This is a genomic window from Caulobacter sp. GW821-FHT10E02, assembly GCF_059415225.1.
Window position 1 is genome coordinate 281,994 of record NZ_JBWKMV010000003.1, and the last position, 113,671, is coordinate 395,664.

Consider the following 113,671-nt stretch of genomic DNA (forward strand, 5'->3'; position numbering starts at 1 on the left):
GCCGGCGTCTGGCAGAACGAACTTCGATCGACCGTCGATTTTACCGTTCAAGGCGCCGAGGTTAGCGGCACCTACACGAGCGCCGTCAGCAGCGGTGGCGTCCCGATCGCCGGATCCGTCCGGGGCTACGTCAATGGCGATCTGATCGCCTTCACGGTGAACTGGCCCTCGGCGGCCATTACCGCCTGGGTCGGCCAGCTGACCATGATCGACGGCGCGGGCGTCATCAAAACGCTCTGGCAGATGACGACCAACGTGGCCGATGCCGAAGAGGAAGGGGGGCTTTGGGCTTCCATCTACGCGGGGGCCGACGAGTTCACCCGGCCGTAGGCCGTCATCGGCCAGCTGCAGGCGCAGCCAATTTGTGCGGCTGCCCTCGATCTTGACCATACGCGGGGTCATGCTGCCGTCCGTTCAGGAGGGGTAGATGACGAAACGAGTGGTGCCAGGATGGATGGGGGCGCTTGTCGGCGCGGTTGGTGCCGGCGTGGCCACGTGCATCGGCTACGCACCTGAGCTCACCTACCTGATGGACGTGCATCCAGGCGTTGCTGGCTGGGTCCAGGCAGTTGGCTCTATCGTGGCCATCGCGGGCACCGGTTTCGTCGCCATTTATCAGGTGCAGCAAGCGCGCCTGGCTCAAGAACGCGAGTGGGAACAAGCACGGGAGGCGCGGCGGGTTGAATTGCTGGGGCGCTGGGCCGTTGCGGTCGCGATTATCCAACGCGCGTCGAGCACAATCGCACCGATCTTCGACAACGCATTGGACAGTCAAGAGAGAGCGCGCTGGGTACGGGACATCGACCTTGTCCATTCGTTCGAGGCCGTCCGCGTCGATGACGGTGTCCGTGCCGACGATCACGGGGAAAAGGCCGCCGCCGTCGTGGACGCGCAGATGTTCGGTCTCATCGCAGAACGGGCAGGGGCGCTTGATGCGGGGATCGGTCATAGCGCGCCTTCGACTGTCACAAGCCTCACTGCACGGATGGCGGGAATCGTGGGAGCGTTGACGGTATGTCCGAACACACACGACTTCAGCCCTGGGTGTGGCAATTGCTCGGTTGGATAGTCCTCGCTGTGCCGACCATAGCTTTCTGGCCCGCCATCAACAGTTGGCTCGATACCAACCAGCATCTTTCGGGATGGGCCCAAGCAGTTGGTTCGCTGATCGCAATCTTTGGGGCGGTGTGGGTCGCCAGACTGTCCGCGAATCTCCAGGAGCGCGCGGAATTCAGTCGCCGACTCCAGGCAGCTTATGAGCGTCGAGAACTTGCCGGAACTCTTGCCGATGTAGCGTTTTCGCGCATCGATCACATCTGGGACGTTCTGAGTGCGTCCCCGATGGCAATCCAGCCGGTGGGGTGGACGGTGCTGCAGCGTACGGCCGAAGCCGATCTGGCGGTCATGCGGACATTCAATCTTCACGACCTGGGCGGCCGGGAGCCGATGAAGGATTTCGCCCTCCTGACCGGTCTGTTGAGCACGGTCTGCGACTACCTCCAACCACTCGCAGATCGCTCTCTTCAGGCGGACGATCCTCGCAGGTCGTATCTTACTGAACTGGAAGAGCCGGTTAGAGAGATCAGAAAAAGGGCGGCCGAACTCAACATCAGCCTTCGGCGCTATCTTCGACTGCATGACTCCGAGGTTTTGGCCGCCACCGAGCAGTCCAGCGACAATCATAGCGTTGCACCATAGACTTGCGCCTTGAGCGCATGATGCCCGCTGAGCCAGAGCATTGTCAGCTCTGCGTGGCCAGTTAGGCCACGAGCAGCATTGGCGTACTCCGTTGTCATCGGCGACAGCGGTGGCTTCCACCTCAGCATCAGACGATATCTGGGGATGGGCCTAGACGTCCTGGCCGTGGAATACAGCGGCAGCAAAGGCGGCGGGGCAGGGCTCGCCACCCGACTCGCGGACTCGGACGGTCGAGCGCTCGAAGGCGGCGCCGAGACCGACCTGGCCGTCCGCCCCAGCGATCTGAGGCCGGCCCCTAATATCGAGAGCCTGGTCGTCGGCAAGGCGAGCCACGACACCATTCTCATCCAGCCCGAGACGTGGTCGCGGATTCAGGCCGAGATCGCCAAGGCGCCTTAGCCCCCGTCCCCATAACGCGCTCTCCCTGGCCGGCCAGGGTTTGCGCCGCTTGGCCCTGCATGGTTAGTGCGGGTGTCCGGGGGGACCATGACCGCGCATTTGAACGACCTGAAGGGCGGCGCGGATCAACGCGCGGCCAAGCACTATCGTCGTGACATCGATGGACTGCGGGCCTTGGCCGTGCTGCCGATCGTCCTGTTCCACCTGGGGGTCAATCTGATCCCGGGCGGCTTCGTCGGCGTCGACATCTTCTTCGTGATCTCCGGCTATCTGATCGGCGGGATCGTGCTGGAGCAGATCGACGACGGCTCGTACTCGGTCGTCGACTTCTATACGCGGCGGTTCCGGCGGATCATGCCGGCCCTGGTGGTCATGCTGGTGGTCACCACCATCGCCATGGGCTTCGTCGCCCTGCCCAGCGCCATGGAGGCGTACGGCGGCAGCCTGATCGCCGCGATGCTGTCGGTGTCGAACCTCTATTTCTGGAAGACGACCAGCTATTTCGCTCCGGTCGCCGAAAGCCAGGCGCTGCTGCACACCTGGTCGCTGGCGGTGGAAGAGCAGTTCTACATCCTGCTGCCGATCCTGATGGGGTTGGCGCGCCGCCGGGGCCGCAAGGTGATGATCATCGTGGCCGCCGTGCTGGCGCTGGCCTCGCTGGCCGTGAGCATCGTCGGTCTCGAGCCCTATCCGACGGCGACCTTCTATCTGCTGCACACGCGCGTGTGGGAGCTGCTGCTGGGCGTGCTGGCGGTCGTCACGCCCAAGGTCTGGTTCGAGCGGCGCGCCTGGCGCGAGGCCGCGGCGCTGGTCGGCCTGGCGCTGATCGGCGGGTCGATCCTGTTCTACGCGCCGGTCATGTCCTTCCCCGGGCTGGCCGCGCTGCCGCCCTGCCTGGGTACGGCGCTGCTGCTGTGCGCGGGAAGCGGCGGCTCCACGCTGGTGGGGCGCCTGCTGTCGTTCCGGCCGCTGGTGTTCGTGGGGCTGATTTCCTATTCGCTCTATCTCTGGCACTGGCCGGTCATCGTCCTGCTCAAGCAGGCCTTGCTGCTGACCTATCTGTCCAAGCCTTTGAAGCTGGCGGCGCTGGTGCTGTCCCTGCTGCTGGCCTGGGTGTCGTGGCGGATGATCGAGCGGTCCTGGCGCAATCCACAGATCCCAGCGCGGACCATCTTCCGGTGGACGGCGGCCTCGGCGATCGCCGTGACGCTGCTGGGCGGCGCGATCATCACGCTGAAGGGCGGGGCGGCTCGCTTTTCGCCCGAGGTCGTGCGGCTGGCGTCGCTGCAGGACAAGGCCGACAGCAACGACTTCCGCGAAGGGCGCTGCTTCATCAGCTCGACCTACGACTTCGCGGCCTTCGATCGCGCCGGCTGCCTGGGAATGGCCGCGGACAGGCCCAACGTGCTGATCATGGGCGACAGCCATGCCGCCCACCTGTGGTCGGGGCTCACCGACCGCTATCCGCAAGTCAACTTCCTGCAGGCGACGTCCTCGGGCTGCAGGCCGGTGCTGACCCCGGACCCGGGCGGCGCGCCGCGCTGCCTTGAGATGATGCGCTATCTGTTCGGCGACTACCTGCCGAAGGCCAGGCTTGACGCCGTCGTGCTCTCGGGCTCGTGGCAGCCGACGGACCTGGGCGCGGTGGCGACCGACCTCGACTGGTTCCGCGCCCATGGCGTCCCGGTGATCCTGGCGGGACCGGTCGTACGCTACGACTTCGCCTTGCCGCAGATCCTGGCCACGGCGGTCCGCCGCAACGATCCGGGCCTGCCGGCGCGCAAGCGCGAGCCTGGCGGCGCCGATCTGGATCGCCGCTTCGCCGAGCTGGCCCGCGCCAAGGGCGTCGCTTATTTCTCGCCCTACAAGGCCCTGTGCCACGACGGCCAGTGCCGGACGCGCGACGCCGCCGATCTGCCCGTGCAGTTCGACTACGGGCACCTGACACGGTCGGGCTCGGGCATCGTGGCCGAGGCGTTTCCGATCGCCGCCGTGCCGGGCCGGCGGCGCTGATCCAAGATTTCGGCCTCGTCGAGCAATCGATTGGCAAGTCCCTCCGCGCAAGGATCGTGTCGGCGGAACGCGGTTCTTGCGCGTTCTGGGGCAAGCGGCGCCGTTTTGAGCGTCGAGCACGCAGGACGTAGCGGTATTGGCGCGGGCGTTGCCTGAACTCCGCCAAGTCGAGTTCGCGGTTGCGAGATAGAGGTGTGCGCGTCGGGGTTTAGCCCCGCGAATCGATGCGTGATAACAGCGTTGTCAGCGCTATAGTTGGCGAAAATTAGCGTTGTTGAGCGTGCTCAACGACAGTGAATTGTTACGGGTCTTCACGAATCTGGCCAGAATTTGCCGATGAACTACTTGTTTTTCTCAGGCGACCGTGTAATTGCGGATCAAAGGGGAATGGAGTTGTGATCGTGGAAGATAAAGCTACCCTAATCGAGCTCACCGCCGAAATCGTGGCCAACTATGTGGCCAATAACGTTACGCCGGTTTCGGAACTTCCTGCGTTGATCCGTGCTACGCACGACGCTCTGGCCGGTATTGGCGCGCCGCCGGCGCCCACGGTCGAGGCCGTGACCAAGGCGACTCCGGCTCAGATCCGCAAGAGCATTACGCCAGAGGCCCTGATCAGCTTCGAAGACGGCAAGCCGTACAAGACGCTGAAGCGCCACCTGACGACGCACGGCATGACCGTGGCCGAGTACAAGGCCAAGTGGGGCCTGCCGAACGACTATCCGACCACGGCTCCGGCCTATAGCGAAGCCCGTTCGGCGATGGCCAAGGCTCTCGGCCTCGGCCAAGGCGGCCGCAAGGGCAAGGCCCCGCGCGGTCGCAAGGGCTGATCGCTCAACCAGCCTGCCAGAACGACGAAAGGGGACGCCTAGGGGCGTCCCCTTTTTCGTTTCCCCTCTCCCCTTGCGGGAGAAGGAAGGCCTAGGCGGCCGCTTCTGCGCCGTCAGCTTCATCCATCGCCAGCACCCGCGCCAGGGTTTCGACCAGGCGCGGCACCTCGACGGGCTTGGGGACCAGGGCGTCCATGCCGGCGTCGGCATAGAGCGTGCGCTCGTGGGTCAGGACGCTGGCGGTGACGGCGATGATCGGGGTGCGCGGGCGGCCGGTGCGGCGCTCGCCCTCGCGGATGGCCTTGCTGGCCTCGACGCCATCCATGACCGGCATGTGCACGTCCATCAGGATCGCGTCCCAGCGCTCCTTCTCCCAGCGGGCCACGGCGTCGCGGCCATCGACGGCGAAGCAGCCATCGACGCCCAGGTGGCTGAGCAGGGTCAGCAGCACGGCGCGGTTGGTCTGGTTGTCGTCGACGACCAGGATGCGCGGCGCGCCGGTCTCCTCCTGGAGTTCCGGCGTGGCGATATCCAGGACCGGGACGGCGGCGGGCTGCGCCTGGGCCATCGGCAGGACGACGGTGAAGCACGAGCCGCCCTCGGGCAGAGCCGAGAAGGTGATCGAACCGCCCATCAGCTCGGCCAGGGTCTTGCAGATCGCCAGGCCCAGGCCCGAGCCGCCGGCCCGGCGGGTGCTGGAGCTGTCCAGCTGGGCGAACTTGACGAACAGGCGGTCGCGCTGGTCCTCGGGGATGCCGACACCGGTGTCGACCACGCGGGCGGTCAGGGTCGCTTCGTCGCCCTCGACGATCACCCGCACCGCGCCGGCCTCGGTGAATTTCACGGCGTTGGAGATCAGGTTCGACAGCAACTGGCGCAGACGCTCGGCGTCGCCCAGGCGCCAGCCGACCGCGCCCGGCGCGACCTCCAGGCTGAAGTCCAGGTCCTTGTCGCGCGCCAGGCCGCCATAGAGCTGGCGCAGGCCGTCCAGGTGGGCGCAGAGGTCGAACGGGGCGGGCAGGATGTCCATCTTGCCGGCCTCGATCTTCGAGATGTCGAGGATGGCGTTGATCACGCCCAGCAGCGACTGGCCCGAGGCGCTGATGGTGTCCAGGCGCTGGCGCTGGTCGGCGGCCAGGTCGCCGGCGGCCATGATCTGGGCCATGCCCAGCACGCCGTTCAACGGCGTGCGGATCTCGTGGCTCATGGTGGCCAGGAATTCGGTCTTGGCGCGGTTGGCGGTCTCGGCGGCCAAAGCGAGGTCCTGGGCCTCGGTCTTCAGGCGGCGGTTCTCGGTCAGCTCGCGCTGCAGCTCGGCGTTGAGATCCTCGCTGGCCAGGCGCGCGCGCACCTCGCGGCCGACGACGCCGCGCATCAGAGCCGACATGCCGGCCGCCGCGAAGGCCCCGGCCAGGCCGACATAGAGGAACTGGTTGACGCTCTCGGGCGGGACGTAGCGGGTCATCCACAGCAGCCCGGCGATCGCCGCGGTCGCGCTGATCAGCGCCACGCGCCGGCTGGGGGCCGAGGTCGCGAACACCAGGGCCATCAGCACGAAATAGACCAGCTTCTCCGCCTCGAAGTGCAGGGTCTGGTAGGCCACGGTGTTGATCAGGAAGAGGGCGTTCATGCCCAGGGCCAGCGCTTCCAGCGGCAGGCCCATGATCCGGCCCCGGCGCAGCAGGGCCCAGGCGCAGACGGCGTAGAGACAGGCGGTGACCGACAGGCCTTCCAGCACGACCAGCGCCAGGCCCTTCTCGTAGAAGGGATGCGAAAGACAGATCAGCGCATAGTAGATCGAGGTCGCGAACAGGTAGCCGCTCACGATCGGCACATAGGCCTGCATCAGCGCGACCTTCTGCGGCCGCGTGCGCTCAGTTTTCGAAGCGGCCAACACCTGCCCTCGACCTTTCCCTCAAGCCGGGACCTTAGCCGAAGACAGGTTAAGCCTTGTTTCGAACCTTGGTATTTAGACGCCGCTGAGCGACAGGCCGGGGGCGTCGGGTTGAGTTTCGCCGCCACCGTTCAGCGAGCGCTGCATCCAGACCAGGTCCACCCAGCGGCCGAACTTGTGGCCCATGTCCGGGAAAACGCCCTTCTTTTCAAAGCCCAAGGCCGCGTGAAGGCCGATCGAGGCGGTGTTGCCGCTGTCGCCGATCACTGCGCACATTTGTCGCAGGCCCAAAGCTTCACAATGGGCGATCAGGGCCTCCAGCAGGGCGCGGCCGACGCCCTTGCCCACGGCTTTCGGCGAGACATAGACGCTGTCCTCGACCGCGTAGCGATAGGCCGCGCGCAGGCGGAATGGGCCGGCGTAGCAGTAGCCGACGACTTCGCCGTCCAGCTCGGCGACGAAGTAGGGCAGGCCGCGCTCGAGGATGGCCCGTCGGCGGACGGCCATCTCGGCCGCGTCCGGCGGGACTTCCTCGAAGGTGCCCAGGCCGTTCAGGACATTCCAGGCATAGACGGCGGTGATGCCGTCGATGTCGGCGTCGATCGAGGGGCGGACAAGTACAGTCATTACGTCTTCTTTCTCCTCCCCCGAGGGGGAGGAGAGCCGTTAAGCCTTGGTCCAGCCCTTGTCGACCGCCCAGACGGCGAAGGCGTAGTCCAGGGCGATCTCCTTGAGGAAGTCGAACCGGCCCGAGGCCCCGCCGTGGCCGGCGTCCATGTTGATCTTCAAGAGCACCGGATTGCCGCTCGTGGTCGCCGGCCGCAGCTTGGCGACCCACTTCTCGGGCTCCCAGTAGGTGACGCGGGGATCGGAGAGGCCGCCGGTGGCCAGCACGGCCGGATAGGGCTTGGCCGTGACGTTGTCGTACGGCGAGTAGCTGGCGATGTAGTCGTAGGCTTCCTTGTCCTCCAGCGGATTGCCCCATTCGGGCCACTCCGGCGGGGTCAGGGGCAGGGACGTGTCGCTCATGGTGTTGACCACATCGACGAACGGCACGGCGGCGATGATGCCGGCGAACAGGTCCGGCCGCATGTTGGTGATCGCGCCCATCAGCAGGCCGCCGGCCGAGCCGCCATAGGCGACCGTGTTGGCGGGCTTGCCGTAGCCGGCCGCGTGCAGGTGCTCGGCGCAGGCGATGAAGTCGGTGAAGGTGTTCTTCTTCTTGAACTTCTTGCCGTCCAGGAACCAGCCCCAGCCCTTTTCCGAGCCGCCGCGCGGGCAGGCCGTGGCCCAGATCCAGCCGCGGTCGACCAGCGACAGGTTCCGGATCGAGAAGCTGGGCTCCATGGCGATGCCGTAGCTGCCATAGCCGTACAGCAGCAGCGGCGCCGAGCCGTCCAGCTTGGTCCCCTTCTTCATCAGGATGAACACCGGCACGTCGGTCCCGTCGCTGGCCTTGGCGTTCAGGCGGCGGGTCTCGTACTGGGCCGGATCGTGCCCGGAGGGGATTTCCTGTGTCTTGCGCAGGGTGCGCTGACGCGAGGCCATGTCGTAGTCGAACCACTGCCGGGGCGTGGTCATCGAGTTGTAGACGAAGCGGACGGTGTTGGTGTCGTACTCGTAGCCGCCCTCGAGGCTCAACGCGTAGGCGGCTTCGTCGAAGGCGATGGTGTGGTGGTCGCCATTGGCGGCGGTGACCACGACTTGGTTCAGGGCGTCGACCTTCTCCAGCCGCACGAACCAGGCCTTGAAGGCCATGGTCCCGGAGATCAGGCGGCCCGGCTGGTGCGCGATCCAGTCCTTCCAGTTGGCCTTGCCGGTCGCGCCCTCGGGGGCCGTGGCCAGCTTCCAGTCGACCGCGCCGTCGGCATTGGTGCGGATCACCCAGTGATCGTTCCAGTGCTCGGGCTCGTAGCGGACGCCCACCTCGCGCGGGTGGAAGACGACCGGCGTCGCGGTCGGCGTCGCGGCCGGGATGATCAGCGCCTCGCTGGTCTCCTGGTTGCCGCACGAGATGACGACATACTTCTCCGACGCGGTGACGCCGACGCCGATGAAGAAGCCCTCGTCGGGCTCGTCATAGATCAGCACGTCGTCCTGGGCCGCGCCCTTGGCCGGGCGGCGATAGATCTTGGCCGGGCGGCCGTTGTCGTCCCGGAACGTCCAGTACAGCCACTGGCTGTCGGGCGAGAAGCAGAAGTCGCCCGTGGTGCTTTCCACGGGGCTCTCCAGCACCTTGCCGGTCGCCAGGTCCTTCACGTGGACGCGGTAGACCTCCGAGCCCTGCTCATCGACGGCGTAGGCGTAGAGCTTGTGGTCCGGCGAGTGGCTGGCCGCCCCGACCTGGTAGAAGGCCTTGCCCTTCGACTCGGTCTCCTCGTCGAGCAGGATCTGCTCAACGCCACCGCCAACCGGCTTGCGGGCGTGGATCGGATGCTGCGCGCCCTTCTCGAAGCGGGTGTAGTACTCGAAAGGCCCATCCTTGGCGGGGACGCTAGCGTCGTCCTCCTTGATGCGACCTTTCATCTCGTCGAACATCGTGGCCTGCAGCGCTTCGGTCGAGGCGAGCATGGCCTTGGTGTAGGCGTTCTCTTCCGTCAGGTGCGCCTTGACGTCGGCCTTGATCAGGGCCGGATCGCGCAGGACCTTCTGCCAGTTGTCGTCCTTCATCCAGGCATAGTCGTCGACGCGGGTGCGACCCAGCTGCTCGATCGTCTTGGGGATCTTGTGCGCGACCGGGGGAACGGGGCGGGCAGCGTCTGAGGACATGGCGGATCCGAAAGCTATTCCAGGGAGGACTATGGGGGATGAGGTAAGCGCGGCGGCCGCGCTCGTCACCATCTGTCGCCGGTTCATGAGCAGAATTCCCCCGATCGGTCTCTAACGCGCGACTGCGGCAGAACGACAACTTGCGGCGCAAGAATCCTGTGGTCAAACTCACTCTAGTGTCGGGATAGTAAGCGTAACCATGGGGGCGATATGGCCTGGGATCTGTCCGTCGACCTGATCAAGGCGACGGTCCAGCTTGAACAGCCGCTGGGTGACGGCACGCGGACGGTCGGCACCGGCTTTCTGATCTCCGACCCGACCCCGGACGGCAAGCCGCGCACGATCCTCGTCACGGCCGCCCACGTGTTCGACAAGATGCCTTCGTTCTCGGCCAAGATCGGCTATCGCATCGAAGGCGGCGACGGCGTCTGGCGCTTCGATCCCGAGACCCTGAAGATCCGCGACGGCGACCATCCGCTGTGGGTCAAGCACCCGACCCGCGACGTCGCGGTCATGGTGGTCGAGGCCCCGCCCGAGTTCGTCAAGGCGGCCATCCCGATCAAGTACCTGGCCCAGGACGACACCTTCAACAAATACGCGCTCGGCCCCGGCGACGAGATGATGGCGCTGGGCTTCCCGCGCGGTCTGTCGGCCAATCCGGCCGGCTTCCCGATCCTGCGGTCGGGCCGCGTGGCCAGCTATCCGCTGGCCCCGGCCGCCAACTTCCCGACCTTCCTGATGGACTTCTCGGTGTTCCCCGGCAATTCGGGCGGCCCGGTGTTCATGGCCGAGGGCGCGCGCCGCCGGCCGGGCGCCAGCGAGAGCCAGGAGGTGCAGTTCGTAGCGGGCCTGCTGACCCAACAGGTCGAGCTGTCGGGCGAGCGCCTGGAGATCGGCATCGTCACCCACGCCAAGTTCATCCGCGAGACCCTGGCCCTGCTGGACAAGGTCCCCGGCGCGCCGGTCACCCAGGCGCGGCTGACCAAGCCCGAGCCCAGCATACCTGGGGCGATCCCGGCGGTGGCGATTTCGGCGACGGCGATGGGGGCCTCGCACTAAATCGGAACTGCTTTCGCGCTCAGCCCGTTTCTTCTGCAACGCACAACAACCAGCAAGCAGGAGCGAGCCATGAGCACCAATCGTGTTGAAGGCGCTATCGACAAGGCCGCGGGCGCCGTCAAGGAAGGCGTCGGCAAGGCCACCGGCAACGAACGTCTCGAAGCCGAGGGCGTGGCCCAGAAGGCCAAGGGCGACGTGCAGAACAAGGTCGGCCAGGTTCAGGACAAGATCGGCGACGCGATCAAGAAGTGAACGCCCGCCTATGACTGACGAAAGCGGCCGCCGGAGCGATCCGGCGGCCGTTTTGTTTTGGGCTCTGCAGAGCGCCCCCTCCGTCACGTCGCCTATCGGCGCCGCGCCACCTCCCCCGCAAGCGGGGCAGGAGGGGAGTTCTTCTCCTCACCCGTGAAACGGGGGAGGTGGCGCGATGCGGATACGCATCGTGACGGAGGGGGCGCTAAGCGGCTCCTACTTCACGATCGTATCGACCGTCTGCCTCGTCACCGCATGATAGAGCGGCCGGGTCTTGGCATAGACCCGCTTGGCGATCGGCTGACCCCAGTCGCCTTGCGCCATCAGGTCCTTGAACAGCGGGGCCACGAACTTGCGGCGGCCCTGGTCGGTCAGGAAGGCCTCCAGCGAGCTCACCGCCGGCTGGTAGCGATTGGCCACGGCCAGCTCCAGCCAGACGAAGCGGATCTCGCTGTTGCCCTGGGCCGATAGACCCAGCGCCTTGTCCAGCGTCGCCAGGCGCTCGTCGGATAGCTTGCGCGGCAGGCTGGCGACGAAGCGGGTGCGCTCGGGCGTGCTCCAGGCGTTCCATTTGGCGAGCGGCGCCGCGCCGTCCTTGGCGTAGGCCTCGGCCAGGGCGTCCACGGCCGGGAAGGCGGCGGACTTCACGTGCACGGCGTTGTCCGGCAGCCCGACCTCATAGACCCACTTGTTGATGCCGATCTGGCTCTCCAGCTTGGCGTCACCCTTGATCAGGTTCTGGCGCAGGTCGGCGACGAAGCCGGCCGTGGTCTGGCTCTGGAAGGCGTGGCGGGCGAAGTAGCTCTTCAGATAGGCGTCCCAGCGCGGCCGGCCGACGGCCTTCTCGATGGTGCGCAGGAAGGTCGCGCCCTTCTGGTAGGCGATGTCGGTCATGCCGTCGTCGGGATCGCGGCCGGTCAGGTCGAGGTGTAGCCGGGTGTCTGCTCCAGTCGGACCGCCGGCGTCGGCGATGGCGGCCTGCAGGTCGCTCCAACCCAGGTCGGCCAGCATGTCGGCGCGCGGCTTGCCGTACAGCCGCTCCATGATCCGGTTCTCGAAATAGTCGGTGAAGCCCTCGTTCAGCCAGAAGTCCGACCAGGTGGCGTTGTTCACCAGGTTGCCCGACCACGAGTGCGCCAGCTCGTGCGCCACCAGGCTGACCAGCGAGCGGTCGCCGGCGATGATGGTCGGGGTGGCGAAGGTCAGGCGCGGGTTCTCCATGCCGCCGAACGGGAACGACGGCGGCAGGACCAGCAGGTCGTAGCGGCCCCAGGCATAGGGCCCGTAGAGGCTCTCGGCGGCGGCGACCATCTTCTCGACATCGACCAGTTCGTTAGCGGTCTTCTTCATCACCGACGGCTCGGTATAGACGCCGGTCCGCTTGCCCAGCGGCGTGAAGGTCAGGTCGCCGATCGCCACGGCGATCAGGTACGAGGCCACCGGCTTGTCCATCTTGAAGCGATAGGCGCGGCTGCCGTCCGCCAACGGCTCGCCGTTGGGGGTGAGCATCTGGGCGCTCATCACCGCCTTCAGCCCCTTGGGCGCGACGATGCGGGCGGTCCAGGTCTGGCGGATGCCGGGGCTGTCCTGGGTGGGGATCCAGCTGCGGTTGAGGATCGCCTCGCCCTGGCTGAACAGGTACGGGCTCTTCTTGCCGGCCGTCTGCGACGGGGTCAGCCACTGCAGCGCCGCGCCGCCCGGGGCGCTGTCATAGCGGACGACGATGCGCTTGGCGCCGTTCAAGGTCACGGTCAGCGGCGCGCCCAGGATCGGATCGGCCTTGCCCACCGTCCAAGGCAGGGCCTTGCCCGAGGCGTCGGTGACGCCGTGGATCGCCAGGCCCTTGGTGTCGAGCACCACTTCCTTGGCGTCCGGCGCGGCGGCGATGTCGAGCGAGGCCTTGCCCTTCATCTGCTCGGCCTTGAAGTCGGCGGTCAGGTCCAGGTCGACGTGCGTCACCCGCGCGACCAGCGGCTGGGCGTAGGAGTGGATGTCCCGCGCCTCGGGCGTCTTCAGGATCGCCGGGATGGGCGGCGAAACCGTCTGCGCCAGCACGGGCGCGGCGACACCGCAGAGCAGGAGCGACAGCAGAACGGCGCGGGCTTTGGAGGTCATGGATCATCCCTGTGCGAGAGGGACGTTTAATGCGCCCTCCTGAACCTAGGCGTCCACCTCTTCATACGTCGCCGCATACGCCACCGGGAAGTTCACCGACCGCGCGATGAAGCAGACCTTGTGGATCTCGTGGTGGATGGCGTCGGCCTTGGCGAGGTCCGCGCCGCGCTCGACCTTGATGTGGGGCTTGAGGGTGGCGCTCAGGAAGCGGCCGGCGCCGTCGGGGGTGCTTTCGCCGACGCCGATCGGCTGGTCCTGGTAGCCGCGCACGACGATCCCGGCGTTCGAGGCCAGGTGCAGGTACCACAGCATGTGGCAGGCGCTGAGCGAGGACATCAGCAGGTCCTCGGGATTGTGCAGGGTCGGGTCGCCGCCCAGCAGCGGGTCGTTGGAGCAGGGGACGGGCGGCTTGCCGGGTGTGGCGATGGTCCAGGTGCGGTCGTAGCCGCGATAGGTGCGCGTGCCGTCGCCCCGGTCGCCGGTCCATTCGATCAGGCTGGTGTAGTCGTGCTGCTTGGCCATCGTTCAGCGCTCCTCTGGAGGGACGTCCTTCAGCCGCGCGGTCATGGCGGCGATCTCGTCTCGACTCCAGCGTGTGTATTTGCGGGAATCGCTCGCGGGGTGGAAGCCCAGGCCCAGTGAAATATGCGGATGGTGGTAGGCCTGTTTGGGGCGGATCGGTCGCGGCGCCAGGCCGCCGCCGCAGGTCGGGCAGACGTTGCGCAGCACCTCGTCGGCGCACGCGGCGCAGTAGGTGCACTCGTAGCTGCAGATGCGGGCGTTCAGGGCGTCCGGCGGCAGATCGACGTCGCAGAGTTCGCAGTTGGGACGGAGCTCGAGCATGCAAATCCCTTGGCGGTGGTCCCGCCCGCTATCGCGAACGGCCGCCAGGGGAAATGACAGCTAAACCTCGTTTTCGGCCAGAGGCCGATCAGGCCCCGTAGATCACCGAGATCGTCTCGGCCACGCAGGCCGGGCGCTCTTCGCCCTCGATCTCGATGGTGCACTCGTTCTTCATCTGCAGGCCGCCCGACTTGGGTTCGGCCGAGAGCAGCTTCTGGCGCATGCGCACGCGCTTGCCGACCCGGACCATGCCGGTGAAGCGGACCTTGTCGCAGCCGTAGTTGATGCCGCGCGTGACGCCGGTGACGCGCAGGATGTCCGCGCCCAGCATCGGGATCAGCGACAGGGTCAGGTAGCCGTGGGCGATCGGGCCGCCGATCTCGCGGGTGGCGCGCTCGACGTCGACGTGGATCCACTGGTGATCGCCGGTGGCCTCGGCGAACAGGTTGACGCGCTCCTGGGTGACCTCGACCCAGTCGGACACGCCGATCTCCTGGCCGACCAGGCTGGCGACGTCGGCGTAGGCGACTTCCTTCATGGTATTTTCTCCCTCGAACAGTTGTTCGGATAGAGACCAGTCAAGGCGTCGCGGGTCAACCGGAGAAGGTCGACACCACCAGCCAGACGTTCGCCGCCGAGATCACCACGAACAGGAACCAGGCCACGATCTTGGTGATCCAGCCATTGGCGAAAGCCCCCATCAGCGCCTTGTCGTCGGTGAAGCGCAGCAGCGGCCAGATGGCGAACGGCAGCTGAGCGCTCAGCACCACCTGAGTCAGCACTAAGAGCTTGCCGACCGAGTGCTCGCCCAGGGTCAGCACGCCGATCAGGGCCGGCACGATGGCCAGGCCCCGGGTGATCAGCCGCCGCTGCCAGCAGGGGATCTTCAGATCGAGAAAGCCTTCCAGGATCACCTGGCCGGCGATGGTGCCGGTGAAGGTCGAGCTCTGGCCCGAGGCGAACAGGGCGATGGCGAACAGCACGCCGGCCAGCACCCCGCCGGTGACCGGGGCCAGCAGCTTGTGCGCCTCCTCGATGCCGGCCACTTCCGTCAGGCCCGTGCCGTGGAACGCCGAGGCCGCCAGCACCAGGATGGCGGCGTTGATGAACAAGGCGAGGACCAGCGAGACGACGGTGTCGATGGTCGACAGGCGGATGGCGGCGCGCTTGCCCGGCTCGTCGGCCGGCGTCACCCGCGTCTGCACGATCGCCGAGTGCAGGTAGAGGTTATGCGGCATGATCGTCGCGCCCAGGATGCCGATCGCCAAGTAGAGGGCGTTGCCCTGCTTCAGGGCATCCAGGGATGGGACCAGCCCGCGCGCCACATCGCCGGCGTTGGGCGGGGCCAGGATCAACTGCACCAGGAAACAGATCCCGACCGTCGAGATCAGGCCCAGGATGATCGCCTCCAGTTGCCGGAAGCCCTTGCCCTTCAGCCCCAGCACGATGACCGTGTCGAGCGCGGTCAGCAGCACGCCGGCCCAGAGCGGGATGCCCAGCAGCAGCTTGAAGGCCAGGGCCGAGCCCAGCACCTCGGCGATGTCGCAGGCGATGATCGCCAGTTCGGCCAGCAGCCACTGGACCTTGACCGTGCGCGGCCCGAACCGTTCGCGCGACATCCGCGCCAGGTCCTTGCCGGTGACCAGGCCCAGCCGCATCGACAGGGTCTGCAGCACGATCGCCGCCAGGCTGGACAGCACGACGACGAACAGCAGTGAGGTCCCGTAGCGCGACCCGGCCTCGATGTCGGTCGCCCAGTTGCCGGGGTCCATGTAGCCGACGCTGACCAGCAGGCCGGGGCCCGCGACCCGCAGCATCCGCTTCCAGGCCGGCAGGCCGTCGGGCACGGCGACCGCGCCCCGGACTTCGGCCGGACAGAACGGCGCGGTGGCGGTCTTGGGCAGGCGGTCGAGCAGGGCGGCGAACATGCGCCGGAGCCTTACGGCATTTGGGCCTTGGGGCAACGGTAGCGCTGCCTTGGGCCGACGGTAGCAGCGCGAATGAACAAAAACCGCCAGCGCGACGGTTCGAAGCTCAACCAGACATTGACACGCGTCGAGCGTCACGCCTTTGGTTTCGATGTTGCTTCGTTCCCAGCGTGAGTTTCCATGCCTTCGATAACGACCGACCAGATCATCGCCGGCATGAGCCAGCCGGGCGTCCGTTGGACCACCCCGACCATCACCTACAGCATCCCGAAGGCGGGCAGCGTGTGGACCACCGGCGGGCAGGAGTCGACGCTGCCGGGCTATGAGGTGCTCTCGGCCGGCCAGGCAGCGTTCTTCCGCCAGCACATGAACTATATCGGCAGCCTGATCGCCACGCCGCTGGAAGAGACGGACGACATTTCGGCCACCGGGCAGATCCGGGTCGCCTTCACCGACATGCCGTCCCAGGGCGTTGCGGCCTATGCCTCGTTCCCGGGCGCGTCGGCGGCCGCCGGCGATGTCTGGCTAGGCCAGGGCATGCGGGACTTCCAGAACGGCATCGGCAACGACATCGGCGGCGATCGGCTGCGGGTGGCCATCCTGCACGAGGTCGGGCACGCCCTTGGCCTCTATCACCCGCACGACCTGGGCGTGATCCCCACCGAGCTGGACAACGGCCGCAACTCGGTCATGTCGTACACGCCGTACCCGAACTTCACCCAGTTCGGCATGGTGCTGCAGAACGGCGCCCCTCAGCTCAGGTCCAACGTCGTCCAGACCGACGGCTACATGGTCTATGACATCCTGGTCCTGCAGGCGATGTACGGGGCCAATTCGGAAACGCGGACCGGCGACGACCGCTACACGTTCGACGGCGACAAGGCGGTCATCAAGACCATTTACGACGCGGGCGGGACCGACACCCTCGATCTGACCGGCCACAAGCGGGCGTCGATCATCGACCTGACTCCCGGCTCCTACAGCAGCATCGACATCTTCTCGGCCGCGGACCAGATCGCCTACTGGAAGTCGGTCTACCCCAACACGACCATCGACATCGCCTTCTTCGTCAACGACCTGGTCAAGCAGGGGAACCTCTATACCGGCGAGGGCAATCTCGGCATCGCCTATGGCGTCACCATCGAGAACGTCATCGCGGGCGACGGCGACGACGTCATCACCGGCAATGCGGCCAACAACGACATCACCGGCGGCGGCGGTTCCGACACGATCGACGGCGGGGCCGGTATCGACACGGTGCGCTATACCGACAAGGCGTCGTCCTACGCAATCACCGTCGGCGCGACCGGCTGGAAGATCGCCGACCTGCGCACGGGCCACACGACCGAGATCGACACGCTGCGCGACGTCGAGTTCGCCGCCTTCACCGACAAGACCCTGACCCTGGGGAGCCTCGCCCTCAGCCAGGCGGTCGCCAACGTCATGCGCGCCCAGCCGAGCGAGGCCTCGGCCCAGACCCTGCTGGCCGACCTCTACCCCAAGGTCTCCAGCGGCCAGTTGAACACGGCGGGCCTGGGCGTCGCCCTGGCCAAGGCCGCGGTCTCGACGACCTCGGTGGCGACCCTCAACTACGAGTTCTTCACCGGCAAGGTCCCGACCCAGGCGGGGTTCGACTATCTGGTTTCGGCGACTGGCCCCAACACGACCAACCTGAACAGCGCCTACTACGCCAAGTTCGACACCGTGAACCGCTACATCAACTTCGCGGTCAATCTGGGCAAGAACGGCGAGGCCAAGGACAGCTTCACGGCCAAGTACGGGGCGATGAGCCTCTTCGACGCCACCAAGGAGGCCTACAAGACCATCTTCGGCGCGACGCCGACCGACGATAAGGTCCACAGCCTGATCGACACGCGGGTCGACTACCTGGCCTATTACGGAGGCGACGGCCCGACCGGCATCGGCACCAAGGCGGCCATGGTCGGCTTCCTGCTGGCGGCGGCCGCGACCGAGGACGTGGGCGTCTACGCCAAGTCCAACGACGCCTTCCTCGCCGACCTCATGGACGGCGCGACCTACGCCGTCGATCTCGTCGGCGTCTACGGCAAGCCCGAATATACGTATTCGGGCTGACGCCTAGACGATCCGGCTTTCGCCCTTGCCCCAGTAGGCGTCCCGGATCAGCCGCTTGTAGAGCTTGCCGGTCGGGTGCCGGGGCAGTTCGGCCATGAAGTCGATCCGCCTGGGCGACTTCACGTGGCTGAGGTTGGCGCGGGCGAAGGCCAGGAGTTCTGCGGCGAGGGCGGTCTGGTCCTCGGCGTGGTCCATGGGCTGGATGACGGCCACGACCTTCTCGCCCATCTCCTCGCACGGGGCGCCGACCACGGCGGCGTCGGCGACCTTGGGGTGGGTGATCAGCAGGTTCTCGATCTCCTGCGGATAGATGTTCACCCCGCCGGAGATGATCATGAAGCTCTTGCGGTCGGTCAGGTAGAGGTAGCCCTCTTCATCGGCCCAGCCCACGTCGCCCAGCGTGGTCCAGCCGTGCTTGTTGTAGCTCTCGGCGGTCTTGTCGGGGGCGTTGTGGTAGTTCACCGCCGGGCCGTTGGCGAAGTAGACCGCGCCCTCGGTGCGGGGCGGGACCGGGTCGCCGGCGTCGTCGCAGATGCGCAGCTCGCCCAGCACCGCCTGGCCGACGCTGCCCTTGTGGGCCAGCCAGTTGTCGGAATTGATCCAGCAGAAGCCGTTGCCCTCGGTGCCGGCGTAGTACTCGTAGATCACCGGGCCCCACCAGGCGATCATCTGCTCCTTGACCGGCACGGGGCAGGGGGCGGCGGCGTGGATCGCCGACTTCATGCTGGAGACGTCGTACTTGGCCCGGACTTCCTCGGGCAGTTTCAGCATCCGCACGAAGTGGGTCGGGACGAACTGGCCGCAATTGACCTTGTGCTGCTCGATCAGCGCCAGGGCCGCTTCCGGATCGAACTTCTCCAGCACGATCACCGTGCCGCCCAGCTTGTGGACGGTCATGCACCAGCGCAGCGGGGCGGCGTGGTAGAGCGGGGCGGGCGAGATGTAGATGCTGTCGCCGCTGAAGCCGAACAGGCCCTGGGCCATCATCTGCAAGGCATTGGGCGCGTCGATCGGGCCGCCGCTGAGGGCCGGCTTGACGCCCTTGGGCCGGCCGGTGGTGCCGGACGAGTAGAGCATGTCCGAGCCGGCGCTCTCGTCGGCGATCGGCGTGGTCGGCTCGCCGGCGCGGGCCTCTTCGAAACCGGCATAGGCGCCGTGCGGGCCGCCGACCGCATAGAGGGTCATGTCGGGGACCAGCGCCGGGATCTCGTCGATCAACGAGCCCATGGCGGTCGAGGTGATGAACACCTTCGCTCCGCAGTCTTTCAGGATGTACTCGACCTCGGCCGGCGTCAGCTTGGTCGAGACGCAGACGAAGTACAGCCCGGCCCGCTGCGCCGCCCAGGCGACCTCGAAGAAGCGGGCGTTGTTCTCCATCAGGATGGCGATGACGTCGCCTTGCTTGAGGCCCAATGAGCGGAACAGATGCGCCCCCTGGTTCGAGCGCTGGTCCAGCTGGGCGTAGGTCACGACCTCGCCGGAGCCGGCCATGATGTAGGCGGCCTTGTCGCCTTGGGACTGGGCGTGGAGGTAGGGGTGCATCTGGGCTTCTCCTCCTAAGCGGCGACGGGCGCGCGGGCGGCTTCGCGGATCATGTCGCTGGCTTTCTCGGCGATCATGATCGTGGGGGCGTTGGTGTTGCCGGAGACCAGGCGCGGCATGACCGAGGCGTCGACGACCCGCAGGCCCTCGACCCCACGCACGCGCAGCTGCGGATCGACGACGGCCATCGGCCCGTGGCCCATCTGGCAGGTGCCGACCGGGTGGTAGATCGTCGAGCCGGACAGGCGGGCATAGTCGAGGAACTGCTCGTCCGTGCGGACCTCCTGGCCCGGATTGATCTCGCTTTCGATGTAGGGCGCGAGCGCGGCGGCCTCGCCGATCTTGCGGCCCCACTTCAGGCCGGCGACCGCGACCTCCTGGTCCAGCGGGTCGGCCAGGTAGTTGGCGAAGATGGTCGGGTAGACGCTGGGATCGGCCGACTTGATCCGCACGTGGCCGCGGCTTTCGGGGCGCAGCTGGCAAGGGGCGATGGTCAGGCCGGGCTGGTTCTCCAGCTCCATCTTCTGCTCGTTGACCAGCTTCTCCAGGTCCATGGTCGCCGGCAGGATGTGGAACTGGATGTCGGGTCCGGAGAGGTCAGGACGCGACTTGCAGAAGGCGGCGATGTGCGCCGCCGACAGGGTCAGCAGGCCCTTGCGTTGGAACAGGTAGCGCAGCGCCTCGCCGGCCAGGCGACCGCCCTTGGACTGCTCGTTGACCGAGACGACGCCGGGTTTGAGCCGATAGCGGACGCTCATGACGTAGTGGTCCTGCAGGTTCTCGCCGACGCCGGGCAGGTCCTGGATCACGGGCACGCCGTTGCGGAGCAGAAGCTCGGCGGGACCCACGCCTGACAGCTGCAGGAGCTGGGGCGAGTTGATCGCCCCGCCGGCCAGGATCACCTCGCCGCGCGCCTTGGCCACGCGCTTGACGCCGTTCTGCATGAACTCGACGCCGACCGCGCGCTTGCCCTCGAACAAGACCTTGCCGGCCAGGGCGTTGGTCTCGACCGTCAGGTTCGGGCGGTTCATGGCCGGGTGCAGATAGGCCACCGCCGCCGAGCAGCGCTGGCCGTTCTTGACCGTCAGCTGGTAATAGGTCGCGCCCTCCTGCTCGCCGCCGTTGACGTCGTCGTTGCGCGGGATGCCGGCCTGCTCGCAGGCCTCGATCACCGCGTCCGAGACCGGGTGCTTGGTGGTGACGTCCGAGACGTTCAGCGGCCCGCCCGTGGCGTGCCAGTCGCAGTCGCCGCGCTCCTGGTGCTCGGCGCGGCGGAAGTAGGGGGCCACGTCGTCCCAGCCCCAGCCCTCGCAGCCCAGTTGCCGCCAGCCGTCATAGTCGGCGTGCTGGCCGCGGATGTAGAGCAGGCCGTTGATCGAGGACGAGCCGCCCAGCACCTTGCCGCGCGGCCAGACGTGTGTGCGCCCGCCGGTGCCGGGGTCCGGCTCGGTCTGGTACAGCCAGTTGACCTTGGGATCCTTCAAGGTCGACGAGTAGCCGACCGGGATGTGGATCATCAGGTTCGAGGCGAACTGGGAAAGGTTCTTGGTCGGCCGGTCGTCGCCGCCGGCCTCCAGCAGCACGACCTTGAACTTGCCGCCCTCGGACAGCCGCGCCGCCAGCACGCAGCCGGCCGAGCCCGCGCCCACGATGACGTAGTCGGCCTCGATGATCCCCGCCATCGCTCTCTCCCTTGGCCGCCCGCGTGTGTCCCGCGTGATCGGCGTTAAGTTTGGAGGATGCGCCCACCTTTCGGGATCGCGCAAGTTGCCGTCGCGGCGCCGTTCCTCCGTCGCGTTTCCGGGTTATCGTCGGCTCAAAGAACGGCGTTCAAAAACGGGAGGCGCGACATGGACCTGATCAGCCAGACAGTGGTGGACGGCATCGCCGGTCCGGGTGCGCCGCCGACCTATCCGACGCTCAGCGGCGTCGACCTCGCCGACATCTTCCGCTTCACCAAGGGCCAGCCCTGGGCCGACTTCGCGCGGATGCGGACCGACGCGCCGGTCATGTGGCACGCCGAGCCGTTCAATGGTCCGGGCTTCTGGGCCCTGACCAAGTACGAGGACGTCCAGCGGGTCAATGGCGACCCGGCGACCTTCTCGTCCCAGCGCGGCGGCATCCTGATGTCGATGGGCCCGCCCGATAAGCGCCACGCCCTGCTGTTCCGGGCGTCGATGGACACCATGATCAATCTCGACGCGCCGCATCACCTGCAGCTGCGTCGCGAGCACATGCCGTACTTCACCCCGGCTTACCTGCGCGGCCTGACCGAGCGGGTGCGGGCCGAGGTCACGCGGCTGCTCGACGAGATGGAGCCGCTGCTGGCCGATGGCGCCGAGATCGACATGGTCGAGCACTTCAGCTCGATCCTGCCGCTGTTCACCCTGTGCGAGATCCTGGGCGTGCCGCCCGAGGACCGGCAGAAGTTCCTCGGCTGGATGCACTATCTGGAACGCGCCCAGGACCTGGCGGTGCAGAACGCCGCCGCCCCGATCGCCCCGACCCTTGAGCTGATGCAGTTCGTCCAGGACTTCAACAACGGCGTCGAGGAGATGTTCGAGTACGGCCGCCGGATGCTGCTGAAGCGGCGCGAGGACCCGAAGGAAGACCTGATGACCGCCATCGCGCGCGCCCAGGTCGATGGCTCGCTGCTCGCCGACGAATATCTCGACGGCTCGTGGCTGCTGATCGTGTTCGCCGGCAACGACACCACCCGCAACACCCTGTCGGGCGCGATGAAGCTGCTGACCGAGTTTCCGGACCAGAAGCAGAAGCTGATCGACGATCCCTCGCTGCTGGGCGGCGCGGTGGACGAGTTCATCCGCATGGTCAGCCCGGTGATCTATATGCGCCGCACGGCCACCGCCGATGTCGAGGTCGACGGCCAACTGATCCGCGAGGGCGAGAAGGTCGTGATGTACTACGGCGCGGCCAACCGCGATCCGGAGATGTTCCCCGAGCCGGACACGCTGGACGTGACGCGGGCCAACGCCAACAAGCACATCGCCTTCGGCTACGGCCCTCACACCTGCATCGGCAAGCGCGTGGCCCAGATCCAGCTGGAGGAGGCCTACCGCCAGATCCTGGCCCGGTTCCCGGACCTGACGTGGACGGGGAACATCGAGATCGCCCCGAACAACTTCGTGCACGCGATCAGCAAGCTGGGGGTCAGGCGGGGGTAGGGGCCGAGCGCCCCCTCCGTCACGTCGCCTATCGGCGCCGCGCCACCTCCCCCGCAAGCGGGGCAGGAGGGAGCGCTCTTCTCCTGCCCCGTGAAACGGGGGAGGTGGATCGATGCGGATACGCATCGAGACGGAGGGGGCGCTTTCGGCGATTGCCCTCAATTCATACGCATGTTTGACTGCTTGAAAAGCGGAGAGAACCCATGTCGCAACCCACCTTTGAGACCCTGTTGTACGCCGTCGAGGACGGGATCGCGACGATCACCCTGAACCGTCCGGAGCGGATGAACGCCTTCACCGCCCGGATGATGAAGGACATGCTGGAGGTGCTGGACGTCACCGACGCCGACGACGCGGTGAAGGCCGTGATCATCACCGGCGCGGGCCGGGCGTTCTGCGCGGGGGCCGATCTGGGCGGCGGCGGATCGACCTTCGATCGCTCCTCGCCCCAGGCGGTCGAGCGCGAGGAGGGCAAGGTCGGCGACGTCTATCGCGACGGCGGCGGCCGCGTGACCCTGCGGATGTACGAGAGCCTGAAACCGATCATCGGCGCGATCAACGGCGCGGCGGTCGGGGTGGGCGTGACCATGCAGCTGCCGATGGACATCCGCCTGGCCTCGACCGAGGCCAAGTTCGGCTTCGTCTTCGCCCGCCGGGGGATCAATCCGGAAGCCGCGTCCAGCTGGTTCCTGCCGCGCCTGGTCGGTCTGCAGACAGCGCTGGAGTGGTGCTACACCGGCCGCGTGTTCCCGGCGTCCGAGGCGCTGGAGAAGGGCCTCGTCCGCTCGCTGCACGCGCCCGACGACCTGCTGCCCGCCGCCCGCGCCCTGGCGCGCGAGATCGCCGACAACACCGCTCCGGTCTCGGTCGCCCTGACCCGCCAGCTGCTGTGGCGGATGGCCGGCGCGGCCCACCCGATGGAGGCGCACAAGGCCGACAGCCGGGCCATCCAGTCGCGCGGCGCGTCCGGCGACGCCAAGGAGGGCGTGACCTCGTTCCTGGAGAAGCGCAGCCCCGTCTATCCGAACAAGGTCTCGACCGACCTGCCCGACATCTGGCCGGAGTGGGAAGAACCCGAATTCCGGTGAGTTTGTCGCGCCTCTCGCTCATCGGTCGTTAAGCACGATCTGATCTTGTTGGTCCGATGAGCGAGCCCGCGTCCCTGTCGTCGTTCCAAGAGCCGGAGGCCCCACGGGCCGCGCCGCGCTCGCGCACGGCCCTGCTCAAGCGGCTGGCGGACGTGGTCTGCCTGCCGACCAGCCGCATCAACGCCTTCGAACGCTCGATGACCGCCGACCTGCTGGTCGAGATGCTGCGCGACGCCAATGTCGGCGAGCGCGAGAAGGTCGCCCGGCGCCTGGCCATGCTGGTCGAGATCCCCGGCGTGCTGGTGCGTCTGCTGCTACGTGACGAACTGCCGGTGGCGCGCGCCCTGCTGCTCGAGTGCGAGAAGCTGTCGGACGCCGACCTGATCGCCTGCCTCTACCAGTCCTCGATCGATCACCGCCGGCTGATCGCCCAGCGGCGCGGGGTCAGCGAGGTGGTGGCCGACGCCCTGATCGACATGGGCGAGTCGCCGGTCATCGAGGCCCTGCTGCGCAACGAGCTGGTCAAGTTCAGCCACCAGGGCGTCGAGAACATCGTCGCCGCCACCCGCGACGCCCAGTACCTGATCCCGATGCTGCTGCGCCGGCCCGAGCTGCGGCCCAGCCACGCCTACGTGATGTTCTGGTGGGCCGACGCCGAGGCGCGCAAGACCATCCTCCAGCGCTTCGCGGTGTCGCGCGAGATCCTGCAGGACGCCGTCGGCGACGTCTTCGCCTTGGCCTCGGCCGAGGGCTGGCAGGACCCGCTGTCGCGCAAGGCCCTGCAGTTCATCGAGCGCCGCCAGCGCAACCGCGCCGCCATCGCCAAGAGCCCCTTCGAGAGCCTGGACGCCGCCGTCGCCGCCGGCGAGAGCGGCATCACCCGCGAGATCGCCGAGGAGATCTCTTATCTCTCGGGCCTGAAGCCGATGACCGGCGCCAAGATCTTCACCGATCCGGGCGGCGAGCCCCTGGCCATTCTCTGCAAGGCCACCGGCCTGCCGCGCAACAACGTGCGCCTGCTGTGGCGCGGCCTGCGCCGCCAGGACGTCGACCGCAGCGGCCAGACCGACCACGCCCTGGAGCGGGTGCTGACGGTCTACGACTCCATCGCCGTCGATCGCGCCCAGACGGTGCTGCGCTACTGGAACTGGTCGCTGACCTCGGCCCTGACGCCGGCCCTGCTGAAGGCTATCCGCGACGGCGACGAGGCCGCCGTCGACGAATACTCGGCGCCGCAGCGGGCGGCGATGCTGGCGCTGTCGCGCGACTTCGGTCGTTAAATTCGGGATATCTTTGGTATCTCAACGTGTTCGCTGGACGTCGTTCAGGAACTCAATATGCGGGACACAACCTCTAGCGGGTCATGTCCAGTCCATGAACACTGCAAGATTACGCACGATCTCTTTGTAGAGGCCGTATTGCCGGGCGCATCCAATCTTTGTATGCAGCCCTCGACTGATCCAGGAATCAGCCGCATCAACAAAAAGATTTGTCGACGGGCGAGGCCATGATGGAAGATCAATCCGACCTGATCGAGATGACCGCAGGGATCGTCTCGGCCTATGTCGGCAACAACGTGGTCTCCACGGCGGACCTGCCGGCGCTGATCCACCAAGTTCACACGGCGCTCGCCAGCGTCGGCGCGCCGGCGGTCGAACCCGCCCCGGCTCCCAAGGAGCCCGCGGTCGCGGTCAAGAAGTCGATCACGCCCGACTTCCTGATCTGCCTGGAGGACGGTCGCAAGTTCAAGTCGCTGAAGCGCCACCTGCGCACCAAGTACGACATGACCCCGGAAGAGTACCGGGCGAAGTGGAACCTGCCCAAGGATTACCCGATGGTGGCCCCGAACTACGCCGAGGCGCGTTCGAACCTGGCCAAGCAGATGGGCCTGGGCCAAGGCGGTCGCAAACCCGCCCGCAAGGCGAAATAGCCGAGTCGGAACAAAAGCTTGGCCTTAAGGCCATGCCGAAGAACATCGCGCCCGTCGTCCGAACCCGGACGGCGGGCGTACTTCTTGGTGATTGACTCTCCCCGGGAATCTTGTCGCGCGACATGTTTTTCACTTGCCGCCGATTCGTTCCTTAAGCGATAGTGAATCGAAGTGATTCCAATAGCTTGTTAAGGACTCTGAAGATGTCCGCGCAACTGAGCGCATCCGCCACGGCGGCCCGCGCTCACCAGGAGATGTTCGCCTACTGGGCGTCCCTCCGCCGGGGGGCGAGCCTCCCTGCGCGCGTCGACCTGCATCCTACGAGCATGAAGCGGCTGCTGCCGACGGTCAGCTTGATCGACGTCGTCAACCAGCCCCGCGACTACCGCCTGCGCCTGGCCGGCACCGGCCTCTACGGCGTCTATGGCCGCGAGATCACTGGCCGCATGATCGGCGACGTCTACAACAAGGACGCCTTCGACTACTGGCGCAAGGAACTGGACAAGGTGGTCGACGAGCGTCGCCCCGGCGTCGGCGTCCACAGCCTGGCCTGGCGCGGCGCCCCGCACATGTCGATCCTGTGGCTGCGCCTGCCGCTGGCCAGCAACGGCAAGGACGTCGACATGATCCTCGGCTACGACGCCGTGGTCGGCGCGGCGACTGAGGGCTTCTCGGGCATCCGGGCGGCCTAACCTTCAGCCGTCATCCCGCGCTTCATGCGCGGGACTCGTCGTTCCGCCGCAGGTGCGGAGCGGAATGATCCTCTCACGTGGAAGCTGACCCATGGGTCCCGCGAACAAGTCGCGGGATGACGGGATGGTTTGTGAGCAGGGAAGAGGGGACGCTACCCCTCCAAAAACGCCTCGACCTCGCGCCGGCTCGGCATCGACGGCGCCGCCCCGGCCTTTTGCACCGACAGCGCTGCAGCCGCATTGGCCAACTCGACGGCCTCGCGAAGGTCCATGCCACCAGCCAACGCCGCGCACAGGCTGCCGCAGAAGCAGTCGCCGGCCCCGACGGTGTCGATGGCCTTGACCTTCTTGCCCTCGACCAGAAAGGCCTCGTCGCGGCGGACGGCGGCGACGCCGGTCGAGCCCAGGGTGACGATGATCGTCTGGTCGGGACGGCTCATCAGCTTGCGGGCCGCGACCGAGACCTCCTCCAGGCGCGACGGCTCGCGGTCGAGCTTGGCGTAGCTGGCCAGTTCGGTCTGGTTGAGGATCAGGATGTCGGTCAGCGGGAACAGGGCCGCGCCCTGGGGCAGGGCCGGGGCGGCGTTCAGCACCCGCAGCGCGCCCTTGGCCGCGCCCAGTCGGAACAGGCTCTCGATCGCCGTGGCTGGGGTCTCCAGCTGGCAGAGCAGCACCCGCTGCCCCTCGATCGCCGTGGCGGCGACATGCGCGGCGGTGACCATGGCGTTGGCCCCGGCGGTGACGACGATCATGTTCTCGGCGTTGTTGGCGACCCAGACGTGCGCCTGGCCGGTGGGGACGCCTTCCAGTTCCATGACGTCGGCGACCTGCACGCCGTAGCCGGCCAGCTTGGCCTTCAGGCTGACGCCGCTGTCGTCGCCGCCGACGGCGCCCATCAGCCGGGTGGCCACGCCCATGCGCGCGGCGGCGACCGCCTGGTTGGCGCCCTTGCCGCCCAGGAACAGTTCGAGAGAGGTGCCGGCCACGGTCTCGCCGGGTCTTGGCAGGTCGTCGACCCGCGCCACGGCGTCCAGATTGATCGAGCCCAGGACAAAAACAGTCATGTCGTACGTCTTCTAGCTAAACAGGCCTAACCGCCGCCGCCGCGCTGGAAGCTCTCCACGAGGCTGCCCGCGACGAGTCGCCAGCCGTCCACTAGCACGAAGAAGATCAACTTGAATGGCAGGCTGATGGTGGCGGGCGGCAACATCATCATGCCCATGCTCATCAGCACGCTGGCGACCACCAGGTCGATGACCAGGAACGGGATGAACAGCAGGAAGCCGATCTCGAACGCGCGCTTCAGTTCCGAGATCATGAAGGCCGGCGTGACCACCTTCATCGGCAGGTCCTCGGCCTTCTGGTTCGCCGGGACCTTGGACAGGCGCACGAACAGGGCCAGGTCCTCGCGGCCGACCTGCTTCAGCATGAACTGCTTCACCGGCCCGCTGGCCTGGTCGAAGGCTTCCGGCAGCTCGATCTGGTGATCCAGCAGCGGCTTGATGCCGGCGTCGTAGGACTTCTCGAAGGTCGGGCCCATGACGATGGCGGTCAGGAACAGCGCCAGGCTGATGATCACCGGGTTGGGCGGGCTTTGCTGGATGCCGATGGCCGTGCGCAGCAGGCCCAGCACCACCACGATCCGCACGAACGAGGTGGTCATGATCACGATCGACGGGGCCAGCGACAGCACCGTCATCAGGCCGACCAGCTGGACGACCCGGTCGGTCAGGCCTGCGCCCGTGCCCAGGTTGATGTTCACCGCCGACTGGGCCAGCGCCGCGGACGGCAGCACCCCGAAGGCGAGGGCGGCGATCGCCGAGATGGCCAGGGCGCGGCGGAGGTCCTCGGCCTTCGCCCCCGTCACGGTCTTGAAGAGGTCGCGGAACATCAGACCACGGGCTCCGGGGAGGGGGCGGGGACTTCGGCGGGCGGACGCGGCTGCGGGACCCAGTCCAGCAGCTTGCCGTCGCCCAGCAGCACCAGGCGCTCCTCGCCGTCCAGGCTGACGACCACGAGGCGGCGGGTGGGATCCAGCGCCAGGCTCTCGACGATCCGCAGGCGGCGGTCCTGGCGGGCGGCGATGGCGCGGCCGATGGCGTCGGGGCCATACTTGCGCAGCGCCCAGGCGGCGAGGCCGATCAGGCCCAGCGTGACCGCCAGGGCCGCGAGCGCGCGGATGAATTCGATAGGATCCATGGCCTGCCAGGCGAGACAACATGGCGCAGGGAAACCCGGCGCCTGACCCTGGTGTGCCTGAGGGTTCTTAATGCCGAATTAACCCTGTTTCTTCACCATGATCGCCATGGGTCCGGACGACATTCCCCTCTTCGGCATGCTCAAGAGCCGCCTCGGTTATCTGACCGAGCGCCAGAAGCTTGTCGCCCAGAATGTCGCCAACGCCGACACGCCCGGTTACCGCCCGCACGACCTGAAGGCCTACAGCTTCCAGGCCTCGCTGATGAACCAGGGCTCGGGCGCGGTCTATCGCGGCGGTCGCGCCGCGCCGACCTCGGGCGTGCAGATGATGGAGACCTCGGCGGCCCACATGGCCCCGACGAATGCGCCCAGCGCCTGGCGGGCGACGGCGGGCGTCGATTCGGAAGTCACGCTGGACGGCAACGCCGTCTCGCTCGAGGACCAGATGCTCAAGATGACCGACGCGCGCACCAACTACGACGCGGCGATCACCTTCTACCAGAAATCCATGGAAATGCTGCGCCAGGCGGCGCGCAAGCCAGGCGGCTGAGGACGTAACCGATGCCTGAGATCAAATCGAATTCGCTCGCGACCATGGCCGTGGCCTCGTCGGCCCTCCGCGCCCAGCAGGGCCGCATGCGGGTCATCGCCGAGAACCTGGCCAACGCCAACTCCACCGCGCGCACCGCCGGCGGCGACCCCTACCGTCGTCAGGTGCCGGTGTTCCGGCCGACCAAGGTCGAGGGCGCCGAGGGCGTGCAGATGATGCGCGTCGATCCGGACCAGAGCGAGTTCAAGACCGAGTACGAACCCGGCAACCCGGCCGCCGACGCCAAGGGCTACGTCAAGCTGCCCAACGTCAACACGCTGGTCGAGGCGCTGGACATGAAGGAGGCGCAGCGCGCCTACGAAGCCAACCTCAACGTGATCGAGACCGCGCGGTCTATGCAATCGCGCACCCTCGACATCCTGAAGAAGTAAGGGGTTAGGCCATGATCACCGCGCTCGCCGCCGCCAAGGCCTACGCTTCGCAAGGCGCGATGGGCGTCGGCTCGATCGGGTCGATCGGCGGCTCCGACAAGAAGGGCATGGACTTCGGCGACATGCTGAAGTCGGCCATGGAAGGCGCGACCAAGGCTTCGAAGGTCGCCGAGCATAAGATCACCGACCAGGTGGCCGGAAAGGCCGAACTGGTCGACGTCGTCACCGCGATCAGCTCCGCGCAATCCAGCCTGGAAACGGTGATGGCCGTGCGGGATCAGGTGATCTCGGCGTATCAAGAGATCATGCGGATGCCGATCTAAGAGGTTTCCTTCTCCCCTTGCGGGAGAAGGTGGCGCGAAGGGCCGGATGAGGGGTTGAAAGCCCTATCCGAACAACGCGGCGCGACCCCTCACCCGACCGCTTTCAGCGGCCACCCTCTCCCGCAAGGGGAGAGGTAAGCAGACAAAAAGAAGGGCCGCGTCCGGGGAGGACGCGGCCCAGTTTGCTTCAGGGGAGAAGATGGAAACGCTACGCTTACTGAACAAAACTCAGAGGCGGAGGAACGTCTTGGCGACGGCGAACAGGCCGCCCCAAACGACGGCGTTCAGCACCGACGCCAGCAGGACCGCGAAGCCCAGCGGCCACTGACGCATAGGTCGGCGGACGGGACGCGGATCGAACGGACGGGCTTGCGACGCAACGGTCATGAGACGCTCCTTAACCATGACCCCATGGTCGTGATTGACTCGGCCTGTGCGAACCGGGCGACCTGTCGCGCGCCGCCTTGTCGCACCTCTTCGTTGAGTCAACGCTTGGAAGGGGCGAAGGTTGATTCTCGCCGTCCGGAGTCCGCATGACCGAAGCCATCGTCCTCGATCAGGTCAGCAAGACATACGGCGGGCAGACGGTGCTGGCGCCGACCTCGCTGACCATCGCCAAGGGCCGCTTCGTCGCCCTGGTCGGCGGCTCGGGCGCGGGCAAGACCACGCTGCTGAAGCTGATGAACGGGCTCTCGACGCCGACGTCCGGCCGGGTGCTGTTCGACGGCGCGGACATCGCCGGGCGACCGGGTCCGGAGCTGCGGCGGGGCATCGGCTACGTCTTCCAGGAGATCGGCCTCTTCCCGCACATGACCGTCGGCCAGAACATCGGCGTCACGCCGGACCTGCTGGGCTGGACGGCCGACGAGATCACGGCGCGGACCGATGAACTGCTCGACCTCGTGGCCCTGCCGCGCGAGGTCGCCGGCCGGGCGCCGTCGCAGCTGTCGGGCGGCCAGCGCCAGCGGGTGGGCGTGGCCCGAGCCCTGGCGGCTAGGCCATCGATCCTGCTGATGGACGAGCCGTTCGGGGCGCTGGATCCGGTGACCCGCGCGGCCCTGGCCGACGATGTCCGGGCGCTGCATGAGCAGCTCGGGTTGACGACCGTAATGGTCACCCACGATGTCGGCGAGGCCCTGCTGCTGGCCGACGAGGTGGTGGTGATGGTCGGCGGCAAACTCCGGGCCCACGCGCCGCCTCGGGAGCTTCTCGCGGGCCATCCCGACCCCGTCGTCGCCGACCTGATCGCCGCGCCCCGCAGGCAGGCCGAACGTCTCGCGGAGCTGGCCCGTGGCTGATCGTCTTTCCGCCGCCCTGGCGGCCCTTCCCGAGCGCCTGGGTTGGCACGTCACGCTGTCGGCCTCGGCCCTGGCCTTGGGCCTGGCCGTCGCCCTGCCGCTGGGCATCGCCGCCGCCCGCAACCCGCGCTTGAAGTGGATCTCGCTAGGCGCCGCCGGTCTCGTGCAGACCATCCCGAGCCTGGCCTTGCTGGCGCTGTTCTATCCGGTGCTGCTGCTGCTCTCCGGCCTGGCCGTGAAGGTCCTGGGGCACGGCTTTCCGGCCCTGGGCTTCTTGCCGTCGCTGTTGGCCCTGACCCTCTATTCGATGCTGCCGATCCTGCGGAATGCGGCGGCGGGCGTGTCGGGCGTCGACCCGGCCGTGGTCGAGGCCGCGCGGGGCGTGGGCATGACCGACCGCCAGCGGCTGTGGCGGGTCGAGCTGCCCCTGGCCGCGCCGGTGATCATGGCCGGCGTGCGTACCGCCGCCGTCTGGACGATCGGGGCGGCGACCTTGTCCACACCGGTCGGCCAGACCTCGCTGGGCGACTACATCTTCTCCGGCCTGCAGACCGAGGACTGGGTGGCGGTGCTGGTCGGCTGCGCGGCCTCGGCGGGGCTGGCGCTGATCGTGGACGGCCTTCTGGGCCTGATCGAGGGCGGCGTGGCGCGGCGGGAGCCCAAGCGCCTGTGGGCTGGCGGCGTGGGCCTTCTGATCGGCCTGCTGGCGGCGCTGGGACCCCTGGCCGGCGCGGCGCTGTCGCACGGCAAGCCGGCCTACGTCATCGGGGCCAAGAACTTCTCCGAGCAGTACATCCTGGCCGAGCTGATGGCCGGCAAGCTGGAGGCCCGGGGCGCGAACGTCCAGCGCCGCGTGAACCTGGGCTCGGTGATCGCCTACCGCGCCCTCGCGAGCGGCGAGATCGACGCCTATGTCGACTATTCCGGCACCCTGTGGGCCAACATCCTGAACCGCACCGACAACCCCGGCCGCCAGGCGGTGCTGGATGGCCTGCGCACCGAGCTGAAGGCCCGCGACGGCGTCGTGCTGTTGGCCCCGCTGGGCTTCGAGAACGCCTACGCCCTGGCCATGCGCCGCGACCGCGCCGAGGCGCTGGGCGTCAAGACCCTGGCCGATCTGGCGACCAAGGCCCCTCAGCTGACCATGGGCGGCGACCTGGAGTTCTTCTCGCGGCCGGAGTGGGCGGCGGTGGTGAAAGCCTACGGCCTGGAGTTCAAATCCAAGCGCCAGTTCCAACCGACCTTCATGTACCGGGCGCTGGAGAGCCGCGAGGCCGACGTCATTTCGGCCTTCTCGAGCGACGGCCGGATCGCGGCGGACGACCTGGTGCTGCTGGGCGATCCGAAGGGCGCGCTGCCGCCGTACGACGCGGTGATCCTGGTCTCGCCGAAGCGGGCAGGGGACCAGCGGCTTCTTGAGGCGCTCAAGCCGCTCGCCGGCAGCATCGACGTCAAGGCGATGCAGGCCGCCAACTACGCCGTCGATCGCGACACGGGCAAGAAGAGCCCCGCCGAGGCTTCCCAACTCTTGTCATCCCGGCCGTAGCGAAGCGGAGAGCCGGGACCCAGGGGCGACCGCAGTGCGTCGGCCCTGGGTCCCGGACAGCCTCTACGAGGCTTCCGGGATGACAAGTTTAGTTTAGAGGATCCCCGGCAGGTCCAGGCCCTTCTTCCGCGCGCAGTCGAGGGCGATGTCGTAGCCGGCGTCGGCGTGGCGCATGACGCCGCTGGCCGGGTCGTTCCACAGCACCCGCGCGATGCGCTTGGCGGCCGCCTCGGTGCCGTCGCACACGATCACCATCCCCGCGTGCTGCGAGAAGCCCATGCCAACCCCGCCGCCATGGTGCAGCGACACCCAGGTCGCGCCCGAAGCGGTGTTGAGCAAGGCGTTCAGCAGCGGCCAGTCCGACACCGCGTCCGAACCGTCCTGCATCGCCTCGGTCTCGCGGTTGGGCGAGGCGACCGAGCCTGAGTCGAGGTGGTCGCGGCCGATGACGATCGGGGCCTTCAGCTCACCCGACGCGACCATCTCGTTGAAGGCCAGGCCCAGGCGGTGGCGATCGCCGAGACCCACCCAGCAGATACGCGCGGGCAGGCCCTGGAACTTGATCTTCTGCCCGGCCATGTCGAGCCAGTTGTGCAGGTGTGGATTGTCCGGGATCAGCTCTTTGACCTTGGCGTCGGTCTTGGCGATGTCCTGGGGATCGCCCGACAGCGCCGCCCAGCGAAACGGCCCGATCCCCCGGCAGAACAGCGGGCGGATATAGGCCGGCACGAAGCCGGGGAAGTCGAAGGCGTCGGCGACGCCTTCCTCCAGCGCCATCTGACGGATGTTGTTGCCGTAGTCGACGGTCGGCACGCCGGCGGCCTGGAAGTCCAGCATGGCCTGCACGTGGACGGCCATCGAGGCGCGGGCGGCCTTGTCGACCGAGGCGGGGTCGCGCTCCTTGGCGTCGGCCCATTGATCCAGGCTCCAGCCGGCCGGCAGGTAGCCGTTGATCGGGTCGTGGGCGCTGGTCTGGTCGGTCAGCAGGTCGGGGCGGACGCCGCGCTTGAACAGTTCCGGCAGCAGCTCGGCGGCGTTGCCCAGCAGGCCGACCGAGATCGGGGTCTTGGCGGCGTTGGCTTCCTCGATCCAGGCCAGGGCCTCGTCGACGCTGTCGGTGGACTTGTCGAGATAGCCGGTGCGCAGGCGCATCTCGATCCGCGAGGGCTGACACTCGATGGCCAGGCACGAGGCCCCGGCCATCACCGCCGCCAGCGGCTGGGCCCCGCCCATGCCGCCCAGGCCCGCGGTCAGCAGCCACTTGCCCGACAGGTCGCCCGCATAGTGCTGGCGGCCCATCTCGACGAAGGTCTCGTAGGTGCCCTGCACGATGCCCTGGGCGCCGATATAGATCCACGAGCCGGCGGTCATCTGGCCGTACATGGCCAGGCCCTTCTTATCGAGCTCGTTAAAGTGCTCCCAGTTGGCCCAGCGGGGGACCAGGTTGGAGTTGGCGATCAGCACGCGCGGCGCGTCGGCGTGGGTGCGGAACACGCCGACGGGCTTGCCGGACTGCACCAGCAGCGTCTCGTCGTCCTCGAGCCGGCGCAGGGTCTCGACGATCTTGTCGAAGCTCTCCCAGTCGCGCGCCGCGCGGCCGATGCCGCCGTAGACGACCAGCTCCTCGGGCCGCTCGGCGACGTCGGGGTGCAGGTTGTTCATTAGCATCCGCAGCGGGGCTTCGGTCAGCCACGACTTGGCGGAAAGCTCGGTCCCGGTGGCGGGGCGGATGACGCGGGTGTTGTCGCGGCGGGTCATGCGGGTCTCGCGAACTGGAGGCAGGCGGAAAGGACGTCTTCGAGCACCAGGCGCAGAGGCTCGGCGCGGTCGGCGTGGAAGGGCGTGGGCCAGGTGTCTTCGGTGGGCGCTTCGGCCGGGTCGTCCATGTAGCCCCGGCAGGCCAGCTCCATCTGGATGGCGTGGACGCCCGCGGTGGGCTGGCCGTAGTGGCGCGTGGTCCAACCGCCCTTGAAGCGGCCGTTGGTCACCCGCGAACGCCCCGAGGCGTCGCAGGCGGCCTCGACGGCAGTGGTCAGGGCGTCGGCGCAGGACGCGCCGCTGTTGGTCCCGAGATTGAACTGCGGCAGCTCGCCGTCGAACAGGCGCGGGACCCGCGAGCGGATCGAGTGGGCCTCGTACAGCACCACGGTCGGATGGATCGCGCGCAGGCGATCGATCTCGGCGCGCAGGGCGGCGTGGTAGGGCTCGAAGTACAGCGACCGCCGCCGGTCGATCTCGGCGGCGTTAGGCTCGTCGTCGCGGTACAGGGCCTCGCCGTCGAAGGTGGTGGTGGGGCAAAGCTCGGTGGTCGCCTGGCCCGGATAGAGCGAAGCGCCCGACGGGTCGCGATTGACGTCGATGACGGTGCGCGAGATCGCCGTCCGGACGAGCGTCGCCCCCATCCCCTCGGCGAAGGCGTAGAGGCGATCCACCCACCAGTCCGCGTCTTTGCGGGCCAGCCACGGGGAGGCGAGCTGAGCCTCGATCTCCGGCGGGATTTCGGTTCCGGTGTGTGGCTGGCTGACGATCAGCGGGGCGTCGCCACGGGTAATCTCTATCGAGGGTTCGAATCCCTCTCTCACCGACAAACCCCCGGCAACACACCCGCCGCTTCGATCACCGCGCCACTCCGCACCAGCACGTTCGCCGCCTCCATGTCCGGGTGGAAGTGGCGGTCGTCGTCCAGGTGCGGGACCTCGGCGCGGGTCAGCTTGCGCACCGCTTCCAAGGCCTTGCTCGACCGCAGCGGCGCGTGGAAGTCACAACCCTGCGCGGCCGCCAGCAGTTCGATGCCCAGCACCGCCGTGGCGTTCTCGACCATGCCCATCAGGCGGCGCGCGCCGTGGGCGGCCATCGAGACGTGGTCTTCCTGGTTGGCCGAGGTGGGGATCGAGTCGACGCTGGCCGGATAGGCCTTCTGCTTGTTCTCCGAGACCAGGGCGGCGGCCGTGACCTGCGGGATCATGAAGCCGGAGTTCAGGCCCGGCTTGGGCGTCAGGAACGCCGGCAAACCGGAGAGGGCCGGGTCGACCAGCATGGCGATGCGGCGCTCGGCGATCGAGCCGATCTCGCAGACGGCCAGGGCGATCATGTCGGCGGCGAAGGCCACCGGCTCGGCGTGGAAGTTGCCGCCTGACAGCGCCTCATCGGCTTCCGGGAAGATAAGGGGGTTGTCCGAGACGCCGTTGGCCTCGGTCGCCAGGGTGGTCGCCGCCTGGCGCAGCACGTCCAGCGCCGCGCCCATCACCTGCGGCTGGCAGCGCAGGCAGTAGGGGTCCTGGACACGCTCGTCCTCCCTCAGGTGCGAGGCGCGGATTTCCGAGGTCGCCATCAGGTCGCGCAGGGCGGCGGCGGTCTCGATCTGGCCGGCATGGCGGCGCAGGGCGTGGATGCGCGGGTCGAACGGTGTGTCCGAGCCCTTGGCGGCTTCGGTGGAGAGCGCGCCGGTGACCAGGGCCGACTGGAACAAGAGCTCGGCCTCGAACAGGCCGGCCAGGGCGTTGGCGGTCGAGAACTGGGTGCCGTTGAGCAGAGCGAGGCCTTCCTTGGGGCCCAGCGTCAGGGGCTCCAGCCCGGCCTTCTTCAGCGCCTTGGCGGCCGGCTTGCGCTCGCCGTCAACGAAGATCTCGCCGACCCCGATCATGGTCGCGGCCATGTGCGACAGCGGGGCCAGGTCGCCCGAGGCCCCGACCGAGCCTTGGCACGGGATGACCGGGATCAGGTCCTGACGCAGCATTTCCTCCAGCATCCGCACGGTCTCGACCCGCACGCCCGAGGCGCCCTGCGCCAGACTGGCCAGCTTCAGGGCCATCATCAGGCGGATGACCGGAACGGGCGAGGGCTCGCCGACGCCGGCGGCGTGGGAGAGGACGATGTTGCGCTGCAGGGTCTCCAGGTCTTCGTCGCCGATGCGGACACTGGCCAGTTTCCCGAAGCCCGTGTTGATACCGTAGACCGGCTCGCCCTTGGCCAGGATGCGTTCGACCGCCGCCGCGCTTTCGGCGATCACCGGCCAGGCGGTCTCGGCCAGGGTCGCCGTCGCGCCGCGATAGATCGCCTTCCAGTCGGCCAGCGGCACGTCGCCGGGGTTCAGAACAAGCTTGGTCACTGGCCTCTCCACACGCGCGCATGGAGCGGGTTGAAGCCCATGCGATAGACAAGTTCGGCGGGACGCTCGACGTCCCAGATCGCGAGGTCGCAGGCCTTGCCGGCCTCCAGCGTCCCGCGGTCGTGCAGCAGCCCCAGCGCCCGCGCGGCCTCGCGCGTGACGCCGGCCAGGCACTCCTCGACGGTCATCCGGAAGAGCGTGGCGGCCATGTTCATGACCAGCAGCGGCGAGGTCAGGGGCGAGGTGCCAGGATTGCAGTCGGAGGCCAGGGCCATCGGCACGCCCGCTTCGCGCAGGGCCGCGATCGGCGGGGCCTTGTGCTCGCGGGTGAAGTAGTAGGCGCCGGGCAGCAGGGTCGCGACCGTGCCCGCCTGCGCCATCGCCGCGATCCCGGCCTCGTCGAGGTGCTCCAGGTGGTCGGCCGACAGCGCGCCATATTCGGCGGCCAGGGCGGCGCCGCTCAGGTTCGACAGCTGCTCGGCATGCAGCTTGACGGGCAGGCCGTGGGCCTTGGCCGCATCGAACACGCGGCGGATCTGGTCGGGCGAGAAGCCGATGCCCTCGCAGAAGCCGTCGACGGCGTCGGCCAGGCCGCGCGCGGCGATGGCGGGGATCATCTTCTCGCAGACGAGCGTGATGTAGCCGTCCTTGTCGTCGCGATATTCCGGCGGCAGGGCGTGGGCGCCCAGGAAGGTCGTGCTGACCCCGACGCGGCGGATGTCGGCCAGGGTGCGGGCGGCGCGCAGGCTCTTGATCTCGTCGTCCAGGGAGAGGCCGTAGCCGGACTTGATCTCGACCGTGGTGATACCCTCGGCGATCAACGCGTCGAGACGGGGCAGGGCGGCGGCGACAAGCTCCTCTTCGGTGGCCGCGCGGGTCGCCCGCATGGTCGAGACGATGCCGCCTCCGGCCCGGGCGATCTCCTCGTAGGAGGCGCCGGCCAGCCGCAGCTCGAACTCGTGGGCGCGGTCGCCGGCGAAGACCAGGTGGGTGTGCGGATCGACCAGGCCCGGGGTGATCCAGCGGCCTTCGCAGTCGATCGTCTCGGCGGCTTCGAAGGCAGGCGCATCATCGGCCGAACCAGCATAGACGATGCGGCCGTCGCGGGCGGCGATCACGCCGTCTTCGACGATCCCAAGACCCTCACGCGCAGGGTCGAGGGTGGCCAGGCGGCAAGTTGTCCACAGGGTGTCGCACTGCATGTGTCTCTCCCTTGCCGTCGGCTTCAATATGTATAGACATATTTGCGAACGATGAGGCTTGTCCAGTGACCGACGCGCACAATTCCGAGTCTTCCACGACCGTCTGGTGCGAGAGCGCGTTGCTCGCCGACGGCTGGGCGCGGGGCGTCAAGTTCACGATCACCGACGGCCGCATCGCCCGCATCGACACGGACACCTCAGCCGGTGACGCCCAGCGCCTTGGCCCCGCCTTGCCGGGCCTGGGCAACGTCCACAGCCATGCCTTCCAGCGCGCCATGGCGGGCCTGGCCGAAACGCGGGGCGAGACCGGCGACAACTTCTGGACCTGGCGCGAGGTCATGTACCGCTTCCTGGAGCGGCTGGACCCCGACATGGCCCAGGCCATCGCCGCCATGGGCCAGGTCGAGATGCTGGAGGGCGGCTTCACGCGGGTGGGCGAGTTCCACTACCTGCACCATGCGCCCGACGGCGGCTTCTACGACAACCCGGCCGAGATGGCCGCGCGGATGGCGGCGGCGGCGGAAGAGACCGGCATCGGCCTGACCCTGCTGCCGGTGTTCTACGCGCACTCGAACTTCGGCGGCCTGCCGCCCACGGATGGCCAGAAGCGCTTCATCCACGACGTCGACGGCTTCGCCCGGCTGGTCGAGGCCTGCCGCGAGATCGTCTCGCCGCTGCCCGAGGCGGTGGTCGGGATCGCGCCCCACAGCCTGCGCGCGGTCACGGCCGAGGAACTGGACGCCATCATCCCGCTGGCCGCCGGTGGGCCGATCCACATGCACGTGGCCGAGCAGACCAAGGAGGTCGACGACTGCCTGGCCGCCACCGGCGCGCGTCCCGTCCGTTGGCTGATGAACCACACCGACGTGAACAAGCAGTGGTGCCTGATCCACGCCACCCACATCAACGCCACCGAGACCGAGCGCCTGGCCAAGAGCGGCGCGATCGCCGGCCTGTGCCCGGTGACGGAAGCCAATCTCGGCGACGGGATCTTCCCGACCCCGGACCATCTGGCGGCCGGCGGAGCTTTTGGGATCGGCACCGACTCCAACATCGTCATCGACGCCGCCCAGGAGCTGCGGACGATGGAGTACGCCCAGCGCCTGACCCGCCGGACGCGCAACGTGCTGGCGGGCGGTCCGCGCCGCTCGACCGGCGGCGACCTGTGGCGCGCGGCGGTGACCGGCGGTAGTCAGGCCCTGGGCGTGGGTCGAGGCGGCTTGCGTCGCGGCGCGGCGGCCGACTTCATCACGCTCGATGCCAGCCATCCGAACATCGTCGGCCGCTCGGGCGACACCCTGATCGACAGCCTGGTCTTCGCCGGCGGCGGCATCGACACCGTCTGGCGGCACGGCAAGCAGCTGGTGTCGGGCGGTCGCCACCATGCGCGCGAGGCGATCACCGCCCGCTACGTCCAGACCCTGAAGGCCCTGCTGGCGTGACCGGTCCGCTGCACCAGCGCATCCGCTCGGAGATCGAGGCCCAGATCCGTTCCGGCGCCTGGGCCCCCGGCCATCGCGCCCCGACCGAGGCCGAGCTGATGGCCCAGTACGGCTGCTCGCGGATGACCGTGAACAAGGCCATGACCGCCCTGGTCGAGGCCGGGCTGATCGTGCGCCGCAAGCGCGCCGGCTCGTTCGTGGCCCGGCCCCGCGTCCATGCGCCGGTGCTGAACATCCCCGACATCCAGTCCGAGATCGTCGCGCGCGGTGAGACCTACGCCTTCCGCCTGCTGTCGCGCGTAGTACGTGACGCCGACGGTGAGGACGAGATCGAACTGGCGGCGGGCGGCAAGCTGCTGGAGCTGGACGGCGTCCACGACGCTGGCGGCCGGCCCTTCGCTCTGGAGCGCCGCCTCGTCGCCCTGAAGGCCGCCCCCGAGATCGCGACCGCCGACTTTGCCCAGGTCCCGCCCGGCGCCTGGCTGCTGGAACACGTCGCCTGGACCGAGGCCGAGAGCCGCATCAGCGCCATCAACGCCGACGCCGAGGACGCCCGCCTGCTGGCCCTCGACGAGGGTACGGCCTGCCTGGTGGTCGATCGCAGGACTTGGCGCGAGGGGCAGCACGTCACTAGGGTACGGCAGGTGTTTCCAGGCGAAGCTTACGACCTGGTGGCGCGGTTCGGCCCGGGAGCTTGAAGATGGATATCCAAGGTCTGGAGCGCTTCAGCTTCGGCGACAGCGCCGAGTTGGCCGACGAACTGCTGGCGCTCGTGCTGTCCGGCCAGAAGACCGCGACGTGCTGGGCCGCCCGCGATGGCGCGCTGACCACGGTCGGCAAGCAGATGGTCGTCTGCGACAGCGCCGGTGAGCCCCGGGCGGTGATCGAGACCGTCGAGCTGACCCTCCGCCGCTTCTGCGATGTCGACGCGGCCTTGGCGCGCGACGAGGGCGAGGGGGACCTGTCCCTGGCCTGGTGGCGCGAGGCGCATCAAGCCTATTTCGAGCGCAACGGCGGGTTCGCCGACGACATGGACCTGTGCTGCGAACGCTTTAGGGTCGTGGCGCGACTCTAGACCGATAAGGAACGCCCATGGACCTGCACGCTCTCGCCATCCCGACCTACGCCCAGATGCTGAAGGGCCTCAGCGGTCAGCTGACCAAGGCCGAGGCCCACGGCGGCGACCTTCTGGGCGCGCGGCTGGCGGCGGACATGTTCCCGCTGGCGACCCAGGTCCGCTTCGTCTGCAACCAGGCCAGCGACCTGCTGCGCCATCTGACCGGCGCCGACTCGTTCGCCCCTGCCGAGGACGCGACCGACTTCGCCGGCCTGAAGGCCCAGCTGGCCGACGCCGTGGCGCGGATCGAGGCGGTTCCGGCCTCGGCGTTCGAAGGCGTGGCTGGCAAGACCATCGAGATGAAGATGCCCAACGGCATCGTCTTCGACCTGACCGGCGAGCAATTCGTCCGCGACTGGAGCCTGCCGCAGCTCTACTTCCACCTGATGGCCGCCTACGCGATCCTGCGTAACCAGGGCGTCCCGCTCGGCAAGCCCGACTGGGTGCCGCACATGTTCGCCTATATCCGCCCCGGCACCCTGCCCGGCGGCTAGGACCCCCTGGCTACCCCCTGTTCGGGGGATGTCGGCCCCGGGCGTCGTCGCCGTAGAACGGCGTTCGGGGACCGAGGGTGGCGCGTGGTGCGGCGAGGGTCCCGAGGGATCCCGTCATGGCCGAACCGACACTCCGCGACTTCCAATTCCTGATCCAGCTGGTCGACAGCGGCATCATCCAGGCCAGCTTCAAGTTCGTCGACCTGCGGCCGCTGCTGAAGAGCTTCGGCGTGCTGACGCCCGATGTCGACGCGGCCCTGGCCCTGGTCGAGGCCAATCCGGCCCTGATCAATATCGGCGTCCAGACCCTGAAGGAGGCCCTGACCAAGTATCCGCTGGATACCCCGCTCAGCGTGGCCTTCGGCACGGGGACGGGCGGGGGCACGGGCGGCGGGACGGTGACCGATCCGATCCACCTGACCGACGCCCAGATCAAGGACGCCTACAAGGCCCTGGCCGGCATCTCGGCCACCTCGTCCAAGGCGCTGTCGGAATATCTGACCGGCCCGAACGGCGAGAAGGTGCTGAACGCCTTCTATGCCGAGATGAACGAGCTGGCCAAGCTGCAGGCCGACGTCATCGCCAACAAGATCACCAAGACCGTCTTCATCGACAAGCTGGTCGGCTACTCGATCGACACCTCGGCCCTGGCGCTGCAGGCGATGAACTTCTTCACCGGCAAGACGCCGACCCAGACGGCGCTGAACGACCTGATCGACAGCGCCACCAACACCAGCGACCTGACCGACTACGCCTACGCCATCTACAACACCGGCAACAAATATATCGAGTTCGCGGTCAATCAGGCCATGAGCGGCACGGGCGCGGCGTCGTTCAAGACGGCCTACGACGGCCTGTCGTTCCGCGACGCGGTGGTGAAGGCCTATGACGCGATCATCGGCAACACCAAGGCCACGGCGGCGGGGATCAACGTCAATGCGGCGGTCGACTACCTGGTCTCGCAGCAGAGCTACTTCACCGCCTATGGCCACGACGCGCTGGGGGCCAAGGCCGCGGTCGCCGGTTTCATCATGTACGCCGGCATGAACGCGGGCGTCGGCGCCTATGCCGAGTCGACCAAGACCTTCCTGACCAACGCCTATGACGGTAAGGCCACCTATGGCGGCGCCCTGGTCGCCGCCAAGGCGCCGGTCGAGGCGGTGGCCCTGGTCGCCCAGCCGACCGACCACCACGACGCGGGCGTGTTCGGCTAGTCCGGCATCGTCTCGAAGACCGTCAGACCGTCCGGCAGGATCACCCAGTCCGGACGGTCGCGGTTGAAGAGGGCGATGGACGGCTTGAACAGGTTCGGGTCGTCCAGGCTTCCGGCGTAGATCGTGTGGCTGTCGCTCAGCCCATGCTCGCCGCCGAAGACGAGGCCCCCGCAGGTGGGGCACGAATTGCGGGTGGCCTCGCCCCCTCGGAAGGCCCGGCTGCGGTACTGACGCGCCGGGCCGCTGATCGTCAGGGCCGCGGCCGCAAAGCCCATGAACGGGATGAACCCGCCGCCCGACGCCTTCCGGCAATCAGCGCAGCAACACACGCCCATATAGTCCGGCGCACGATCAGTCTCCCAGCGCAGAGCGCCGCACAGGCAGCCGCCTTTGAAGGTCTTGTCGGTCATGTCGGGAGTAGAGCGCCGGCCCGGAAGCCGGTCAAATCCTGGTGGTTGGAGGCGGGATCGAACCGCCGACCTGTGGGTTATGAATCCACCGCTCTAACCATCTGAGCTACCCAACCGGGCCAGGAGGCGCGGCTTATAGGCAGAATGGCGTGGGCCGTCTAGTCCGCCACGATCGCCGCCGTCACCGCGCCCAGGGCCTTTACGGCATCGGCCGGGGCCAGCTTCACCTGCAGGCCGCGCTGGCCGCCGTTGAGGAAGACGTAGGGCTCGGCCAAGGCGGCTTCCTCCATCACCGTCGGCAGGCGCTTCTTCTGGCCGAAGGGGCTGACGCCGCCGACCTTGTAGCCGGTGATGCGTTCGGCGTCGGGGACGGGGGCCATTGCGGCCGACTTGCCCTTCAGGGCGGCGGCCAGCTTCTTCATGCTGACCTCCTTGTCCGAGGGCAGGATGGCGCAGGCGGGCTTGCCGTCCAGCATCACCACCAGGGTCTTGAGCACGCGGCCGGGGTCCTCGCCCAGGGCCTCGGCGGCCTGCAGGCCGACGCGTTCCGAGCCGGGGTCGTAGTCGTACGTATGCAGGTCGAACGCGACGCCGGCCTTGGTCAATGCGATCGTGGCGGGGGTGCTCTTGGACATGCGTCGGGTGATACCCAAGTGCGCTGAAGGTTGGAATACGGAACGCGGATGATCGATCGACGGACCCTGCTGCGCGGCGCTCTCGGACTTGGCGCGGCCGGCCTGCTGCCCGAATGGGCGCTGGCCAGCGAAGGGACGCGGTCGCCGGCGGCGCTCTCCGGCGAAGAGATCAAGCTCACCGTCGGCCACACCATGGCGAAGATCGACGGCCGCGCCGGCCACGCCAATGTCGTCAACGGCACGATCCCCGGTCCGCTGATCCGGTTGAAGGAAGGGCAAAACGTCCGCCTGTCGGTGACCAACAACCTCGATGAGGACACTTCCATCCACTGGCATGGCCTGCTGGTGCCGTTCCAGATGGACGGGGTGCCGGGCGTCAGCTTCCCGGGCATCAAGCCGGGCGAGACCTTCACCTACGAGTTCCCGGTCCGGCAGGCGGGCACCTATTGGTGGCACAGCCATTCGGGCCTGCAGGAGCAGATCGGCCACTACGGCCCGATGATCATCGACCCGGCCGGTGAGGACCCGATCGCCTATGACCGCGAGCATGTGGTGGTGCTGTCGGACTGGAGCTTCCGGCATCCGCACGAGCTGTTCCGGAAGCTGAAGGTCAATGCCGGCCACTTCAACATGCAAAAGCAGACCGTGCAGGGCCTGCTGAAGGGCCAGGACCAGTCGCTGAAGGACCGCGTCGACTGGGCCAAGATGCGGATGGACCCAACCGACATCGCCGACGTCACGGGCTCGGTCTACACCTACCTCGTCAACGGCCACGGGCCCGGCGACAACTGGACGGGCCTGTTTTCACCGGGCGAGCGGGTGCGGCTGCGCTTCATCAATTCCGCGGCCATGACCATCTTCAACGTCCGCATCCCGGGCCTTGGCCTGGAGGTCGTGGCGACCGACGGCCAGCCGGTCGCGCCGGTCGGCGTCGAGGAGTTCCAGATCGCCCCGGCCGAGACCTTCGACGTCATCGTCCGGCCCACCGAGGACAAGGCCTTCACCCTGGTCGCCGAGGCCTCGGACCGGTCGGGGATGGCCCGCGCCACCCTGGCGCCGCGCTTGGGGATGTCCGCGCACGTGCCGCCGCTGCGCAAGCGGCCGCTGGCGACGATGAAGGACATGGGCATGGGGAACATGCATCACGGGATGGACATGCCGGGCATGGACATGTCGATGCGGTCCCAGGCCAACGCGCCGAACGTGCCGCTGACGCCGGGCGTCCAGACCATCGCGCCGATGCCGATGGATCGCATGGGCCAGCCGCCCCAGGGGCTGGAGGACGCCGGCCACAAGGTGCTGCGCTACGCCGACCTCGCCAACCCATATCCGCCGACCGATGCGCGGCCGCCGGGCCGAGAGATGGAGATCCATCTGACCGGCAACATGGAGCGTTTCATGTGGGCGTTCGATGGCGAGGCGTTCGGGCCGATCAAGAAGCCGATCGCCTTCCAGCGGGGCGAACGGGTGCGGGTGACCTTGATCAACGACACCATGATGGCCCACCCGATCCACCTGCACGGCCACTTTTTCGAGCTGGTCAACGGCCAGACGAACCAGCCGCTGAAGCACACGGTCAATGTCGCACCGGGCGGCAAGGTCGCCTTCGACCTCACGGCCAGCGAGCCTGGCGACTGGGCCTTCCACTGCCACCTGCTGCTGCACATGCATGCGGGGATGTTCAACGTCGTGACCGTGCGGCCGCTCGCATGATGATCCAGCACGAGCACCACACGCCGCCGCCGGCGATCGAGCAACCCGCGCCGGTCGCCCCGACGGACCACGCCGCCGAGCGCCTCTACACGCCTGAGGCCATGGCCGCCGCCCGCGCCCAGCTGATGAAGGAACACGGCGGCATGACGGTGTGGACCGTCCGCGCCGACACCCTGGAATACCGCTCGCGCGACGGCGCCGACGGCCAGGCGTTCGAGGGCGAGGCCTGGTGGGGCAAGGACGCGTCCAAGTGGGTCGTCAAGGGGCGTGGCGAGCGCACCGACGGCGAGGGCTGGGAGAAGGGCGAGGCCGAGGTTCTGAAGGCCTGGCCGGTCGGACCCTATTTCGATCTTCAGGCCGGCGTTCGCTACGACCTCGCGCCGAAAGGCCGGAGCTACGCGGCGGTCGGCTTCGAAGGTCTCTCGCCCTATTGGTTCGAGCTCCAGGGCACGGCCTATCTCTCCGACCAGGGCAAGGTGTCCGCGCGCACGGAGGCCTCCTACGATCTGCGCCTGACCCAGAAGCTGATCCTTCAACCGCGCGTCGAGGCCGATGTCGCCGAAGCCGGCTGGGCCAGGCTCGAGGGCGGCCTGCGCCTGCGCTACGAGATCACCCGCGAGTTCGCGCCCTATGTCGGCCTCGTGCGCGAGCGAGCGTTCGGACCTGCGGTCGTCGCCGGCGAGCGGGCCGGGAGCACGGCGGTGGTGGTCGGCGTCCGCGCCTGGCGCTGACCCTATCGTTACGGACAGCTTGCCGCGACCGTAACCCTGGCCCAACATCCGTTTGAGACCCGCCAACAGAGCGGAGACAGAGGGAGTCAGGCGCGATGGCCGAGGCGATCGATTTCGACCGCATGCAGACCCTGGGCGATGTCGCCCGCTATCACGCGGAGGCGCGGCCCGAGGCGACGGCCTTCAGCTTCGAGGGGCGCGACAGCAGCTTCGCCGCCTTCGACCGGCATACGAACCAGGTGGCCAACGCCCTGATCGCCGCGGGCCTGTCGACCGGCGACCGCATCGCCTATGTCGGCAAGAACAGCGACCACTATTTCGAGCTGCTGATCGGGGCCGCCAAGGCCGGGGTGGTGACCACGCCGATCGGCTGGCGCCTGGCGGCGGCCGAGATCGCCTACATCGTCGCCGACAGCGAGGCCAAGATGGTCTTCGTCGGCCCCGAGCTGATCGGCCATGTCGAGGCGGTGGCGGCCGAGCTGACCCACCGTCCGGTGGTCGTGGGCATGGAGGCGGAAGGCGCGGGCGAGCACGTCACCTTCACCGCCTGGCGCGACGCTCAGCCCGACACCGACCCCCACAAGCCGATCGAGACCTCCGGCATCGCCATCCAGCTCTACACTTCGGGCACCACGGGGCGGCCCAAGGGCGCGATGCTGACCCACGACAACCTGCTGGCCATGCGCCGCGCGGCCGCCAAGGACCCGCTGGACTGGAACCAGTGGGGGCCGGACGACGTCAGCCTGGTGGCCATGCCGGTGGCCCATATCGGCGGCACCGGCTGGGGGCTGGTGGGCCTGCTGAACGGCGCCAAGGGCGTGGTGGCGCGCGAGTTCGATCCGTTCAAGGTGCTGGACTATATCGAGAAGGACCACGTCTCGAAGATGTTCATGGTGCCGGCGGCCCTGCAGATCGTCGTGCGCCAGCCGCGCGCCCGCGAGGTCGACTATTCGCGGATGACCCACATCCTGTACGGCGCCGCGCCCATCCCGCTCGATCTGCTGCGCGAGTGCATGGAGGTATTCGGCTGCGGCTTCGTCCAGCAGTACGGCATGACCGAGACGACGGGCACGGTGGTCTACCTGCCGCCCGAGGACCACGATCCGGCCGGCAATAAGCGCATGCGCGCGGCGGGCCTGCCGATGCCGGGCGTCGAGATCAAGGTCATCGACGAGGCCGGCCAGCCTATCCCGACCGGCGCGGTCGGCGAGGTGGCGGTGCGCTCCCTGGCCAACATGGCCGGCTACTGGAAGCTGGACGAGGCCACCGCCAAGACCATCGACGCCGACGGCTGGCTGCGCACCGGCGACGCCGGCTACCTGGACGAGGACGGCTATCTGTTCATCCACGACCGGGTGAAGGACATGATCATCTCGGGCGGCGAGAACATCTATCCGGCCGAGGTCGAGAGCGCGGTCTACGGCCACCCGCACGTCGCCGAGGTGGCGGTGATCGGCGTGCCGGACGACAAGTGGGGCGAGGCGGTCAAGGCGGTGGTCGCGGCCAAGCCGGGCGTGACGCCGGACGCCGACGACATCATCGCCTTCGCCCGGACGCGGATCGCGGGGTTCAAGGTTCCCAAGAGCGTGGACTTCGTGGCGGCGCTGCCCCGCAACGCCTCGGGCAAGATCCTGCGCCGCGAATTGCGCGCGCCCTACTGGGAAGGCCGCGAGCGGCAGATCAACTGAGGGCAAAAAAAGGGGCGTCGCGAACGACGCCCCGAGAAGGGAAGAGACTGACGGATGCGGGGCAAGGGGTAGGCTAGTAAGAGCCCCGCACCCCTCACTTGCCTGCCGGCGAAACCGGCAGGCTCCGGGCCGCCAGGGTGACCTGGGCGGTGGAGGTCAGGGCCCGGGACGAAGCGCCCAGGGCGATGTCGTATTGGCCGGCCGCGATCTGCCAGCCGTGGGCCTTGCCGTCCCAGGTGGCCAACAGGCGCGGGTCGACCGTGACGGTCACGCGCTGGCTGGCGCCGGGGGCGAGGGCGACCTTCTTGAAGCCGGCCAGGCGCTTGGGCGCTTCCCAGCCGCCGGCCTTCGGGCCGACATAGACCTGGGGGACGTCCTTGCCGGCGCGGGCCCCGACGTTCTTGACGTGGAAGCTGACCGTCACCTTGTCGCCGGCCGCCGTGGCCGTCAGGTTCGAATAGGCGAACTTGGTGTAGGACAGGCCGTAGCCGAACGGGAACAGCGGCTCGATCTTCTTCAGATCGTACCACTTGTAGCCGACGGCGGCGCCTTCGATGGTGTAGTCGGCGTCGAACAGCTCGCCCTCGGCCTTGCCGACGCCGTCCAGCTTGGGACGCGGCAGGTCGGCCACGCTCTTGGGGAAGCTGACGGGCAGGCGGCCCGTGGCGTCGATCTCGCCGGACAGGACGCGGGCGATGGCCTCGCCGCCGGCCGTGCCCGGGAACCAAGCCTCGACCACGGCGCCGACCTTGTCGAGCCAGGGCATGACCACCGGACCGCCGGTCTGCAGCACCACGACGGTCTTCTTGTTGGCCGAGGCCACAGCGTCGATCGTGGCGTCCTGCTTCTTGGGCAGGTTCAGGTCCTGGACGTCCCAGGACTCGGTGGTCCACTGGTCGGCGAAGACCAGGGCCAGTTCGCTGTCAGCGGCCAGCTTGGCGGCGCGCGCCGGATCCGTGCCGTCGTCATAGGTGATCTTGGCGTTCGGATAGCGGGCCTGCAGCGCCTTCAGCGGCGAGGACGGATAGTAGATCACCGGGCCCGGCCAGGTGGCGGGCTCCAGGCCTTTCACCGCGCGGCCGCCGACCGGATAGACCTGCGAGGAGCCGCCGCCCGACAGCACGCCGACATCGGCATGGCCGCCGATCACGGCGATGGTCTTGGCGGTCTTGGCCAGGGGCAGCAGGTCGCCGTCGTTCTTCAAGAGGACGATGCCTTCCTCGGCGTCGGCCTGGGTGATCTTGGCGTGGGCGGCCAGGGTGGCGGCGGGCAGGTTGATCGGCGCCGGGTTGACGACCGGATGCTCGACCAGGCCGCTGGCGAACATGGCGCGCAGCACGCGGCGGGCCATGTCGTCGATGCGGGCCTGGCTGACCTTGCCCGAGGCCAGATCGGCCTTCAGCGGCGCGCCGAAGAAGGGCTGGTTGTCGAAGGCCTCGCCGGCGGACTCCTGGTCGAGGCCGGCGTTGGCGGCCTTGGCCGACGAGTGGTCGGCGCCCCAGTCCGACATGACGTAGCCCTTGTAACCCCAGTCCTTCTTCAGGACGGTGTTCAGCAGCCAGTCGTTCTCGCAGGCCCAGTCGCCGTTGACGCGGTTGTAGGCGCACATCACCGAGTGCGGGTCCGACTGCTCGATGGCGAACTGGAAGGCCAGCAGGTCCGAGGTGCGGGCGGCGGCGTCGTCGATATTGCTGCTGACCACGAAGCGGCCGGTCTCCTGGCCGTTCAGGGCGTAATGCTTGATCGTCGAGATGATGTGGTTGGACTGGATGCCCTTGATCTGGGCGGCGACCATGGTCCCGGCCAGCAGCGGGTCTTCACCGCCATATTCGAAGTTCCGGCCGTTGCGCGGCTCGCGCATCAGGTTCACGCCACCGGCCAGCTGGACGTTGAAGCCCGAGTCGCGGGCCTCCTTGCCGATCATCGCGCCGCCCTTGAAGGCCAGCTCGGGGTTCCAGGTGGCGGTGGTGGCGATGCCGGAGGGCAGGGCGGTGCGGCCGCGCAGATCCTGGTGGCTGCCTTGGGTGGCGACGCCGACGCCGGCGTCGGTCTGCCACTGGCCGGGGATGCCCAGGCGCGGCACGCCGGCGACATAGCCGGCCGAGGCGTCGTGCGAGTCCTTGTGGCGCGTGTACTTCGGCTTCAGGTCGGCGCCGAAATAGCCGAAGATGACCGTGAACTTCTCGTCGTTGGTCATCGCCTTGACGGCCAGGTCGGCGCGGGCGTCGGCGGAGAGCTTGGCGTTCAGCCACGGATGGGCGGGAGCGGCGGCGGGCTTCTTGGCCGCGTCGGCCAGGGCCGGAGCGGCGGTCAGCGCCGAGGCGGAAGCGCCGATCAGCAGGGCGAGCTGCAAGCTCCGCCAGGTCGTCCGAGTCATGTTTCCTCCGTCGTGGTCTTCGTGCGCCCCGCGCGGCTCTCGGGCCGGGTCGGGGGCGGGGTTCAAGTCTTGCGCTTGGGCGGCGAGCCGCTCCGCGCTGGACCGGTGGACTCGCGCACCACCAGGCTGTGCTGCGCGAGGAATGGGGTGTTGGTCTTGCCGGCGCCCTCGTTGGCGTTCCAGGCGGCGAAGGTCTGCATCGCGCGCAGGGCCATCTGGTCGAACGGCTGGCGGATCGTGGTCAGGGTCGGCCAGATGACGCCGGCGATCGGGGCGTCGTCGAAGCCGACCACCGAGACGTCGTCGGGAATGCGCAGGCCCCGGCGCTGCACTTCCATGCAGGTGGCGGCGGCCATGTCGTCATTGGCGGCGAAGATGGCGGTCGGCGGCTCGGCGATGTCCAGCAGTTGGCGCGCCGCGTCGAGGCCGGTCTTGAAGGTGAACTCGCCGCCGACGATCAGCTCGGGCGGAGGCCTTGGGAGACCACGGGCGGCGTAGGCCTCGAAGAAGCCGTTGCGGCGATGGGTGCTGGCGGCGTGGTCCGGGTGGCCGGCGATGTGGCCGATCCGGGTGTGACCCAGCGAGAACAGGTGCTCGACGACCTCGCGCGCGGCGGCGCGGTCGTCCATGCCGATGGCCGGGAAGTGCGGGTCGGGCGTGGTGGGCGTGATCATCACGCAGCGCACGTCCAGCTCGCGCATCAGCTCCTTCATGGGCCCGAAGTCGCACTCGGGCGGCAGCAGGATCATCTCGCGGATGCCGCTGTCGCGGACAAAGGCGCGGACGCGGTCGGCCCAGCCGGGGATCGGGCCTTCGGAAAGGTCGACCGACAGGTGGCGGCCGGTCTCGACGCAGGCCAGCAGCAGGGCGTGGTGGACGCGAGTGTGGTAGCCGCCGGACGGATCGCCCATCAGCACCCCGACCGACCCCGACCCCTGCGAGCGCAGGCTGCGGGCCACGGCGCTGGGCTGGTAGTCCAGGTCGGCCATGGCCGTGCGGACACGGTCGCGCGTCTTGGCGCTGACGCTGTCGTGATCGTTGAGGACGCGGGAGACGGTCTTGGGCGAAACGCCCGCCCGTTCGGCCACGTCTGTGATCGTCGTCATCGGTCCCCGTATCCCCAACCGCCAAGCTTGTGAGCCGCACCCCAACAGTGAAAGGCGGCGTCCGCAAGGCGACGAACGTCTAGAGCCATAGTCCATGCTGTCCTGGATGTCATGTCATCAGGACAGGAATGGGTCAAAAATTCACGATCGTCAGGACAATTTCGGGACATTTTGGAGCCTTGACGCAGCGTCATCAGGGCCTTCTCGGCCCTGTTCTCGGCCGGATCGAAGCAATGTGACGGCCCTGCAAAGCGGTGATCGACACCGGTGTCTGGTTTTGGAAAAGCTCAGCTAAAACAAGGAAAACACGCTGCGGCGCTTGAATTTCGGCCGAGGGAGCGACGCTTACATGTAGGCTTCAGGTTGTGCCGCTACCCGTCGGAAACCCTTGTCCGGCAAGAATGACAACGTTGACATTCTTGTTGACTTGCTCGGGACATTTGGAGAATGTGACAGCGTTCGATGAAGGCGCGGGGCCGGAATCGAGTGTCCGGGCGCCGAGGCCGCCGAGGATTTTGTCCGATCGCAAGACATGCGGCGGGCGAGGTCCGCAAAGCCTCAAACGCTTTCCGAAAGCCGCCGACACGAGCGGCGGCGCGGGGAGCGGGCGGGCGGCCAATAAGAACGACTTATTTTTGGGGAGCGAGGAATGTCACAGGAAACCAGGAAAGCCGTGCTCAAGCGCGGCCTGACGTTGGCGCTGGTCGCCGGCGCATCGCAATTGGCCCTGGCGAGCGGGGCCTTCGCCCAGCAAGCCGACGGGACCCAGGTCGAGGAAGTCGTCGTCACCGGCGTCCGCGGCTCGCAGATCAAATCGGTGGACGTCAAGCGCCGCGAGGTCGGGATCGTCGACGCCATCTCGGCGGAAGACATCGGCAAGCTGCCGGACGTCACCATCGCCGACTCGCTGCAGCGCATCTCGGGCATCCAGATCCAGCGCAACGCCGGTGAAGGCGCCACGGTCAACATTCGCGGCCTGGCCCAGGTCATCACCCTGCTGAACGGCGAACAGTACCTCAGCGCCGGCAACATGGGCTCGGCCCAGCCGAACCTGCTGGATGTGCCCTCGCAGCTGATGAACCAGGTGCTGGTCTACAAGTCGACCAACTCCAAGAACGCCCTGTCGGGCATCTCGGGCACCATCGATCTGCGCACCCGCCGTCCGTTCCAGTTCGGCGAAGGCCTGAGCATGACGGGCGCGGCCGAAGCCCAGCGCGGCGACCGCACCAAGAAGGACGACTACCTGATCAACGGCGTCGTCAATTGGCGCAACGACAATGTCGGCCTGATGATCTCGGCCGCCAACAGCAAGTCGAACCTGGGCAACAACTCCTCCGGCACGGTCGGCCTGTCGGGCAACAACGACTGGGGCGGTTCGGCTGCCAACAACTGGGTCTCGCCGCACGGCTACGAAAGCTTCAACCGCGTCGTCGAGCGTAAGCGTCTCGGCATCAACGCCGCCTTCGAAGCCCACATCGGCGAAGGCTTCACCCTGATCGCCGAAGGCTTCTACGCCAAGCTGGACGAGTACAACCGCGGCGCCGGCATCAACATCTCCAACCGCTGGGACGGCGGCGCCTTCGGCGTCTGGAACCAGCCGACCATCTTCGACAAGGGCATCACCAGCCCGTCCAACGGCCGCCCGTGGCTGGCCGTCGACGAGTACAATATCGACGCCTGGTGGGTGAACTCGTTCACCGTCAACCGCGTCACCAAGTCGAAGACCAAGAACTACAACCTCGAACTGAACTACGACAACGGCGGTCCGTTCACCTTCGAGGCCCGCGCCATCCGCGCTGACGGCGATCGCCTGAGCATGAACGGTCAGGCCCAGGGCGACCTGAGCAACTGGCAGTACGGGCCGAACCGCTTCAACCTGTTCCGCGACGCCAACGACCGCACCCGCGGCACCTTCTATCCGAAGGCGATCTGCGACCAGTATCCGGCCACCCAGCGCAGCAACGCCATCTCCGGCAGCGCCGGCGGCTGCTATCTGAACCCGAACCCGCAGGGCTACGGTCAGAACCCGCAGCTGGTCTACAACATCGCCGGCGACCACCCGGTGTGGAGCGGCTTCGACCGTCCGATCACGGGCGGCCTTGGCGCCGGTAAGTCCCTCAAGGACTACATGGCCAACAAGGACAGCTACGCGATCGGCGCCTTCTCGTCGGAAGGCAACAACGAAGTCAATTCGGACATGAACGTGTTCCGCGCTGACGGCCACTACAAGTTCGACGACAAGCTGCTGGGCTTCATCACCAAGGTCGACGCCGGCGTCCGCTTCAGCGACCGCTCGGTCGAGGTCGAGCAGTTCCACCTGTTCTCGGGCTTCTACGGCGGCGTCCCCGGCGCGGTGCAGGCCAACGGCCAGCCGGTTCCGGCCGGCGGCTGCGAGGCCCAGTGGAAGGCCATCGACGTCGTCATGAACCAGAACCAGTGCCAGGCGGGCGAGTTCGTGCCCGATCCGGTCACAGGCCTGCCGGTGTTCCAGGGCTACACGGTCAACAAGCCGACCAAGCTCTCGACCTACAACAACGTCATCTGGGTCGACGATCTGGGCGGCATCACGTCGGGCATCCCGGGCTTCTGGACCATCGATCCGCACGACTTCGACAACGTCAAAGCCTTCCATGACAAGGTCTTTGGTGGTTCGATCCGCGTCCAGGTCCCCGGCCAGACCTATGACGTCACGCTGAAGGAGCAGAACGCGTACGGCGCGGCTGACTTCGAGATCGGCAACCTGCACGGCAATGTCGGCGTGCACGTGATCGAGACCCAACTGACCGTGAAGCAGAACCTGACGGGCGACACCCGCAACTACGGCGACACCAACGCCGACGCGGGCGACAACGTCACCAAGCGCAAGTACACCGACTGGCTGCCGTCGGTGAACGCGGTCTACGACGTCAACGACCACATCAAGCTGCGCGCGGCCTACGCCAAGACCATGCAACCGCTGGATCTGGGCAGCTACGGCGGCGGTCTGAAGATCAACACCGCCGACTGCGGCGCGGCCCTGCCGAACGTCCGTTGCGTCACTAGCGCCAACGCCGACGGCAACCCGATGCTGAACCCGTGGCGGGCGTCGAACTTCGATGGCGCGGTGGAGTACTACTTCGGTCGCGCCTCGATGCTGAACATCTCGGCCTTCAAGCTGAAGATCGACAGCTTCGTGACCGGCGGCCAGACGACCGGCCGCTTCCCCGACCAGGACGGCGTCATCCGCCGCACGGTCAATGTCAGCCTGCCGATCCAAGGGTCGGGCGGCTCGGTCAAGGGTCTGGAAGTCGGCGCCAAGCTGGCCTTCAGCGACATCCTGCCGGACATGGGCCTGCTGTCGAACTTCGGCGTGGACAGCAACTACACCTACTCGCCCAGCCACGAGAGCCGTCTGGACCTGGAGAAGAACGAGATCCCGTTCTTCGACAACTCCAAGCACCAGTTCAACCTGGTCGGCTGGTATCAGGACAGCAAGCTGCAGGCTCGCGTCGCCTACAACTACCGGACGGCGCGTCTGTCCGGCACGATGGGTGGCGGTGATGATCCCCTCAATCCGACCAAGCCGCCGGAACAGAAGATCTCTTACGTGATCCCGATCATGCAGAAGGCCACCGGCTACGTTGACGTGAACGTCAGCTACAACGTCAACGACCGCGTCACCGTCTACTTCAACGGGTCGAACGTCACGGGCGAGATCGAGGACTACTACCTCCGCTTCGCCAAGGGGCAGACCCAGTACGACCACCAAAACGAGTTCGAGCCCCGCTACACGCTGGGCGTCCGCGCTCGCTGGTAAGTATCCCTCTCACCTCCTGCAGCCGCCGTGGACCTCCACGGCGGCTATCTTTTTTGGAGGCGAGGCCTGTCCGCTCAGGGCGGCAGCCGATAGCCTCAAGGCAACCGGACGAAGACGCCGGAGTCGGGAGTAAAGGCCATGCAGGACAACCGTATCCGCAAGCTCGTGATCGTCGGCGGCGGCACCGCCGGCTGGATGGCGGCGGCCGCGCTGCGGCGCCATTTCCACGGCGGTCCGCTGGAGATCACCCTCGTCGAAAGCTCCGAGATCGGCACGATCGGGGTGGGCGAGGCGACCATCCCCACCATCCGCGCCTTCTACAACCAGTTGGGCCTGACCGACATCGAGGTGATGCGGGCCACCCAGGCGACCTGCAAGCTGGGCATCCGCTTCAACGGCTGGGTCCGCGAGGGCCAGTCGTTCACCCACCCGTTCGGCCATTTCGGCCAGGACCTGAAGGGCGTCCCGTTCCATCACTATTGGCGCAAGCTGGCCCAGGCCGGCGAGCCGACGAACATCGCCGACTATTCGCTGGGCGCGTCCCTGGCCGAGGCCGGCAAGTTCATGGCCCCGACGCGCAACCCGACCTCGACCCTGTCGATCTTCGACTGGGCGCTGCACTTCGACGCCAGCCTGTTCGCGCAACTGATGCGCCGGGTGGCGGAAGAGAACGGCGTGCGCCGCATCGACGCCAAGGTCACCAAGGTCAATCTGCATCCCGAGACGGGTTTCGTGACCTCGCTCGACCTGCACACCGGCGAGACGGTGGAGGGCGACCTCTTCATCGACTGCTCGGGCTTCCGGGGTCTGCTGATCGAGGAGGCGCTGCAGACCGGCTACGAGCACTGGAACGACGTGCTGTTCTGCGACCGCGCCTATGCGGTGCAGAGCGAAGGCGTCGGCGATCCGATGCCGTACACGGACGTCACCGCCCACACCGCCGGCTGGCGCTGGCGCATCCCGCTGCAGCACCGTTACGGCAACGGCTACGTCTTCTCCTCGCGTCACATCAGCGACGAGGACGCTTTGGCCGAGCTGAAGGCGGCGATCCCCGATCCGCTGCTGCACGAGCCGCGCCTGATCCGCTTCAATCCCGGCCGCCGCAAGCAGGTGTGGAACAAGAACGTCATCGCCCTGGGCTTGGCGTCCGGTTTCCTGGAGCCGCTGGAAAGCACCTCGATCGCCCTGATCGAGACGGGCATCGAGAAGATCAAGGCGCTGTTCCCGGACAAGGACTTCGCGCCCGAGGTGGTCGACGAGTTCAACGACTGGTCCCGGCGCGAGATGGAGCGCGTGCGCGACTTCATCATCCTGCACTACTGGGCCAACAAGCGGGGCGACACGGCGTTCTGGCGCGACTGCAACCAGGTCGTTCTGCCCGAGGCGCTGCAGCACAAGGTCGACCTGTTCCGCTCGCGTGGCCACTTCGTCCGCTATCGCTGGGAGATGTTCGCCCCGCCCAGCTGGATGGCGATCTATGCCGGCTTCGAACTGCTGCCCGAGACGGTCGATCCGTCGCTGGACGGCATCGACCCCAAGACCCTGAGCGCGCCGCTGGCCGAGATGCGCAAGGCCGTCCGCGAGGTGGTGGCCAACGCCCCGCCGCACGAAGCCTTCCTCGACCAGTATTGCCGCCCCGCACCGATGGCCGCCCAATGACCCCGAAGAACCCCAAGGCCATCAAGAAGATCGTCATCGTCGGCGGCGGCTCGGCCGGCTGGATATCGGCGGCGATGCTCAGCCACTACTTCAAGGATGGCTCTTGCGACGTCGAGCTGATCGAGAGCGAGGAGATCGGCACGATCGGGGTCGGCGAGTCGACCATCCCGCCGTTCCTGCAACTGATCGCCAGCCTGGGCATCGACGAGCGCGAGTTCATCCAGGCCACCCAGGCCAGCTTCAAGCTGGGCATCCGCTTCGAGAACTGGAAGCGGAAGGGCGACACCTACTACCACCCGTTCGGCGCCATCGGCGGACCGATCGGCCCACACGAGTTCTACCAGTGCTGGCTGCGGGCCAAGGCCAACGGCCATCCGTCGAACCTGCAGGACTTCGCGCCCGGCACGGTGATGGCCGACCAGTGGAAGTTCATGCTGCCGTTCAAGGCCCAGCGCAGCCTGATCGCCGGGGCCAGCTACGCCCTGCACATCGACGCGCGGCTGATCGCCAAATATCTGCGCGACTTCGCCGAGACACGCGGCGTCAAGCGCACCGAGGGCATCGTCACCGACGTCGTCACCCACCCGGACGGTTCGGTCGCCAAGGTGGTGATGAAGAACGGCCAGGAAGTGGAGGGCGACCTCTTCATCGACTGTTCGGGCTTCCGCGCCCTGCTGATCGGCAAGACCCTGGACGTGCCGTTCAACGACTGGTCGGACATGCTGCTGTGCGATCGGGCGGTGGTGGTGCAGACCGAAAATGTCGGCGACCCGCACCCCTTCACCATCTCGGCGGCCGAGGACGCCGGCTGGCGCTGGCGCATCCCGCTGCAGCACCGCGCCGGCAACGGCTACGTCTTCAGCTCCAAGCACCTCAGCGACGACGAGGCCCGCGCCACCCTGGTGAAGAACGTCCAGGGCCCGATGCTGATGGAGCCGATGTTCATCCCCTTCAAGACCGGCATGCGCCAGCGTCTGTGGGAGAAGAACGTGGTGGCCGTGGGCCTGGCCGGCGGCTTCATCGAGCCGCTGGAATCGACCGCCCTGCACCTGATCTATCGCGGCATGGACTTCCTGCTGCGGTTCTTCCCGGACCGCGATTTCAGCCCGGCCCTGGCGGCCGAGTACAACCGGCGCATGACGGCCGATTACGAGGAAATCCGCGATTTCGTCGTGCTGCACTACTGCACGACCCAGCGCGACGACACCCCGTTCTGGCGGGCCGTGCGGGAGGCCCCGATCTCCGACGCCCTGAAGGCCAAGATCGAGCTCTTCAAGGCCTCGGGCCTGCTGCGCGAGGGCGTCGACGAGATGTTCCGCAACCCGTCCTGGCAATCGATCATGGAGGGCATGGGCGTGCGGCCCCAGCGCTACCAGCAGCTGGTCGACACCGTGCCCTACGAGGTCATCGCCCAGACGCTGGACCAGTCCAAACCGATGCTGGCCGCCCAGGTCGCGGGCCTGCCCAGCCACGGTGAATTCCTGGCCCAGAACTGTCCCGCGCCGCCGCCGGAACCGGTCAGCGCGCCGTTCAAGACGGTGGCTTGATCAGCGGGAAGCGACGGGCCCTAGGGCCGTTTCAAACCGTCGATCGGGCCGTTTCCGCGATGTTCGCGGGTTGCGCGTCGTCGGCAGGCGCGCTCGGGGTGGACGGCTTGGACTTCGGCTTGAGCTTCAGCGCGTGCTTCTCGACCGCATGCCAGGAGAAGGCGGCGAACGCCGGGATCAGCACCAGCGCGCCGGCGAAGGCGAGGAGCGGCTTTCCCGGACCGACCAGCTTCACGATCAGCTGCTGGATCGGATACGCGTAGAGATACATGCCGTAGGAATAGTCGCCCGACGCCAGGATCTTGTTGCGAGGGATGTCCACGCAGCCGAGCGCCGCGGCGACATAGGCGGCGCTGAAGCAGCCGAGCGGCGTCGTCCTCACGGTCGCCATGAGCGCCACGGTGAGCACAAGAGCGCCCACGCCCCATAGAGGCCCGGCCGGCAGCCGGTCACGCCACTTCCAGGCCATCACCCCGGCCAGGAACGAGAGCGGCAGCAGGCGCGTCCAGACGACTACCGCCGCCGCGTTGCTCGGAACGTCGATGAAGATCAGCGCCGCGACCGCGCACACGACCGTGACGCCGGTGAGGACGCCGCGCCGGGCGAAGATCCCGCACAGGAAGAGCGCCGACAGCAGGATGTAGCACTCGAGTTCGGATGGCACGGTCCAAAGCGAGCGGTTGACGATGCCGGCGTCCGGATTGTCGAGGAAGACGCCCGGCAGGAAATAGTGGATCCAGCCCAGCATGTTGGCGAAATAGCTGAAGAACTGACGGCCCGTGAAATACTCGCCGAGCGGAACAGTCGTCAGGATGGGGCCCAGGATCAGCGCGGAAAGAGCGACTTCCACGACCAGGGCGGGGAAGATGCGCAGCACCCGGGCGCTGATGAAGACTTTCAGGTTCGGGGCGCGCTCCAGGCTCGAGGCGACCAGGAAGCCGCTGAGCGCGAAGAAGATCGGCATGATGCTGCGGACGATCGGCGTCCAGATCGTTCCCCGGACCAGCGCGTCTCCGGCGTGGACGCCATAGGAGACGGTGATCGAGTGCCAGGCGATCACCGCGCCGGCCAGGACTATCCGCAGATAGTCGAACCCATTTGTCTTGCGCGCAGCAAACTGCGCCCCAAGCGTTTTCGTCACCGGGCAGCCCCCTAGTCCGAGCGATACGTGAAGCGCGCGCCTGCTTAGCGACCAGGGTTCTTCTGCGGAAGAGGTATTCTGAAGGTCTATACCCGTTTCATGGAGATGATCTTCACGGCCGGGTTCAGGATCTGGCCCTTCATCGACGGGACATTGGTCGGGCCGTCGGTGCGGCCGGCCAGGATCTTCTTCACGACGTCCATGCCCTGCACGACCTTGCCGAACACGGCGTAGCCCTGGGCCGCGTCGGACTTGCCCGGCTTGGCGTCGAGATAGGGCTGGGCGCTGGCGCAGATGAAGAAGTCGGCGGTGGCCGAGCCCGGCGCGTCGCGGCCCATCGAGATGGCCCCGGCGGTGTGCTTGAGGCCCGTCTTCAGCGTGCTCTCGTGAGCGATCGGCGGGGCGCGGCGGGAATAGGGCTTGGGCTGGCCCTGGATCGAGCCGGCGCCCGGCGCGCCCTTGGCCCGGTTGGCGCGGAAGAACTGGCCGCCATCGAAGCGGTGGCGGTCGACATAGGTCAGGAAGTTGGCCGAGGTGATCGGGGCCTTCTTGTCTTCCAGCTCGACGACGATGGTCCCCTTGTCGGTCTCGATGGCCACGCGCGGCTTGCCGGCCGCGAAGGCCGAGGTTGAGGCCAGCAGGGCGAGGGCGGCGCCGATCAGGGCGCGGCGGACGATCTGGGTCATGGGGGATCTCTACCGAAGGTTCGGCGCGACCCTAGCCGAGGGTGCGCGCCGAAGTCGACCTCACGGTCGTCGTCGTTTCTTGGTAGCGCTACCGGAAAAGCTTGATCTAAGAATCCCGTTCTCTGAGCTAGGCTCGGAACCGACCGCGGGGGACACGCGGCGATCGAGGGAAGGAACAAGCGTAATGGGGGCTGACAGCCAAGCCGCGCCCACGAAAGGGCGCGACGCGCTGGTGATCGGAGCGTCGTCGCTCGGCACCGTGTTCGAGTGGTACGACTTCTACCTCTACGGCTCGCTGGCGGTGATCATCACCGGCCACTTCTTCTCGGGCGTCAACGAGACCACCGGCTTCATCCTGGCCCTGCTGGCTTTCGCCGCCGGCTTCGCGATCCGGCCGCTGGGGGCGGTGATCTTCGGACGCTTGGGCGACATCTGGGGCCGCAAGAACACCTTCCTGATCACCATGCTGTTGATGGGCGTCTCGACCTTCGTCGTCGGTCTCTTGCCCTCGTACGAGCAGATCGGCGTCGCCGCGCCGATCCTGCTGATCGTCATGCGCCTGGTCCAGGGCCTGGCCCTGGGCGGCGAATATGGCGGGGCCGCCACCTACGTCGCCGAGCACGCGCCGGAGGGCAAGCGCGGCTTCTACACCAGCTGGATCCAGACCACGGCGACCGTGGGCCTGTTCCTGTCGCTGCTGGTCATCCTGATCGTCCGCACCCAGCTGGGCGAGGAGCAGTTCAAGGTCTGGGGCTGGCGCATCCCGTTCCTGGTCTCGCTGCTGCTGCTGGGCGTGTCGCTGTGGATCCGCCTGAAGCTGCACGAGAGCCCGACCTTCCAGAAGATGATCGCCGAAGGGAAGGGGACCAAGAAGCCGCTGGCCGAGGCCTTCGGCAATTGGAAGAACCTGAAGATCGTGCTGCTGGCCCTGGTCGGCCTGACCATGGGCCAGGCGGTGGTCTGGTACACCGGCCAGTTCTACGCCCAGTTCTTCCTGGAGAAGACGCTGAAGGTCGATGGGGCCCTGGCCAACACCCTGATCGCCACGGGCCTGCTGATCGGCACGCCGTTCTTCGTGTTCTTCGGCTGGCTGTCGGACAAGATCGGCCGCAAGTGGATCATCATCGCCGGCTGCGTGCTGGCCGCGGCGACCTATTTCCCGATCTTCAAGGCCATCACCACCTACGCCAACCCGGTCCTGGCCCATGCTGAGGCCTCGGCCCCGGTGACGGTGTCGGCCGATCCGGCCACCTGCGCCTTCCAGTTCGATCCGGTCGGCAAGGCCAAGTTCAACACCGCCTGCGACGTGGCCAAGGCCTATCTGGCCAAGGCCGGCGTCAGCTACGGCGTCCACGAGGGCTCGGCCGGCTCGCCGACCTCGGTCCAGGTGGGCAGCGTCACCCTGCAGGGCTTCGATGCGAAAGGCGCGACCGGCAAGGCCTTCGCCGCCGCCCGCAAGGCCTGGGAGACCGACCTGGGCGACCAGCTGAAGGCCGCCGGCTATCCGGCCAAGGCCGACAGCAAGCTGGTCGACAAGCCCAAGGTCATCGGCCTGCTGGCCCTGCTGGTCCTCTACGTGACCATGGTCTACGGCCCGATCGCGGCCATGCTGGTCGAGATGTTCCCGACCCGCATCCGCTACACGGCCATGTCGCTGCCCTACCATATCGGCAACGGCTGGTTCGGCGGCTTCCTGCCGACCACGGCCTTCGCGATCGTGGCGGCGACCGGCAATGTCTATTCGGGTCTCTGGTACCCGGTGATCGTCGCTTCGGTGACCGCGGTTATCGGCGGTCTGTTCCTGAAGGACACGCGTCACAACGTGATCGACGATTAGGCACGGACGTCCCGCAACCCGGCGGCCACGTCGCCGCCGGGTTGCCATTCCGTCGTTAATCCGCTTGGCTGCGCGCCGAGGGGGCGTCGATGACGCAAGACGATGAACACCGGCGCGCCTGGTTCAGGCGCGAGATCCTGCCGCTGGAGGCGGACCTGCTGGCCTATGCCCGGCAGTTCTGCCGTGACGGCCAGACCGATCCCGAGGACCTGGTCCACGAGACCTTCGCCCGCGCGATCGCCTGCAAGACCTGGCGCGAGATCGGCAATCCGGGCGCTTTCGCCACCCGCATCCTGCGCAACTGCGCGCTGGACGCCCTGCGCCGCCGCAAGGTGCTGACCATCACCGCCGTCGCCGACTTCGACCGCATCGAACCGATCGACGAGACGCCCAGCGCCCACATGCTGCTCGAATCACGTGAGGAACTTCGGCTGCTGGCGGACGCCATTGCCGAGCTTCCGACACAATGTCGGCGCGTCTTTACGTTGAGAAAAGTTTACAGCCTCTCGCCTGAGGATATAGCGGTTCGGCTCGGGCTGTCCGTCTCTACTGTTGAGAAGCATCTGGTGAAGGGCCTTCGGTACTGTTCCGACAAGCTGGGACGTCGTATCGGACGCAAGAGTAAGGTCGACGAAGGACGCTCATGGAGCGCGAAACGGGATCACGACGCGAAGCGGTGAGGCAGGCGGCCGCCCAATGGGTGGTCCGGCTTGACGATCCTTCGTGCTCGGCCGCCGATCGCGTCGCCTTCGAGGCCTGGCGCGACGACAGCCACGAGCATGAAGCCGCTTACGAGCGCGAGGCCGCCGCCTGGGCGCGGCTGGAGCGTCTGCGCGCCTTGCGTCCGGGTCTCGAGCGTCCGGATCGCGACCTGCTGGCCGATCGCCGCCCGAGCCTGCCCCTGGCGCGCGCGCCGTGGGCCCGAGGCATGGCCGCCGCGGCCGCCGTGGCTCTGGTCGTCGCCGGTACGATGACGTTCGACGGCGGCACCGCCTATGCCACCGCCATCGGCGAGCGCCGGGTCGTCGTGCTCAGCGACAATAGCCGCATCGAGCTGAACACCAACAGCAAGGTCGTCGTCCGCTACCGCAAGGGCGTGCGCGAGGTGAAGCTGATCCGGGGCGAGGCCGTGTTCGAGGCCGCCAAGGACGATGTCCGCCCGTTCGTGGTCAAGGCCGCCGACGCGGTGATGCAGGCCGACGGGACGACCGAGATGGCCGTGCGCCTGCGCTCGGACGGCGCGGCCGTGACAGTCAAGCGCGGGGTGGTCGACCTGGACGCCGCGCCTTCCGAACACAAGGACGAGCAGCGCCTGACCGCCGGCGTGGCCGCCATCTACAGCTCGGCCGGCAGCCGCTCGCGGGCGGTGTCGGACAGCGAGATCGACCGGGCCCTGGCCTGGCGCCAGGGCGCGATCGCCCTGAACGGCCAGTCGCTGGAGCAGGCGGTGGCCGAGTTCAATCGCTACAACAAGCAGCAGATCCGCATCGCCGATCCGTCGATCGCCGGCCTGCGCCTGGCCGGTTATTTCCAGACGACCGAGCCCAACAGCTTCGTCACCGCCGTGACCAGCGCCTTCCCGGTGCGCGCCGCCGCCGGCTCGGACGGGGCCATCCGCCTGTCTCGCCGCTCCGTCGCCGAAAAGGCCGCGCCCGAAAAAATGGGCTGAAAAAGTTTCGGGCCGACTGGCGGAAACGTGACGCCCTCGCGTCGGTCCAGTTGAAGGCGTCTTCCCATGGGGATGGATGACGCCCCGAGGGGTTACCAAGAAAGATGTCGATCGACACTCGCAGCCGCACCATGCGCGGCTTCCTGCTGGCGTCCGCCGCCGTGCTCGTCCTGGCCGGTCCGGCCCTGGCGCAAGAGGCCCGCCACAGCTTCAACATTCCGGCCGGCGACGCGGTCAACGCGCTGCAGACCTTCGCCAAGCAGTCGGGCAAGCAGGTGCTGTTCCCGTTCGAGGCCGCCTCGGGCAAGAGCACGCCGGCGGTGACCGGCGACGTGGCTGACGCCGACGCCCTGGCGCGCCTGACCAAGGCCGCCGGCCTGGTCGTCGCCTCTGACGACGGCAAGACCATCACGCTGCGCCAAGCATCGGCCCAAGGCCCCCAGTCCTTCAGCGCACGGGCCGGCGCGACTGACGAAGAGGCCCAGACGGTCGAGGCCATCGTGGTCGTGGGCTCGCAGATCGAAGGCGCCCGTACGACGGAAGCCCTGCCGGTGACGGTGGTCGGCGAGAACGACATCATCGCCACGGGCGCGGTGTCGGGCGACGAACTGTTCCGCGCCATCCCGCAAGCCGGCGACGTGCAGTTCCAGGAAGCTCGCACCACGGGCAACCTGAACGACGCGCGCGGCGACGTGGCCTCGCTGAACCTGCGCAGCCTGGGCACCGGCAACACCCTGGCCCTGCTGAACGGCCGCCGCGCCGTGCTGGCGCCGGGCAGCCAGACCGAGAACCTGGTGCCGGTCCAGACCGTCAACACCAACTCGTTCCCGGTCGCGGGCGTCAAGCGCGTGGAAGTCCTGCGCGACGGCGCCGCGGCCATCTACGGCACCGACGCGGTGGCGGGCGTGGTCAACACCGTGCTCGACACCAAGTTCCGCGGCCTGAAGATGGAAGCCCAGTACGGCGGCTCGGAAGGCACCAGCTACCGCGAAGGCTCGTTCAACGTGAAGGCCGGCACGCGCCTGGAAGATGGCACGCGCCTGACCTTCTTCGGCAACTACACCGGCCGCAGCCGCCTGAACGCCACCGAGCGCGACTACTCGGCCACCGAAGATCACCGCGCCCAGATCGCCAACACCCCGTGGGTGGACAACACCACCTTCGACAGCCGTTCGACCTCCAGCCCGTGGGGTTCGTTCACGCTGATCCCGTCGACCACGGCGGTTCGCCAGGGCACGACGGCCCTGACCACCTCGGGCGTGTTCCACATCGAGCCCGTCAGCAACACGGCGGCCGGCTGCTCCAGCACCGTGCTCACCGGCGGCCTCTGCATCAAGTCGGGCACCATCACGGGCACGGCCGACCGCGTGCTGCGCTATGACGAGAACCCCGACCGCACCCTGAAGGGCGGCGTCGAGCGCACCAACCTGTTCTCGACCGTCGAGCACGACTTCGGCGACATCACCGCCTATGGCGAGGCGGGCTACTACCACGCCCTGTTCACCGGCAGCCGCGAGCAGTCGGCCCCGTTGACCACGGCCCCGATCACCATCGCGGCCAACGCCTACTGGAACCCCTTCGGTCCCGTCGGCAGCGTCAACCGCCTGGCCAACCTGACCGGCGTGCCGACCGGCGGCGCGGCGATGAACATCACCACCTACCGCGTGGTCGACACCGGCCCGCGCACCTACACGGTGACGGACGACAGCTATCGCCTGCTGGGCGGCCTGAAGGGCAGCTGGAACGGCTGGAAGTGGGATTCGGCGATGCTGTATTCCAAGGCCCGCACCAAGGACATGACGCACAATGCGATCAGCAACACCCTGTTCCAGCAGGCGCTGAACCGCACCGACGCGTCGGCCTACAACCCGTTCAACGGCGGCAACCTCGAGAACTACTCGCTGGGTGACACGTCGGTGAACAGCCGCGACACGATCAACTCGTTCCTGGTCAACGTCTACCGGATCAGCGAGACCTCGCTGGCCCTGGCCGACTTCAAGGTCTCCAAGAAGGACCTGTTCCGCCTGCCCGGCGGTGATGTCGGCTTCGCCGCCGGCGTCGAGTGGCGCCGCGAGACCTATGACGACGACCGCGACGACCGCCTGGACGGCAAGATCAAGTACACCAACAGCGTCACCGGCGTGACCTACGGCACCGACGTGCTGGGCGCCTCGGGCTCGCCGGACGTGCACGGCAGCCGCTCGGTCACCTCGGCCTTCTTCGAACTGGCCGTGCCGGTCATCTCGCCGGAGATGAACATCCCGTTCGTCGAGGAGATCAGCCTGCAGATCGCCGCGCGCGGCGAGGACTATTCGGACTTCGGCAGCGTCTATAAGCCCAAGGGCGCGATCTACTGGAAGGTCGGCCACGGCCTGGCCTTCCGCGGCTCGGTCTCGCAGAGCTTCCGCGCGCCGAACCTGCCGCAGTTCTACAGCGACGGCGCCACGGTCTCGAACAGCCGCACCGACTACGGTTCGTGCCGCATCAACGGCACCACCTGCGCCAGCATCAGCACGATCGAGTCGCGTAGCGGCAACAAGAACCTGAAGCCGGAAGAGGCCGACAACGCCACGGTCGGCTTCGTCTACCAGCCGGACTTCATCCCGGCCCAATACGGCAAGCTGACCCTGACGACCGACTTCTGGTCGATCCGCGAGAAGGGCGTCATCGGCGTCGTCGGCGGCTACAACGCCATCGCCTACGACTACTATCTGCGCCTGCACGGCTCCTCGAACCCGAACGTCGTCCGCGACGCGCCGGTCGGTGGCGTGGCGGTGGGCAACATCGCCTACATCAACGACACCTATCAGAACCTGCAGCCGCGCATGGTCCAGGGCGTCGACTTCAGCGTCGACTACGACCTGGACGACACCCCGTGGGGCGACTTCGGCGTGTCGGTCAACGTCGCCAAGATGCTGAAGTACGACCAGTCGGCCAGCCCGCTGGAATCGCTGCTGCAGACGGCCGTCGCGGCCGGCGAATTGCCGGGCCTGACGATCTTCTCGGCCGGCAACCAGATCAAGATGGATGGCTTCCCCGAGTTCCGCGCCACGGGCAACGTCACCTGGCGCTACAAGAACTGGGGGGCGGGCGCCTTCGTGCAGTATGTCGGCGCGACCTACGACACCGGCCCGGCCCAGGTGAACGGCCAGTACTTCCCGGTGAAGGACTGGACCACGGTCAGCCTGTACGCCCAGTACGCGTTCAAGGACGGCATGTTCGACGGCTCGACGGTCCGCATCGGCGCGCGCAACGTGTTCGACAAGGACCCGCCGATCGCCTCGTCCAACTTCGGCTACCTCGGCAGCCTGCACAACGCGACGGGCCGCTACTGGTACCTGAACCTGTCCAAGAAGTTCTAGGCATCCCACAGCGGGGCGGTTCTCCGGAGCCGCCCCGTTTCTCTTCGCGCGTATCGTTTTGCGAGGCTCGACCTTGAAACCCTTCCGCCTGTTCGCCACGGCCGCCTCGGCCCTGGCGCTCGCCATCACGCCGATCGCTTCCAGCCAGGCCCTGGCCCAGAGCAAGCAGCTCCTGGAGTATCCCAGCATCCACTCGCCGGTCGTGGGCGAGAAGGGGATGGTGGTCAGCCAGAACGCCATCGCCACCAAGGTCGGCGTCGAGATCCTGCGCCAGGGCGGCAACGCCGTGGATGCCGCGGTCGCCACCGCCTTCGCCCTGGCCGTGACCCTGCCGCGCGCCGGCAATATCGGCGGCGACGGCTTCATGATGGTCTACATGGCCAAGACCAACGAGACGGTCTTCATCGACTATCGGGGCATCGCGCCCAAGGCCGCCAAGCTCGAAACCTTCGTCGACGCCAACGGCAAGGAGATGGACGACGTCGCCTCGCGCGGCTATCGCGCGCCGACCGTGCCGGGCACCGTCGCCGGCCTCTTCCTGGCCCACCAGAAATACGGCCGCCTGCCGTGGAAGTCGGTCGTCGAGCCGGCCTTCAAGCTGGCCAGCCAGGGCGTGGCCCTGTCGCCCGACGAGGCCTTCGTGTTCAGCTGGGGCAAGCAGCGCCTGTCCGAAAGCGCGGCCGGCAAGGCGGCGTTCTACAAGCCCGGCGGCGAACTCTATCGCGCCGGCGAGATCCTCAAGCAGCCGGACCTGGCCTGGTCGCTGCGCCAGATCGCCGACCAGGGCGCCGACGCCTTCTACAAGGGCGAGATCGCCCAACGCTTCGCCGCCGACATGAAGGCCCATGGCGGCCTGATCACCGCCGAGGACCTGGCGTCCTACAAGGCCGTGGTCCGTCAGCCGCTGGAAGGGACCTATCGCGGCCTGACCGTGAAGACCTCGCCGCCCGCCAGCGCTGGCGGCGCGACCCTGCTCGAGATGCTGAACATCCTCGAGCAGTTCGACCTCAAGGCCTCGGGCCCCGGCTCGGCCAAGTCGCTGCACCTGATGGCCGAGGCCATGAAGCTGGGCTACGCCGACCGGGCGAAGTTCCTGGGCGACACCGACTTCGTGAAGGTGCCGCTGAAGGGCTTCACGTCGAAAGCCTATGGCGTCGAGCGCGCCAAGCTGATCGACCCCAACAAGGCCAAGTCCGCCAAGGAGCTGGGCGTCGGCGATCCGTGGGCGTTCGAGAGCCACAACACCACCCACTTCTCGGTGGCGGACGCGGACGGCAACGCCGTCTCCAACACCTTCACCCTGGGCGCGGACTTCGGCTCGGGCGTGATGGTGGCCGGCGCGGGCTTCGTGCTGAACAACCAGATGAACAACTACTCGCACGCGGCGGCGTGGCGGGCCCAGAAGAGCGGCCGGCCCTTGCCGCCCAATGCCCTGCAGCCCGGTAAGCGCGTGCTGTCGACCATGATGCCGACCATGATCTTCAAGGACGGCAAGCCGTGGCTGATCACCGGCACGCCGGGCGGCAGCACGATCATCGACACGGTGCTGCAGGTCATCGTCAACGTCGTCGACTTCAAGCTGAACGTGGCCGAGGCCACCCATCAGCCGCGCATCTTCCAGAACGCCAGCGACGAACTGGAGGTCGAGCCGAACTTCAATCCCGACACCGTGGCCCTGCTGAAAGCGATGGGCCACCCAGTATCCTCGGACGAGACCATGGGCTCCGCCCAGTCGATCATGATCGAAAAGGGTCTCTACCTCGGTGGAGCGGACCCCCGCCGCCCCGGGGCCGAGGCGATCGCGCCCTAGGGGTCAACTCCCCCCACCGAGAGACCTCGGGATGCGATCCATCGGCGCCGGGACTGCCCTCCCGGCGCCGATTTTCGTTTGAAGCCAGGCGATTGCGGGGCGCGACCAAGACGCCCTATGGTGGCGCTTTCAAGCATGAGTAGGCGCGAGGGCTTCTACGAAGCCTCGCGTGATTGGGGGAAGAAATGTGGACTGCACTCGCTCTCGCGGCGGCCGCCGCGACGTCGTTCAACCTGAACTGCTCGGGTGACCGAACGACCTTGAGCACGGTGAGCGATAAGAAAATCTCGCCCTATTCGGATGTCTATCGCGTCGATCTCAAGGCCAAGAAGTGGTGCCGAGGCGAGTGCAAGGTTCTGCTCGATGTGGTCGATGCGCAGCAGACGCTCTTGGTCCTTCAACGTGTTCAACCGAAAAGCCCTGGTGAGTCGGAGATCGACAACTACATCGACCGCACCACGGGAGAGCATCACCAGACCATCAAGTCGAACTTCAGCGGCGTTTCGATGATGATCGCTTACGATGGCAAGTGTGAGAAGGCCGACTTCAGTGGCTTTCCGAAGTTCGACACCAAGTTCTAGTTGAGCGCTGTAGTGGTCCCGGATCGGCCATAGGGGCCGTCCGGGACCATAAGGGTGAGCGCTACTTGCCGCTTACCGCCGGCCCGTACAGCAGGCCGTTGAACAGGAACTTGAACGTTCCGTACGACTGCGCCCGTTGGGTGATCTCCGGACCGAAGACGAAGACCTTGCCCTTGCCGACGTCGATGTCGAGCATGGCGGTCGAGCCCTTCAGCTTCTCCTGACCGACGGCCCAGCCGCTGCGCAGGGGCTTGTCGGCGTCGAACCAGGCCACGCGCGACACACCTTTCGCATCAGCCTTCACGGTGAAGGCCGGGCTGCGGTCGAAGAACACGTCGACCTGGTCCGAAGCCCCGTAGGCTAGCGGCTGCTTGGGATCGACCTTGGCGCGCAGCACCGAGCCCGGGATGTAGAGCTCGCGGGTGGTCAGGGCCTTCAGCTGGCCGTTCTCCATCTTGGCGGTGGCGACGTCGACCGGCGCGCCCAGGGCCGTGGCCAGGCGCGTCGAGGCGCCGATGGCCACCACCGTGCCGCCGCCCTTCACGAAGTCGGCGATCTTGGGCAGGGTCTTCTCGTCGGTCACCCGGCCGAGCCAGGCGCGGTATTCGGCCGGGATCTCTTCCGGCTTGGGCTGGGGACCGCCGCGACCGGCCTTGAACGGGCCGTCGGCCGGAGCGGGGACGACGCCGTCCGGGAACACCAGCACGTCGTAGTCCTTGGCGATGTCGCCGGCGTCCAGGCGCTGCGGGTAGACGACCTGGAAGGGCGCCTCGAACTTCTCGAACATCCAGCGGTTCCAGCCCGAGGGCATCGAGCCGCCATAGACGTCCACGAGGCCGATGCGGATCGGCTTGAGGGCGATGGTCGCGCCCGACGGTTTGCCGCCGACGGCGTAGGCGTCGATGCCCAGGTCCTTGACGCCCTTGTCGATCACCGCCTTGGCGGCGGGCGAGGCGGGGACGAAGATCGCGCCGGGACCGAAGGCGGTCTTGCCGGCCTTGGCGCCGTCCTTGACCCAATAGACCTTGGCGCCGGCCTTCAGCAGGCGGTTGGTCAGGGTGAAGCTGCCGTTGGTCTCGTGGCTGACCAGCCAGCCCGCGCCGCCCGAGCCCTTCACCGCGCCAGGCGTCACCGACATCACGTCCGGCACGCGGGTCGTGGGGGCGTCGAAGCCCTCCAGGATGCGGTCGTACTTGATGCCCATCTGGTAGGCGAGGGTGTAGCCGGTGACGTCGTACGGCGCCTTGGGCGGGCCGCCCGGATATTCCAGGTCGTGCGGGTGATCCTGCGGCTCGAACATGTCCATGATGTGCGGGCGATAGGCCTGGGCTGAGCGCACGACGTAGGAGCCGGCCGGATAGGTCTTGCCACCGACGGTGAAGGCCTTGGTGGCCTTGTCCACGTCGACGCCGGTCTTGATCAGGGCGTTGAGGAAGGCCACGACCGTGGGCATGTCGGCCTGGTCGGCCGGGATGATGTAGCCGCGCGGATCACGCTCTTCCGGGGTCTGGAGGACCGTCTTGTAGAGCTTGGGATCGATCGCCTGGCCGTACGGACCCGGCTTGTCCTTGCCGGCGGCCTGCAGCTCCTCGACGCGGGTCGGGGTGATCGTCCAGGTGTCCTTGTTGCCGCGCTTGATGCTGTTGTCGCCCATCTTCCAGATGTTGAAGAGCAGGCGTTCCTTGTTGCGGGCGGCGTAGTCGACCACGGCCATGTTCATGGTCCACTGGTAATCCAGCGAGTCCTGCAAATGCCATTCGCGCGGCGCGATCGGCGCGGGGCGGTCGTTGCCCGGCAATTGCAGCTCCGGCACCAGGTTCACGGTCGTCGGGGTCGGGCCGCCGATGATCTCGGTCAGCAGGCCGATCGAGTTGTGGAAATAGGCGACCGACCGCTCCATGCCGTTGTGCCAGGTGGAGTAGGGCGCGGCGCTGCGGGCGCCCGAGCCCGGCTTGTCCTCGGCCACCAGGCGGCTGTGCATGGCCATGCCGACCTCTTGCAGCTCGGTCATGACCAGCGGGTCGTAGTTGAAGTTGAACGGGTCGCGGAACGGCGGGACGAACACCACCATGCCGTTGGGGCCGGTCTGGTGCTGGTTGTAGACGATCTGCGGATACCACTCGCGGAACAGCTGCTTGTTGACGTTGGTGGTCTCGGCCATCGACGACATGAAGCTGTCGCGGTTGTTATCGTGGCCGATATACTTGTGGTACAGGCGCGGCAGCGAGTTGAACTCGCGCTTCTTCGGATCCTGGTTGCGCATGTACCAGTCCGAGATCATCTCCATCCCGTCCGGATTGTCCTGGCCGAACAGGATGATGGTGTCGTCCAGCATCCGCATGGTCTCGGGATCGGTCTGGGTCAGCATCCGGTAGAGGACCTGGATCTGGCCCTGCGAGGTGATGGTCTCGCTGGCGTGCAGGCCGGCGTCGATCCAGACGATCGCCTTGCCCTCGGCGGCCAGCTTGCGGGCCTCGTCTTCCTTGACGCCCTCGGCCTTGGCCAGCTTGCGGGAGATGTCCTTATAGTGGTCCAGCTTGGCCAGGTTGGCCGGCGAGGAGACGATCGCCACCCACATGGTGCGGCCTTCCTCGGTCTTGCCGATGTCGACCAGCTTCATGCGGTCCGACTGGCCGGCCAGGGTCTTCAGATAGGCCTCGTAGGCGGTGTAGTCGGCCAGGAAGTAGTCGCTGCCGACCGGCTGGGCGAAGGCCTTGTCCGGCGGGGTGATGTCGGCGGCGATCGCGCCGCTAATCCCCGTGAAAGCCAGCACCACGCCAAGGGCCGCCCCGGCCATCGCTCCGCTACGCGTCATAGTCACTCCCCGTAAGCCCATGGCGGTCGCATTGGCGCGTCGCCCCTCTTTAGATTGACGTAAGTGGAGGGCTTTTCCGCACGTGCGGCAACGGGCGGGGCAGCCCATTTTTTCATCCGCACGGAAAGCAAGCGCGCAAAAGGAAAGGGGCCGCCCTCGCGGACGACCCCCTCCATCTCATCGGACCATACTCACGCGGTCCGTACGCGAGATCTTGTGGCGACTAGTACTTCACGCGCACGCCGACGCGGAAGAAGCGGCCCACGATGCCCGACTGCGAGTAGGTCGGGTTCCAGTTCACGCCGGCGTAGTTGGCCGGGTTGAACATCGGGCCGGTGTCGAACAGGTTCATGACGTCGGCATAGACCGTCGCCTTCTCGGTGACGTCGTATGCGCCCGTCAGGTCGACGGTCGTGAACGACTTCACGCGGCAGTTGAAGTTCGAGTCGCCGTAGAGGCAGGCGCTGTCGTAGCTGTCGTCCTCTTCGCGCATGCCCGAGACGTAGCTCATGGTGCCCGTCACGTGGATGGGACCGCGCTCGAAGGTGTTCATCCACGACAGGCGGTTCTTCGGCGTACCAGCGCCCGACGACAGCACGTACGGGGCTTCCTTGCCCACGTAGTTATAGGTCGTGCCGTCCTGGGTGTACTTGTAGTCGAAGATGGTCGTGGCATCGAGGTTGGTCGTCCACTTCACGTCGGCCGGCAGGTAGAACGTGGCCTGGACGTTGAGGTCCAGACCGCTGGTCACCAGCGAGTCGGCGTTGATGTAGGGCGAGGCGACCGAGAGCACGCGCGCCAGGGCGGTCGGGTGTTCCGGATCGATCGCGTCGGCGACGACGGTGTAGCCGGCCGGGATGGCCTGGCCCGAGTAGTAGGCGGCCAGAGCCGTGCCCGCGCTGGCTTGCGCGATCACGTCGTTCTTCTTGATGTGGTAGTAGTCCAGCGAGACGCTGAAGGCGCGGGTGGGAGCCCACACGGCGCCGAAGGTGTAGCTGGTCGACTTCTCCGGCTTCAGGTCCGGATTGGCCGTGGTGATCGACGAGAGCGAGTAGGCCTTGGTGTACTCGTTGTTGCCGTGGGAGTCGCGGAACGCGGCGTACTGGTCGGCCTTGAACGAGAACGTCGTGAAGCCCTGGCTGGCCGAGTTACCGGCTTCCGAGAACGACGGCGCGCGGAAGCCCTTCGAGAACGTGCCGCGCAGGGCGACCGTCTTGATGGGCGTGAACTTGACGCCGATCTTCGGCGAGAAGTTGCCGCCGAAGTCCGAGTAGTGGTCGTAGCGGCCCGACAGGTTGAACTCGAGCTGGGTCGTGACCGGCAGGCCGACTTCGGCGAAGGCCGAGGCGACGGTGCGGTTCCCCTCGGTGCGGGCGTTGCCCAGACCTTGCGCGTCGTTGACCGGGTTCAGGGCCGGGTCGTTGGTGGCTTCGTAGCGGAACTCGCCGCCGACACCCAGCTGGGCGTCGCCGCCCGGCAGGCTGAACAGGGCGTGCGAGGCCTGGAAGTTCACCGAGTCCATGTCGGTGGTCGAGGTCTTGGCCAGGACCGGCGACAGGGCGTTACGGACGGCCTGGCTGTTCTTCGACGGATCGATGAAGTTGTAGGCGCCCGTGTTGATGTCGCTCATCAGCTGCTTGTAGCTGACGAAGCCGGTCTGGGCGCTTTCCAGGGTGTCGTGCGCGATGACGACGTTGGCCTGGTAGTTCCACTCGTTGATGTCGCCCTTCACGCCGCCGACCACACGGAACATGCGGTTGGTGTAGCGCGCCGTGGCGGGCAGGTCGCTGAAGCGGTACTTGATCAGCGCGTAGTCGCCGGTCGAGGCGAATGGGTTGTTCGGGTTCAGCGCGCGGTCGGCGGCGGTGGCGCACGAGACGCCAGCCGAGCAGATGTAGACCGGCAGGACCAGGTTGGTCAGGTTGTTCGGGGTGCTCGACGAGATCGGAACCGGGGTGCCGTTCACCGACGTCTTCGACTGGATGAAGCTGCCCGACAGATAGGCCTCGAAGTTGTCGTTCGGCTTGATCGTGAAGCGACCATAGGTGCCGACGCGCGACTGCTTGGGCTGGATGTCGCCGAAGTTGGCGATGTTCTGGGCGCAGTACGTGCCCATCAGGACGCCGTCCTCATCGAACTGCGAGGTCAACGGGGCGTCGGCGGCGCAGGTGCGCAGCGGCTGCCAGACGTTGGTCGGGCTGTCGATGGCGATGCCCGTGGCCAGGTTGCCTGGCGTGCCCAGGGTGGCGCGCTTGACGTTGCCGTAGAAGGTGCTGCCACCGGTCTGCGGGTTGTTGTTGGCGCCGCCCGGGATCGAGGACAGATCGTTGGTGTTGTACGGGAAGCCGCGCTGGTCGCCGCGGATGCGCTTGTCCAGCTGGTACTCGACGTCGAAATAGACGTTGTACTTGTCGGTATCCAGGTCGCCGTAGCCGACGTCGCCGTTGAAGCGATACTGGTCGCCGCCGCCGTGCTCGCTCGTGCCGTACGAGGCGTCGGCCGACATGCCCTGGTAGTTCGACTTCATGATGATGTTGACGACGCCGCCGATGGCGTCGGCGCCGTACAGCGACGAGGCGCCGTCCTTCAGGGTCTCGATGCGTTCAACGGCGTTGAACGGGATCGAGTTCAGGTCGACGAACGCCTTCTGACCGTCGTCGGCCAGCGGGTAGTTGGCGTTGCGCAGGCCGTCGATCATGACCAGGGTCGAGTTCACCGACAGGCCGCGCAGCGACACGCCGGTCGAGCCGGCGGCGAAGCCGCTGCCGAAGGCGGCCGGGATCGAGCCCGAGTTGTCGGCCGACAGGCTGCGGATGGCGTCCGACACCGTCGTGATGCCCTGGGCCTTCAGCTGCTCGGTCGTCTGGACCGTGACCGGCGAGGGGGTGGCTGTGTCGGTGCGGCGCAGCAGTGAGCCGGTGACGACGACAGCTTCGACTTCATTGTCCTGAGCGGCCGCGGGCGCGGTCGGCGCGGCGGTCTGAGCGTTCGCGGCGAAGCCGGCCAGCGCGGCCACGCCAACGATCATCGAGGTGGTGAGCAACCGACCCCGGGTAACCTGATACTTCATATCGATATCCTTCCGGGCCGCCCTCGTCGGCGCGAGCGCCGGCGTCCTTACAGCCCGATGCAAGATTTGTTTCCCGCCGCGATCCGGCGGTTATCGGCGCCTTAGGAGCTTCCGGGACGCTCGGTCAATCGCGAGTCCCGGCGTGTAATCGTATTGTCGTGAAACTGTATCCCTAAGGCCACGACTCTGGCCAATTGGGGCGGGAATGAGACAACGCCATATCTCTGGCGAAACATTACGGAAATTTATAACGCCACTCTTGGAACAATGTCGAAATCTCATCGTTCGCGGAACGGTGAACTCTATGTAGCGTTTTTAGTGTAGATAATAATCGCTGAATTTGTTGAATAACGATATTCAGAACGGACGCGCGTTCGCGTGAAGCCGGACGTGTATCCGCGCGCGCAAATCGTCAGTCTTCGTACGGAATTCGAAGCGGGAGTGTGGCGGCGCTAGAAGCGGCCGCGCGAGACTTCCGACGCCGCCAACAGGAAGGCTCCCGCGCCGTAAAGCTGCGTGTCGTCGGCCTCGACGTGGTCGGGCGCGTAGCCGACCTGCTGCACCCAGCCGAGTTTTCCGCCCGGTTGCACGGCCTTGGCGAGGGCGGTCCAGCCGCGTCGTGTGGCGGCTTCGTATTTTCGGTCTCGCAGGAGACCCGTGTTCACGCCCCAAGCCAGGCCATAGACGAAGAAGCCCGTGCCGCTGCTCTCGGGCGGGCTGTGTTCGGGCGCCAGAAGCGACACCGACCAGTAGCCGTCGGGCTTCTGCAAGCTCACCAGCTTGGCCGACATCCGCCGAAATAGCGCCACATAGCGCGGGCGCGACGGGTGATCGGCCGGCAGGGTCTTCAGGATGTTGACGATCCCGGCATAGGTCCAGCCGTTGCCGCGGCTCCAGAAAATCTTGCGACCCTGGTCGCGCTTATCGAAATAGCGGCTGTCGCGGAAGTATAGGCCGTCCTGCTTGTCCAGCAGCCATTCGGTGGTGGCCCAGAACTCCCGGTCGCCATAGGCGGCGTAGCGTGGGTCCTTCGTGGCCGCTGACAGGGCCACCCAGGTCGGCGGGGCCATGAACAGCGCGTCGCTCCAGCACCAGCGGGCCTGGCAGGGCTGATCCTCCTGACCGTCGATGAAGGTCAGGTCGGCCTTGGGCGGATCGGCCAGGATGGCGTCGAAGCGGGCCTTCACCGGGGCGATCTGGGCGGGGTCGTGGTCGCGGCCGTACACCCAGATCCAGGACTGGGCGATGACGTGGTCGTCGGCGTGCAGCGGCCGCTGGCCCAGGCCCCAGCCCTGTTCGACGCCGTGTGCGCGTAGGGCCTGGGCGTAGCCCGCATCGCCCGTCCGTTGGGCGAAGGCGGTCAGGCCGGCATAGAAGGCGCCCTGGATCCAGCCGCGCGGGTTCTGGGTCTTGGGGCGCTGGGTCTTCACGTAGTCGAACTGGCCGTCCATGTGGCGCAGCTGCCAGTCGGCGACGGCGCGGCCCAGGGTCAGGGCGGAGGCGGCCGGATCGGCCTGGACAGTGGGTGGCTTCGGAGGCTGCGAAGCTTGCGCATAAGCGCGTAATGGGGCGGGCAGGGCGCTCAGGGCCAGGCAGGCCACGGCCGTCGCGAACCGCACGCGCATCGAAACCTCCCCTCGCCTCTGTCGGGCGCCGCTGAAAGTTGTCTTACCTGATCTCGCCACTTGCAGGCAAATCTGGTCCAGCATGTGGAATTCTGGTCATGCCAGTTGCTTGTCTGGTCGCCCAATTTTGGTGTAGCTGGAATCTGACACCGGTTTCCAAGGCCGGGCGAGGAGGAAAGACCCGATGATCCGATCGATCCGAACCCTGACCCTTTGCGCCGTCGCCCTGGGCGCGCTGTCCACCGCCGCGCCCGCCTTGGCCTCCGGTCCGGTCTGCAAGGCCGAGAACGGCTATGCCGCCGACTTCGACGGCCGCCGCACCTTCCGCTGGAAGCCCGAGGCGCTGAAGGCCGCCAAGGCCAACCTCGTCGATCCGTCCGTCGCTCCGGCCTACAAGGCCCTGATGGCTCGTGCCGACAAGGCGCTGAACGGCCCGTACTACGCCGTCACCGAGAAGACCCGCACGCCGCCCAGTGGCGACAAGCACGACTACATCTCGATGGGCCCGTACTGGTGGCCCGACCCCGCCCAGCCGAAGGGCGAGCCCTATATCCGCAAGGACGGCGAGGTGAATCCCGAGCGCAACACCGAGGCCTTCGACGCCGTGCGCATGGACAATATGGCCAACGCCGTCGAGGCCCTGTCGCTGGCCTACTATTTCACCGACGACGCCAAGTACGCCAAGAAGGCCTCGGAGCTGCTGTACGTCTGGTTCCTGGACCCGGACACCCGGATGCGGCCGCACATGACCTATGCGCAGGGCGTTCCCGGCCGCACGCCCGGCCGCGCCGAGGGCGTGCTGGACACCTTCCGCCTGCTGCGCGTGGTCGAGTCGATCGGCCTGCTGGCCCCGTCGGGCGCGATCAAGCCGGCCGAGCAGACGGCGCTCGAGCACTGGTTCGAGGTCTACACCCAGTGGCTCCAGAAGGGCGCGACGGCCAAGGAAGAGCAGGCGGCCCAGAACAACCACGGCATCTGGTACGACTATCAGCTGGCGACCTTCTCGCTGTTCGCCCGCAAGCCCGATCTGGCCAAGGCGACGATCGCCGGAGCCGGCAAGACCCGCATCGACCCGCAGATCGATCCCGACGGCAAGATGCCCAAGGAGCTCGCCCGCACCCGGGGCCTGCACTACAGCTACTTCGCCATCGAGCCCCTGGTCGGCATGGCCGAGCTCGGCCCCTGCGTCGGCGTCGACCTGTGGAACTACAAGGGTCCGAAGGGGCAGGGCCTGCGCGCCGCCTTCGACTACCTGGCGCCTTACGTCGGCAACGAGGCGGCTTTCCCGTTCAAGGAACTGAAGCCGCAGGACGCCACGGAGGAGGCCCTGCCGCTGTATGACTTGGCGGCGGCGGCATACGGCGACGCGGGCTTGGCGCAGAAGGCCGACTACATCGCCAAGAAAGATCCGGCGGATCAGAGCCGGCTGACGATCGGGGCTTACAAGAAGTAGAAAATCAGAGGCGGCTGTCGGGAACACCGGCCGCCGCCCGTTCCTTGGCCAAGCGCCAAGGAGAACGCCCATGAGAAAGCTGATCGTCGCCGCCTTCGTCAGTCTGGACGGCGTGATGCAGGCCCCCGGCGGGCCGCCGGAGGACCCGTCGCACGGCTTCCCGTTCGGCGGCTGGCTGCCGCCGCTATTCGACGACGTGGCCGGCAAGGCCAACTGGCGGATGTTCGAGCAGCCGTTCGACCTGCTGCTGGGCCGCAAGACCTACGAGATCTTCGCCGGCCACTGGCCGTTCGCGCCGGACGACGACCCGATCCGCCAGGTGTTCGACAGGGCGACCAAGTTCGTCGCCACCCGCGATCCCGGCTTCAAGCTGACCTGGCGAAACAGCCGCTGGCTGGGCGAGGATCCGGTCACGGCGATCAAGCGTCTGAAGACGGAGGAGGGCCCCGACCTGCTGACCCAGGGCTCATCCGACCTCCTGAGGACCCTGTTCGCGGAGGACTTGGTCGACGAGCTGCACACCCTGACCTTCCCGGTGGTGCTGGGGCAGGGCAAGCGGCTGTTCCAGGACGGGGCGGCGCCGCGCACCTTCACGCTGCTGGAGAGCGAGGTCTCGCCCAAGGGCGTGGTGATCAGCCGCTACGCCCGCGCGGGTGCGGTCGAGACCGGCTCGTTCATGCACGCCGAGCCGAGCGCGCTGGAGTTGGAGCGTCGGAAGAAGCTGGCGGGGGAAGGCTAGTGCGGCTGAGCGCCCCCTCCGTCTCGCTGCGTATCCGCAGCGATCCACCTCCCCCGCTTCGCAGGGGAGGAGAAGTTCTTTCCTCCTGCCCCGCTTGCGGGGGAGGTGGCGCGGCGCCGATAGGCGACGTGACGGAGGGGGCGCTCTAGATCGCCGAGCGGCGGGCCAGCTCGGTGCGCCGCGCGGCCACCTCGTTCCGCGCCCGCTCCAGCGCGTCGATCTCGGTCGCGGTCAGCAGGTTGTCGATCACCCGGCCCAGGTGCTCGCGCATGGCGTTGCGGGCGGCGGTGGGGTCGCGTTCCTTGAGGGCCAGGAGGATCTCCTGGTGGTCATCGATCAGCGGGCGCACGCCGACCTGGCGGGCGCGTTCCAGCATGGCGCGGCACAGGGGCGACTTGTAGCGCAGGTCCCAGAGGTTCTCGACCACGGTGACGAAGGCGCTGTTGCGGCTGGCCTGGGCGATGGTGACGTGGAAGCGGCGGTCGGCGCGGTCGCCCTTCACGTTGTTGTCGTTCTCCACGACCATGTCGTCGAGGATGACGGCCAGCTCGGCCAATTCCTCGTCGGTGATGGTGGCGGCGGCCAGGGCGGCGACCTCGCCCTCGATCAGGCGGCGGGCCTCGGTCAGCTCGAAGGCGCCGATGTCGAGTTCGGGCGCCTGGGCCTCGGGACGCGGGGCTTCGGTGACATAGACCCCTGAGCCGTGACGCGCTTCGACCAGGCCGCGGATTTCCAGGGCGATCATCGCCTCGCGCACCGTCGGGCGGCTGACCTTGTAGTCTTCAGCCAGATCACGCTCGGACGGCAGGCGCTGGCCAGGGCGGTGCGTGCCGTCGCGAATCGCGTCGGCGATCGAATTGGCCACTTGTTGGTACAGCTTGCGGGTCTCGGCCGTCGAAGTCGTCATCGTCTCGTCAATCCAGCCGACGCTGCGTCGGGGTCGCAGCACCCTATTGTATGACCGATCCGGGCGCTACAGCGCTCCGTTCGACGAAGTGGCAAGGCCACTAGCTTCTTGTCGGATAAGTCGCTAGAAGTGGTCAGGCCACTTTACGGCCGCGCTTAGCTACTCCAGGTCCATGCTGAAGATCATCGACGCCAAGGTCATCGTCACCTGCCCCGGTCGCAACTTCGTGACGCTCAAGATCACGACCGAGGACGGGGTCACCGGCGTCGGCGACGCCACCCTGAACGGGCGCGAACTGTCGGTGGTCAGCTTCCTGCAGGATCACATGATCCCCAGCCTGATCGGCCGCGACGCCCATCAGATCGAGGACATCTGGCAGTTCTTCTATCGCGGCTCGTACTGGCGCGGCGGCCCGGTGGCCATGACCGCCCTGGCCGCCGTCGACATGGCGCTGTGGGACATCAAGGGCAAGGTCGCGGGCCTGCCCGTGTATCAGCTGCTGGGCGGCGCGTGCCGCACGGGCGTCACCGTCTACGGCCACGCCAATGGCGAGACGATCGACGACACCATCGCCGAGGCGGTGAAGTACAAGGCCATGGGCTACAAGGCCATCCGCCTGCAGACGGGCGTGCCGGGCTTGAACAGCACCTACGGCGTCTCCGGCGACAAGATGTTCTACGAGCCGGCCGACGGCAACTTGCCGACCGAGAACCTGTGGTCGACCGCGGCCTATCTAAAGCACGTGCCGCAGCTATTCGAGAAGGCGCGTGAGGTGCTGGGCTGGGACGTGCACCTGCTGCACGACGTCCATCACCGCCTGACCCCGATCGAGGCCGCGCGCCTGGGCAAGGACCTGGAACCCTATCGCCTGTTCTGGCTGGAGGACTCGGTCCCGGCCGAGAACCAGGCCGGTTTCCGGATCATCCGCCAGCACACCACGACGCCGCTGGCCGTCGGCGAGATCTTCGCCCACGTCTGGGACGCCAAGCAGCTGATCGAAGAGCAGCTGATCGACTATCTGCGCGCCACCGTGCTGCACGCCGGCGGGATCAGCAATCTGAAGAAGATCGCCGCCTTCGCCGACCTGCACCACGTCAAGACCGGCTGCCACGGCGCCACCGACCTGTCGCCGATCACCATGGCCGCGGCCCTGCACTTCGACATGTCGATCCCGAACTTCGGCCTGCAGGAGTATATGCGCCACACGCCGGAAACCGACGCGGTCTTCCCGCACGCCTACACCTTCAGCGACGGCCTGCTGCACCCGGGCGACAAGCCGGGCCTGGGCGTCGACATCGACGAGGAACTGGCCGGCAAGTACGAATACAAGCGCGCCTACCTGCCGGTGAACCGTCTGCAAGACGGGACGATGTTCAACTGGTAAGGCCACTTAAGCGTGCGCAAGCTTCTCCTGCTGACGGCGGCGGCCCTGGCGGTCGCCGCGCCCGCCTTCGCCGCTGACCAGAGCCCGCGCGGCCCGCTCTATGCGGGCGTGGTCGCGCCGATGAACCAGACGGTGGAGAAGCGCCTGCTGCCGCAGACCGCGGTGCTGCTGGAGAAGTTGCTGGCCGAGAAGCGCGACATGACCCTGGACGGGGTCAAGGTGTTCGAGGCCGACGACAAGTTCCTGCCCGGCAAGATCGCCATCGGCCTGGCCTATCTGATCGTCGACACCCCACGCACGGACCCGAAGTTCCAGCGCTACCTGGCTGCCTATCGCCAGGTCGCCGACCTGACCGTCGATGACCCTAACGACACCTGGGGCATCTACTACTATTGCCAGGCGATCCACATGCTGAAGGACGCCGGCCTGCTGGACCAGGCGATCGCGCCGGCGACGCTGGAGAAGCTGAAGGCCAAGCTGGACTGGCGCCGCTTCGTCCGCACCGACGATCTGACGCTGATCAACCTGCCCAACAACTATTACGGCGTGGCCTTCAGCGTGGCGCGGCTGCGCTATCGCCTCGGCTGGGAGGACGCCTCGGCCAGCGAGGCCCTGCTAGGCAAGACGCTGGACCACTATCGCAAATATTCGGGCGAATACGGCTTCGCCGACGAGACCGATGGCGACGGGCGCTTCGACCGCTACTCGGTGCTGCTGATCGGCGAGATCAGCCATCGCCTGATCGAGGCCGGCATGCCCGCCACGCCGGAGGTGCGCCAATGGCTGCGCCGTTCGGTCGATCTGATGCTGCCGCGCCTGAACCCGCGCGGCGAGGGCTTCGAATACGGCCGTAGCATCGGGACCTATGGCGAGACGGCCTTCCTGGAGGTGCTGACCGCCGCGGCCAAGCTGGACGTGCTGACGCCGCAAGAGAAGACCATGGCCTACGCGTTCAGCTCGCGCGTCGCGGCCCGCTACATGGACTTCTGGTTCGATCCCAAGATGGGCTCGGTGAATATGTGGGAGCATGGCCGCCGGACCGACGCCTATCGCGGCAAGCACCGGATCCTGGGCGAGAACCTCAGCCTGGGCCGGCAATACATCTACACCAGCGCGATCTGGAACGAGCTGGGCTTCAAGGACAAGGCGCCGGACCCGGGCTTCAACGCCTGGCTGGACAAGCTGCCCAAGCGGACGGTGACCTGGTTCGCGCGTGGCCAGAACGACCGGCTGGTGGTGACCCTGCGGGATCGCGGCCGCGTGATCTCGCTGCCTATCATCAACGGCGGCGAAAGCCAGCATATGAACACGCCGTACTATCCCGTGCCGTTCTCGCCGGGGATGTTGCAAGGCGTGGCCGACGGGGTGTTCCCGCAGCTCTTGCCGCGCATCACCCTGGCCGACGGCGCGCAGTTGGCCCCGCTGGCCTACGCCGCCCACGTCAAGGTGGGCGGGCAGGGCGCGCGGACGACCGTGACCTACGACCAGGACCGGTTGGACCGCCTGGGCCAGAAGGCCCCGGTCGCCGACGACCGCTTCAGCGTCAAGACGACCTATGTGCTGGAGCCTGGTCGCATCCGCCGCACGGACGTGTTCACGCCCAAGCCGGGTGTGTCGGTGAGAGCCGTGGACCTGGCCTTCGCCAGCTTCTCGGGCAAGGCGGTGACCAAAGGCGGGATGACGACGTTCGGGACCGGCGACGTCACCGGCCTCAAGGTCGAGGGGCTGACCTGCTCGACCCGCGCCCTGGCGGACGAGAAAGCCTATCGCAGCCCCACTGGCGCGATGACGGCTCTCACCAGCTGCACCGGCGCCGCCGGCGTGAGCGGGCCGATCACGGTCAGCTGGACGCTGACCTACAAGTAACTCCCCCCATTTCTTGTCATCCCGGAAGCCTCGTAGAGGCTGTCCGGGACCCAGGGGTAACCGCACTGCGCCGACCCCTGGGTCCCGGCTCTCCGCTGCGCTGCGGCCGGGATGACAAGCTATGTTGATGGCGACTAGCGCATCTCCGCGCCTCGATTGCAGATAAAGGATCAATTATACGATCGCCAATGCATCTCGAATGCTTCGTATTCATGATGTATTTCGATGGTTTATAGCGCTCACGCGCATGTGAATGTCGAGTTTACGACTAACATTTATTGCTTCTGTTGGCTGTATTTGTTCGCGCTCCCCAAATCGGGGTGTTAAGCTCTGGCAATCATCGGCACGGCCTTCTCGAGCGCTGGTGACTGAGAGACGAAGCCTCGGCTTCACTCCCGCTCGAAAGGCAGGAGTTGTGTCATGCCTACCTACCTCTTCTACCCGCGACGCGCCGATGGCGTGTCCCTGACCTTCATCGCCAACACCGCCGAGGACGATGTCGACGCCTTGGAACTGGCGGCCGAGGTCGCTCAGGCGCACGACTGCGTCGGGGTGTTCGTCTGGGAGCCGGCCGCCGCCGCGGATGGCAAGGACCGCTTCGTCGGTGAGGTCGAACGGCGCGGGGCCGAGGTCCTGTATCAGCCGATGCCGCAGCGCGGAGCTTCCGCAGCGGTCTAAGCGTTACCGGAGCGATCTTAAGGAGGTCGCCCCGTGGACAAGCTGTTCGCCAAATTCGCCAATGTCACGGCCAAGGCCACCGGCAGCCCGCCCGCCTTCCTGATCTGCGTCGCCTTCGTGCTGCTGTGGGCGGTGACGGGGCCGATCTTCAAGTTCTCCGAGACCTGGCAGCTGGTGATCAACACCGGCACGACGATCATCACCTTCCTGATGGTGTTCCTGATCCAGAACACCCAGAACCGCGACGGCCTGGCCTTGCAGACCAAGCTGGACGAGCTGATCCGCGCGACCACGGCCGCCGAGGACGAGTTCATCGGCATCGAGAAGCTGACCGACAAGGAGCTCGAGGCCATGCACGCTCACTGCAAGGCGCGGGCGGACAAGCACATGCGGATCTTCCAGCAGATGGCCGCCGAGAAGGACGCCCGCGCCAAGTCTCGCGCCAAGGGCAAGGCGGCTGCCAAGAAAGCCCCCTCCGCCACCGCCCGCGCGACCAGCCGCGCCAAGGCCCTGGCCGCCGGCCACCCGCTGCCCAAGAAGGCCGGATGATATCAGACCACGACAGGGTGGACGTCAGACCTTATCGACGATAGCGGTAACACCGAACGGGCTAGAGTGACGGTCCGACCGGGGAGTATCCTTTGCCAAAGCTAAAAGCCCTGCGCTGGTGGATCATCGGCCTGGTCATGCTGGGCGCGATCGTCAACTACCTGACGCGCTCGACCATGGGCATCGCGGCCCCGACGGTGCTGAAGGACCTCGGCATCTCGGTGAAGGAATATTCCTGGATCACCAGCGCCTTCCAGCTGGGGATCATGATGCAGCCGGTCTGCGGCTACGTGCTCGACACCCTGGGCCTGCGCACCGGTTTCGCGGTGTTCGCCGCCGCCTGGTCGCTGATCGCCATGGCCCACGGCCTGGTCCACAGCTGGCAAGGCTTCGCCTTCCTGCGTGGCTTCCTGGGGTTGGCCGAGGGCTCGGCCCAGCCGGCCGGCATGAAGACCGTGGCGCTGTGGTTCCCGGCCAAGGAACGCGGCTTCGCCGGCGGCATGTTCAATATCGGCGCCTCGATCGGCTCGGTGCTGGCGCCGCCGCTGGTGGTCTGGGCCGTGCTGGCCTGGAACTGGCGGGCGGCCTTCGTGCTGACCGGCGCGTTCGGCCTGATCTGGGTGGTGCTGTGGCTGTTCTTCTACCGCTCGCCCGAGCAGCACCCGTCGATGACCGACGAGGAGCGTACGCTGATCGCCGCCGGCCAGGAGGCGCATCTGACCGCGACGGGCAAGCGGCCGTCGATCATCTCGATCCTCAAGCAGGGCCAGTTCTGGGGCATCGCCCTGCCGCGTTTCCTGGCTGACCCGACCTGGGGGACGCTGTCGTTCTGGGTGCCGCTGTACCTGACCCAGACGCGCGGCTTCGACCTCAAGCAGATCGCGCTGTTCGCCTGGATGCCGTTCGTCGCGGCCGACCTCGGCTGCCTGGCCGGACCCGTCATCGCCCACTTCCTGCAGAAGCGTGGCGTGTCGCTGATCAACGCTCGCCGCATCGCCTTCACCCTGGGCGCGGTGCTGATGACCGGCATGATCTTCGTCGGCAAGGTCGAGAGCGCCTATGCCGCCATCGCCCTGCTGTGCCTGGGCGGTTTCGCCCACCAGACCCTGTCGGTGACCGTCATCACCATGGCCTCGGACCTCTTCCCTCGTAACGAGGTCGCCACCGTGGCGGGTCTGGCCGGCATGATGGGCAACCTCGGTTTGCTGATCTTCTCGCTGATGATCGGCGGGCTGGTGACGACGATCGGCTATGACCCGTTCTTCGTGGCCCTGGGCGTGCTGGACATCGCCGGGGCTGTTCTGCTGTGGACGCTCGTGAAGGACCGCGCAGCGCCCCCCATGTCTCCTGAAGCGGCTAAAGTATGAGCGTGATTTCCAACCCCATCCTGCGCGGCTTCAATCCCGACCCGTCGATCGTGCGGGTGGGCGAGGACTACTACGTCGCCACCTCGACCTTCGAGTGGTTCCCGGGCGTGCAGATCCACCATTCGCGCGACCTGAAGAACTGGCGCCTGCTGGGCCGGCCGTTGAACCGTCCGAGCCAGCTGAACATGCTGGGCGATCCCGACAGCTGCGGCGTCTGGGCCCCGTGCCTGACCCATGCCGACGGCAAGTTCTGGCTGATCTTCACGGACGTGAAGCGCTATGGCCGCACCACGGTGGGCGGGGCCTCGGGCGCGTCCTTGCGCGACTTCCACAACTACCTGGTCACCGCTGACGGCATCGACGGGCCGTGGTCTGACCCGATCTACCTGAACAGCTCCGGCTTCGACCCGTCGCTGTTCCATGACGACGACGGCCGCAAGTGGCTGGTCAACCAGCTGTGGGACCACCGGCCGGGCAAGAACCGCTTCGCCGGCATCGTGCTGCAGGAATATTCGTCGAACCAGCAGCGCCTGGTCGGCCAGCGCAAGGTGATCTTCGACGGCACGCCGATCGGCCTGACCGAGGCCCCGCACCTCTACAAGCGCGACGGCTGGTATTATCTGGTCACCGCCGAGGGCGGCACCGGCTGGGGCCACGCCATGACCATGGCCCGCTCGCGCGACATCGACGGGCCATACGAGCTACACCCCGACACCTACGTCCTGACCTCGCGCGACCGCCCGCACGCAGCGCTGCAACGCGCCGGCCACGCCGACTTGGTCGAGACCGCCGACGGCGAGACCTATGCGGTCTATCTGTGCGGTCGCCCGCTGCCCAATCGCGGCCGCTGCCCGCTGGGCCGCGAGACGGCGATCCAGAAGCTGGTCTGGGGCGAGGACGGCTGGCCGCGCACTATCGACGGCTCGGGCGACCCGACGCTGGAGACCCCCGCGCCGGACCTGCCCGAGCAGACCTGGCCCGTCGCGCCCGTGCGCGCGGACTTCGATGGCTCCGAGCTGCCGATCGACTTCCAGTGGCTGCGTTCGCCCTATCCGGAGGAGCTGTTCAGCCTGACCGCCAAGCCGGGCTCCTTGCGCCTCTATGGCCGCGAGAGCCTGGGCAGCGTCTTCCGCCAGGCCCTGGTCGCCCGCCGCCAGCAGGCCCAGTGCTACTCGGCCGCCACGGTGCTGGACTTCGAGCCCGAGCACTTCCAGCAGGCCGCGGGCCTGGTCTGCTACTACAACGGCTCCAAGCTGCACTATCTGCACGTCAGCCACGACGACGCGATCGGCAAGCACCTGCGGGTGATGAGCTGCAATCCCGATAGCCCGCAGTCCGACAGCTTCACCGCTGAAATCCCGCTGGCCGCCGGTCCCGTCGAGCTGCGCGTCGAGGTCGATTTCGAGCGCCTGCGGTTCGGCTACCGGCAAGGGCAGGGGCAGGGGCAGGGGCAGGGGGTCTGGACCTGGCTGCCGGAGGTGTTCGACGCCTCGATCCTGTCGGACGAAGCCACCGCTCCCGGGGCGCCCAATTTCACCGGCGCCTTCGTCGGCATGGCCTGTCAGGACATTGCCGGCACCGCCGCGCCGGCCGACTTCGATTGGTTCGACTACGAGGAACGAGCGTACCGCTCCCAGAAATTGTGAATTGAGTGATCGGCGTTCAGTCGTAGGGTCGTGAAAAGCCCTCGGGAGGACGCCATGAACGCCCCGGTTTCGATTTCCGAACAAGACGCCGTCGACTATGCCGGCCTGACCGTCACCCCCGCCGGCACGGTGCTGGGGGCCGAGATCTCGGGCCTCGATCTTGGCGAAGCGCTCAAGCCCGAGATCGTCGCGGCGATCCGCGCGGCCCTGCTGCGCCACAAGGTGGTGTGGTTCCGCGACCAGGACATCAGCCACGAGGCCCACGTCCGCTTCGGCCGCTATTTCGGCGACCTGGAGGGGCATCCCGTGACCGCCCATGTGCCGGGCTTCCCGGAGATCCTGCACATCGAGGCCGCCGACGGCATGAAGCTGCGCGAGGAGATCGTCCCGATCGTCCGCGCCGCCAACAAGTGGCACACCGACGTCACCTTCCGCGAGGCGCCGTCGATGGGCGGGGTGCTGCGCATGCGGCACATGCCGCCGCTGGGCGGCGACACCCTGTTCGCCGACACCGCCGCGATCTATGCCGACCTGCCGCAGAAGCTGAAGGACCAGCTCGAAACCCTGACGGCCGAGCACGACATTATCCAAAGCTACGGCTACCGGGTCGATGAGGCCAAGCGCCAGGAACTGCGCGCGGCCTATCCGCCGATGATCCACCCGGTGGTCCGCACCCATCCGGAGACCGGCGACAAGCACCTGTTCGTCAACAAGGTCTTCACCACCCGGATCCTGGGTCTGCCCGAGGACGAGGCCAAGGCGCTGCTGGCTGACCTGCTGGACCGCGTGAAGTCGCCCGAATACCAGGTCCGCTTCCGCTGGACCCCGAACGCGATCGTGTTCTGGGACAACCGTGCGACCCAGCACTACGCGATCCTGGACTACTGGCCCCAGGAGCGGATCGTCGAGCGCGTGACGATCAAGGGCGAGAAGCCGTTTTAGGCGCGGTACGTCCTTCGAGGCTCGCCTTCGGCTCACACCTCAGGATGAGGACTTTTTGTTGAATCCCTCATCCTGAGGCGCCCGCGCAGCGGGCCTCGAAGGACGCACGGCCTAACCGATCAGCGCCCGGTTCAGGCAATCGATCAGCGCCTCGCCGGTGAACGGCTTGGGCAGGAAGCACATCACGCCCGCCTTTTCCGCACGCGCCCTCTGGGTGTCGTCGGCGAAGGCGGTGATCAGGATCACCGGTGTGTTGTCACTGGCCGCGACCATGGCTTCCTTCATCTCGACGCCGGTCATGCCGGGCATCTGGACGTCGCTGATCACGCAGTCGGCCTGACCCCGCGCGTCCGAGGCCATGAAGGCGGTGGCGCTGTCGAAGGCCTGGACGCGATGGCCCAGCGACCGCAGCAACCCCTCCAGTGAAACGCGGACCGAGGAGTCGTCATCGACGACGCAGATCAGGGGGGAGGGGGACAAAAGCGGGTTCCTCGAACGCGCGACAGTGGGTCGCGTCATGAAAGTGCCCGATAACCGCTTCGGCTGGAATTATACGGAGGTTTGTGTCGCTTTGCGTCACGATCCTTCAAGACGGCAATCAGGCCGGGTCTTCGGGCCGTAGCTTGAGCGTCTCGGCCATGCGGACCAGATCGGCCAGGCTCTTGGCCTCCATCTTCCGCATCAGGTTCCCGCGATGGATTTTCACGGTGATCTCGGACAGGCCCAGCTGGTGGGCGGCCTGCTTGTTCATCAGGCCGCTGGCGACCAGGGCCATGACCTGCTTCTCACGCTGGCTCAGCGTCTCGTAGAGGGCGCGCAGGTCGTCGAGGCCGCCTTGCTCGGCGCGGGAGGCCGCATCGCGCTCCAGGGCCGCGGCGACAGCGTCCAGCATGTCCTGGTCGCGGAAGGGCTTCGTTAGAAAGTCCACGGCCCCGGCCTTCATGCCGCGCACGCTCATCGGGATGTCGCCGTGGCCGGTCATCAGCACGATCGGCATGCGGATGTCGGCGGCGGCCAGCTTCTCCTGGAAATCGAGGCCGGAGAGGCCGGGCAGGCGCACGTCCAGCACCAGGCAGCCGGCTTGGTGGGCATGGCCCGAGGCCAGGAACTCCTGGGCGTTGCCGAACGCCTTGGTCTCCAGCCCGACCGAACGGAACAGGCTGCCCAGCGCTTCGCGCAGGGCGCTGTCGTCGTCGACGATATGGACCGTTTGGCTGACCATGGTTCCGTTAGCTGGACCAGACGCGCGGCCTCGTCAATAAAGGCGACTGGAGATTGAGGGCCGCATGATCACCGAAGATGACGAGCGTCGCCGCCAGGACCTGGCCGAGATGCTGGACGCGGCGCACGACGCCATCTTCGTCAGCGATCTTGAGGGGCGGATCACCTTCTGGAATCGCGGCGCGTCGGCGCTGTACGGCCATGCGCGCGAGGACGCGGTTGGCAAGGATCCCGACGCCCTGCTGGCCACCCGCTATCCGGCCGAGATCGCGGACATCAAGGCCCAGCTGATCGAGACCGGCCACTGGGAGGGCGAGCTGACCCGGACCACCGGCGCGGGCGAGACCGTGGTCGTCGACGGTCGCTGGACCCTGCGTCGCGATGAGGCCGGCACGCCGATCGAGGTGCTGGAGACCGGCCGCGACGTCACCGACGCGCGCCAGGCGGCCCTGGCGCTGAAATACAGCGAGTACCGCTACAGCAACGTCTTCCGCGCCATGGCGGTGTCGTTCTGGGAGCTGGACTTCAACGGCCTGGGCGAGGTGCTGGCCGACCTGCAGGCCAAGGGCATGACCGACGTCCGCGCCTATGTCGCCGAGCACCCCGAGGTCGTCCGGCGGATGATCGAGGTCTCGAAGGTGGTCGACGTCAACGACAAGTCCGTGGCCCTGTTCGGGGCCTCGCGCGAGGACCTGCTGGGCTCGGTGTCGCGCTTCTGGCCCCGGGCCAGCGAGTGGGTGTTCGCCGAGAGCGTGTTCGCGGCCCTGGAGCGCCGCCACAGCTACGAGGCCGAGGCGCGGTTTTGCAAGGCCGACGGCAGCGAGTTCGACGCCCTGTTCACCACCTGCTACCCGCGTGATGGGGTCAAGCGCGGCACGGTGCTGGTCGGCATCGTCGACATCAGCGACCGGATGGCGGCGCAGGACGCCCTGCGCAAGGCCGAGGCCGATTTGGCCCACGCCGCCCGGGTCTCGACCCTGGGCGAGCTGACCGCCTCGATCGCCCACGAGGTCAACCAGCCCCTGGCCGCCATCGTCACCAACGGCGAGGCTGGGCTGCGCTGGATCAACCGCGCCGAGCCCGACCTGGAGGAGGCCCGCGCCGCCATGGGCCGGATGATCGTCGAGGGCCAGCGCGCCTCGGACATCATCAGCCGCATCCGGGCCCTGGCCTCGAACAAGGACCCGCAGCGCGCGCCGGTGGCGCTGAACGCGGCAATCGACGACGCGGCGCTGCTGCTGAAGCGCGAACTGGCCGCCCATGACGTGCGGCTGATCCTGGCCCTGTCGCCTGACGTCGGCGAGGTCAGCGGCGACCGGGTGCAGTTGCAGCAGGTGGTCATCAACCTGGCCATGAACGGCATCCAGGCGATGGGCGGGGGCGCGGTGCGCGACCTCACCCTGTCCACGCGGCGCGAGGGCGAGGCGGTGGTGCTTGAGGTGGCGGACACCGGTCCGGGCGTGGAAGCTGAGGACGCGCAGGTCCTGTTCAAGGCCTTCCACTCGACCAAGGCGAGCGGGATGGGCATGGGCCTGTCGATCTGCAAGTCGATCGTCGAGGCCCATGGCGGAAGCATCGCCGTGGAGACCGCGCCGAGCGGCGGGGCCCTGTTCCGAGTGGTCCTGCCGACGGCCTAGAGGGCCGAGACCGCCAGGCGGACGCCTTCGATGATCACCGCCCAGAGCGCCAGCGTCATCGCCACGGGCGCGAGCCGGCGCAGCACGAAGGCGCGGGGCTTGAGCGTGACGGGGACGGCGATGGCGCGCATATCGGATCTTCCTCTGCAAATGCTCTATGCAAACGTTTTCACAAACAAGCAAATGACAACCGACTGGAGATTGCACGCTTGAACATGAATGGGAGCAGACCCGAGACGGGGCCCAACGCTGACCTTTAAATGAAGCCGGCTGGTCTCGCTCTGGGCGGGGCCAGCCGGCTCTTGAAAGGTGTCGGACGCGGTGGGGTGCGCCGAGTTCTGGAAGCTTCGTCGAGTCCCCAACGCAAAGCAATGCTTTAGGTTCCCGTGCTTGTGCGACAAACGCGCACAGTCGCCTTTCAGGCGTCAAATCAAGGCGTAGTGGGCCCGGCGCCAGGCTAGGGGCGTCGCGCCGGCCAGCTTGCGGAAGGTGCGCGAGAAGTGGGCCTGGTCGGCGAAACCGCACAGATAGGCGATCTGGCTGAGCGGTTCGGCGCTCTTCAGCATCATCGCCTTGGCGGTTTCGACTCGGCGACGCATGACGTGGCCGTGCGGGGTGTCGCCGAAGGTCTGCTTGAAGGCGCGGCTGAAGTGGCCGGCGCTGAGGGTGACCAGCTGGGCCAGGTACGACACCGGGATGGTTTCGCCCAGATTGGCGTCGATGTGGGCGCTGACCCGCTTGGCTTGCCAGGGGGCCAGGCCGCCCAGGCTGGCCCCGCGAGCCTGGCCCTGGGTCATGTCTCCGGTTTGGGCCGCCTCGGCGATCATCGCGCTGGCCTTGGCCAGCAGGGCGCGGGCGGTGTCCAGGTCGTCGCCCATCGAGAGCTCGGCGCGGGCCAGGATGTCCTTCAGGTCCGGGGCGAACGAGCGGACCTCGTCCTCCAGGACCTGGCCGGCGACGACGCCGTCGAAGCGGGTGGAGGCGGTGTCGAAGGCGCGGGCGGCGGGTTGGTAGGACATGGCGTCGATCTCCGTTGTGCCCCTGGGGAGAGGGCTCCGTGTTTCGACGATCAGTGTTCTCCATCCCCGGATCGGGGACCATTCAACCAAGGCTTGGCGGGGACCTGCGTTGGTCTGTCGCACCTATACCTGAGTATGGTTAGCGGTACCGGCGGGGGCTCGGGCGGCCCCCGCCGGACGTGGCCCTACTTCTGGGCGGCTTCCTTTTGCTTGTAGAAGCCCTGCAGCACGAAGAACGCGGGCTTGCGCCGCCCGGTCGGCGAGACCAGGCCCTTGCGGTTCCAGCCCTGCTGATAGATCGGGTGCTGGCGGCGCGGGGCGCGGAAGTCCTTGAGGATCCAGGGCGACATGCCGGCCAGGGTCGGGGCCTTGGCGGCCATGGCCAGGGTCTTCTCGTAGTACTTCTTCTGGAAGTCCTCGGAGAACTTGCGCATCAGCACCGGGTCGCTGAAGCCCGACAGGGCGTCGGCGCCGAACTCCGAGAACACCATCGGCTTGTCGGTGGCCTTCCACGTCATGGCCGGCAGGCTGTCGAGCGTGTCGTCGCTGTACCAGCCGTTGTAGGTGTTGGCCGCCAGCACATCCAGCTTGTCGGCCAGCGGATCGTTCAGGCCCATCTCGACCACGCCGTTGTTGGTCTTGCGCGCCGTCAGCAGGGCGGCGGTGACCAGACGGCTATCGTCCAGGGCGCGGACGTCGTCGACCAGCTGGTAGAGGAAGGTGTTGCGCGGATCGGTGATCGGCGTCTCGTTGGCCACGCTCCACATGATGATCGAGGCGCGGTTGCGGTCGCGGCGGATGTTGTCGGCCAGCATGCCGCGCGCCAGCTTCAGGGTGCGCGGGTTGCCGAAGTCGACCAGCCAGTAGACGGGGATCTCGGACCAGACCAGCAGGCCCATCTCGTCGGCGACGCGGGTGGTGATCTCGCTGTGCGGATAGTGGGCCAGGCGCACGAAGTTGCCGTGCAGGCCGTCCTTAACCTCGGCCAGGAGGGCGCGGGCCCCGGCCTCGGTGATGGTGCGGGCGGGGTTCTCGCCGAACTCCTCCTCGTGGATCGAGATGCCGCGCAGGAAGATCGGCTTGCCGTTCAGCAGGATCTGGCTGCCCTTCGTCTCGATGGTGCGGAAGCCGACACGGTCGGTCAGCCTGTCCTCGCCGGTCTGGACGACGACGTCATAGAGCTTGGGCTTCTCGGGCGACCAGCGGACCAGGCCCTTGGGCGCGGCGGCCGAGGCGTTGAGCACGCCCTGCGCATCTGTCTTGCCGGTGACGTCCAGGCCCAGCTCGGCGACGCGGACATGGACATCCTGGTTGGCGGCCTGCGCGCCGTCCAGCTTCACGGTGGCGGCGATCTTGCCGTCCTTGGTCAGGCGCACCCAGGCCTGGTCGACGAAGGTGCCCGGCGTGATCACCAGCCGCATCGGGCGGGTGATGCCGCCATAGTTCTCCCAGTCGGTGACCGGCGGCGGCACGCCGTCGGCCTGGGGCGTGGAATCGACGCCGACCGTGACTTGGTTGTTGCTGGCCCGCAGGACGTCGGTGACCTCCATCGAGAACGGCGTGAAGCCGCCCTCGTGCTCGCCGACCGCCTTGCCGTTGAGGAAGACCTTGGCGGTGTAGTTGACCGCCTCGAAGCGCAGGAAGGCGCGCTGGCCAGGCTTCAGGGCCGGGGCGTCGAAGCGGCGCTCGTACCACATCAGGCCCTGGTAGTAGCGCAGGCTCGGATCGTGCCCGACCCAGCCTTGCGGCAGCGTCGCCGTGGGGCTGCGGTCCATGTCGTATTCGTAGAGGGCGTTGGGCTTGGCCTTGGTCACCGCGTCGACATCGACGTCGTCATAGCGGCGGTGGCCCTCGCCGGGCGCGCCGCGGTGGAAGCCGGCCAGGCCGTCACGGTACGGGTCGACCGAATAGCGCCAAGTCCCCGAGAGGTCCTGGCCGTCGCGGTTGTCGGCTCGGGTCAGGGTGGGAGACGAGGCCTGCGCCGCCATCGGCGCCGCCAGCATCAGGGCGCACATCGCGCCCGCCAAAGCCTTCAATCCCATCGCGTCCTCCACCAGCCATTCGGCCTGTCGCAGAGGTTGAAGCACGGCCGGTGGCCAGGGCGCAAGGAAAAGTGGTCAGGCCACTTTGTGTAAGAAAAGGGCGGCCAGGCCTTTCGGCCGGGCCGCCCTCGTCAGATCGGCTTAGAAGCTCTTGCGAACCGTCAGGCCGTAGGTGCGCGGCGCGTTCGGGTAGCCGCTGTAGCTGCCGTCCTGGGCCACCGTCGGGAAGGCCGAGATCAGGCTTTCGTCGTTGGTCAGGTTGCGGGCCCACAGGCCGACTTCCAGTTGGCCGGCGGTCTGGACCAGACCGATGCTGGCGTTGACGATGTTGGTGTCATAGCTGGCCAGGGCCGGCGACACCGTTTCCGTCAGCTGGACCTTGCTGCTGTGGTCGTATTCCACGCGCGCATAGCCCTGCCAGTTCTCGGTGATGTCGTGGTTGATCGTCGCCGAGGTCGAGAACGACCACTTGGCGATGCCGGCCGGGGTGTCGCCCGTCAGGTTGCGGAAGTTCGGACGACGGCCGGTGGCCGGATCGACCGGGCAGCGGACGGTGTCGAAGGTCACGCAGGCCGCGCCGGCGAAGCTGTCGTACTTCGGATCCAGATAGGTGACCGAAGCGGCCAGGTTCAGCCATTGGACCGGACGCCAGGCGCTGTCGACTTCGAAGCCCTTCACCGACTCCTCACCCGCGTTGACCAGGCTGTAGCCGAGGCCGGTGAAGGCGTTCGACTGGAAGCCTTTGATCGACTGCTTGAAGGCGGCGATGTTGGCGTAACCACCCGGGAAGCTGGCCTTCACGCCGATTTCGTAGACATCGACGTTTTCCGGCTGGGCGCTACGACCCACGCCGTTGGCGTTCGGCGGACGGCTGTCCGACGACAGGTTGAAGGCGCCGGCCTTCCAGCCCGTGGAGTAGCTGGCATAGGCGTTGATCGCGCCGAAGTCATAGGCCGCGCGGACGGCGTAGGTGACCTTGTCGCCCTTCAGTTCGCCGGACTCGGTGGCGTTCGGATAGTTGACCGGGCCGTGGGTCGGGTCGTTGCCGTAGAAGAACTGCAGACCGCCCAGGGCGCTGTAGATGTTGCCCGGCAGGCCGAGCGCGATGAACTGCGGCACGGCGCCCAGGTTCAGGGCCGAGAACGGGTCGTTCATGACCACGTTCGAGCGGGCCTTCTTGGTGTCGTTCATGTAGGCGAGGCCGCCGGTCAGGGTCAGCTTTTCAGTGACCTTGTAGTCGAACTGGCTGAACAGCGAGTACGAGTCCTGCTTCATCTTGTAGTAGTCGTCCAGGCCTTGGCCGGCCTGGAAGTAGGTCGAGCCGGGGCGGATCGCCGGCGTGGCCAGGCTCTGCAGGAACTCCAGGGCGTAGATGTTCGACTTGCCGGTCAGGGCCGGGCGCAGCGCGGCCGGCAGCGCGGCCAGCAGCGTCGCCGGCACCTGGCCGCCCAGGGCGTCGGCGAACGCGCGGACGTCGCTGCCGTAGGTGATGGTGCGGCCGGTATCCAGCTTTTCGTTCTGGTAGAAGCCGCCGATCAGCCAGTTGAACGGGCCTTCGCCGCTCGACGCCAGGCGGATTTCCTGGGTGAAGGTCTTGATGGTGTTGGCCGTGCGGTTGTTGGAGATGTCCGCGCCGGTGAAGTCGATGTCCTGGAACGAGGCGTTCTTCTGGTTCCGATAGGCGGTGATCGCGGTCAGCTTGGCGAAGCCCAGGTCATGATCGAGCTGGCCCGAAATGCCCTTGCCCGACAGCTTGTTGGCCGGGTCGGTGTTGAAGATGACGTCGCGGTCGAAAATCTTGGTGGTGTCGCTGATCGGCTTCTTCAGGATGGCGCCGATGGCCAGGGTGGCCGGACCGTTGAAGATCGAGGTCACGCCGCAGCAGGTCTCGTTGATCTTGTTGTAGTCGGCGATGACGCGGAACGAGGTCTTGTCGGTCGGCTCCCATAGCAGGTCGCCGCGGATCGACCAGCGGTCGCGGTCGTTGACGTCGCTGCCGGTGGTCAGGTTGGTGAAGTAGCCGTCACGCTTGTTCAGGCTGCCCGACAGGCGCACGGCGACGGTGTCGCTGAGCGGGCCGGTGATGGTGCCCTTGATCTGGCGGGTGTTGTAGTTGCCGTAGGTGCCTTCGACCTTACCGCCGAAATCGAACTGCGGCTTCTTGGTCACGATGCTGATCGCGCCGGCCGACACGTTCTTGCCGAACAGGGTCGATTGCGGGCCGCGCAGCACTTCGACGCGCTCGATTTCCGGAAGGTCGTCCAGGGCGGCGGCGGAGCGCGAGCGGTAGACGCCGTCGATGAAGATGCCGACCGAGCTTTCGATGCCGTCGTTGCCGTTGCCGTTGCCGAAACCGCGGATGACGAAGTTCGTCTGGCCGGCGGCGTTGAACTGCTGGACCTTCAGCGACGGGACGACCGACTGCAGGTCGATCAGGTCGCGGACCTGGGCGCGTTCGATGGTCTGCTGACCCGTGACGGCGACCGAGATCGGCACGTCCTGCAGGGTCTGTTCACGCTTGGTGGCGGTGACGACGATTTCCGAGATCGAGTTGCCGTCAGCCTGGGTGGTTTGCGCGTAGGCGGGCGCGGCGATGGCGAGCGCGAGGGCCGAGACCCCCAGAAGATGGACGTTTCTCATTACGAACTCCCTGTTTTTCTTTATTATTTTCCGTACCTCTTCCCGTCCCGCCTCGAGCAATCGCGGGTTTCTTTTGGGGAAGAGCGGATGTGTTGACGTGAGGGAAGGGCGATCCTGGCCGACCGCGCGAACCGCAGAGAGCGGTCGCGAGCCCTTGGCCTTGGATGAAGACGCTTTGCGTCATGTTTCCGCCCCAGCGCGAATGGCTTGCATCCATCCGCAACTGACGCTGATTTTAATATGAACTCGATATTCTAGCGCAAGTTAGAATTTTGGGTTTGCACCAGAACGAGTTCAGGTGATGCTGGAAGGCATCGGTAGTCGCCCGTCACTAGAAATGGGCGCGCCCGTGGAGGAGAGAGAGCTGTTGGCGAAGGGCGTGGACCCTCTTGTCCTGACGGATGACGTCAGGCCGATGGCGCAGAGCCAGAAGTCGGTGAAGAAGCGCGAGGCGATCCTGCGCGAGGCCATCAAGATCATCAACGCCAAGGGCTTCGCCGCGGCCACCATGACCGACATCGCCGCCGCCCTCGATCTGCGGGACGCGGCCCTCTACTACTACTTCCCCAACAAGCAGGCCCTGGCCTATGCCGGCCACCAACAGTCGCTGGAGCGGTTCGAGGTCCTCCTGGTCAAGGTCGATGCCGACGGCGGCACCGGCCTGTGCAAGCTGCGGCGTTTCCTGAAGGCGCTGCTGGACGACGCGGTGGTCAACGGACCGCAGCTCTATTTCGGCGACAGCTCGTATCTGGACCAGGATCAGCGCCAGGCGATCGAGGCCTGGACGGCGCGGCTGTCCAAGCGGCTGGAGCGTTTCCTGGAAGAGGGTATGGCCGACGGCACCGTCGCGCCGTGCGAGCCGGCCCTGGTGGTCCAGCTGATGGTCGGCATGCTGATCTGGCTGACCAAGTGGGCCCCGACCACGCCGGGCCTGACCAACGAGCGCCTGCTGGAGGCCATCGAGTCGATGGCCCTGAAGGGCCTGGCCGGTCCTAAAGCCCCAGCTCCGCCCGAAGCTTGCGGGTGAGCTTGGCGGCGATCAGGCCGTGGGCGGTCTTCAGCCAGTCGGCGACCTCGCCCGAGTCCAGTTCGGCGAGGTCATCGAAGCGCACCCACTTGGCGCGGGCCAGATAGGGCGCGGGGATGGCGCGGCCGGTCTCGGTCAGCACCTCGAACGCCACGTCCGAGGCCTTGAACGAGATCCCGCCCTTGGGGACGGCGTTGCCGCGGACGGCGAACATCTTGCCGCCGACCTTGAACACGTGGTCGTCGCCCCACTGGATGGACAGCGTGGCGCCCGGCAGGGCCAGGCACGCCTTGTCGAACGCCTCCGGGGTCATCAGGCCGACACTCCTACGCCGATCGGGCAGACCACGCCGGTGCCGCCGATGCCGCAATAGCCTTCCGGGTTCTTGGCCAGGTACTGCTGGTGATAGTCCTCGGCGAAGTAGAACGGGCCGGCGGCGGCGATCTCGGTGGTGATCTCGCCCAGGCCCTTGGCCGACAGGGCCTGCTGGTAGGCTTCCTTCGATTCGACGGCCGCGGCGGCTTGAGCGTCGTTGGTGACATAGAGGCCCGAGCGATACTGGGTGCCGATGTCGCCGCCCTGGCGCATGCCCTGGGTCGGGTCGTGATTCTCCCAGAAGGTCTTCAGCAAGGTCTCGTAGGTCACGGCCTTCGGGTCGAAGACCACCAGCACCACCTCGGTGTGGCCCGTGCGGCCGGTGCAGACTTCCTCATAGGTCGGGTTCGGCGTCATCCCGGCCGTGTAGCCGGCGGCGGTCACGTAGACGCCCGGAACCTGCCAGAACACCCGCTCCACGCCCCAGAAGCAGCCCATGGCCAGGATCGCCGTCTCCAGGCCGTCCGGATAGGGGCCCTTCAGCGGATGGCCGTTGATGAAATGCGTTTCCGCCGTCGGGATCGGCTGCGGGCGGCCGGGCAGGGCGGTGTCGGCGGAGGGCATTTCGAGGGTCTTGGTGGTCGACAGCATTTCGGGTCTTTCAACGCGGAAAATCTTCGGCCGTCGTTATAGGCGGTCATGCCGCGTCTTTCATCCGGGAACGCGCTTGCTACCTGACGGTCCCTGAGTATATTGCGCGCCTTCCTGCGCCGGGGGTCTCAACCACCCTCGACTCAAGTGCGTTGGTGAGGTGGCCGAGTGGTTGAAGGCGCACGCCTGGAACGCGTGTATAGGGGAAACTCTATCGAGGGTTCGAATCCCTCTCTCACCGCCACTACTCCCCTGATCTCCTTGCGATAGCTTCAGGCCGCCGCCGTCGAGCGCCGGACGATCAGGCTGGTCTCGATCGTCTGGAAGGGCAGGGTGGAGCGCGGCTGGTTGATCATGGCCAGCAGTTGTTCGGTAGCGGTCTTGGCCATGTCGCGCAGGGGGCGGCGGATCGTCGTCAGGCTGGGTGAGATCATCGAGGCCAGGTCCGCGTCGTCGAAACCGGCGACGGACAGCTCATCTGGCATCGCGATGCCCGCCTCCCGCGCCGCCTTGACCACGGCCGCCGCCATCGTGTCGTTGCAGGCGAAGATCGCCGTCGGCCGCTGGTCCATGGCCAGCAGAGATTCCGCCGCCGCCATGCCGCTGTCGAAACCGTAGTCGCCGGGGCGAAGCTCCAGCTCGATCGGCAGGCCCGAGGCTTCCAGCGCCGACAGGAAGCCCGCCTTGCGCTCCTGGGCCGAGCGGAAACGCGGCGGACCCTCGATCATGGCGATGCGCCGGTGGCCCAGGTCCAGCAGGTGGCGGGCCAGCTCGGCGGTCGCGGCGCGCTCGCTGGTGACCAGCATGCTGGGATAGGCGTCCACGGCGATCGAGGCGATGCCGACCGACGGCACGCCCATGGCCGTCAGCCGCGTGGGGATGGCCGCGATCTCCGAGGTCGGCGGCAGCACGATCAGGCCGTCGACCCGCGAGCGCAGGACGAACTTCTCGATGTCCTGGGCGATGTCCGGATCGCCGAAGCGGACGGGGTGCACGACCAACTCGTAGCCGTGCTGCGAGCAGACCTCGACGATGCCGCGCTGCAGGGCGCCGATGACGTGGGCGTTGGGATCGTCCTGCACGACGGCGATCAGGTACGAGCGGCCCGAGGCCAGGGCCCGGGCGCGGGAGCTGGGGCTATAGCCCATCGCCTTGATGATCGCCTCGACGGCCTGGCGGGTCTCCTCGCCCACCTTCGGGGAGTTGTTGAGCACGCGGGAGACGGTTCGGATCGAGACGCCGGCGGCCTGGGCGACGTCGTCGATGGTCACGGCCATGCTCGCGGCCGGATCGGTCTGGATCATGCTCAGGCGCCTTCCCCACGGCTGTCGCGGCGTCGCGTACTTTGCGCGTCGCCAGCGCTGGCACAGTAGGGCGCCAACGCTGGCAAAGTCGATGCTACCGGTAACAAAATCCGTTGACACCATCGCGGGCGGCTTGTTTGTCTGCCCTCCAAACCCGGCGAAACGGGCAATGGGAGGGCGCGATGACCATGGATCGACGAGGGCTGATGCTGGGCGGCCTGGTGGCTGGCGCCGCGCTGACTCCGCCCCAAATGGCCCACGCCGCGACCGCGGCCGGAGCCGCCAAGGGACCCACGCCCTTCGCCTTCAGCGTTCGTGATTTCGGGGCCGTCGGCGACGGCGCGCGGATCGACTCGCCGGCCATCAACAAGGCCATCGACCATGTGGCGTCGCTGGGCGGCGGCGTGGTCTATTTCCCGCCCGGAACCTATGCCTGCTACACGCTGCGCCTGAAGAGCAACATCACTCTGCACCTGGGCGAGGGGGCCGTGATCCTGGCCGCCGCGCCCAATGGCGTGGCGCCGAACGGCTATGACGACCCGGGTCCCGGCGCGGGCAACGCCTATCAGGACTATGGCCACAGCCACTGGAACAACAGCCTGATCTTCGGCGAGGGGCTGCACGACGTCTCGATCGTCGGCGCCGGCCTGATCTGGGGCAAGAACCTGACGCGGGGCAACCGCTTCCCGGGCGATGCGCCGGACATCTCCGGTCCCGGCGTCGGCGACAAGGCCATCGCGCTGAAGAACTGCCGCAACGTCCTGCTGCGCGACTTCAAGATCCTGCAGGGCGGGTGGTTCGCGCTGCTGGCCACCGGCGTCGACAACATGACGATCGACAACCTGATCGTCGACACCAACCGCGACGGCCTGGACATCGACTGCTGCCGCAATGTCCGCGTCACCAACTGCACGATCAACTCGCCCTGGGACGACGGCATCTGCCCCAAGAGCTCGTTCGCCCTGGGCTATGCCCGGCCGACCGAGAACCTGACCATCTCGGACTGCTTCGTGACCGGCAACTACGAGATGGGCTCGGTGATTGACGGCACCTGGAAGAAGATGCCGCCGGGCTTCCACGGCTATGGCCGCATCAAGCTGGGCACGGAGTCCAACGGCGGCTTCAAGAACGTCACCATCACCAACTGCGTGTTCGACCACTGCTACGGCATCGCGCTGGAGACCATGGACGGGGCGCTGACCGAAGACATCGCCATCAGCAACATCACCATGCGCGGTCTGGGCTTCCCGCCGCTGTTCCTGCGCCTGGGCAGCCGGATGCGGGGACCCGAGGGCGTGCCGGTCGGCAAGCTGCGGCGCATCACCATCCAGAACATCGTCAGCCATGGCGCGACGCCGCAGCCGTCGATCATCGCCGGCGTGGCGGGCCATCCGGTCGAGGACGTCAAGATCAGCGACGTCTACTTCCACTCCATGGGCGGCGGTTCGGCCGAGCTGGCCAAGCGCCGGCCGCCCGAGGCCGACAAGGCCTATCCCGACCCGGACATGTTCGGCGACCTGCCGGCCAGCGGCTTCTTCATCCGCCACGCCCGCAACATCGAGATGAGCAATGTCGAGATCGTCACCGAGGCGGCGGACGCGCGTCCGGCCTTCTGGCTGAACGATGTCGAGGAGATCGATCTCTTCCGGCTGCGCGTGCCGAAGGGGCCGAGTTTCCTGCTCGACAACGTCACGGGTTTCCGCTCGTTCGGCAGCCGCTGGCTGCCCGATCGCCGGATCGACGAGACGACCACCCAATCGTTCTGAGGACTCTAACTATGCGCGTGAAACGGCTGGGACTGCTCGCCGCGACGGCTCTGGTCCTGGCCGCTCCGGCGCTGGCTGCGCCGAAGTCGCCGGCGGCCTTCTATCGCAATCCGGTGTTGCCGGCCGACTATTCCGACCCGGACGTGATCCGCGTCGGCGACACCTACTATCTGGTGGCGTCCAGCTTCCACTTCTCGCCGGGCGTGCCGATCCTGACGTCCAAGGATCTGGTCCATTGGACGATCGCCGGCCACGTGCTGCCCAAGCTGCCGTTCGCGCCGGAATACGATCTGCCCGGGCCGGTGCCGACGAATGACGCCGGCGCCCGGATGCCGCGTGACCAGCGCACGTCCGGCCAGCGCTATGCCGGCGGGGTCTGGGCGCCGTCGATCCGGCATCACGACGGCAAGTTCTACGTCTATTTCGCCACCCCCTATGAGGGGATCTTCATGTCGACCGCGACCAAGGTCGACGGGCCGTGGACCGCGCCGGTGGCGGTGATCGCCGGTCCGAACTTCGAGGACCCGTGCCCCTTCTGGGACGACGACGGCCAGGCCTATCTGGTGCACGGCAAGGTCGGCGCCGGGCCGCTGGTGCTGCACCGCCTGGCCCCGGACGGCAAGTCCGTGCTCGACGAGGGCAAGATCATCATCGAGGACGCCAAGGCCCTGCCGGTGCTGGAAGGGCCCAAGCTCTACAAGCGCAACGGCTGGTACTACATCTTCGCGCCGATCGGCGGGGTCGACACCGGGCCGCAGGCGGTGATGCGCTCCCGGTCGATCTGGGGACCCTATGAACATCGCGAGGTGCTGGTCCCGGGCAATGGCCTCAAGGGCCCTCACCAGGGCGGCTGGGTCGAGACGCCTTCGGGCCAGGGCTGGTTCGTCCACTTCAACGGCGAAGGCGCCTATGGCCGCATCGTCCACCTGCAGCCGGTGACCTGGAAGGGCGACTGGCCGTTCATGGGTGAGCCGATCCTGGGCGCGGGCCCGGACGCCCAAGGCGGCCAGCCGGTGCTCACCCACGCCATGCCCGACGTCGGCGGTCGCTTCCCGGCCGTCTCGCCCCAGACCTCCGATGGCTTCTCGGGCGCCAAGCTCGGGCCGCAGTGGGAGTGGAACCACAATCCGGACGACAGCCGCTGGAGCCTTTCCGCGCGCCCCGGCTTCCTGCGCCTGACGGGAGGCCCGGCGGTCAACCTGGTCAGCGCCCGCAACACCCTGACCCAGTCGCTGCAGAGCCGCAGCTCGGTCATCACCACCCGTCTCGACACGAAGGGCCTGGTCGAGGGGCAGCGCGCCGGCCTGGCCATGTTCGGCGCGGGGATCGGCGCGATCGGCGCGATCCGCAAGGATGGCCAGACCCGCATCGTCTTCTCGCTCCGAGGCGTCGACACCCTGGGTCCGGCCGTGCCCGCCGGCGCGATCGACCTGCGCGTCGCCGTCGCCGACCAGGCCGCGCACTACAGCTACAGCCGCGACGGCGGGAAGACCTTCCTCGACATGGGCGGCGGGATTCTGCCGCGCTTTTCCTGGTGGAAGGGCGCGCGGCCGGCGCTGTTCAGCTACGGCGATCCGGGCGCGGCCAAGCTGGGCGTGGCGGATTTCGACTGGGTCGACGTCAAGTCCGTGGCGCGCTGACCGTTGACCGTGACGCGCTCCAGCCGCAGCGCTGGCGCATAGGCCACGACGCTGGCCTTGGTCACGCCGTCGAAGCGGCAGTCGCTCAGCACGATCTCGCCAAGTAGCGCGTTCGGCAGGCCTTGCAGGTCGGCGACCTGGGCCGCGGCGACGGCCCGCATCCGCTCGATCCGGATCCTGCGCAGCACCGGCGTGAAGCCGCCGCGCGCGCCTTCCTCGTAGTTGAAGTCGCACAGGATCGCCGCCCGCGACACGCGCCCAACGGTGATGTCGCGGGCGTAGATGTCCTGGATGACCCCGCCGCGCATGGCGTTGTTCTTGAAGCGCAGGGCGTACCAGAGGTCTTCGCTGTCCATGTGGCAGCGCTGGACGAAGACGTTCTCGACCCCGCCCGAGACCTCGCTGCCGATCACCACCCCGCCGTGGCCGTCCTTCATCATGCAGTCCTGGATCAGGATGTTGCGGGTCGGCGCGGCCAGGCGGCGGCCGTCGGCGTTGCGGCCCGACTTGATGGCGATGCAGTCGTCGCCGCAGTCGAAGGTGCAGCGCTCGATCACCATGCCGTCGACGGACTCCGGATCGCAGCCGTCGGTGTTGGGGCCATGGCCGAAGAACGTCACGTCGCGAACGGTCACGTTGCGGCACAGCACCGGATGCAGCGTCCAGCAGGGCGAGTCGCGCAGGGTGACGCCCTCGACCAGGACGTTCGTGCAGTTCTGGAACTGCACCATCATCGGCCGCAGGTATGAGCCTTCGCCGAAGACCCGCTCGACCACGGGGACGCCGCGCTCGGCCATGTCGAACAGCGCCTGGCGAGCCTTGAGTTGGTTCGGCAGACCAGCGCGCCAGCCGAACTGCGGCCCGCTGCTCCACGACCACCAGGCCTTGCCCTGGCCGTCCAGCGTGCCGCGCCCGGTGATCGCCACGTCGCGCTCACCGTCGGCGAAGACCAGCGGCGAATAGTTCATCAGCTCGACGCCCTCCCACCGCGTGGCGACGATCGGATAGCGCTTCGGATCGGTGCTAAAGACCAGGGTCGCGCCCGCCGCCAAGTGCAGCTCGACGCGGCTGCGCAGGCGGATGGCGCCGGTCGGCCAGCGGCCTTGCGGGACCAGCACCCGGCCGCCGCCGGCTGCCGCGCAGGCCTGGATCGCGCGGTCGATCGCGGCGCTGGTGGCGTCGATATCGCCCTGCACAGCGCCGAATGAGACGATGTCCCAAATCCGAGAGGAAAAGGTCGGCGGACGGACCGAACGGCGGATCGCGGCGGCTCTCGACCAGTCGTCAGAGGCCGCTTTTGCCAGGGTAGGGGCCGCAACCATAGCGGCGGCGGTGGCCAGGAGGTCGCGTCGGGAAAGATTCTGAATCTTCAAAAGGGCGTCTCCTGGCTCGCATTTCCGGGGTGTTTCGCGGCGCATGTGCTTCAAATGTCGCACTCATATCATTTTATGGAAGGCTATTGCACATATCGGAATTACGTTTTAGCGTTTGGGAAATGACCGCAAATGATAGCGGTACCTTCGGGAGGGGATCATGGAAAAGAACCACAAGCACCGTCTGTTCATGGGCTGCGAGACCGCGCTGGCCCTGGCCGCTGTCTTTCTTGTGCCAGCGCTGGCAAGCGCCCAGACGCAGGCGCCGGCTCCGGCCGACGACCAAACCGTGACCGAAGTCGTCGTGACGGGTTCGCGCCTGTCGGCCCGCGGCTTCAAGGCTCCGACCCCGGTCACCGTGATCGGCGCGGAAGAGATCGGCCTGTCGGGCACGCAGAACGTCGAGACGCTGCTGAACGACACGCCCCAGTTCCTGGGCTCGCAGAACAACGGCCCGACGGCCAACACCGTGCCCGGCGGCACCGCGACCTTGAACCTGCGCGGCTTCGGCGCGCAGCGTAACCTGGTGCTGGTCAACGGCCGCCGCTTCACGATCACCGGTCCGGACCAGACCACCGACATCAACACGATCCCTGCCGCGCTGATCAAGCGCGTGGAGACGGTCACCGGCGGTTCGTCGGCCGTCTACGGCTCGGACGCCATCACCGGCGTCGTCAACTTCATCATGAAGGACGACTTCCAGGGCGTGGAGCTGACCGGCGAAGCTCGCCAGGACACCCACACCAAGACCAAGACCTACACGGCCGACCTGACCTTCGGCACGAACTTCGCCGATGACCGCGGCAATGTCGTCGTGGCGCTGAACTACCTGGATCGCGGCGGCTACACGCGCGGCGACCGCGGCGGCTGGGCCACGCCCAGCATGGCCGACGGCTGTGTCACCGCCGCCTCGTACAGCGACACCCGTCCGGGCACGCCGATGGCCATCCCCGGCGGCCAGACCTGCCTGAGCGCGGGCGGTCGTCCCGGCCTGATCTTCGGCGGCAGCGGCACCATCCCCAATGGCCGCTTCGTCACCGTCGGCTCGCCGTCGAGCACCGGCCTGACGGCCGCTCTCGCCGCTGCTGGCCTGGGCGGCATGGGCTCGCGCGGCTTCACCTTCGACGACGCGGGCAAGACCGCCCGTCCGGCCGTGACGCCGGGCGACGACTACGACCTGGGTCCGGCCGCCTATCTGGTCATTCCCCAGCGCCGTCTGATGGCCAACCTGGCCGGCCACTACGAGTTCAATTCGCACGTCACCGGCTATGCCGAGGCCAGCTACAGCAACAACCGCGTCTCGATGCAGCTGCCGCCCAGCGGCATCGGCGGCAACTTCCTGCTGAACGTCAACAACCCCTACCTGTCGGCGCCGATGCAGGAAGTCCTGCGCCAGCTCGACCTGGCCGAGACCGGCACGGTGCGGGTGACCAACGGCACCTCGTCGCTGACCACCACGGCGGGCGACGGCCTGGCCGTGCTGAACATCAACCGCCGCCTGCCCGACGTCGGCAACCGCCTGAACACCGCCGACCGCTCGGCCTATCGCACGGCGATCGGCGTGCGCGGCGACCTGGGTAGCGCCTCGGAAAGCTTCCTGCGGAACCTGAAGTACGACGCCTACTACACCTACACCCGCACCACGGACACGAGCATCTCCAGCGGCGCGGCTTCGCTGAGCAAGTTCCAGGCGGGCCTGCTGTCGGCCGGCGGCGCGGCCCCGCTGCTCAACATCTTCGGCGCCAATCTGTCGCCGCAGGGCGCGGCCTCGATCGCCGTGTCGTCGACCAACTACACGGAATCCTCGCAGCAGGTCCTGGCCGCCAGCCTGGCCGGCGAGCTGTTCGACACCTGGGCCGGTCCGATCGACTTCAGCACCGGCGCAGAATACCGCAAGGCCTCGGCGCGGTTCGTCCCGGACAGCTTCCTGGCCTCGGGTGACGTCTCGGGCTTCAACGCCGCTCTGCCGACCAAGGGCTCGGAGTCGGTGAAGGAAATCTACGGCGAAGTCCGCGTGCCGCTGCTGAAGGACTCGCCGCTTGGCGAGCGCGCCAGCGTCAACGGCGCCTTCCGCTACTCCGACTACGACCTGGCCGGCGTCGGCGGCGTCTGGACCTATTCGGTGGGCGGCGAGTACGCGCCGATCTCCGACATCACCGTGCGCGGCCAGTTCCAGCATGCCATCCGCGCCCCGAACGTGGGCGAGCTGTTCGGCGGCAACACCACCAGCGGCCCCTCGGCGGTCGACCCCTGCTCGAGCCGTCAGCCGACGTCGCAGCAGACGGCGGCGGTGCGGGCGATCTGCGTGGCCACCGGCGTGCCGGCGGCCTCGGTCTTCACCCTGTCGGTGCAGCCCAACACCTTCATCAACCAGGTCTCGGGCGGCAACCCGAACGTCGGTCCGGAAGAGTCGGACACCACGACCTTCGGCCTGGTGCTGCAGCCGCGCTTCGTGCCCGGCCTGGCGCTGAGCGTCGACTACTTCAAGATCAACCTGGACGGCGCCATCGCGCCCCTGGGCGGCGGCATCGCGAACACCCTGAGCCTCTGCTACAACACCATCCAGGACGCCAGCAGCGTGTTCTGTAAGGCCATCACCCGCGACACCCTGACCGGCCAGATCGCCGCGCCGGGCTATGTCACCACCACCAACGGCAACACGGGCGGCCTGAAGACCTCGGGCGTCGACTTCGACGCCAGCTACCGCTTCAACCTGGCCTGGGGTCCGTTCGGCGACAGCCGCTTCGATATCGGCACGAACTTCACCTACACTGACGAGTTCACCGCCACGCCGGTCCAGGCGCTGCCGGCGACCAAGAACTACTGCGTCGGTTCGTTCGGCCCGACCTGCGGCCAGCCGATCCCGAAGTGGAAGGGCACGACGCGCGTCACCTGGCGTTCGGGGGCGGCCACGCTCAGCCTGCGCCACCGCTACATCGGCGAAGTGACGGTCGACACCTATCTGCTGCCCAAGCGCCTCGGCGCGGCGTTCCCCGACAAGGCGACGCTGACCAACCCGACGATCAAGGCGCAGAGCTACTTCGACCTGACCGGCGCCTATGACATCAACAAGGACATCTCGGTGACCGCCGGCGTCCGCAACCTGTTCGACAAGAACCCGCCGATCGTCGGCTCGTCGGCCCCCTCCAACAACACGTTCTCGGCGACCTATGACGTCGAGGGCCGGGTGGTCTACGCCAGCGTGACCGCGCGGTTCTAGTCGGACCTCGAGGCTTGGCGGCGGGTCCTATCCCCCGTCGTCAGGCCTGACTAGCCTCCCCTCAGGGCCGGTGCGAAAGCGCCGGCCTCCTTTTTTATGGGATGGCTGCGTGGTCGATGCTGAAGGTCCGCGCCATGCGCCACTGGCCGTCGGTGTCCAGTTTCCACAGGATCGAGAACCGCGCCTTGCCGGCCAGCCGCTCGGGGCCGTCGCCCTTGCGTTCGTAGAAGACGTGCGCGCCTTCCTCGACCGCGCCGAAACCGGGGATGGCGTAGACCTTCATCGTGCCGGCGACCAGCTCGCGGCGCGACCGCCAGGCGTCCGGGGCCTTCTTGGCCACGCAGCTCTTGGCGTAGTCGGCGATGAAGGCGTCGTGGGCCATCAGCCCACCCTTGTCGTGATAGAACTCCATGTCGTCGGTCACCATGCTCGTCAGCGTGGCGGGATCGCAGCCGGCGAACATCACGTCGAACAGGACTGTGTCCCGCGCCGCGATCGCCTGGGTCAGGGCCGGTTGGGCCGGAACCTCGACGGCAGGGGACAAGGCGAGGGCGGCGAGCAGGGCAAGCAACGGCATGAGCGACTCCGGTTGGGTTCGCCAGCTAAGCCGGAAGCTCGGATTTAAGCCAGCGTCCGCTGGAAGTGCCGCGCCAGCTCAGGCCCGTCGGCGTCCACGCAGACCTGCCGGATCGGGCCCTGCTCGGACCAGGTCGTCTGGCCCAGGCGCTCGCCGTCCAGGGTCACAGCGACCGGCGCTGAGCGCACCGTGAACAGCTCGGGATGGGTCAGGCGCACCAGGGCGGCGACGTCGTGCAGCACACAGCCGTCCAGGCCCTCGTGGCGGGCATAGGTGGCGGCGTAGCCTCGGGTGACATCGTGGACGAAGCGGCCCGTCTCGTTGGTCTCGGCCATCTCGCGGGCGGCGACGTCGGTCAGGACGCAGGGCATGGTCGCGTCGAGCGGGACGAGGGTCAGCGGCCAGGGCGCGGCGAGCACCTCGGCGGCCGCTTCGGGGTCGTTGTGGAGGTTGGCCTCGGCGAACGGGGTGATGTTCCCGCGCGCGAAGGTGCCGCCCATGACCACGACCTCGGCGACCAGGCCGGCGATGTCCGGCGCGGCGCGCAGGGTCAGGGCCAGGTTGGTCAGCGGGCCGATCGCCACGAGGGTCACCTGGCCGGGATGGGCGCGGACCAGTTCGATGATCTTCTCGTGCGCCGAGCCGGGATCGGCCGGTGGCAGGACAGGGCCGGAGAGGTCGATATCGCCCAGGCCGTTCTCGCCGTGGACGTGGACGGGGGAGGGGCCGCGTGGGCGAGCCAGCGGCGCGTCGGCCCCTTGGTGAACAGGCGTCCTCAGGCTCAGCCGCGCCCGCAGCCACAGGGCGTTGCGGGTCGTGGTCTCGACGTCGGCGTTGCCGAACACCGTGGTGATGGCCAGCAGCCGCAAGTCCCGCCGGGCGCGCAGATAGAGCAGGGCCAAGGCGTCGTCGACGCCCGGATCGGTGTCGAGGATCACCAGCCTCGGCGCGGTGGTCATCCGTAGACCGCGCGGCAGACGGCCTCGCACTTGGCCAGGTCGAAGGCGCCGTCGGTGCGCACGCCCGACTCCATGTCGATCCAATAGAGCGCGCCGTCAGGCGCGGCGATGCGGGCCAGGATCTCAACGACCGTGTCGGGGCCGATGCCGCCGGAATAGCCGCAGAACGGACCCTCGGCCGGCGGCGGCGCGGGCCAGCGATCGGGCCGCGCGCCCGTGCCGAACGAGACGTCGTACAGCCAGTCGACGCCCGTCTGGCTGACCGGGAAGGCGGCCGAGCACTGCAGCACGGCCCGCACGCCCAGACGGCGGCCATAGTCGCGGGCGGCGGCGGTCTGGACCGGGGTGCTGCCCTTGAAGCTGTGATTGACCTGCACGCGCTGGATACCGGCCGGCGGCGGAGGCGCGGTCAGGGGGCTGGCCACGATCGCCTTGGCGGCCTCGCCGCACACATGGGCCGCCCAGCGCAGGTCGCGCTCGGCCAGCAGGGCGTCGCGGATTTTGGCAGGCGGGAACAGGGCGCTGTCTTCCTGGGCCGGATCGACCAGCACGCCCCACTCGATCGGATAGCGGGCCGACAACGCCTTGAGGCCGGGCAGCAGCTCGAGGCGATCGACGCCGGTGAACGCGATGAAACTGGGCGGCTGCATGGAGGTGTCCGAAGGTCAGAATGTCCTTGCAAACTATCTAGTGAAACGTTTCAGTCAAGTCGCTGAAACGAGAGGGCGGTCGATGGTGCGGGTGGTGGTCGCGGGGTTCGCGACGATCGACTACGTGGTCCGGGTCGAGGGCGACTTCACCGGTCGCGGCACGCGGCTGATGCGCGAAGCCGCCTGGCCCCGCGCCGGCGGCGCGGCGCTCTACGCCAGCGCGGCTCTGGCGAAGGCGGGCGTGGCCGCCGCGCCCTTGACCTGGATCGGTGATGACGCGGACGGGTTGGCCTACCAGGCGGCCTGCGTCTCGCTGGACGGCGTCGCGGTCATGCCCGGGGCGCCATCGACGCGGTGCCTGCTGATCTACAATGCCGACGGCAGCTACGGCTGTCTGCTGCGACCGGGACCCGCCACGCTGACCGAGACCCAACTGCGACTCGCCGCCGACGCCGAATGGCTGGTGATCGCGGCCGGCCCGCCGGACATCACCACGCGCCTGCTCGCCCTCGAAAGCCCCCGTCTGGCCTGGATAGCCAAGGACGACCCAGCCTGCTTCCCGCCCGCCCTCGTGGCGCGACTGACGGCGCGAGTCGATGTGATCTTCTGCAACGCCGGCGAACGCGCCTGGCTGGAGGCCGGCCGCGAAAGCGCAAACTCTAGCCAGACCTTGTTCGAGACTCGCGGCGCCGACGGCGTCCACGTCGAGGCGGCCGGCGAAGCGTTCGACCTCCCCGTCACGCCCCTGGAAGCCGACGACGCCACCGGCGCCGGCGACACCTTCGCCGGCGCGGCCTTGGCGGCGTTGATCACCGGCGCTCCGCCGCGCATGGCGGCAGAGGCCGGGATCGCGGCGGCGGGCGCTCTGCTGGCGGCTAGGCCGTCCTGTACTTGAAGAGACCCAGGCTGTTGCCCTCGGTGTCCTTGGCGTAGAAGAACGACCCCACCGGGATGTCGATGACGTCCGACACGACCTCTCCGCCGCCTTTGCGGACCCGGTCCATGGCGTCGTCCAGCGTATCGTTCACGGCGAAGTGGGTCGTCGCGCCGGCGCCGTTCGTCGCCGGCTGTCCGGGATAGATATGGCCCGGCGCATGCCCGCCTTCGGCGTACGGGAGCATCCAGATCGGATTGGGTCCGCCGTCGGCTTGGGTCACCTTGCCCTGCAGCAGGGTCTCGTAGAATCGGCAGGCGCGCTCGGGATCCGAGGCGGGGATTTCGGTGAAGACGATTTGCGCGGTCATGGGCTGTTCCCTCTCCAGGTTGAACACGCCCTTCCTTCCACACCGCTCCTGACAGCCTGCTGGCAGGAGTGATGGGCTAACCGCCAATCACCCCCATGATCGTCGCTGTCAGGCAGGTGGTCAGGAACGCCGCCGCCAGGGCCTTGAAGCCGAGCTCGACGACCTCGCCGACCTTTTCGGGGGCCATCGACGACAGGCTGCCGATCAGGATGGCGACGCTGCCGACATTGCCGAAGCTGCCCAGGGCGTAGGTCAGGATCAGCAGGCTCTTGTCGCTGAGCGCGCCGGGCGGCAGGCCCATCATGTCGCTGTAGGCCACGACCTCGTTGGCGGCGACCTTGGTCCCGAGGATGGCGCCGACGGCTTGCAGGTCGCTGAGCGGCGCGCCGGTCAGCCAGACGATCGGGGTCAGCAGCCAGCCCAGGATGCCGCCGAGCGTCAGGGGCGCTCCGGCGTGCGGAAACGCGGCCAGCCCCATGTTGATCAGGGCGATCAGACCGACGAAGACGATCAGCAGACCGGCGATGTTCAGCACCATCTTCACCGCGTCCAGCGTGCCGAAGGTCAGGGCCTCCAGGCTGCTGCGGTAGGGGCTGGTCAGCACGATGGGCTCGTGCGCCGCGCTGGTCTCGCCGGGGATGATCAACCGCGCCATGCCGATCGCCATCGGCGTGCTGATCAGCGAGGCGATCAGCAGGTGGCTGAAGGCGTTGGGCACCTTGGCGGCGATCAGCGAGCCTAGCACGATCATCATCGAGCCGCCGATCACCGACAGGCCGTCGACCATGATGATGAAGATCTCGGCGCGGGTCAGGCGCGGCAGGAACGGCTTGATCAGCAGCGGGGCCTCGACCATGCCGAGGAACACGCAGGCCGAGGTCGAGACCCCGACCGGGCCGCTGACGCCGAACAGCTTGCCGAACGCCCAGGCCGCCGCGCGGACGATGACGATCAGCACCTTCCAGTGCCACAACAGCGCCGACAGCGCTCCGACCAGCAGGATGGCCGGCAGGGCCTGGAAGGCGAAGATGAAGGCGGCGCTGGGGTCGGCCATGCTGAACGGCGCGCGGCCGCCGCCCAGATAGCCGAACATGAAGCTGGAGCCCGCGCGCGATGCCGCCTGCAAGGCGTCGACCGCGTGGGTGGCTGCGGCGAAGCCGGCGGTGATGGCCGGGACCTTGGTCAGCAGCAGGGCCAGGGCGATCTGACAGGCCAGGCCCACCAGCACCGGCCGCCAGGGCAGGGCGCGCTTGTTCTCCGACAGCAGCCAGCCGATGCCCAGGAAGGCGACGACACCCAGCAGCGCCCGCGCGGTCTCGTTGTCCGGCATGTCCCCTCCGACGGCGATGGCGGAAGCTTATAGAGTGAAACGTTTCAAGGAAATAGCATCATATCATCGCTGCCTAAGCCGTGGGCACAGAGAGAACCCCCCGTCAGTGTGATGAAATTGTCATTGAACTCGAATATGAAACGTTTCACTAAATTGTACCGACCCCGCCGAGAGCGGGTCGCCTGAAGGGGGCTTGAACATGAAGACGTCCATCTGGCTGGCTTCGAGCGCGCTTTGCCTGGTCATGGCCGCGCCCGCCATGGCCCAGCAGACCGGAGCGCCGGCGCCGGCCGCTGAAACCGTCGACGAGGTCGTGGTCACCGCCGAGCGCTTCGGCTCGGGCCTGGCCCGCGCCACGTTCACGATCGGCGCCGAAGACATCCAGGAGCGTCCGCTGGGCGCCGAGATCACCCAGGCCCTGGTCAAGGTGCCCGGCGTGCAGGTCTCGACCGGCGACAGCCGCGGCGGCAGCTTCTCGTTCGAGATCTACATGCGCGGCCTGTCCGACGAGCAGATCGGCCTGACCCTGGACGGCATCCCCACCGGTGACAGCCGCTTCAACGGCGGCTCGCCGCCGCAGCGCTTCATCGAGAGCAGCAACGTCGGCAAGATCACCGTGTCGCAGAGCGCCGGCGACATCGGCGCGCCGTCGCGCTTCGCCCTGGGCGGCTTCATCGACTTCGTCACCGACGCCCCGCGCCAGGACTTCGGCGCGACGGTCGAGGCGGGCGTCGGCTCGTTCGATTTCCGCCGCATCTACGCTCGCATCGACAGCGGCGAGATCGCGCCGGGCCTGTCGGGCTACTTCACCTACTCCCACCAGGAGAACGACGTCTGGGCGGGCCGCAACAGCCGGGGCAGCGAGCGCGACCACTACGAATTGAAGGTCGTCAAAGCCTTCGACAATGGCTCGTTCGTGAAGGCCCGCGTCTCGTACAACGACCAGACCGACAACGACTTCAACATCGTCACCAAGGGTGAGTTCGAGGCCGCGCCGCGCAGCGACCGCGCG

The 113,671-nt window shown here is 67.5% G+C and carries 95 protein-coding genes, 2 tRNA genes and 6 pseudogenes (2 of these 103 only partly in view); 55 read left to right on the forward strand and 48 right to left on the reverse strand.

What is annotated here, in order from left to right; all coding sequences use genetic code 11:
- The 6 genes from AC07NI_RS16550 to AC07NI_RS16575 form a co-directional block, all read left to right on the forward strand.
- Nucleotides 1–330 carry the 3' portion of an avidin/streptavidin family protein gene (locus AC07NI_RS16550; RefSeq protein WP_494621052.1) on the forward strand. Its footprint begins 57 nt before the window's first position, so 330 of the gene's 387 nt are visible here — the last part of the coding sequence; the start codon falls outside the window, past its left edge; it ends in the stop codon at nt 328–330.
- A 97-nt stretch (nt 331–427) separates the two neighbouring features.
- Nucleotides 428–1,069, forward strand: a complete 642-nt coding sequence (locus AC07NI_RS16555; RefSeq protein ID WP_494621055.1) for a hypothetical protein — start codon at nt 428–430, stop codon at nt 1,067–1,069.
- Complete coding sequence (locus AC07NI_RS16560) at nt 1,015–1,698, forward strand: hypothetical protein (RefSeq protein WP_494621059.1); 684 nt, start codon at nt 1,015–1,017, stop codon at nt 1,696–1,698. The genes AC07NI_RS16555 and AC07NI_RS16560 overlap by 55 nt, the downstream gene beginning before the upstream one ends.
- 78 nt (nt 1,699–1,776) lie before the next feature.
- On the forward strand, nt 1,777–2,097 hold the full coding sequence (locus AC07NI_RS16565; protein WP_494621061.1) for a hypothetical protein: 321 nt from the start codon (nt 1,777–1,779) through the stop codon (nt 2,095–2,097).
- 87 nt (nt 2,098–2,184) lie between these two features.
- On the forward strand, nt 2,185–4,110 hold the full coding sequence (locus tag AC07NI_RS16570) for an acyltransferase family protein (RefSeq protein ID WP_494621063.1): 1,926 nt from the start codon (nt 2,185–2,187) through the stop codon (nt 4,108–4,110).
- A 401-nt stretch (nt 4,111–4,511) separates the two neighbouring features.
- On the forward strand, nt 4,512–4,940 hold the full coding sequence (locus AC07NI_RS16575; RefSeq protein WP_494621065.1) for a Ros/MucR family transcriptional regulator: 429 nt from the start codon (nt 4,512–4,514) through the stop codon (nt 4,938–4,940).
- 91 nt (nt 4,941–5,031) lie between these two features.
- Here the strand turns inward: AC07NI_RS16575 and AC07NI_RS16580 are convergent, their stop codons facing one another.
- From AC07NI_RS16580 to AC07NI_RS16590, 3 genes are all read right to left on the reverse strand, one after another.
- The gene (locus tag AC07NI_RS16580; RefSeq protein WP_494621067.1) at nt 5,032–6,834 is read right to left on the reverse strand and encodes an ATP-binding protein; all 1,803 of its coding nucleotides are present in this window, start codon (nt 6,832–6,834) and stop codon (nt 5,032–5,034) included.
- A gap of 75 nt (nt 6,835–6,909) precedes the next feature.
- Nucleotides 6,910–7,461: a GNAT family N-acetyltransferase gene (locus AC07NI_RS16585; protein ID WP_494621069.1), complete on the reverse strand. Its 552-nt coding sequence runs from the start codon at nt 7,459–7,461 to the stop codon at nt 6,910–6,912.
- Nucleotides 7,462–7,500: 39 nt separating this feature from the next.
- The gene (locus AC07NI_RS16590; RefSeq protein ID WP_494621071.1) at nt 7,501–9,690 is read right to left on the reverse strand and encodes a S9 family peptidase; all 2,190 of its coding nucleotides are present in this window, start codon (nt 9,688–9,690) and stop codon (nt 7,501–7,503) included.
- A 123-nt stretch (nt 9,691–9,813) separates the two neighbouring features.
- Between AC07NI_RS16590 and AC07NI_RS16595 the strand changes: the two genes are divergently transcribed.
- Nucleotides 9,814–10,662: a trypsin-like serine peptidase gene (locus AC07NI_RS16595; protein ID WP_494621073.1), complete on the forward strand. Its 849-nt coding sequence runs from the start codon at nt 9,814–9,816 to the stop codon at nt 10,660–10,662.
- Nucleotides 10,663–10,731: 69 nt separating this feature from the next.
- Nucleotides 10,732–10,928, forward strand: a pseudogene (locus AC07NI_RS16600) (CsbD family protein).
- Nucleotides 10,929–11,006: 78 nt separating this feature from the next.
- On the opposite strand, the pseudogene AC07NI_RS16605 reads toward AC07NI_RS16600, so the two are convergent.
- The 6 genes and pseudogenes from AC07NI_RS16605 to AC07NI_RS16630 form a co-directional block, all read right to left on the reverse strand.
- A pseudogene (locus AC07NI_RS16605) lies at nt 11,007–11,119 on the reverse strand (hypothetical protein); the annotation flags it as partial.
- Nucleotides 11,120–11,130: 11 nt separating this feature from the next.
- The gene (locus AC07NI_RS16610; protein ID WP_494621075.1) at nt 11,131–13,029 is read right to left on the reverse strand and encodes a M1 family metallopeptidase; all 1,899 of its coding nucleotides are present in this window, start codon (nt 13,027–13,029) and stop codon (nt 11,131–11,133) included.
- A gap of 45 nt (nt 13,030–13,074) precedes the next feature.
- Complete coding sequence (locus AC07NI_RS16615) at nt 13,075–13,551, reverse strand: OsmC family protein (protein ID WP_494621077.1); 477 nt, start codon at nt 13,549–13,551, stop codon at nt 13,075–13,077.
- A gap of 3 nt (nt 13,552–13,554) precedes the next feature.
- Nucleotides 13,555–13,872: a DUF1272 domain-containing protein gene (locus tag AC07NI_RS16620; RefSeq protein ID WP_494621079.1), complete on the reverse strand. Its 318-nt coding sequence runs from the start codon at nt 13,870–13,872 to the stop codon at nt 13,555–13,557.
- Nucleotides 13,873–13,960: 88 nt separating this feature from the next.
- Nucleotides 13,961–14,410: a MaoC family dehydratase gene (locus AC07NI_RS16625; RefSeq protein WP_125156076.1), complete on the reverse strand. Its 450-nt coding sequence runs from the start codon at nt 14,408–14,410 to the stop codon at nt 13,961–13,963.
- A 55-nt stretch (nt 14,411–14,465) separates the two neighbouring features.
- Entirely contained in the window at nt 14,466–15,800 is a 1,335-nt protein-coding gene (locus AC07NI_RS16630; protein ID WP_494621081.1) for an Nramp family divalent metal transporter, read from the reverse strand.
- Nucleotides 15,801–15,980: 180 nt separating this feature from the next.
- Between AC07NI_RS16630 and AC07NI_RS16635 the strand changes: the two genes are divergently transcribed.
- The gene (locus tag AC07NI_RS16635; protein ID WP_494621083.1) at nt 15,981–17,894 is read left to right on the forward strand and encodes a M10 family metallopeptidase C-terminal domain-containing protein; all 1,914 of its coding nucleotides are present in this window, start codon (nt 15,981–15,983) and stop codon (nt 17,892–17,894) included.
- Nucleotides 17,895–17,897: 3 nt separating this feature from the next.
- Here the strand turns inward: AC07NI_RS16635 and AC07NI_RS16640 are convergent, their stop codons facing one another.
- Nucleotides 17,898–19,436, reverse strand: a complete 1,539-nt coding sequence (locus AC07NI_RS16640) for an acyl-CoA synthetase (RefSeq protein ID WP_494621085.1) — start codon at nt 19,434–19,436, stop codon at nt 17,898–17,900.
- Between the two features lie 14 nt (nt 19,437–19,450).
- Complete coding sequence (locus AC07NI_RS16645; protein ID WP_494621087.1) at nt 19,451–21,118, reverse strand: GMC family oxidoreductase; 1,668 nt, start codon at nt 21,116–21,118, stop codon at nt 19,451–19,453.
- 168 nt (nt 21,119–21,286) lie between these two features.
- On the opposite strand from AC07NI_RS16645, the gene AC07NI_RS16650 reads away from it, so the two are divergent.
- A complete protein-coding gene (locus AC07NI_RS16650; RefSeq protein ID WP_494621089.1) occupies nt 21,287–22,621 on the forward strand; it encodes a cytochrome P450 in 1,335 nt (444 codons plus the stop codon).
- A 28-nt stretch (nt 22,622–22,649) separates the two neighbouring features.
- On the opposite strand, the gene AC07NI_RS16655 is transcribed toward AC07NI_RS16650, so the two are convergent.
- The gene (locus AC07NI_RS16655; RefSeq protein WP_494622242.1) at nt 22,650–22,784 is read right to left on the reverse strand and encodes a hypothetical protein; all 135 of its coding nucleotides are present in this window, start codon (nt 22,782–22,784) and stop codon (nt 22,650–22,652) included.
- A gap of 40 nt (nt 22,785–22,824) precedes the next feature.
- Between AC07NI_RS16655 and AC07NI_RS16660 the strand changes: the two genes are divergently transcribed.
- The 4 genes from AC07NI_RS16660 to mopJ all read left to right on the forward strand — a co-directional run bounded on the left by AC07NI_RS16660 (nt 22,825) and on the right by mopJ (nt 26,331).
- A complete protein-coding gene (locus AC07NI_RS16660; protein ID WP_494621091.1) occupies nt 22,825–23,709 on the forward strand; it encodes a crotonase/enoyl-CoA hydratase family protein in 885 nt (294 codons plus the stop codon).
- Between the two features lie 56 nt (nt 23,710–23,765).
- A complete protein-coding gene (locus AC07NI_RS16665; RefSeq protein ID WP_494621093.1) occupies nt 23,766–24,989 on the forward strand; it encodes a DUF2336 domain-containing protein in 1,224 nt (407 codons plus the stop codon).
- Nucleotides 24,990–25,219: 230 nt separating this feature from the next.
- The gene (locus tag AC07NI_RS16670) at nt 25,220–25,639 is read left to right on the forward strand and encodes a Ros/MucR family transcriptional regulator (RefSeq protein WP_494622244.1); all 420 of its coding nucleotides are present in this window, start codon (nt 25,220–25,222) and stop codon (nt 25,637–25,639) included.
- Between the two features lie 197 nt (nt 25,640–25,836).
- Nucleotides 25,837–26,331, forward strand: coding sequence for a motility/cell cycle regulatory protein MopJ (gene mopJ / locus AC07NI_RS16675; protein ID WP_494622246.1), 495 nt, complete (start codon nt 25,837–25,839; stop codon nt 26,329–26,331).
- Between the two features lie 152 nt (nt 26,332–26,483).
- On the opposite strand, the gene AC07NI_RS16680 is transcribed toward mopJ, so the two are convergent.
- The 3 genes from AC07NI_RS16680 to AC07NI_RS16690 are packed head-to-tail and all read right to left on the reverse strand — an operon-like array spanning nt 26,484 to nt 28,530.
- Nucleotides 26,484–27,395, reverse strand: a complete 912-nt coding sequence (locus tag AC07NI_RS16680; protein ID WP_494621095.1) for a ribokinase — start codon at nt 27,393–27,395, stop codon at nt 26,484–26,486.
- Between the two features lie 26 nt (nt 27,396–27,421).
- Nucleotides 27,422–28,222, reverse strand: coding sequence for a flagellar type III secretion system pore protein FliP (gene fliP / locus AC07NI_RS16685; protein WP_494621097.1), 801 nt, complete (start codon nt 28,220–28,222; stop codon nt 27,422–27,424).
- Nucleotides 28,222–28,530: a FliO/MopB family protein gene (locus AC07NI_RS16690; protein WP_494621099.1), complete on the reverse strand. Its 309-nt coding sequence runs from the start codon at nt 28,528–28,530 to the stop codon at nt 28,222–28,224. Before AC07NI_RS16690 ends, fliP begins: the two co-directional genes overlap by 1 nt.
- A 106-nt stretch (nt 28,531–28,636) precedes the next feature.
- Here AC07NI_RS16690 and flgB point away from each other — a divergent pair, with 106 nt between their 5' ends.
- The 3 genes from flgB to fliE are packed head-to-tail and all read left to right on the forward strand — an operon-like array spanning nt 28,637 to nt 29,834.
- A complete protein-coding gene (gene flgB / locus AC07NI_RS16695; RefSeq protein ID WP_494622248.1) occupies nt 28,637–29,080 on the forward strand; it encodes a flagellar basal body rod protein FlgB in 444 nt (147 codons plus the stop codon).
- Nucleotides 29,081–29,091: 11 nt separating this feature from the next.
- Nucleotides 29,092–29,511 carry a flagellar basal body rod protein FlgC gene (gene flgC, locus AC07NI_RS16700; protein WP_494621101.1) on the forward strand — a complete coding sequence of 140 codons (420 nt, stop codon included), beginning with the start codon at nt 29,092–29,094 and terminating at the stop codon, nt 29,509–29,511.
- An 11-nt stretch (nt 29,512–29,522) separates the two neighbouring features.
- Complete coding sequence (gene fliE, locus AC07NI_RS16705; RefSeq protein ID WP_494621103.1) at nt 29,523–29,834, forward strand: flagellar hook-basal body complex protein FliE; 312 nt, start codon at nt 29,523–29,525, stop codon at nt 29,832–29,834.
- A 228-nt stretch (nt 29,835–30,062) separates the two neighbouring features.
- On the opposite strand, the gene AC07NI_RS16710 is transcribed toward fliE, so the two are convergent.
- On the reverse strand, nt 30,063–30,221 hold the full coding sequence (locus tag AC07NI_RS16710) for a hypothetical protein (RefSeq protein ID WP_494621105.1): 159 nt from the start codon (nt 30,219–30,221) through the stop codon (nt 30,063–30,065).
- 146 nt (nt 30,222–30,367) lie between these two features.
- On the opposite strand from AC07NI_RS16710, the gene AC07NI_RS16715 reads away from it, so the two are divergent.
- The 3 genes and pseudogenes from AC07NI_RS16715 to AC07NI_RS16725 form a co-directional block, all read left to right on the forward strand.
- Nucleotides 30,368–31,132: an ATP-binding cassette domain-containing protein gene (locus AC07NI_RS16715; protein ID WP_494621107.1), complete on the forward strand. Its 765-nt coding sequence runs from the start codon at nt 30,368–30,370 to the stop codon at nt 31,130–31,132.
- Nucleotides 31,125–32,678, forward strand: a complete 1,554-nt coding sequence (locus tag AC07NI_RS16720; protein ID WP_494621109.1) for a glycine betaine ABC transporter substrate-binding protein — start codon at nt 31,125–31,127, stop codon at nt 32,676–32,678. The genes AC07NI_RS16715 and AC07NI_RS16720 overlap by 8 nt, the downstream gene beginning before the upstream one ends.
- Nucleotides 32,656–32,762: pseudogene (locus AC07NI_RS16725) on the forward strand (hypothetical protein); the annotation flags it as partial. The gene AC07NI_RS16720 and the pseudogene AC07NI_RS16725, both read left to right, overlap by 23 nt.
- A 9-nt stretch (nt 32,763–32,771) precedes the next feature.
- Here the strand turns inward: AC07NI_RS16725 and hutU are convergent.
- From hutU to hutI, 4 genes are read right to left on the reverse strand one after another with little or no spacing between them, the layout of a single operon-like run.
- Complete coding sequence (hutU, locus tag AC07NI_RS16730) at nt 32,772–34,436, reverse strand: urocanate hydratase (RefSeq protein ID WP_494621111.1); 1,665 nt, start codon at nt 34,434–34,436, stop codon at nt 32,772–32,774.
- A complete protein-coding gene (hutG, locus tag AC07NI_RS16735) occupies nt 34,433–35,236 on the reverse strand; it encodes an N-formylglutamate deformylase (protein WP_494622250.1) in 804 nt (267 codons plus the stop codon). The genes hutU and hutG overlap by 4 nt, the downstream gene beginning before the upstream one ends.
- A gap of 20 nt (nt 35,237–35,256) precedes the next feature.
- A complete protein-coding gene (gene hutH / locus AC07NI_RS16740; protein ID WP_494621113.1) occupies nt 35,257–36,798 on the reverse strand; it encodes a histidine ammonia-lyase in 1,542 nt (513 codons plus the stop codon).
- Nucleotides 36,783–37,988 (reverse strand): imidazolonepropionase, encoded by a 1,206-nt coding sequence (gene hutI / locus AC07NI_RS16745; RefSeq protein WP_494621115.1) that lies wholly within the window; start codon nt 37,986–37,988, stop codon nt 36,783–36,785. Before hutI ends, hutH begins: the two co-directional genes overlap by 16 nt.
- Before the next feature lie 65 nt (nt 37,989–38,053).
- Between hutI and AC07NI_RS16750 the strand changes: the two genes are divergently transcribed.
- The 5 genes from AC07NI_RS16750 (at nt 38,054) to AC07NI_RS16770 (ending at nt 42,255) form a co-directional block, all read left to right on the forward strand.
- A complete protein-coding gene (locus AC07NI_RS16750) occupies nt 38,054–39,430 on the forward strand; it encodes a formimidoylglutamate deiminase (RefSeq protein ID WP_494621117.1) in 1,377 nt (458 codons plus the stop codon).
- A complete protein-coding gene (gene hutC, locus AC07NI_RS16755) occupies nt 39,427–40,128 on the forward strand; it encodes a histidine utilization transcriptional repressor HutC (RefSeq protein ID WP_494621119.1) in 702 nt (233 codons plus the stop codon). Before AC07NI_RS16750 ends, hutC begins: the two co-directional genes overlap by 4 nt.
- A gap of 2 nt (nt 40,129–40,130) precedes the next feature.
- A complete protein-coding gene (locus tag AC07NI_RS16760) occupies nt 40,131–40,505 on the forward strand; it encodes an ASCH domain-containing protein (RefSeq protein ID WP_494621121.1) in 375 nt (124 codons plus the stop codon).
- 17 nt (nt 40,506–40,522) lie between these two features.
- A complete protein-coding gene (locus AC07NI_RS16765; RefSeq protein WP_494621123.1) occupies nt 40,523–41,041 on the forward strand; it encodes a DUF1993 domain-containing protein in 519 nt (172 codons plus the stop codon).
- Nucleotides 41,042–41,157: 116 nt separating this feature from the next.
- Nucleotides 41,158–42,255: a hypothetical protein gene (locus AC07NI_RS16770; protein WP_494621125.1), complete on the forward strand. Its 1,098-nt coding sequence runs from the start codon at nt 41,158–41,160 to the stop codon at nt 42,253–42,255.
- Here AC07NI_RS16770 and AC07NI_RS16775 read toward each other — a convergent pair.
- From AC07NI_RS16775 to ybaK, 3 genes are all read right to left on the reverse strand, one after another.
- On the reverse strand, nt 42,252–42,665 hold the full coding sequence (locus tag AC07NI_RS16775; protein ID WP_494621127.1) for a GFA family protein: 414 nt from the start codon (nt 42,663–42,665) through the stop codon (nt 42,252–42,254). The genes AC07NI_RS16770 and AC07NI_RS16775 overlap by 4 nt on opposite strands.
- Before the next feature lie 39 nt (nt 42,666–42,704).
- Nucleotides 42,705–42,781 (reverse strand) — tRNA-Met (locus tag AC07NI_RS16780).
- Between the two features lie 42 nt (nt 42,782–42,823).
- Nucleotides 42,824–43,300, reverse strand: coding sequence for a Cys-tRNA(Pro) deacylase (gene ybaK / locus AC07NI_RS16785; RefSeq protein WP_494621129.1), 477 nt, complete (start codon nt 43,298–43,300; stop codon nt 42,824–42,826).
- Nucleotides 43,301–43,348: 48 nt separating this feature from the next.
- On the opposite strand from ybaK, the gene AC07NI_RS16790 reads away from it, so the two are divergent.
- From AC07NI_RS16790 to AC07NI_RS16800, 3 genes are all read left to right on the forward strand, one after another.
- Complete coding sequence (locus tag AC07NI_RS16790; protein ID WP_494621131.1) at nt 43,349–45,013, forward strand: copper resistance system multicopper oxidase; 1,665 nt, start codon at nt 43,349–43,351, stop codon at nt 45,011–45,013.
- Nucleotides 45,010–45,744 (forward strand): copper resistance protein B, encoded by a 735-nt coding sequence (locus AC07NI_RS16795; protein WP_494621133.1) that lies wholly within the window; start codon nt 45,010–45,012, stop codon nt 45,742–45,744. The genes AC07NI_RS16790 and AC07NI_RS16795 overlap by 4 nt, the downstream gene beginning before the upstream one ends.
- Before the next feature lie 95 nt (nt 45,745–45,839).
- Nucleotides 45,840–47,432, forward strand: coding sequence for a fatty acid--CoA ligase (locus AC07NI_RS16800; protein ID WP_494621135.1), 1,593 nt, complete (start codon nt 45,840–45,842; stop codon nt 47,430–47,432).
- 94 nt (nt 47,433–47,526) lie between these two features.
- On the opposite strand, the gene AC07NI_RS16805 is transcribed toward AC07NI_RS16800, so the two are convergent.
- Both AC07NI_RS16805 and AC07NI_RS16810 read right to left on the reverse strand, forming a co-directional pair.
- A complete protein-coding gene (locus tag AC07NI_RS16805) occupies nt 47,527–49,809 on the reverse strand; it encodes a beta-glucosidase family protein (protein ID WP_494621137.1) in 2,283 nt (760 codons plus the stop codon).
- A gap of 62 nt (nt 49,810–49,871) precedes the next feature.
- Nucleotides 49,872–50,915 carry a LacI family DNA-binding transcriptional regulator gene (locus tag AC07NI_RS16810; protein ID WP_494621139.1) on the reverse strand — a complete coding sequence of 348 codons (1,044 nt, stop codon included), beginning with the start codon at nt 50,913–50,915 and terminating at the stop codon, nt 49,872–49,874.
- Between the two features lie 649 nt (nt 50,916–51,564).
- Here AC07NI_RS16810 and AC07NI_RS16815 point away from each other — a divergent pair.
- The 3 genes from AC07NI_RS16815 to AC07NI_RS16825 all read left to right on the forward strand — a co-directional run bounded on the left by AC07NI_RS16815 (nt 51,565) and on the right by AC07NI_RS16825 (nt 57,917).
- Nucleotides 51,565–54,711 (forward strand): TonB-dependent receptor, encoded by a 3,147-nt coding sequence (locus AC07NI_RS16815; RefSeq protein ID WP_494621141.1) that lies wholly within the window; start codon nt 51,565–51,567, stop codon nt 54,709–54,711.
- Nucleotides 54,712–54,849: 138 nt separating this feature from the next.
- Nucleotides 54,850–56,370, forward strand: a complete 1,521-nt coding sequence (locus AC07NI_RS16820; protein ID WP_494621143.1) for a tryptophan halogenase family protein — start codon at nt 54,850–54,852, stop codon at nt 56,368–56,370.
- A complete protein-coding gene (locus AC07NI_RS16825; protein WP_494621145.1) occupies nt 56,367–57,917 on the forward strand; it encodes a tryptophan halogenase family protein in 1,551 nt (516 codons plus the stop codon). The genes AC07NI_RS16820 and AC07NI_RS16825 overlap by 4 nt, the downstream gene beginning before the upstream one ends.
- 31 nt (nt 57,918–57,948) lie before the next feature.
- Here AC07NI_RS16825 and AC07NI_RS16830 read toward each other — a convergent pair whose 3' ends face one another.
- On the reverse strand, nt 57,949–59,058 hold the full coding sequence (locus tag AC07NI_RS16830) for an acyltransferase family protein (RefSeq protein WP_494621147.1): 1,110 nt from the start codon (nt 59,056–59,058) through the stop codon (nt 57,949–57,951).
- Nucleotides 59,059–59,144: 86 nt separating this feature from the next.
- The gene (locus AC07NI_RS16835; RefSeq protein WP_494621150.1) at nt 59,145–59,744 is read right to left on the reverse strand and encodes a peptidylprolyl isomerase; all 600 of its coding nucleotides are present in this window, start codon (nt 59,742–59,744) and stop codon (nt 59,145–59,147) included.
- A gap of 184 nt (nt 59,745–59,928) precedes the next feature.
- Here AC07NI_RS16835 and AC07NI_RS16840 point away from each other — a divergent pair, with 184 nt between their 5' ends.
- The 6 genes from AC07NI_RS16840 (at nt 59,929) to AC07NI_RS16865 (ending at nt 69,003) form a co-directional block, all read left to right on the forward strand.
- Nucleotides 59,929–61,581, forward strand: a complete 1,653-nt coding sequence (locus AC07NI_RS16840; RefSeq protein WP_494621152.1) for an MFS transporter — start codon at nt 59,929–59,931, stop codon at nt 61,579–61,581.
- Nucleotides 61,582–61,670: 89 nt separating this feature from the next.
- Nucleotides 61,671–62,261 carry an RNA polymerase sigma factor gene (locus tag AC07NI_RS16845; RefSeq protein WP_494621154.1) on the forward strand — a complete coding sequence of 197 codons (591 nt, stop codon included), beginning with the start codon at nt 61,671–61,673 and terminating at the stop codon, nt 62,259–62,261.
- Complete coding sequence (locus AC07NI_RS16850; RefSeq protein WP_494621156.1) at nt 62,225–63,250, forward strand: FecR family protein; 1,026 nt, start codon at nt 62,225–62,227, stop codon at nt 63,248–63,250. Before AC07NI_RS16845 ends, AC07NI_RS16850 begins: the two co-directional genes overlap by 37 nt.
- 104 nt (nt 63,251–63,354) lie before the next feature.
- Nucleotides 63,355–66,612: a TonB-dependent receptor gene (locus tag AC07NI_RS16855; protein ID WP_494621159.1), complete on the forward strand. Its 3,258-nt coding sequence runs from the start codon at nt 63,355–63,357 to the stop codon at nt 66,610–66,612.
- Between the two features lie 52 nt (nt 66,613–66,664).
- Nucleotides 66,665–68,422: a gamma-glutamyltransferase gene (ggt, locus tag AC07NI_RS16860; RefSeq protein WP_494622252.1), complete on the forward strand. Its 1,758-nt coding sequence runs from the start codon at nt 66,665–66,667 to the stop codon at nt 68,420–68,422.
- A gap of 185 nt (nt 68,423–68,607) precedes the next feature.
- Nucleotides 68,608–69,003 carry a hypothetical protein gene (locus AC07NI_RS16865; RefSeq protein ID WP_494621161.1) on the forward strand — a complete coding sequence of 132 codons (396 nt, stop codon included), beginning with the start codon at nt 68,608–68,610 and terminating at the stop codon, nt 69,001–69,003.
- A 61-nt stretch (nt 69,004–69,064) separates the two neighbouring features.
- Here AC07NI_RS16865 and AC07NI_RS16870 read toward each other — a convergent pair whose 3' ends face one another.
- The 3 genes from AC07NI_RS16870 to AC07NI_RS16880 form a co-directional block, all read right to left on the reverse strand.
- Nucleotides 69,065–71,839 carry a M14 family metallopeptidase gene (locus AC07NI_RS16870; RefSeq protein WP_494621163.1) on the reverse strand — a complete coding sequence of 925 codons (2,775 nt, stop codon included), beginning with the start codon at nt 71,837–71,839 and terminating at the stop codon, nt 69,065–69,067.
- A 202-nt stretch (nt 71,840–72,041) separates the two neighbouring features.
- On the reverse strand, nt 72,042–74,888 hold the full coding sequence (locus tag AC07NI_RS16875) for a TonB-dependent receptor (RefSeq protein ID WP_494621165.1): 2,847 nt from the start codon (nt 74,886–74,888) through the stop codon (nt 72,042–72,044).
- 452 nt (nt 74,889–75,340) lie between these two features.
- A complete protein-coding gene (locus AC07NI_RS16880) occupies nt 75,341–76,513 on the reverse strand; it encodes a glycoside hydrolase family 88/105 protein (RefSeq protein ID WP_494621167.1) in 1,173 nt (390 codons plus the stop codon).
- A 184-nt stretch (nt 76,514–76,697) separates the two neighbouring features.
- Between AC07NI_RS16880 and AC07NI_RS16885 the strand changes: the two genes are divergently transcribed.
- Nucleotides 76,698–77,966, forward strand: a complete 1,269-nt coding sequence (locus AC07NI_RS16885; protein ID WP_494621169.1) for an alginate lyase family protein — start codon at nt 76,698–76,700, stop codon at nt 77,964–77,966.
- Nucleotides 77,967–78,036: 70 nt separating this feature from the next.
- A complete protein-coding gene (locus AC07NI_RS16890) occupies nt 78,037–78,705 on the forward strand; it encodes a dihydrofolate reductase family protein (protein WP_494621171.1) in 669 nt (222 codons plus the stop codon).
- A 67-nt stretch (nt 78,706–78,772) separates the two neighbouring features.
- Here AC07NI_RS16890 and AC07NI_RS16895 read toward each other — a convergent pair.
- Nucleotides 78,773–78,847 (reverse strand): annotated as a pseudogene (locus tag AC07NI_RS16895) (hypothetical protein); the annotation flags it as partial.
- 3 nt (nt 78,848–78,850) lie between these two features.
- Nucleotides 78,851–79,612, reverse strand: coding sequence for a FadR/GntR family transcriptional regulator (locus AC07NI_RS16900; RefSeq protein WP_494621173.1), 762 nt, complete (start codon nt 79,610–79,612; stop codon nt 78,851–78,853).
- 172 nt (nt 79,613–79,784) lie between these two features.
- Between AC07NI_RS16900 and manD the strand changes: the two genes are divergently transcribed.
- Together manD and AC07NI_RS16910 are read left to right on the forward strand one after the other, a co-directional pair.
- Complete coding sequence (manD, locus tag AC07NI_RS16905; protein ID WP_494621175.1) at nt 79,785–80,996, forward strand: D-mannonate dehydratase ManD; 1,212 nt, start codon at nt 79,785–79,787, stop codon at nt 80,994–80,996.
- A gap of 12 nt (nt 80,997–81,008) precedes the next feature.
- Nucleotides 81,009–82,862 (forward strand): hypothetical protein, encoded by a 1,854-nt coding sequence (locus AC07NI_RS16910; RefSeq protein WP_494621177.1) that lies wholly within the window; start codon nt 81,009–81,011, stop codon nt 82,860–82,862.
- A 15-nt stretch (nt 82,863–82,877) separates the two neighbouring features.
- On the opposite strand, the pseudogene AC07NI_RS16915 reads toward AC07NI_RS16910, so the two are convergent.
- Nucleotides 82,878–82,991, reverse strand: a pseudogene (locus AC07NI_RS16915) (hypothetical protein); the annotation flags it as partial.
- A 291-nt stretch (nt 82,992–83,282) separates the two neighbouring features.
- On the opposite strand from AC07NI_RS16915, the gene AC07NI_RS16920 reads away from it, so the two are divergent.
- The 6 genes and pseudogenes from AC07NI_RS16920 to AC07NI_RS16945 all read left to right on the forward strand — a co-directional run.
- The gene (locus AC07NI_RS16920; protein ID WP_494621179.1) at nt 83,283–83,540 is read left to right on the forward strand and encodes a hypothetical protein; all 258 of its coding nucleotides are present in this window, start codon (nt 83,283–83,285) and stop codon (nt 83,538–83,540) included.
- 33 nt (nt 83,541–83,573) lie between these two features.
- Nucleotides 83,574–84,089: a low affinity iron permease family protein gene (locus tag AC07NI_RS16925; RefSeq protein WP_494621181.1), complete on the forward strand. Its 516-nt coding sequence runs from the start codon at nt 83,574–83,576 to the stop codon at nt 84,087–84,089.
- A 137-nt stretch (nt 84,090–84,226) separates the two neighbouring features.
- A complete protein-coding gene (locus AC07NI_RS16930) occupies nt 84,227–85,456 on the forward strand; it encodes an MFS transporter (protein WP_494622254.1) in 1,230 nt (409 codons plus the stop codon).
- Entirely contained in the window at nt 85,453–87,102 is a 1,650-nt protein-coding gene (locus AC07NI_RS16935) for a glycoside hydrolase family 43 protein (protein WP_494621183.1), read from the forward strand. The genes AC07NI_RS16930 and AC07NI_RS16935 overlap by 4 nt, the downstream gene beginning before the upstream one ends.
- 54 nt (nt 87,103–87,156) lie before the next feature.
- The gene (locus tag AC07NI_RS16940; RefSeq protein ID WP_494621185.1) at nt 87,157–88,044 is read left to right on the forward strand and encodes a TauD/TfdA dioxygenase family protein; all 888 of its coding nucleotides are present in this window, start codon (nt 87,157–87,159) and stop codon (nt 88,042–88,044) included.
- A pseudogene (locus tag AC07NI_RS16945) lies at nt 88,043–88,205 on the forward strand (hypothetical protein); the annotation flags it as partial. The gene AC07NI_RS16940 and the pseudogene AC07NI_RS16945, both read left to right, overlap by 2 nt.
- Here the strand turns inward: AC07NI_RS16945 and AC07NI_RS16950 are convergent.
- Together AC07NI_RS16950 and AC07NI_RS16955 are read right to left on the reverse strand one after the other, a co-directional pair.
- A complete protein-coding gene (locus tag AC07NI_RS16950) occupies nt 88,156–88,524 on the reverse strand; it encodes a response regulator (protein ID WP_494621187.1) in 369 nt (122 codons plus the stop codon). The pseudogene AC07NI_RS16945 and the gene AC07NI_RS16950 overlap by 50 nt on opposite strands.
- Before the next feature lie 118 nt (nt 88,525–88,642).
- Nucleotides 88,643–89,266 (reverse strand): response regulator transcription factor, encoded by a 624-nt coding sequence (locus AC07NI_RS16955; protein ID WP_494621189.1) that lies wholly within the window; start codon nt 89,264–89,266, stop codon nt 88,643–88,645.
- Between the two features lie 64 nt (nt 89,267–89,330).
- Between AC07NI_RS16955 and AC07NI_RS16960 the strand changes: the two genes are divergently transcribed.
- Nucleotides 89,331–90,902 (forward strand): sensor histidine kinase, encoded by a 1,572-nt coding sequence (locus AC07NI_RS16960; RefSeq protein ID WP_494621191.1) that lies wholly within the window; start codon nt 89,331–89,333, stop codon nt 90,900–90,902.
- Here the strand turns inward: AC07NI_RS16960 and AC07NI_RS16965 are convergent.
- The 4 genes from AC07NI_RS16965 to AC07NI_RS16980 form a co-directional block, all read right to left on the reverse strand.
- Nucleotides 90,899–91,033, reverse strand: a complete 135-nt coding sequence (locus AC07NI_RS16965) for a hypothetical protein (RefSeq protein WP_494621193.1) — start codon at nt 91,031–91,033, stop codon at nt 90,899–90,901. The two genes, AC07NI_RS16960 and AC07NI_RS16965, sit on opposite strands and share 4 nt — an antisense overlap.
- A gap of 294 nt (nt 91,034–91,327) precedes the next feature.
- Complete coding sequence (locus tag AC07NI_RS16970; protein WP_494621195.1) at nt 91,328–91,921, reverse strand: helix-turn-helix domain-containing protein; 594 nt, start codon at nt 91,919–91,921, stop codon at nt 91,328–91,330.
- Between the two features lie 185 nt (nt 91,922–92,106).
- Nucleotides 92,107–94,008, reverse strand: coding sequence for a glycoside hydrolase family 2 protein (locus tag AC07NI_RS16975; protein ID WP_494621197.1), 1,902 nt, complete (start codon nt 94,006–94,008; stop codon nt 92,107–92,109).
- A 96-nt stretch (nt 94,009–94,104) separates the two neighbouring features.
- Nucleotides 94,105–96,603: a TonB-dependent receptor gene (locus tag AC07NI_RS16980; RefSeq protein ID WP_494621199.1), complete on the reverse strand. Its 2,499-nt coding sequence runs from the start codon at nt 96,601–96,603 to the stop codon at nt 94,105–94,107.
- Nucleotides 96,604–96,970: 367 nt separating this feature from the next.
- Between AC07NI_RS16980 and AC07NI_RS16985 the strand changes: the two genes are divergently transcribed.
- On the forward strand, nt 96,971–97,630 hold the full coding sequence (locus AC07NI_RS16985) for a TetR-type transcription factor C-terminal domain-containing protein (protein ID WP_494621201.1): 660 nt from the start codon (nt 96,971–96,973) through the stop codon (nt 97,628–97,630).
- Here AC07NI_RS16985 and AC07NI_RS16990 read toward each other — a convergent pair.
- Together AC07NI_RS16990 and msrA are read right to left on the reverse strand one after the other, a co-directional pair.
- Nucleotides 97,596–97,943 (reverse strand): MmcQ/YjbR family DNA-binding protein, encoded by a 348-nt coding sequence (locus AC07NI_RS16990; RefSeq protein ID WP_494621203.1) that lies wholly within the window; start codon nt 97,941–97,943, stop codon nt 97,596–97,598. The two genes, AC07NI_RS16985 and AC07NI_RS16990, sit on opposite strands and share 35 nt — an antisense overlap.
- Nucleotides 97,943–98,596, reverse strand: coding sequence for a peptide-methionine (S)-S-oxide reductase MsrA (msrA, locus tag AC07NI_RS16995; RefSeq protein WP_494621205.1), 654 nt, complete (start codon nt 98,594–98,596; stop codon nt 97,943–97,945). The genes AC07NI_RS16990 and msrA overlap by 1 nt, the downstream gene beginning before the upstream one ends.
- 154 nt (nt 98,597–98,750) lie before the next feature.
- Here msrA and AC07NI_RS17000 point away from each other — a divergent pair.
- Nucleotides 98,751–98,840, forward strand: a tRNA-Ser gene (locus AC07NI_RS17000).
- A gap of 28 nt (nt 98,841–98,868) precedes the next feature.
- On the opposite strand, the gene AC07NI_RS17005 is transcribed toward AC07NI_RS17000, so the two are convergent.
- Nucleotides 98,869–99,900 (reverse strand): LacI family DNA-binding transcriptional regulator, encoded by a 1,032-nt coding sequence (locus AC07NI_RS17005; RefSeq protein ID WP_494621207.1) that lies wholly within the window; start codon nt 99,898–99,900, stop codon nt 98,869–98,871.
- A gap of 182 nt (nt 99,901–100,082) precedes the next feature.
- On the opposite strand from AC07NI_RS17005, the gene AC07NI_RS17010 reads away from it, so the two are divergent.
- Together AC07NI_RS17010 and AC07NI_RS17015 are read left to right on the forward strand one after the other, a co-directional pair.
- Nucleotides 100,083–101,666, forward strand: coding sequence for a rhamnogalacturonidase (locus AC07NI_RS17010; RefSeq protein WP_494621209.1), 1,584 nt, complete (start codon nt 100,083–100,085; stop codon nt 101,664–101,666).
- An 11-nt stretch (nt 101,667–101,677) separates the two neighbouring features.
- On the forward strand, nt 101,678–103,306 hold the full coding sequence (locus AC07NI_RS17015; protein WP_494621211.1) for a glycoside hydrolase family 43 protein: 1,629 nt from the start codon (nt 101,678–101,680) through the stop codon (nt 103,304–103,306).
- Here the strand turns inward: AC07NI_RS17015 and AC07NI_RS17020 are convergent.
- Nucleotides 103,231–104,502, reverse strand: coding sequence for a glycoside hydrolase family 28 protein (locus tag AC07NI_RS17020; RefSeq protein WP_494621213.1), 1,272 nt, complete (start codon nt 104,500–104,502; stop codon nt 103,231–103,233). The two genes, AC07NI_RS17015 and AC07NI_RS17020, sit on opposite strands and share 76 nt — an antisense overlap.
- Nucleotides 104,503–104,839: 337 nt before the next feature.
- On the opposite strand from AC07NI_RS17020, the gene AC07NI_RS17025 reads away from it, so the two are divergent.
- A complete protein-coding gene (locus AC07NI_RS17025) occupies nt 104,840–107,899 on the forward strand; it encodes a TonB-dependent receptor domain-containing protein (RefSeq protein ID WP_494621215.1) in 3,060 nt (1,019 codons plus the stop codon).
- A gap of 94 nt (nt 107,900–107,993) precedes the next feature.
- Here the strand turns inward: AC07NI_RS17025 and AC07NI_RS17030 are convergent, their stop codons facing one another.
- From AC07NI_RS17030 to AC07NI_RS17040, 3 genes are read right to left on the reverse strand one after another with little or no spacing between them, the layout of a single operon-like run.
- Complete coding sequence (locus AC07NI_RS17030; protein ID WP_494621217.1) at nt 107,994–108,476, reverse strand: nuclear transport factor 2 family protein; 483 nt, start codon at nt 108,474–108,476, stop codon at nt 107,994–107,996.
- Nucleotides 108,477–108,520: 44 nt separating this feature from the next.
- Nucleotides 108,521–109,435: a nucleoside hydrolase gene (locus AC07NI_RS17035; protein ID WP_494621219.1), complete on the reverse strand. Its 915-nt coding sequence runs from the start codon at nt 109,433–109,435 to the stop codon at nt 108,521–108,523.
- Nucleotides 109,432–110,085 (reverse strand): phosphoribosylanthranilate isomerase, encoded by a 654-nt coding sequence (locus AC07NI_RS17040; RefSeq protein WP_494621221.1) that lies wholly within the window; start codon nt 110,083–110,085, stop codon nt 109,432–109,434. The genes AC07NI_RS17035 and AC07NI_RS17040 overlap by 4 nt, the downstream gene beginning before the upstream one ends.
- Before the next feature lie 82 nt (nt 110,086–110,167).
- Between AC07NI_RS17040 and AC07NI_RS17045 the strand changes: the two genes are divergently transcribed.
- Complete coding sequence (locus tag AC07NI_RS17045) at nt 110,168–110,980, forward strand: carbohydrate kinase family protein (protein WP_494621223.1); 813 nt, start codon at nt 110,168–110,170, stop codon at nt 110,978–110,980.
- Here the strand turns inward: AC07NI_RS17045 and AC07NI_RS17050 are convergent.
- Together AC07NI_RS17050 and AC07NI_RS17055 are read right to left on the reverse strand one after the other, a co-directional pair.
- Nucleotides 110,961–111,329, reverse strand: coding sequence for a VOC family protein (locus AC07NI_RS17050; protein WP_494621225.1), 369 nt, complete (start codon nt 111,327–111,329; stop codon nt 110,961–110,963). The genes AC07NI_RS17045 and AC07NI_RS17050 overlap by 20 nt on opposite strands.
- A 76-nt stretch (nt 111,330–111,405) precedes the next feature.
- Nucleotides 111,406–112,659 (reverse strand): NupC/NupG family nucleoside CNT transporter, encoded by a 1,254-nt coding sequence (locus AC07NI_RS17055; protein ID WP_494621226.1) that lies wholly within the window; start codon nt 112,657–112,659, stop codon nt 111,406–111,408.
- A gap of 199 nt (nt 112,660–112,858) precedes the next feature.
- Here AC07NI_RS17055 and AC07NI_RS17060 point away from each other — a divergent pair, with 199 nt between their 5' ends.
- Nucleotides 112,859–113,671: the 5' portion of a TonB-dependent receptor gene (locus AC07NI_RS17060; RefSeq protein ID WP_494621228.1), read on the forward strand. Its footprint extends 1,551 nt past the window's final position; only the first 813 of its 2,364 coding nucleotides appear in the window; the start codon lies at nt 112,859–112,861; the stop codon falls past the right edge of the window.

What these genes read in the sequence shown, in the direction of transcription:
- AC07NI_RS17050 (WP_494621225.1), bottom strand. Translation starts at nt 111,329, where the DNA reads ATGACCGCGCAAATCGTCTTCACCGAAATCCCCGCCTCGGATCCCGAG.
- AC07NI_RS16775 (WP_494621127.1), bottom strand. Translation starts at nt 42,665, where the DNA reads ATGACCGACAAGACCTTCAAAGGCGGCTGCCTGTGCGGCGCTCTGCGC.
- AC07NI_RS16865 (WP_494621161.1), top strand. Translation starts at nt 68,608, where the DNA reads ATGTGGACTGCACTCGCTCTCGCGGCGGCCGCCGCGACGTCGTTCAAC.
- AC07NI_RS16935 (WP_494621183.1), top strand. Translation starts at nt 85,453, where the DNA reads ATGAGCGTGATTTCCAACCCCATCCTGCGCGGCTTCAATCCCGACCCG.
- AC07NI_RS16660 (WP_494621091.1), top strand. Translation starts at nt 22,825, where the DNA reads ATGTCGCAACCCACCTTTGAGACCCTGTTGTACGCCGTCGAGGACGGG.
- AC07NI_RS16940 (WP_494621185.1), top strand. Translation starts at nt 87,157, where the DNA reads ATGAACGCCCCGGTTTCGATTTCCGAACAAGACGCCGTCGACTATGCC.
- AC07NI_RS16810 (WP_494621139.1), bottom strand. Translation starts at nt 50,915, where the DNA reads ATGACGACGATCACAGACGTGGCCGAACGGGCGGGCGTTTCGCCCAAG.
- AC07NI_RS16970 (WP_494621195.1), bottom strand. Translation starts at nt 91,921, where the DNA reads ATGTCCTACCAACCCGCCGCCCGCGCCTTCGACACCGCCTCCACCCGC.
- AC07NI_RS16875 (WP_494621165.1), bottom strand. Translation starts at nt 74,888, where the DNA reads ATGAAGTATCAGGTTACCCGGGGTCGGTTGCTCACCACCTCGATGATC.
- AC07NI_RS16820 (WP_494621143.1), top strand. Translation starts at nt 54,850, where the DNA reads ATGCAGGACAACCGTATCCGCAAGCTCGTGATCGTCGGCGGCGGCACC.
- AC07NI_RS16960 (WP_494621191.1), top strand. Translation starts at nt 89,331, where the DNA reads ATGATCACCGAAGATGACGAGCGTCGCCGCCAGGACCTGGCCGAGATG.
- AC07NI_RS16560 (WP_494621059.1), top strand. Translation starts at nt 1,015, where the DNA reads ATGTCCGAACACACACGACTTCAGCCCTGGGTGTGGCAATTGCTCGGT.
- AC07NI_RS16955 (WP_494621189.1), bottom strand. Translation starts at nt 89,266, where the DNA reads ATGGTCAGCCAAACGGTCCATATCGTCGACGACGACAGCGCCCTGCGC.
- AC07NI_RS16855 (WP_494621159.1), top strand. Translation starts at nt 63,355, where the DNA reads ATGTCGATCGACACTCGCAGCCGCACCATGCGCGGCTTCCTGCTGGCG.
- AC07NI_RS16815 (WP_494621141.1), top strand. Translation starts at nt 51,565, where the DNA reads ATGTCACAGGAAACCAGGAAAGCCGTGCTCAAGCGCGGCCTGACGTTG.
- AC07NI_RS16635 (WP_494621083.1), top strand. Translation starts at nt 15,981, where the DNA reads ATGCCTTCGATAACGACCGACCAGATCATCGCCGGCATGAGCCAGCCG.
- AC07NI_RS16585 (WP_494621069.1), bottom strand. Translation starts at nt 7,461, where the DNA reads ATGACTGTACTTGTCCGCCCCTCGATCGACGCCGACATCGACGGCATC.
- AC07NI_RS17025 (WP_494621215.1), top strand. Translation starts at nt 104,840, where the DNA reads ATGGAAAAGAACCACAAGCACCGTCTGTTCATGGGCTGCGAGACCGCG.
- AC07NI_RS16965 (WP_494621193.1), bottom strand. Translation starts at nt 91,033, where the DNA reads ATGCGCGCCATCGCCGTCCCCGTCACGCTCAAGCCCCGCGCCTTCGTG.
- AC07NI_RS17055 (WP_494621226.1), bottom strand. Translation starts at nt 112,659, where the DNA reads ATGCCGGACAACGAGACCGCGCGGGCGCTGCTGGGTGTCGTCGCCTTC.
- hutI (WP_494621115.1), bottom strand. Translation starts at nt 37,988, where the DNA reads ATGCAGTGCGACACCCTGTGGACAACTTGCCGCCTGGCCACCCTCGAC.
- AC07NI_RS17005 (WP_494621207.1), bottom strand. Translation starts at nt 99,900, where the DNA reads ATGATCCAGACCGATCCGGCCGCGAGCATGGCCGTGACCATCGACGAC.
- AC07NI_RS16760 (WP_494621121.1), top strand. Translation starts at nt 40,131, where the DNA reads ATGGATATCCAAGGTCTGGAGCGCTTCAGCTTCGGCGACAGCGCCGAG.
- AC07NI_RS16670 (WP_494622244.1), top strand. Translation starts at nt 25,220, where the DNA reads ATGGAAGATCAATCCGACCTGATCGAGATGACCGCAGGGATCGTCTCG.
- AC07NI_RS17030 (WP_494621217.1), bottom strand. Translation starts at nt 108,476, where the DNA reads ATGCCGTTGCTTGCCCTGCTCGCCGCCCTCGCCTTGTCCCCTGCCGTC.
- AC07NI_RS16555 (WP_494621055.1), top strand. Translation starts at nt 428, where the DNA reads ATGACGAAACGAGTGGTGCCAGGATGGATGGGGGCGCTTGTCGGCGCG.
- AC07NI_RS16795 (WP_494621133.1), top strand. Translation starts at nt 45,010, where the DNA reads ATGATGATCCAGCACGAGCACCACACGCCGCCGCCGGCGATCGAGCAA.
- fliE (WP_494621103.1), top strand. Translation starts at nt 29,523, where the DNA reads ATGATCACCGCGCTCGCCGCCGCCAAGGCCTACGCTTCGCAAGGCGCG.
- AC07NI_RS16610 (WP_494621075.1), bottom strand. Translation starts at nt 13,029, where the DNA reads ATGACCTCCAAAGCCCGCGCCGTTCTGCTGTCGCTCCTGCTCTGCGGT.
- AC07NI_RS16680 (WP_494621095.1), bottom strand. Translation starts at nt 27,395, where the DNA reads ATGACTGTTTTTGTCCTGGGCTCGATCAATCTGGACGCCGTGGCGCGG.
- AC07NI_RS16930 (WP_494622254.1), top strand. Translation starts at nt 84,227, where the DNA reads ATGCTGGGCGCGATCGTCAACTACCTGACGCGCTCGACCATGGGCATC.
- AC07NI_RS17040 (WP_494621221.1), bottom strand. Translation starts at nt 110,085, where the DNA reads ATGCAGCCGCCCAGTTTCATCGCGTTCACCGGCGTCGATCGCCTCGAG.
- AC07NI_RS16630 (WP_494621081.1), bottom strand. Translation starts at nt 15,800, where the DNA reads ATGTTCGCCGCCCTGCTCGACCGCCTGCCCAAGACCGCCACCGCGCCG.
- AC07NI_RS16880 (WP_494621167.1), bottom strand. Translation starts at nt 76,513, where the DNA reads ATGCGCGTGCGGTTCGCGACGGCCGTGGCCTGCCTGGCCCTGAGCGCC.
- hutU (WP_494621111.1), bottom strand. Translation starts at nt 34,436, where the DNA reads ATGACCCGCCGCGACAACACCCGCGTCATCCGCCCCGCCACCGGGACC.
- AC07NI_RS16710 (WP_494621105.1), bottom strand. Translation starts at nt 30,221, where the DNA reads ATGACCGTTGCGTCGCAAGCCCGTCCGTTCGATCCGCGTCCCGTCCGC.
- AC07NI_RS16570 (WP_494621063.1), top strand. Translation starts at nt 2,185, where the DNA reads ATGACCGCGCATTTGAACGACCTGAAGGGCGGCGCGGATCAACGCGCG.
- AC07NI_RS16885 (WP_494621169.1), top strand. Translation starts at nt 76,698, where the DNA reads ATGATCCGATCGATCCGAACCCTGACCCTTTGCGCCGTCGCCCTGGGC.
- AC07NI_RS16770 (WP_494621125.1), top strand. Translation starts at nt 41,158, where the DNA reads ATGGCCGAACCGACACTCCGCGACTTCCAATTCCTGATCCAGCTGGTC.
- AC07NI_RS16850 (WP_494621156.1), top strand. Translation starts at nt 62,225, where the DNA reads ATGGAGCGCGAAACGGGATCACGACGCGAAGCGGTGAGGCAGGCGGCC.
- AC07NI_RS16665 (WP_494621093.1), top strand. Translation starts at nt 23,766, where the DNA reads ATGAGCGAGCCCGCGTCCCTGTCGTCGTTCCAAGAGCCGGAGGCCCCA.
- AC07NI_RS16870 (WP_494621163.1), bottom strand. Translation starts at nt 71,839, where the DNA reads ATGGGCTTACGGGGAGTGACTATGACGCGTAGCGGAGCGATGGCCGGG.
- AC07NI_RS16805 (WP_494621137.1), bottom strand. Translation starts at nt 49,809, where the DNA reads ATGACTCGGACGACCTGGCGGAGCTTGCAGCTCGCCCTGCTGATCGGC.
- flgB (WP_494622248.1), top strand. Translation starts at nt 28,637, where the DNA reads ATGGGTCCGGACGACATTCCCCTCTTCGGCATGCTCAAGAGCCGCCTC.
- AC07NI_RS16645 (WP_494621087.1), bottom strand. Translation starts at nt 21,118, where the DNA reads ATGGCGGGGATCATCGAGGCCGACTACGTCATCGTGGGCGCGGGCTCG.
- AC07NI_RS16620 (WP_494621079.1), bottom strand. Translation starts at nt 13,872, where the DNA reads ATGCTCGAGCTCCGTCCCAACTGCGAACTCTGCGACGTCGATCTGCCG.
- AC07NI_RS16625 (WP_125156076.1), bottom strand. Translation starts at nt 14,410, where the DNA reads ATGAAGGAAGTCGCCTACGCCGACGTCGCCAGCCTGGTCGGCCAGGAG.
- AC07NI_RS16765 (WP_494621123.1), top strand. Translation starts at nt 40,523, where the DNA reads ATGGACCTGCACGCTCTCGCCATCCCGACCTACGCCCAGATGCTGAAG.
- AC07NI_RS16615 (WP_494621077.1), bottom strand. Translation starts at nt 13,551, where the DNA reads ATGGCCAAGCAGCACGACTACACCAGCCTGATCGAATGGACCGGCGAC.
- AC07NI_RS16840 (WP_494621152.1), top strand. Translation starts at nt 59,929, where the DNA reads ATGGGGGCTGACAGCCAAGCCGCGCCCACGAAAGGGCGCGACGCGCTG.
- AC07NI_RS16920 (WP_494621179.1), top strand. Translation starts at nt 83,283, where the DNA reads ATGCCTACCTACCTCTTCTACCCGCGACGCGCCGATGGCGTGTCCCTG.
- AC07NI_RS16825 (WP_494621145.1), top strand. Translation starts at nt 56,367, where the DNA reads ATGACCCCGAAGAACCCCAAGGCCATCAAGAAGATCGTCATCGTCGGC.
- AC07NI_RS16835 (WP_494621150.1), bottom strand. Translation starts at nt 59,744, where the DNA reads ATGACCCAGATCGTCCGCCGCGCCCTGATCGGCGCCGCCCTCGCCCTG.
- AC07NI_RS16690 (WP_494621099.1), bottom strand. Translation starts at nt 28,530, where the DNA reads ATGGATCCTATCGAATTCATCCGCGCGCTCGCGGCCCTGGCGGTCACG.
- AC07NI_RS16640 (WP_494621085.1), bottom strand. Translation starts at nt 19,436, where the DNA reads ATGCACCCCTACCTCCACGCCCAGTCCCAAGGCGACAAGGCCGCCTAC.
- AC07NI_RS17035 (WP_494621219.1), bottom strand. Translation starts at nt 109,435, where the DNA reads ATGACCACCGCGCCGAGGCTGGTGATCCTCGACACCGATCCGGGCGTC.
- AC07NI_RS17015 (WP_494621211.1), top strand. Translation starts at nt 101,678, where the DNA reads ATGCGCGTGAAACGGCTGGGACTGCTCGCCGCGACGGCTCTGGTCCTG.
- manD (WP_494621175.1), top strand. Translation starts at nt 79,785, where the DNA reads ATGCTGAAGATCATCGACGCCAAGGTCATCGTCACCTGCCCCGGTCGC.
- AC07NI_RS16990 (WP_494621203.1), bottom strand. Translation starts at nt 97,943, where the DNA reads ATGACCCCGGAGGCGTTCGACAAGGCGTGCCTGGCCCTGCCGGGCGCC.
- AC07NI_RS16845 (WP_494621154.1), top strand. Translation starts at nt 61,671, where the DNA reads ATGACGCAAGACGATGAACACCGGCGCGCCTGGTTCAGGCGCGAGATC.
- AC07NI_RS17010 (WP_494621209.1), top strand. Translation starts at nt 100,083, where the DNA reads ATGACCATGGATCGACGAGGGCTGATGCTGGGCGGCCTGGTGGCTGGC.
- msrA (WP_494621205.1), bottom strand. Translation starts at nt 98,596, where the DNA reads ATGCTGTCGACCACCAAGACCCTCGAAATGCCCTCCGCCGACACCGCC.
- AC07NI_RS16790 (WP_494621131.1), top strand. Translation starts at nt 43,349, where the DNA reads ATGATCGATCGACGGACCCTGCTGCGCGGCGCTCTCGGACTTGGCGCG.
- AC07NI_RS16900 (WP_494621173.1), bottom strand. Translation starts at nt 79,612, where the DNA reads ATGACGACTTCGACGGCCGAGACCCGCAAGCTGTACCAACAAGTGGCC.
- AC07NI_RS16590 (WP_494621071.1), bottom strand. Translation starts at nt 9,690, where the DNA reads ATGAACCGGCGACAGATGGTGACGAGCGCGGCCGCCGCGCTTACCTCA.
- AC07NI_RS16650 (WP_494621089.1), top strand. Translation starts at nt 21,287, where the DNA reads ATGGACCTGATCAGCCAGACAGTGGTGGACGGCATCGCCGGTCCGGGT.
- AC07NI_RS16800 (WP_494621135.1), top strand. Translation starts at nt 45,840, where the DNA reads ATGGCCGAGGCGATCGATTTCGACCGCATGCAGACCCTGGGCGATGTC.
- flgC (WP_494621101.1), top strand. Translation starts at nt 29,092, where the DNA reads ATGCCTGAGATCAAATCGAATTCGCTCGCGACCATGGCCGTGGCCTCG.
- AC07NI_RS16980 (WP_494621199.1), bottom strand. Translation starts at nt 96,603, where the DNA reads ATGAGAAACGTCCATCTTCTGGGGGTCTCGGCCCTCGCGCTCGCCATC.
- fliP (WP_494621097.1), bottom strand. Translation starts at nt 28,222, where the DNA reads ATGTTCCGCGACCTCTTCAAGACCGTGACGGGGGCGAAGGCCGAGGAC.
- AC07NI_RS16595 (WP_494621073.1), top strand. Translation starts at nt 9,814, where the DNA reads ATGGCCTGGGATCTGTCCGTCGACCTGATCAAGGCGACGGTCCAGCTT.
- AC07NI_RS16715 (WP_494621107.1), top strand. Translation starts at nt 30,368, where the DNA reads ATGACCGAAGCCATCGTCCTCGATCAGGTCAGCAAGACATACGGCGGG.
- ybaK (WP_494621129.1), bottom strand. Translation starts at nt 43,300, where the DNA reads ATGTCCAAGAGCACCCCCGCCACGATCGCATTGACCAAGGCCGGCGTC.
- AC07NI_RS16890 (WP_494621171.1), top strand. Translation starts at nt 78,037, where the DNA reads ATGAGAAAGCTGATCGTCGCCGCCTTCGTCAGTCTGGACGGCGTGATG.
- AC07NI_RS17045 (WP_494621223.1), top strand. Translation starts at nt 110,168, where the DNA reads ATGGTGCGGGTGGTGGTCGCGGGGTTCGCGACGATCGACTACGTGGTC.